Origin of the sequence: Kordia sp., from assembly GCF_965283645.1 — a bacterium.
GTDB lineage: Bacteria > Bacteroidota > Bacteroidia > Flavobacteriales > Flavobacteriaceae > Kordia.
Window position 1 is genome coordinate 3,445,826 of record NZ_CBDIPG010000001.1, and the last position, 115,343, is coordinate 3,561,168.

Genomic DNA, 115,343 nt, shown 5'->3' on the forward strand with positions numbered 1-115,343 from the left:
ATTAAATATCATTAGTATCCGAAAGTCTGACCAAAGATCGTTATACTTTTAGATTTAAAAATATAGACTATGTGGTTATTTGTAGATTATAGATTTTGTATAAAAAACTCCATTTTTATGAAAGAGGTAATTTCTAAAATGGGACTATACTATGTCAAAAATGAGCATGTTAAAATGTTGATTTTCAAGTTATTTATTGCTTTTGTTCTAGCTTTGAAACGATCTTATATCAACGTTTCGGATGCTAGTGTTAAATATAAAACCTCCGAAACAATAGTTCCGAAGGTTTTATAAACAATTAATATATGTATAAAATTATGTTTTAGGTATATTATCCTCTGTCTCGTTTTCCTGGATACGCAATTTCTCCGTGTTCAGAAAGGTCTAAACCAACGGTTTCTTCTTCTTCGGTAACACGTAATCCCATGGTAGATTTCAGAATTTTTAAAATGATGTATGATAATACAATTGACCAAACAACATACGCTAAAACACCAATTGCTTGCGAACCTAATTGACCAAATCCTCCACCATTAAAAACCCCTATTCCTTCTTCTCCATTAATTCCCCATAAACCAATTACGAGTGTTCCCCAAGCACCAGCAACACCATGTACTGAAGCAGCACCAATAGCGTCATCAATTTTAAGTTTCTTTTCAATAAATTCTATAGAAAATACCACGATAATACCACCTATAAGTCCAGCAACGGCGGCACCAATTGCTGACATATTACCACATCCGGCAGTAATACTTACCAATCCGGCTAATGCACCATTTAATGTTTGTGGTAAATTTGGTTTTCCGTACCAAATCCAAGTAGTTATTAATGCACCCAAACCACCTGCCGCCGCGGCTAAGTTTGTAATTAAAACGACATTAGAAGCTCCAACAGCATCAGCTCCGCCCCAGGCAAGTTGCGATCCGCCATTAAAACCAAACCATCCTAACCAAAGTATAAATACACCTAAAGTTGCTAAAATTTGATTGTGACCAGGAATCGGAATTACTTTTCCATCTACAAATTTTCCAATTCTTGGACCTACCATAAATGCGGCTACAAGCGCAGCCCATCCACCAACAGAGTGCACAATTGATGATCCTGCAAAGTCAATAAATCCTAGTTCTGTAAGCCAACCCGAACCTTGCCATTGCCATCCACCAGCAATTGGATAAATTAAAGCGGTCATTACAATAGAAAATATAGCGTATGTTGAATATTTAGTTCGTCCAGCAATAGCTCCAGAAACAATAGTAGCGGCAGTAGCGGCAAACATAGTTTGAAAGAATAAATCGGCACCTTCACCTTGCATTAAACCGCTCCAGAAAAACCATCCGTTAGTAGTGTCTCCATACATTAAAGAATATCCAACGAGCCAGTATGTTAATGAACCTACACAAATATCAAGCAAGTTTTTCATTGCTATATTCGCGGCGTTTTTAGAACGTGTCATTCCTGTCTCAACAAGTGTAAAACCTGCTTGCATAAAGAATACTAAGATACCCGAAAGTAGCATCCATAACATTCCCATGTCTGTATTAATTGCAGTTATTGCTTCTTCAATATCTTTAGTTGTAGTTGGTACAACATCTTGTATGGTAATTAGATTTGGTAAAATTGTTAAAAAATTATCCATCATCAGTATATATTAATAGTTAATTAAAATTTATAAATAGCGGCTAAAACGAAAGAGCCTAAGCTTTTAGTTGGCATTAAATCAGTGTCAATAAATATGTCTTCTGAACCACTATCAAGTCTAAATTCAGGTTTGATGATTAAGTCTTCATCAACAACATAACTTCCTGTAAGTGTTACCGAAAAAACACTTGGATCGTCACTTATAGCATCACTTTGTGTTTGAAAATATTCACCTCTTAAGCCGATAGTTAACGCTTCAGTTGTTTTATATTGAGGGTAAATATCTATTCCGTAAAATCCTTCACCTTCATTATCTGCGTACGCGGCATTAATTCCAATAAAGAAATCTTCTGTAGCATCAAAACCTCCAGTATAATCTATTTCAAAACCTAATCCAGCTTTGTCATACAACAAGTTTAAAAATTGACCTTTGTAGCCTAATTGCGATCCGATTGCATAACTTCCATCAGGATTAAATTCAGTAACGTCCGTTTGATTAAACACACCGAGCATTAAACTGAAATCTTCCGAAAGCGTAAAATCTGCTTTCAATCCAGTATGTGAAAATGGACCATTAGAGAATAAATAAGATGTACTGTAGTTAAAATTTCCAGTTGGAGAAATCACTTCGTAGCCTAAAAAGGTGTTAAACTTTCCAATGGTAAGTTTTGTGCTTTCGCTTATATTATAATACGCATACAATTGATTTAATACGGTAGCGCTAGCTGCTTCACCTCTAGGTCCAAAAACCAAATCGGCAACAGCTCCTACTTTTCCTTTTTCATAAGCAGCAATAATATTTCCCATACCTAGTGAAAAACCAGCGGTATCTGCAAACGAAGTTGAAGGCGCAATCTGATTGTCATCATTTGGTGCCGTAAAGTTTGTTCTGTAATAAGCATCTAAGCTTCCTCCGAAGGTGAATTTTTTTTCAGGAGCATCTGTTTTTTCTTGAGCATTTAAAACAAAAGCTGTTAAAAGTAATGTTAGTGTAAATAAATGTTTCATAAAGTTCAAAATTGTTGATTAGTCGTTTTCAAAACTATATAAACTTTATATATACCCTTAAAAAAATAGGGGTAAAAATGTAATTTTTGTTATAATGTTAATTTATACCCTATTTTTTTTAGGGTTAAACTTTTTTAAGTTGATTTTTTACTAAATTGATAATTGCAATTTTGAAAAATAACCATCATTTTAGTTAAATAAATATGAATTGTTTAAAAAAATCAATTTTTCGCAAACGTTTTCGTAATAATTAGCATTTAATTGTAGTATTATTTTAATTGCGATTTCTGTAAAATATGCGTTGAAAATTGCTGATAATTCATTTAAAATGTCTTTAATTATCGATTTAGGAAAAGTGTTTCTACTTTTTTTATTATAAAATTCTTGCTTCTATATTAGTCAATAAATAAGGTGTAAAAAACCTTCAAATTATTCGATGATGTTAAAGAAACAAGGACTCTATTTGCCAGAATTTGAACACGATAATTGCGGAGCAGGATTTATATGCAGTTTAACAGGAAAACGTTCGAACGATATTATTCATAAAGCACTTGAAATTTTAGTAAAATTAGAACATCGTGGAGCCGTAAGTTCGGATGGTGTTACAGGTGATGGTGCAGGAATTCTAATTGATATTCCTCATAAATTTTTTGAGAAATTCTGTAACTTTAAATTACCCAATGCTGGAGAATATGCTGTGAGTAATGTATTTCTTCCTAAAAAAGACAATCAACGTGAATTTTGTATTGATGTTTTTGAAAAAGAAATCGCAAATCAAGGACTAATACTTATAGGTTGGCGAGATGTTCCCGTAAATAGTAAAGTATTAGGGGAAATTGCAAAAGAAACCGAACCTTTCGTAAAACAACTATTCATAGGAAAGTCAGATAAAAAACAATCAGATAAAGATTTCAATCTAAAATTATTTGCCGCTCGTAAAATAACAGAACATATTATATATGATTCTAAATTGTCAGAATCAAAATTTTTCTATGTACCAAGCTTGTCAACGAAAATCATCATTTTCAAAGGGTTGCTAAAGCCAGAACATATTAATGAATACTATCTTGATTTATTCGATTCAGTTTTAGACACACGTTTGGCATTAGTGCATCAACGATTTTCAACCAATACATTTCCAACATGGGATTTGGCACAACCATTCAGATACATCTGTCATAACGGAGAAATAAATACATTAAGAGGAAATGTTTCTCGTATGTTTTCGCGAGAAGAAATTATGAAAAGCCCATTATTTGGAGAAGACATCAAAAAAATAATTCCAACCATCTTAAAAGGAAAATCAGATTCTGCAACTTTAGATATGGTGGTCGAATTATTACTCATGACAGGTCGTTCATTACCAGAAGCAATGATGATGTTGGTGCCAGAAGCTTGGGAGAAAAATCCAAACATGTCGGATGCCAAAAAAGCGTTCTACGAATACAATGCTTGCCTCATGGAACCTTGGGACGGACCAGCGTCAATTCCATTTACTGATGGTAACTTTATTGGAGCAGTTTTAGACAGAAACGGATTGCGTCCTTCGCGATATACAGTTACCAAAAACGGAAACGTAATCATGTCGTCCGAAACAGGAGTTGTAGATATAAAACCTGAAAATGTTGAATTTCACGGTCGTTTAGAACCTGGAAAAATGTTTTTAGTAAACATGAATGAAGGTCGAATTGTAAACGATGAAGAACTCAAAGAAGAAATAGCGTCCAAATATCCGTACAGAAAATGGCTCACTGAAAATTTAGTGCATCTGCGAGATATCTCAGCAAAAAAAGGACCTATTATATATGATGAAATTGAATTAAAAAAGCGAGAAGTTGTTTTTGGATACACACAAGAAGACTTAAACACAATCATTCGTCCAATGGCACAATTGGCTAAAGAACCTATTGGATCGATGGGAAGCGATACGCCAATTGCAATTCTTTCTGAAAGACCGCAACTAATTTACAACTACTTCAAACAACTATTTGCACAAGTAACAAATCCACCATTAGATGGTGTTCGCGAGGAATTAATCACAGACATCAGTCTAACATTAGGAAGCGATGTAAATTTATTTGACATCAACGCAGCACACTGTAAAAAGCTTAAAATTCAAAATCCTGTCATCTCAAAACATGATTTAGATAAAATTAGAAACTATGATACAAATCCCAACTTCAAAGTAGCTTCTATTTCAATGTTGTATGAAGTAAACAGAGGATTAAATGAACTTGAAGTTGCGTTAGAAAACCTAATGCACAAAGCTTCCAAAGCAATAAATAATGGCGCCAATATTATAATTCTATCAGATAGATATGTAGATGAAAACCATGCGCCAATTCCAGCATTATTAGCATGTTCCTATGTAAATCATGCGTTGCACAAACTAAAAAAGCGATCAAGAATTAGCTTAATAATTGAATCAGCAGAACCAAGAGAAGTACATCATTTTGCATTACTATTTGGTTTTGGAGCAAGTGCGGTAAATCCGTATATCGTAAATGAAATCGTAGAAAAGCAAGTGCTCAATGGTGATATTACGGAGTTAGAATACTTAGCGGCAATCAAAAACTACAACAAAGCTGTTGGAAAAGGTATTCTAAAAGTAATGAACAAAATAGGAATCTCTACGCTAAACTCTTATCGTGGTTCGCAACTATTTGAATGTATCGGAATCAACTCAACGACAGTCAAAAAATACTTTCCAAACACGCCAACTCGTATTCAAGGTATTGGCTTACGCGAAATAGAACACGAAATAGTAAAACGTCACAAAAAAGCATTTCAAGTAAATGAAGTCAATGCAGCTATTGAAGTTGGTGGCGAATACAGATGGAGACGCGGACAAGAAAAACACATGTTCAATCCGTTAACGGTAGCAAAACTGCAAGAATCGGTTCGAACCAATAAAGCATCAACCTTCAAAGAATATTCAGAACTAGTCAACAATCAATCAAAAAATTTGATGACAATACGAGGTTTATTCGAATTTGATCAATACGATCCAATTCCAATTGAAGAAGTTGAACCGTGGACGGAAATCGTAAAACGCTTCAAAACGGGCGCTATGTCGTACGGTTCTATCAGTAAAGAAGCACACGAAAATTTAGCAATTGCAATGAACAGAATTGGTGGAAAATCAAACTCTGGTGAAGGTGGAGAAGATCAAGAACGATTTTACAAAAGTTCGCAAGGCGATTGGAAAAATTCAGCCATCAAACAAGTGGCTTCAGGTCGTTTTGGCGTGACTTCAAACTATCTAACAAGCGCGAATGAAATTCAAATAAAAATAGCACAAGGAGCAAAACCAGGTGAAGGCGGACAATTGCCAGGCGCAAAAGTCAATCCGCAAATAGCAAAAACAAGAAACTCAACTCCATATGTTGGATTAATATCGCCGCCGCCGCATCACGATATCTATTCCATAGAAGATTTATCGCAACTTATATATGATGTAAAATCTGCAAATCGTGAAGCACGAATCAATGTGAAACTAGTATCAGAAATTGGCGTAGGAACTATTGCGGCTGGAGTTGCCAAAGCAAAAGCAGATGTAATTTTAATCGCTGGTTTCGATGGCGGAACAGGAGCAACTCCGTTAACTTCGCAAAAACATGCAGGTTTGCCTTGGGAATTAGGAATTGCCGAAGCGCAACAAACCTTAGTCATGAATGATTTAAGAAATAGAATTGTCTTAGAATGTGACGGACAATTAAAAACGGGTCGTGATGTTGCCATTGCATGTTTGTTGGGCGCAGAAGAATTTGGCTTTGCAACAGCGCCATTAGTAGCTTCAGGCTGTATCATGATGCGAGTTTGTCACTTAAATACGTGTCCGGTTGGTATTGCAACGCAGAATCCAGAATTGCGTAAAAAATTCAAAGGAAAGCCTGAACATGTTGTCAATTACATGTATTTCGTAGCGCAAGAATTACGAGAAATCATGGCAAAACTCGGATTCAAAACGGTGAATGAAATGGTAGGTCAAGTGCAAAAATTAAACAGAAACAAAGCCATTGAACATTACAAAACTTCAGGAATAGACTTAACGCCTATTCTACACAAAGTTAAAGTTGCCGACGATGTAAAATTCTACAATACGGAACAACAAGATCACAACTTAGAAACACACTTAGATTTCAAAATTATAAAGCAAGCGCACCAAGCATTATTTAGAAGACAAAAAACAGATTTAAAACTTAATATTACCAATATTGACAGAGCTGTTGGCGCGATTGTAAGTAACGAAATTTCAAAAATATACGGTGCAGAAGGCTTGCCAGAAGATACAATTAACATAGATTTCAATGGTTCGGCAGGACAAAGTTTTGGTGCGTTTGCCACGAAAGGAATCAGCATGACGGTTCACGGAAACACCAACGATTATCTAGGAAAAGGACTCTCTGGCGCAAAGCTCATTATCAAAGTGCCAGCAGTATCTACGTTTATTCCTGAAGACAATATCATCACAGGAAATGTAACCTTATATGGCGCAACTTCTGGAGAAGTCTATATCAATGGAAAAGCTGGAGAGCGTTTTTGTGTGCGAAACTCAGGTGCAAAAGCGGTTGTAGAAGGAATTGGAGATCACGGATGTGAATACATGACTGGTGGAATTGCCGTAATTCTTGGTGAAGTTGGACGAAACTTTGGAGCAGGAATGAGTGGCGGAATTGCCTACGTGTTAGACAAAAACAATACGTTTCTGCAAAACTGTAATTCAGAAAACTTAAACATTGGCGCAATTGAACTAGAAGAAGACATAGCGGAATTAAAACAATTGATAGAAAATCATTACAAAGCAACATCAAGTCCGTTAGGAAAACGAATCTTAGAAAGCTGGGATATCTATCTTCCGAAATTCATAAAAATACTTCCAGAAGAATACAGACAAGCACTAGTACGATTAGAAAAAGAACAACTTCAAACAGCGTAAACATGGGAAAGATAACAGGATTTTTAGAACACAAACGTGAAGATGAAGGATATCAAGTTCCAGCGGAGCGTATAAAAAATTACAAAGAATTTACAATTGCGCTTGAAACCGAGAAACTTCAAAATCAAGGTGCGCGTTGTATGGATTGCGGAATTCCATTCTGTCACAGTGGTTGTCCGCTTGGAAATCTAATTCCAGATTTCAACGACAAAGTGTACAGAGGAAAATGGAAAGAAGCTGCGGAAATATTACATGCAACTAATAACTTTCCAGAATTTACAGGTCGTTTATGTCCTGCGCCGTGTGAAGAAGCCTGTGTATTAGGAATCAATTCAGCTCCGGTAAGTATTGAAAATATAGAAAAAAATATAATAGAAACAGCTTTCGCAGAAGGTTGGATTATAGCAAAACCACCAAAAGTAAGAACGGGAAGAACAGTTGCAGTAATCGGTTCTGGTCCAGCAGGTTTAGCAACTGCGCAACAACTAAATCGCGCAGGTCATATAGTAACTGTGTATGAACGTGATGAAAAAGTTGGTGGTTTGTTACGCTATGGAATTCCTGATTTTAAGATGGAAAAAAATGTGATTGACAGACGTGTAAAGGTGTTAGAAGAAGAAGGAATCACGTTTAAAACGAACGCGCATGTTGGTGTAAATGTAGATGCGAATCAACTAAAACAAGATTTTGACGCTATCGTTCTATGCGGAGGTGCAACCATACGACGCACAATTCCAATTGCTGGAATAGAAGCAAAAGGTGTGCACCAAGCAATGGATTTCCTAAAACAAAACAATCAATATGTAGATGGTTTGGTTGATTTTGATCAAATAATTTCAGCAAAAAATAAAAACGTAATTGTTATTGGCGGTGGTGATACAGGCTCAGATTGTATTGGAACAAGCAATCGTCACGGCGCAAAATCGGTCACAAACTTTGAAATCTTAAACAAACCAACAACTGGTCGTCCTGCACATCAACCGTGGCCATATTGGCCAATGAAACTCAAAGAAACATCATCACATCAAGAAGGTGTGGAACGTTTCTTTAGCATCTCAACAAAAGAATTCATCAAAGATAAAAAAGGGAGTCTAACAGGTTTAAAAACGGTAGAAGTTGAGTGGATTTTCAAACAGGGCGAACGTCCACAACTCAAAGAAATTCCAAACACAGAAAAACATTGGGAATGTGATTTAGTATTACTAGCATTAGGATTCACAGGAGCAGAAAAAACACTCGCAGACGAATTTGGACTAGAAATGGATTTCAGAAGTAACATCAAAGCCACCACAAAAAACTATGCGACAAATGTATCAGGTATTTTCACGGCTGGTGACATGCGAAGAGGACAATCGCTCATCGTTTGGGCAATATCGGAAGGTCGCCAAGCGGCGCATCATGTGGATACGTTCTTAATGGGAAGTTCTAATTTGCCCTTGAAGGATGATAGTGATTTGCCACGTGTTTAGTCTAGTTAGTTTCAGATAGAGGTTATTGATTATTTCCAATGGTACTAAAAGGACGATCTTCAGAAATAGTGAGCGAAAAACGTAATTGCAAAGCGTAGCTTTAAGCATGAAGTGCATGAGCGAATGTTGCACAGCAATTTCCTATAGATCGTCTTGACTTTTTTGGCTCGTTTTTGTGTCAAGACAAAAATGAGCGTTACCAAATACTTCTGTAAAACATCTAATTGTTCTATGTAAAAAAGAAAAGTCATTATATAATTAATCAATCTCACTTCCCTATAAAGACAGAAACAAAAACAACAATTTTTCAGACAATAATTAGGAATCCAAAAAAACTTTTACAATATTTGATATAACAAATGAACAAACAAATTATAAATATCATTGCTATCAACGTCATTGTGATTCGCTCACAACGATAAGGAATGCTATACATAATTTCACTATAAAATTTACAAAGCCTTCCTTATCGGGAAGGCTTTTTTAGTGAAACTCAGTTTTGTGAAGCCCGAAGGGCGCAAACACAACTGTAAGTTAAACTAATCCCGCTACAAAGCGGGATCTCAAACAAACAAAACAATGAATAAAATAATCAGCATTATCGTCATCGTCATTATCATTATAAACTCATCCTGAGTTGATACGATTTGCTATATAAAAACAAAAAGCCTGTATCAACCGTGATACAGGCTTTTTTTAGTGAAACTCACTATTGAAAAGTCCGCAGGACGCATTCAATGGTGTAAGTTGAACTAATCCCGCTGCAGAGCGGGATCTCATCATGTGAAGATCAGGATCTCATTCTGAGAGCTCTGAATGAGACATAAAACTGTAAGTTGAACTAATCTCGTTGCAGAGCGGGATCTCACAATAAGAAGATTAAGAGGTGAAATCGAAAAATAGGTTTCTAGTCACAATAAAATATCAACCGTTGAGCATTGTATTTGGAAAAGTTTAAAGTGCTGAAAAACAATAATTTAAATCAATAAATTAACAATTGGTTCTAGGGAAAAAATCAAAACTGAACACACAAAAAAGCACAATAAAATTAATTTCGAACCATAATAAGAATGAAAATGTATTACACAGACAAAAGTATCATCTATCACAACGGTACGTACATGCATCCTGAAAAGGCATCAGGAAACATGTACAGTCAAGCATTGCACTATGGAAATGGTGTTTTTGAAGGAATCAGAGCTTATAAAACTAAATTTGGTGCAAAAATCTTCAAAGCTGAAGCACACTACAAACGCCTAAAATATGGCGCTGAGGTCATGGGAATTCCGTTTAACTATTCCATTCAAGAACTCGTTGATATTACATACAAACTACTAGAAAAAAATAAGGTACAAGACGCATACATTAGACCAATATTAACAACAGGTTCAAATATGAGCTTGCAAACCGCTGAAGACTCGTTTTTGACGATTCAATGTTGGGAATGGGGAAAATATATGGGCGACAAACTTCTAAAAGTAAAAACGTCTCGTTTTGAACGTCCAAATCCAAAATCATGTTTTGTAGAAGCAAAAGTAACAGGTCACTACACAAACTCAATCCTATCAACAAATGAAGCTAAAAATGCAGGTTATGATGAAGCGTTACTATTAGACATGAACGGAAATGTAGCAGAATGTTCTGGCGCGAATGTATTCATGGAAAAAGATGGAAAACTCTACACACCAAAACGTGGACACATCATGGCTGGAATTACACGTTCCACCATTATAGAAATCTGTAAAGAAGTTGGTTTCTCTGTGGAAGAAAAACAATTTACACTAGACGAATTAAAACAAGCAGATAGCGCATTCTTTACAGGAACAGCGGCAGAAGTAGTTGGTTTACAATCGTTAGATACATACGAATTTCCACTTTCGTGGGAAGCGTCTTTGGGTTACAAACTCATGAAACTATACAAACAAGAAGTATTGTGTGAACGCGCTCAAAAACTATCAAAAGCAATATGAACAACCTAAATAAATATAGTAAAACAGTCACACAAGATCCTACGCAACCTGCGGCGCAAGCCATGTTGCACGCGATTGGATTAACAAAAGAAGACTTTTTTAAACCCATCATCGGAATTGCAAGTACGGGTTACGAAGGAAATCCGTGTAACATGCATTTAAACGACTTGGCAAAACTGGCAAAACAAGGAACAAAAAACGAAGATATTATTGGTTTAATCTTCAATACCATTGGCGTAAGCGACGGAATCTCAATGGGAACACCAGGCATGCGGTATTCGTTGCCTTCACGCGATATCATTGCTGATTCTATGGAAACGGTTGTGCAAGCTATGAGTTATGATGGACTCATTACGGTTGTTGGTTGTGACAAAAATATGCCTGGCGCACTAATGGCAATGATTCGCCTAAATCGTCCAAGTATCTTAGTTTATGGCGGCACAATAGATTCTGGTTGTCACAATGGAAAAAAACTCGATGTCGTTTCAGCTTTTGAAGCATGGGGAAGCAAAGTTGCTGGTACAATGGGCGAAACGGAATATCAAAACATAGTTGAAAAAGCGTGTCCAGGAGCTGGTGCTTGTGGCGGAATGTACACGGCAAACACTATGGCTTCTGCTATAGAAGCGTTGGGAATGACGTTACCATTCAATTCGTCAAATCCTGCACTAAGTGATGCTAAAAAGCAAGAATCGGTAGCGGCTGGTGAAGCAATGCGAATTCTATTAGAAAAAGACATTAAACCATCAGACATTATCACACGAAAATCACTAGAAAATGCAGTTCGTTTGGTAACAATTCTTGGTGGATCAACAAATGCAGTATTACACTTCTTGGCAATTGCCAGAGCCGCACAAATAGATTTCACACTCAAAGACTTTCAAAAAATAAGCGATACAACACCATTTTTAGCAGACTTAAAACCTAGCGGAAAATATCTTATGGAAGATGTGCACGCTGTTGGCGGAATTCCTGCTGTATTAAAATATCTATTAAAAAAAGGATTAATTCACGGCGATTGTATGACGGTTACAGGAAAAACAATTGCAGAAAACTTATTAGATGTTGATGATTTAAAAGCTGGGCAAGATGTAATCAAACCCATTGAAAATCCAATCAAAATATCAGGACACTTACGCATGCTATACGGAAACCTAGCAAGTGATGGAAGTGTTGCAAAAATAACAGGAAAAGAAGGACTAACCTTCTCTGGAAAAGCAAAAGTATTTGAAGGCGAATACGAAGCAAATGACGGAATCCGTGATGGAAAAGTAGAAAAAGGAGATGTTGTCGTCATTCGATATGAAGGTCCAAAAGGTGGTCCAGGAATGCCAGAAATGCTAAAACCAACTGCGGCAATCATGGGTGCAGGTTTAGGAAAAGATGTGGCATTAATAACTGACGGACGCTTTTCAGGCGGAACACATGGTTTCGTTGTCGGACACATTACACCAGAAGCGCAAGAAGGCGGAACATTAGCTTTAGTAAAAGATGGTGATATTATTACAATTGATGCCGAAACGAACTCAATTCAACTAGAAGTATTTGAAGAAGAACTTCAAGAACGTAGAAAAAAATGGAAAGCACCCGAACTCAAATTTGAACGCGGTGTATTATACAAATATGCAAAAACAGTTTCATCAGCATCCAAAGGTTGCGTTACGGATGAATTTTAATTCCCACGAAAGTGGGAATCTCATCACAGATAAACAAAAAGCAAAGACAAAAGAATAATGAGCAAAGACAAAAAGATTAAATGGACAAATGTTACTAAAAAGAACGTCTATTTTCTATTCTCTCTGTTCTATAATCTATAAAAAATCATGGAAACAAAAACCATACAAAAAACACAAGAAACACTTCAAAAAACGGAACGCATCTCAGGAAGCGAAGCAATCGTAAGATGTCTGTTAGCAGAAGGTGTAGATATACTTTACGGATATCCTGGCGGCGCCATCATGCCAGTATATGACGAACTATACAAATATCAAGACAAAATTCATCATGTACTAACACGTCATGAACAAGGCGCAACACATGCGGCACAAGGATATGCACGAATCTCTGGAAAAGTTGGTGTGGCAATGGCAACTTCTGGTCCAGGAGCTACCAACTTAATCACAGGAATCGCGGATGCGCAAATTGATTCTACGCCAATGGTTTGTATCACGGGACAAGTGGCTTCACACTTACTAGGAAGTGATGCGTTTCAGGAAACGGATATTGTCGGAATCTCTACACCAGTAACGAAATGGAATCATCAAATTACGAAAGCTTCTGAAATTCCAGAAGTCATAGCAAAAGCATTTTACATAGCTAAAAGTGGTCGCCCAGGCCCAGTTTTAATTGACATCACAAAAGATGCACAATTTGAAGAGTTTGACTTTTCGTATGAAAAATGTACAAATGTTCGCAGTTATAAAGCAATTCCAAAAACGGATAAAAACGATTTAATCGCCGCCGCCGCCTTGATAAATGCCGCAAAAAAGCCATTGGTCGTTTGGGGACAAGGCGTGATTTTAAGTGAAGCCGAAAAAGAATTTAAAGCATTCATTGAAAAAGCTGGAATTCCGTCTGCATGGACAATTTTAGGTGTTTCTGCAATTCCAACAGAACATCCATTAAATGTTGGAATGGTTGGTATGCATGGAAATTATGCACCAAATGTATTAACAAACGAATGTGATGTATTAATTGCGATTGGAATGCGATTTGACGATCGTGTGACTGGAAACTTAGCAACTTATGCCAAACAAGCAACAGTGATTCATTTTGAAATTGATTCTGCGGAAGTTGACAAAAATGTAAAAACTGATGTAGCGGTTTTAGGTGATGCGAAAGCAAATTTGGAAGCAATTTTACCATTAATTCAAGAGAATTCACATTCAAATTGGCATCAAAAATTTAAAGATTTATATGCAATTGAATATGAAAAAGTTATCAAACATGATTTACATCCAACGAAAGAAGGATTGACCATGGGCGAAGTATTACATCAAATAAATGTAGAAAGTAAAGGTGAAGCCGCAATAGTTTCAGATGTTGGACAACATCAAATGATTGCGTGTCGCTATGCAAAATTTAATCAGACAAAAAGTAATATTACTTCTGGAGGATTAGGCACTATGGGATTTGGATTGCCAGCTGCAATTGGAGCAAAAATGGCGGCTCCAGAGCGTGAAGTTGTTTCTATTTCGGGTGATGGTGGTTACCAAATGACGATTCAGGAATTAGGAACTATTTTTCAGCAAAAAACAGCTGTAAAAATTGTAGTACTAAACAATGATTTCTTGGGAATGGTGCGACAGTGGCAACAATTGTTTTTTGACAAACGCTACGCGTCAACTGAAATGACAAATCCTGATTTTGTAGCCATTGCTAAAGGATATTATATAAATGCACGACGTGTAACCAAACGAGAAGAATTAGCGGAAGCTGTTGCTGAAATGATGGCGAGCAAAGAAGCATATTTCTTAGAAGTTTGTGTAGAAAAAGAAGATAACGTATTTCCAATGATTCCATCAGGAGCATCGGTTTCAGACGTACGATTGAGTTAATAAAGCCAAAAAGAGTCAAGAAAAAAGACAGCGTAAAGACGATTCTCGATACAATTTTTCAGTTAAAAAAGTATGAAAAAATCACTCGAATTGACGTTTTAGAAAAAAGATAATCCTTTAAACATATGGAAAAAGAAGGCAAACAATTTACGGTTTCGGTATATACTGAAAATAACATCGGATTGTTGAACAGAATTTCAGCAATCTTCCAACGAAGACATATCAATATTGAAAGTATCAACTCGTCAGTTTCAGAAATTGAAAACGTTTCAAAATGGACGTTGGTAGTCAATCTGACGGAAGAACAGATGAAAAAAATAATCGGTCAAATTGAAAAACAAGTTGAAGTCATTAAAGCGTATTATCATACAGAAGAAGAAATCATTTATCAAGAATCAAGCATCTTTAAAATGAAGTCTGATTTACTATTTGATGAACGCCAAATACAAAATATCATTAAAGACAGCAATGCTCGAATCGTCACAGTAAACAAGGAATTTTTTGTCATAGAAAAATCAGGACGCAAAGAAGAAATTGAATTATTACACAGAGAATTAAGTGTTTTTGGAATCATGCAATTTACACGTTCGGGACGCATTGCAGTCAGTAAAGAAGAAATGAAAATATCAAAAATGTTAGAAGAAACATTTAATCATTAAATAAAAAGAGAATAGAAAACAGAAAACAGCGTGCCTATTTAATTGAATATAGCCTCTTTTTTCTAAGTTCTTTTTCCCAAAATTAAAAATTAAAAATCATGTCAAATTACTTTAATACACTATCATTAAGAGATCAATTAGCGCAATTAGGAAAATGTAGATTTATGAACGCTTCAGAGTTTGAAGATGGCGTTAAAGCACTTACAGACAAAAAAATTGTAATTGTCGGTTGTGGCGCACAAGGACTGAATCAAGGATTAAATATGCGCGATTCTGGACTCGATATTTCGTACGCATTACGGCAAGCGGCAATTGATGAAGAACGTACTTCATACCAAAATGCAATATCACACGGATTTAAAGTTGGAACCTACAAACAACTCATTCCAACTGCAGATTTAGTACTAAATCTTACGCCAGACAAACAACATACAAATGTTGTAAAATCGGTAATGCCTTTGATGAAAGAAGGTGCAACGTTGAGCTATTCGCATGGTTTCAATATTGTGGAAGAAGGAACTCAAATTCGTGAAGATATTACTGTAATTATGGTCGCGCCAAAATGCCCAGGAACGGAAGTTCGTGAAGAATACAAACGTGGTTTTGGAGTGCCAACACTAATTGCAGTGCATCCAGAAAATGATCCAGAAAATAAAGGTTGGGCACAAGCAAAAGCATATGCAGTTGCTACAGGCGGACACAAAGCTGGTGTATTAGAATCATCGTTTATTGCAGAAGTAAAAAGTGATTTAATGGGCGAACAAACCATTCTTTGCGGAGTTTTACAAACAGGTTCAATTTTAGCTTTTGACAAAATGGTCGCTGACGGAATTGACGCAAACTATGCCGCAAAATTAATTCAATTAGGCTGGGAAACCATCACGGAAGCACTGAAACATGGTGGAATTACCAACATGATGGATCGTTTGTCAAATCCTGCAAAATTAAAAGCTTTTGAACTTTCGGAAGAATTAAAAACCATCATGAAGCCACTATTTGAAAAACATATGGATGATATTATTTCAGGTCATTTCTCAGAAACAATGATGGAAGATTGGGCAAATGATGATAAAAACTTACTACAGTGGCGTGCGGCAACTGGCGAAACTGCTTTTGAAAAAACGGCGTTAACAACGGATCATATTTCAGAACAAGAATATTTTGACCATGGTGTATTATTGGTTGCTTTTGTAAAATCGGGTGTAGAATTGGCATTTGAAACAATGGTAAGTGCCGGAATCATTGAAGATTCTGCATACTACGAATCGTTACACGAATTGCCATTAATTGCAAATACGATTGCACGTAAAAAGTTATTTGAAATGAACAGAGTCATCTCTGATACAGCAGAATATGGTTGCTATTTATTTGATCACGCATGCAAACCTTTATTAACAGATTTCATGCAAACGGTTGATACAACTGTAGTAGGAAAACCATTTTCGAACTCAAACGCAGTTGATAATTTAGACTTAATTGCGGTAAATGATGCTATTAGAAATCATCCAATAGAAGCCGTTGGGAAACGACTTAGAGCTGCAATGACAGCTATGAAAACGATCAAAACAGAAATACAAGTAGTTCAGCATGTCTAACACACCTGACTTTTGGACTTCTTTAATCAGTACATTAAAAACGTCTGAAGTTGTAAAATTACAAACAGTAGCAAATCAAATTCAAGACTTTACGGTTTCTGATGATACGCTAGCATTGCGTGCAAAATGGTTAAATACTGCTGATGTTACGTGTATTATGAATGTTTTCAAAAACTATAAAGGACACATTCCTGTAAAAACACTAAGCTTGAGTTACAACGTTGAAATTGGTGATAAAGGTGCAATATTAGTAGCGGAGTCACTTCCAAAATCAATTGAATCAATAGGTTTGGTTGGTTGTGGAATTAAAGATGCTGGCGGAGAAGCGATATTGAGCTGGATAAAAGGCGCAACACAATTAAAAATGATCTGTATAGAAAACAATAATTTTTCAACACAGCTACAGCAAAAATATAGTGATTTTGCAAAAAGGAATCCAACAATTTTGGTGGTCACGTAAACTTTTTTAATGAACGTATACTTTAGAAATGAAATTAGCAACAACATACGCTCCAACGTTAGCGGCAATTAAAAACGCTGCAACAACACTCAAAGGTATTGCTTCGGTAACACCTTTGAGTTACAATGAGTACTATTCAAAAGAATACAAGTGTAATATTTATCTAAAACGAGAAGATTTACAACAAGTGCGTTCATATAAAATTCGTGGCGCGTACAACAAAATTGCTTCATTAACAACAACACAAATAGAAAACGAAATTGTTTGTGCAAGTGCTGGAAATCATGCGCAAGGAGTTGCGTTGTCGTGTAAATTATTACAAATAAAAGGTACGATATTTATGCCAACACCAACGCCAAATCAAAAAATTGAACAAGTAAAAATGTTTGGTGAAGAGTATGTTGAGGTTGTAATGATTGGTGATGCATTTGACGATGCGTATCATGCGGCAATGGAACAATCGGAACGGTTAAACAAAACATTTATTCATCCGTTTAATGATGAAAAAGTGATTGAAGGACAAGCGACTATTGGCTTAGAAATTTTAAAGCAAACAGAAAATCTAATTGATTATATTTTTGTGCCAGTTGGCGGAGGCGGATTATCTGCCGGATTATCTTCTGTGTTCAAAATGTTGTCTCCAAACACAAAAATTATTGGTGTGGAGCCAAAAGGCGCACCTTCGATGTCAACATCTATTCAAAAAGAAAGAAATACAACGTTAAAAAACATTGAAAATTTTGTTGATGGCGCGGCTGTAAAGCGTGTTGGAGAACTAAATTACACCATCTGTAAAGAAAATTTGCACAACATGATTACGGTTGATGAAGGCAAAGTTTGTCAGACAATTTTAGATTTATACAACAAGCAAGCAATTGTAGTTGAGCCAGCTGGAGCATTAAGTATAAGTGCATTATCGCAATATAAAGATCAAATCGAAGGAAAAAATGTAGTGTGTGTTGTAAGCGGAAGTAATAATGATATTACACGAACTGCCGAAATTAAAGAACGCGCCTTATTATATGCAAACTTAAAACATTACTTCATCATCAAATTTCCACAACGTGCTGGTGCTTTACGCGAATTTGTAGTAGAAATTTTAGGACCAACAGATGATATTACACATTTTGAATATACTAAAAAAACCAATCGTGAAAATGGTGCGGCAGTCGTAGGATTGCAATTAAAAAATGCTGAAGATTTAGAAGCATTAATTACAAAAATGAAATTAAGAAACTTTTATGGCGACTACTTAAATGATAAGCCTGATTTATTTCAATTCTTAGTTTAAAAAAACACTTTATGAACATTCCCGAACAGTATCAAATCAAAGAGACAATAACTCAAAACACATATTTAGTAGCTGGAGAATTAAAACATTGGACAGGTGAAACATCCAATGTATATTCGACCATTTCTTCCACAGAAAACTATCAAAAAACACTCCTAGGAACCATTCCAACGCTAAGCGAAACAGAAGCATTAGAAGCCTTAAATTCTGCGGTGAACGCGTACAATAAAGGACAAGGTTTGTGGCCAACAATGAAAGTAGTTGATCGAATTGCGTGCATGGAAAAATTTGTCACACAAATGAAAACCAAACGCGACGAAATTGTAAAACTTTTAATGTGGGAAATTGGTAAAAACTTAGCAGATTCTGAAAAAGAATTTGACAGAACCGTTGAATATATTTACGATACCATTGAAGATTATACACAAATGGATCGTGATAGTGCCAAGTTTGAAAAACATGGTGGTGTAAATGCGCATATTCGTCGTGGACCACTTGGTGTTGTTTTATGTCTTGGACCGTATAACTATCCACTTAATGAAACATTTGCATTGTTGATTCCTGCTATTATTATGGGAAATACAACGATTTTTAAACCTGCAAAATTTGGAGTTTTATTATTATCACCATTGTTGGAAGCATTTCAAAATAGTTTTCCAAAAGGCGTTGTAAACATTATCTATGGACGTGGAAGAACAGTAGCTTCTCCAATTATGAAAGATGGTAGAGTAGATGTATTGGCGTTGATAGGAAATAGTAAATCTGCGAATGCGCTACAAAGTGTACATCCAAAAAGTAACCGTTTGCGAATGGTACTAGGTTTGGAAGCTAAAAATCCTGCAATTGTATTGAAAGATGCTGATTTAGATTTAGCGATTAGCGAATGTATTGCGGGAACGACTTCGTTTAACGGACAACGTTGTACAGCATTAAAAGTATTATATGTTCATGAAGATATTGTGGATGAATTTAACAAGCGTTTTTCTGAAAAAGTAGATGGATTACAATTTGGAAATCCTTGGGAAGCTGGCGCAAAATTAACGCCGTTGCCTGAACCAGATAAACCTGCATACATTCAAGAATTGATTGATGATGCTACTGAAAAAGGCGCAAAAATCATCAATAAAAAAGGTGGTGAAACGACTGAGAATTATATATTTCCAGCGGTTTTATATCCTGTAACAAAAAATATGCGCGTGTATGAAGAAGAGCAATTTGGACCAGTAATTCCTGTGATTTCTTTTTCAGATATTGAAGAACCGTTGGACGATATGGCAGCTTCAAATTACGGTCAGCAAGTGAGTTTGTTTGGAAAAGATATTCACACATTAGCACCTTTAATTGATACGTTGGTGAACTTGGTTTGTCGTGTAAACTTAAACAGTTCGTGTCAACGTGGACCAGATGTGTATCCGTTTACGGGACGAAAAGATTCTGCCGTAGCAACATTAAGCGTCCATGATGCGTTGCGTTCGTTTTCAATTAGAACTTTTGTCGCTTCAAAAGACAACGACTATAACAATGCAATTTTAACCGAATTGTTACAAGCCAGAGCTTCTAATTTTGTGAGTACGGATTATATTCTTTAAGTGAAGCGTCATGCTGAACTTGATTGAGCATCTCACACGAATTATTTCCGCACGAGTTACAAACTTGCGCTAGCTATAAGAACCAAAAAGCACTAAATTTTACATGTAAAATTTAGTGCTTTTTGGTTCCTGTTGTTTTCCTTCGAGTGATTTTTCGTAATGTGTTACATTGAACGAAGTTGAAATGAAATAAAGAAAAATTGTATCGAGAAGAATGATTGTAAGGAAGCTATTTACCTGTTAATCAAAATATTATTCCGTCATACTTTCTCGTAATGACGTTTTAAAATTAACAAAGTCTACTGCTTAAACGGCGTATGTTCTTTAAACGATTTTATCTTAATATTTTTGATGAAAGGTCGCATTGCCGCATTTAGCAGTGGTTTTTTGTGACGAATGTAGCATGTCAAATCTTGTGGTTTCGCGCCAAGTGTACTTTTAATTTCAGAAGCTGTTCTTCCTAAATTGATACGTGTTGCACCATGCTCAATTCCGATTCGGACATAATCATTTAAAATACGCGGATAAATGGCATATTCTTTATTGAGTGAATAATCCAATCCGATAAAATGTGCATCAAAGTTTTCCTGATTGATCATCGCAGATAAAAACCCAACTAATTTACCTTCTAAGAAATATCCTTTTACAATAAATTGATCGCCGTAACTTTCTTTTAAATGTGTATAGGTGTTTAAATTTAACACTTGCGCGTTGAAATTTGCGTTGGCAATTGTATTTTCATACAACGCTTGCAATTCACTTTTATAATGTTCTACTTCTTGCGCGGTAAATCGTTTTACTTCTAGCTTTTCACTTTTGCTATCGGCTTTGTTCGCTTTAACTCTGTATTTCGATTTTAAAGCATTTTTATAATCATCAAACGATTTCCATTCGGGTTGCAACGTAATAATCATATTCGGCTCCACTTTCATGGGCGAATATTTATATTCTTTCAGTTGATCGGTAAGTTTTAAAGATGATTGTTTAAAGTCTTTTATAAAAACAGCTTGCAACTTTTTGGTTTCTTTCATCAACTTTTTCAGCGCATTTGCCAACGCATGAAACATTATATTGATGTCTTCACCTTCTTTAATAAAAGTTCCGTATTCGCCACTTAAAAAGATGTTTCCACAAAACATAATTCGCAATGTGCTATTGCAAAACAAGCTATTGATTCGTTTTTTGAAGTTATCGGAAATTTTAATGTTTTGGGTAATAGTTTCTACGGGAATCGTGACTAATTGTGTAATGGCAAACGCTGTTGCTTCTTGGTTTTCATTGACAATTATAATATATCTGCACACAATATCATCGTTTGCAGTTTCGTATGCATGCAAAAATTCAGGTGTGTAATATGCGTTATTTGTACACTGTAATTGTTGCCAATATTCTTGTGGAATATCTTTTATGGCATTGAAAAAAAGTGCGTTTGTTATACTCATTTGATAGTCTTGACTTTGTTCATTGAAACAAGATAGACTCCTGCAAAAATCAACGAAGCCGCTACAATTTTAATGAAATTTAGAGAATCACTACCCATAATTATTGCAAAAATTCCTGCAATTACAGGCTGAATGTATAAAAATGTACTTACGGTAGATGCTTTTAGCTGTTTCAATGCTAACGGATTTAGTAAGTATGTCGCAAATGTAGCACCGATAATTACAAATAAAGTTTCAAATATAATATATGGTGAAAAAGCTGTCCAATCGACAGATTCTAATTCTGAAAATCCGAACGGTAATACTAACAAACTTCCAAATAAGAATAACCATTTTATAAATGTAAACGGATGGTATTTTACACTTAATTTTTTGATAATAATAATGTAAATACTATACGAAACCGCGTTTATAAATACAAGAAAATTTCCAAGTGGAATATTGTTTGAACCAGCTACCGATTTTCCATAAACACTTAACACGACTGCGCCCGAAAGTCCTAATATAATTCCAATGACTTTTTTTGGGATGATTTTTTCTTTTAGAAAAATTGCAGAAAGTATCAGTACAATAATGGGTACAACGACCATAATTACGGAAGCATGAATTGGCGTTGTATATTCGAGTCCTTTAAAAAAGGTAAGCATATTGAGCGCAATTCCGAAAATTGAAGCTAAAAAGAAAGTGATAAAATCTTTTCGATCAATTTTTTCTTTGGGCGCAAACATGCTGAAAATCCAGAATAAAATTGCGGCGCCAACAACGCGTAATAAGATAAATCCGAATGGTTTTATGTAACCGCCTTTAATGACATCCGCGGCAAACGTAAACGTAACGCCGTAAAATACCTGAACCATAAAAGCTGCAACAAAGGCAAGGTTTTTTTTTGACATCATTGCGAAATAGCTTCTTTGGCAGCGGCGACTGTTTTAGCGGCGTTTCCAATAAAAATTTGATCATTTACGATAATGACAGGACGTTTTAAAAAGGTATAATGTTCTAAAATATACTGTTTGTAATCTTCTTCACTTAAATTTTGATTCTTTAAGTCCATTTTTTTGTACAACTGAGCGCGTTTGCTAAACAATGCTTCGTAACTACCCGAAAGCGCATGCATTTCTTCCAATTGCTTTACTGTAATTTCTTCTTCCTTAATTCCTTGAAGTACAAAATCGGGAGTTGGTTGAATTTCTTTAATGATTCGCTGACACGTATTACACGTCTTTAAATGATATATTTTCTTCACAGGTTTAAAATTTTAAAAAAGATTATACGAATGAGTCGTAAAATTGCTACAAAGAAAATTCATTTCAACTAAAAATTAATACTTTTAAGAAAAATATACCAAATGAATTTTACAAGAACCATTACATATAAAAATAGAATCATCTTAAAACGATTTTTAAAAGAAATACCTTTAGCCGATTTAAATAAAATTCCAGAAGGATTTTCCAACAATATCATTTGGAATATTGCGCATGTTGTAGTGACACAACAATTATTGATATATAAATTATCAGGTTTGCCAATGCATGTTTCGGAAGAAATGGTATCAAAATATAGAAACAAAACAACGCCTGAAGGTGATGTTACACAAGCAGAAGTAGATGAAATTTATGATTTGTTAGAAAGTTTACTCGTTCAAACTGAAAAAGATATAGAAGCTGATATTTTTAAAACGTACAATGAATATACGGTAAGTTTAGGAACGACATTGACCAATGTGCCAGAAGCAATTGAATTCAATAATTTTCACGAAGGTATACATTTAGGATATATATTAGCACTCAGAAAAGCAATTTAAAACTATGGACTATTTTTTAATTATTACAATTCTTGTTTCTTTAGCGGCGGCTTTTGGATATATCAATGTTCGCTTTTTAAAATTGCCCAATACAATAGGATTAATGTTGATAACAATTGTTTTTACGTTAGCCGTATTTGGGTTAAGTTATTTTGATGCAACCTTGTTAAATGCTGAAAAATACATCATTACACAAATAGATTTTAGAAGTGTGTTGCTCGATATTATGCTGAGTTTTTTACTCTTTGCAGGTGCATTGCATACCAACTTTGAACAACTAAAAGTACAACGGTGGCCAGTATTAGTCTTTGCAACTTTAGGCGTATTGGCATCTACATTTTTGGTAGGAATTGTGATGTATTACATACTAATGCTCACAGGATTAGAAGTCAACTTCATCTATTGCTTGCTGTTTGGAGCGTTAATTTCTCCAACAGATCCGATAGCGGTTTTAGGAATCTTAAAAAAAGCAGGTGTTCCTAAAAAATTAGAAGTAAAAATTGTAGGCGAATCATTGTTTAATGATGGTGTTGGTGTGGTTATTTTCTTGACAATATTTCAAATTGCTTCTTCAGGTTCGGGAAATGTAAGTGTAGCAGATGTAGCAAAACTCTTTGGATTGGAAGTTATTGGCGGAATTGCTTTAGGAGGATTATTAGGTTGGATTACCTACAGATTATTAAAATCGATTGACGATTACGATATAGAAGTCATTATTACCTTAGCAACTGTTATGGCAGGAACGGCAATTGCTCATGAAATTCACGTTTCTGCACCGTTAGCTGTCGTTACTGCCGGATTGATTGTTGGAAACGACACCGTACGTGGAAGCGCAATGTCCAAAGTTACAGAAACCTATGTAGACAAATTTTGGGAACTCATAGATATTTTATTAAACACCATTTTGTTTGTATTGATCGGAATGGAAATGCTCGTAATTGCTTTTGAAGTAAAATACATTGTTGCCGGATTATTAGCAATTCCGATTGTGTTAGCATGTAGATATATATCACTTTTATTTCCGATAAAATTCTTTGAAAAACGACTCGATTTTGTTCCGAAAACCAATCTCATCATGACTTGGGGCGGATTGCGTGGCGGAATTTCCATTGCACTTGCGTTAGGATTAACAGCTGAAATGTATCGTGATTTATTCTTAGTGATCACCTATGTTGTTGTCATATTTTCTATTGTAGTTCAAGGATTAACAGTTGGGAAGTTGGTAAAGAAATTGAAGAAGGATTGACGATTGCGAAACAATCTGTAAAATTGAAAATGAATAATTTGAACAAAGAATCTATATTAAAAATCATTAATACGTCTGACAATATTTTGTTGGCGACTCAAACTAAAATTTGTCTTCCAATTATCAATAAAATTTATAAAATAATTAAGTAAATTTACAATATGATACTGTATTTAGACATAGATGGCGTAATGATTCCCGCGAACTCTTGGAGGAGACCTGAAATCTTGGAAGATGGTTTTCCAGCGTTTAGTTCTATGGCGATAACAGCACTAAATAAAATCATATCCAAAACATGTGCCGATATTGTATTGACGACTTCTCACAAGCACACATATTCTCTAGGTGAATGGTATCATATTTTTAATCGTAGAGATATATTAGTTCAGAATATAAAAAGACTTCCTAAGAATATAAATCACCTAAACAGGAGAGAAGAACTCATACAGTGGTTTGATGATTCACGTTCTAAAGATAAATTTATAATTATTGACGATGATAAATCGTTAAACGCATTGCCTAAAAATTTAAAAGATAAATTAATACAAACTAGTGGTTCAGTAGGTTTAACATATTCTTTAGCAGATGAAGCATTAGATAAAATTGAAAAACTAGAATTAGCGACAAACTAATTAAAGTGCTCTTTTTCAAAATACTATCAAAGGCAACGTAGCTATTTAGCTAAAGTTGCCTTTTTTCATGATCTGTAATTTACAAACAAGCAGTGAAAGCACCTGCAATTTTATACGACAAAACGTTTGGCAACACTTTCAAAAAAAATCTAATTAATGTACCTTGCCAACTTATCTAATGGAGGAAATTATGCAAGACACTAACGTGCTAAATTATATCAAAGACGTTTTAAAAAACATGCCAGCAAATTGGTTGAACCTAACTACGCATCGACTAGATATTTATACTGAAAAATTGGCTAAAGTTGAGTTTTTAGAACAATTTGAAAATTTATATAATGACAATACTTCGGAAGTATCTGCACTGAATGAATTGCCAACAGCATACGATTATATTCGATTAGGACATCCATTATCGTGTGTGTTAGAATGGGGAATTGGGAAACTGTATACTGTTGATACGGAAAATGTAATTTCTTTTTCATCACAAATTACAACGATTTTAGCCATATTAAGAAAAAATTCATTGGATGGAAAACAGACGCAAATTTTCTATACAGATTCATTACCAAACATGTTTAATGCAGAAGTCATCAAGCAAGTTTATGGTTATCATTTCGAAGTAAAAAAAGTATCACACAGTTCAGCTATTCCTAAATTTGACGGAAGCACTATTTTCATTTCGCAAGAAAATGTAATTGCTGCTACCGAAATTCCTTCAAACATTGACTTTTTCATCACGCTACACGATAACTTAGGAAGTATTTTAACAGTAAATGGCGAACAAAATAAAATATATATTTCAGCAATTCAGCATGTGCGAAGAAGAGAAACAATTGCTATGACGCCTGCCAATTGCTTACTTGTTTTAAAAGCATTGGTAGATCAAGCGGCAATTCCATATGAAGAAAGCAACAGAGCTGTTGACAAAGCAAACGTAGCCCAAACAATTCAAGAAATTACAAATGTAAATACAAAGGCTTTAGTAGGTTCTAGTGGACTTTCCATTCAATATGCCATTATGATGGGACTCATTCATGATGCCAACGAAAAGCATCCAGGAAAAGCGATCAAATTTATCGTACCGCCAAACTGTTACGGCGGAACAAACGATCAGGCACGACGCGTAGCAGAATGTTTAGCTCATGTGGAAATTGTAGATTTACCCGTTGATGGAGATAATGATATGGTAAAAAGTGTCAATACAGTTTTAGACCAAATTGCACAGCAAGATGCTGTTCCGTTTATCATTGCGGAAATTCCAACGAATCCGAGAGTGGAAGTTCCTGAATTAATCGCATTAAAATCTGCGTTAGAGAAAGAACGAAAAACCAAATCTGACAAAACTGCAATTGCTCCAGTATTTATCTTAGATCAAACCTTTTGTCCCAATATTCACTTTTTAAGTGAACACAAAATTCTCTCTACGGTAAAAGCGATTTCATATGCAAGTGGCTCAAAATTTCCGAGTGGCGGATTGTGTACAGCAGGATATTGTATCGGGAACGAAAAAGCAGTTGATTTGTTGGAAAAAATAGAGCTACACTTGACAGTTTGCGATAACGAAGCTACGGATTTACAATATGAAATTTTAGCGAAACAAATGCCAAGTATGAAACAACGTATTCAAGATGCATATACGAACACGCGTAAATTTGTAAACTTTATTCATGAAACGTTGCCAGAAGCGAAAATTAATTTTGTTTCGGAAGAATTGGCCTCACAAGGATTTACACCTTCTGTTTTTTCATTAGATCTTCCGACAAAAGGAAATACGGATGAAGAACGAGAAGCGTACAAACGCAGCTTGAATCACAAACTCATCAATAAAATGATTACCGAAATTCCAAACGAAAGCAAATACTGTGTGAGTTACGGACAACTCCAAGGTTGTTATTGGACCATTCCAGCAACGTCAACACAAGGAACTACTAAGGAAGGCGATAAAGATTATATTGCACGTGTAGCACTTTCGCCTAACATGGATTTAGAAAAACATAAAGAAGTATTTCAGGATTTTGTAAAAGAGATTTAAAACCGTCACTTCGAGTGATTTTCGATAGAAAATAGTATCGAGAAGTACTTTTGAAAATGTGTCTTTTATTGCGAATTCACAAATAATTTTTAGCTCAATTTTGTCATTCCTGCGAAGGCAGGAATCCATTTTCAATATCGAGTAGATTCCGCAACAAGTGCGGAATGACATTTTAAAAAGTGAAGTATGTCTAGCAATCTAAATTAATTACTTTCAACTTTTACATAAAAATCGCCATCAATCTTAACAGAAGAAATTTCGTTGCTTACAGTTTTTGTCTGCCAAGAAGTTGACGGCGTTAACCAAACTTCTTTTCCGTTGATAGCAACCAGAACTTTCATGTCAAAATGGTCAGCGCAATTTCGCCAACGGTATTTTAAAACATTTCCTTCAATAGCATATGAAAAAATAGGAATATCTGTAGTTCGTAAATACTGATCAAACACAGCAGACAAATTAATACCTGATTTTTCAGAAATATAATTCTCAATCTGTGCTGTAGTCACGGTTTTATGGTAAAAATCTTTGTTCAAACCTCGTAAAATACTTCGCCATTTTTCATCATTATCAATTAGTTGTCGGATGGTATGTAGCATATTGGCACCTTTATAATACATATCGCCCGAACCTTCATGATTTACATTGTAAATTCCAATAATAGGTCTGTCATTTTGAATGCTTCTACGTGTTCCAATAACATATTCAGAACTTGCTTTCTTTCCATAAAAATAATTCAAAAACAAATTCTCAGCATATGCTGTAAAACTCTCATGAATCCACATATCGGCAATATCAATATTGGTAATATTATTCGCAAACCATTCATGTCCAGACTCGTGCACAATGATAAAATCAAACTTCATTCCCCAACCAGTTCTGCTCAAATCAAAACCTCTATAACCGTTTTTATAACCATTTCCGTACGTAACCGAACTTTGGTGTTCCATGCCCAAATAAGGCGCTTCTACCAACTTATAACTATCTTCATAAAACGGATACGGTCCAAACCAATGTTCAAAAGCTTCCATTGTGCGTTTTGCATCTTTAAACTGTTCTTTTGCTTTGTCCAAATTATCACGTAATACATAATAATCCATATCTAAGATGCCGTTTTCACCTTTATACTTTTCACCAAAATAAACATAATCGCCAATATTAATATTCACACCGTAATTATTAATCGGATTCTGCACATTCCAATGATACGTTTTTGTGTTTTCATTACGTTCTTCCACTTTAATCAAGCGTCCGTTAGACACATTCATTAAATTCTTCGGAACAGTTACACTAATCTTCATGCTATCCACTTCATCATACATATGATCTTTGCATGGCCACCAAACACTTGCGCCCAATCCTTGACAGGAAGAAGCTATAAACGGAAGTCCATTCTTGTCTTTTTTCCAGGTAATTCCACCGTCCCATGGTGGACGTTTGGCAACTTTAGGCTTTCCTTCATAAAAAACCTGTACACTATATATTTTTCCTAATTTTTGCGCTTCCGCGAGATGAATAAAATGCGCATTTCCATCATGTGTAACTTCCAACTCAGTACCATTCTGAACTGCTTTGGTCAATTGTAGTGGTGCTTGCAAATCAACTTGAAGCGTCTTGTTGCGAGATGCAATCACTTTGTATTGAATCGTATTACTTCCAGAAATTGTTTTACTTTCGGGGTTTACTTCAATATCCAAATGATAATGTGTCAAATCCCACCAAGCACGTTCGGGTGTAATTGATCCGCGTAACGTATCTTGCTTTGTAAAATTTTGAGCAAAAACATGTGTGCCAATTAATAGAAACGGTATAAGAAGGTATTTGAAGAAAATGTTATTTTTATGCATCATTTCGACTAAAAATTAAGTATTTATAAAGGTACATTTATAATCGATAAACCAACAGGCTCAACGTAAAATTTATATCAGATATAAAGAAAAAAAGACATGAAATTTAATACAAAAGCAATACATGGTGGGCAACAGCCAGACAAAGCGTACGGAGCTGTAATGCCGCCAATTTACCAAACATCTACCTATGCGCAAAGTACGCCTGGTGGACATAAAGGATATGAATATTCCCGAACGCACAATCCTACACGTACGGCGTTGGAAAATGGTTTGGCAAGTATTGAAAACGGAAACTATGGCTTGGCTTTCGGATCAGGTTTGGCGGCAATTGACGCAATTCTTAAACTATTAAAATCTGGAGACGAAGTACTATCTACAAGTGATTTATACGGTGGAACGTATCGATTATTCACCAAAATATTTGAAAATCTTGGGATCAAATTCCACTTTATCGGAATGGAAAATGCTGCAAATATTGAATCGTATATAAACAAAAATACAAAGCTAATTTGGGTAGAAACGCCCACAAATCCGATGATGAATATTATTGATATTGAAGCAATGGCTACGGTTGCTAAAAAACATAATATCTTATTAGCGGTTGACAATACATTTGCAACGCCTTATTTACAAAGACCGTTAGATTTGGGAGCAGCTATTGTAATGCATTCGGTTACAAAATATATTGGTGGACATAGTGATTTGGTGATGGGCGCTTTGGTAGTAAAGGACAAAGAAATTGCAGCTAAATTATATTTCATTCAAAATGCAAGCGGCGCCATTTGCGGACCCATGGATAGTTTTTTAGCATTAAGAGGAATAAAAACGCTACATGTGCGTATGCAGCGTCATTGTGAAAACGGAAAAGCTGTTGCCGAATATTTAGCAACACATCCCAAAGTAGAAAAAGTGTATTGGCCGGGATTCTCAACACATCCAAACCATGACATTGCAAAAAAACAAATGGACGATTTTGGTGGAATGATTTCTTTTGTAGCCAAAGGAAACAGTTACGAGCACGCTATTAAAATTATACAAAACCTAAAAGTATTCACGTTGGCAGAATCTTTAGGTGGCGTAGAATCGTTGGCAGGTCATCCAGCAAGTATGACGCATGCAAGTATTCCGAAAGAAGAACGAGAAAAAACGGGTGTTGTTGATTCTTTAATTAGATTAAGTGTTGGCATTGAGGATGTTGACGATTTAATTTCAGATTTAGAACAAGCACTATCAATGTGAAAACTATACGTGTAAACATAAAAAAAGCCATTCTTAACGGAATGGCTTTCGTAATGTATATAGTTTCGTTTTAGAAATTCAAATAATAAATGTATCCAACATTAATAATGAATCCCCAATCGTTTGCTTTATTTTCAGGGTATAAATTTTCATCAGGATTTAATCCATCAACCCAGTTTGAGAAGTAATATCTCCAACGTACATCAAGTAACAAATCGGATGTTTCTGTAAACTTATAGCGGGTTCCAATACTTGCTACAACTGACCAAGTTGACCCAGATTCATTCTGATAGGCATTTTGATACTTCACAGGCAAAACACCAGGATCAGTAAGTCGTCCTAAATCAGATTCTACACTTGGCGTAAAATAATTATACTGAACACCTAAAGCCACGTATGGCGCTAATAAATAACCGCCACTTTCAAATTCACGAATACTTCTTGGGAAAAATTCAAGCTGTGTTCCTAAGTTTAGGACACGCGTACTTCCGTGCATGGCGCGTAATTGATCTGCAACTAAGGAAATTTTATCATCACCAACATAACGACCAAAATGTTCTAACTCAACAGTTGTGTACGTTAATTCGTTTCTCACTTTAAAGTGATCATTAAAATAGGTATATCTTGTAAAGCAGTTACATTCAGCACGATACGAGAAGTTTAAGTAATGGACAATTCCAAATTCGAGTCCAACATTACCAATATTTGTCTCAAAATCACTACGCTCTCCATAATCAGATTGGAAAGCATTAGGACCAACGACAAACCCGATTTCATGAGAAAATCCGAATTGCGCATTGGCAGTGTTGACAAATGACAACACTAAAAGTAAGAAAACAGGATAGATTTTTTTAAGCATGTCTAACCAAGATTTTTGAGGCTTCTCAGCAAATATATAAAAACCCTTAAAACAAAAAAATAAAAAGTGTATTAACTATTCTTTATCAATATAAGTTATAGGGTGTTTCTTTAAATAACGTTTCATAATGCGAAAACGTATTCGTATTATCAAATTATAAAAAAAAGAGTGTTTTTTTTTATTTAAATGTATATTTGCATGGTCAAATAATGATTTAAATAAAAATTTGTTAATCAAACTTCGTTTATGGAAGCAAAAATAAAAGACTTTTTAGACTTGGTAAAGCAGACAAACGGTCATGAACCTGAATTTTTACAAGCAGTTCATGAAGTTGCTGAAGCTGTAATCCCTTATATTGAAGGAAAAGATAAATATAACGGGACTAAAATACTTGAAAGAATGGTAGAGCCTGAGCGTGTTATTATGTTCAGAGTTTCTTGGGTAGATGATAAAGGAGAAATTCAAGTTAATCGCGGATATAGAATTCAAATGAATTCTGCTATCGGACCTTACAAAGGAGGATTGCGTTTTCACCCAAGTGTAAACTTAAGTATTCTTAAATTCTTAGCCTTTGAGCAAGTCTTTAAAAACAGCCTTACTACATTACCTATGGGTGGTGGAAAAGGTGGATCGGATTTTAATCCAAAAGGAAAATCTGATGTAGAAATTATGCGTTTCTGCCAAGCTTTTATGTCGGAGTTGTTTAGACATATTGGCCCTAACACAGATGTTCCTGCGGGAGATATCGGAGTTGGTGGACGTGAAATTGGATACATGTTTGGAATGTACAAGAAACTGAGAAATGAATTCACAGGAGTATTGACGGGAAAAGGCATTACTTGGGGAGGATCATTAATTCGTCCTGAAGCAACAGGATACGGAAATGTGTACTTTGCACAAAGTATGTTAGGAACGAAAAATACTTCTTTTGAAGGAAAAACGGTTGTCGTTTCTGGTTCTGGAAATGTGGCGCAGTATGCAGTTGAAAAAGCAACTGAATTAGGCGGAAAAGTAGTAACTATGTCCGATTCTTCTGGATATATTCATGATGCTGACGGAATTGACGCTGATAAATTAGCGTTTATCATGGAATTGAAAAATGTAAAAAGAGGAAGAATTCATGAATATGTAGATCAATATTCGTCTGCAACATTTCATGAAGGAGAAAGACCTTGGGGAGTTGCATGTGATATTGCATTGCCATGTGCTACGCAAAACGAACTAAACGGTGATGAAGCAAAAACATTGATCGAAAATGGATGTATGTGTGTAAGTGAAGGAGCAAATATGCCTTCTACACCTGAAGCTATTGAAGCATTCCACGACGCAAAAATATTATTTGCACCAGGAAAAGCATCAAATGCTGGTGGAGTTGCTACTTCAGGTTTGGAAATGACGCAAAACTCATTACGTTACAACTGGAATCGTGAAGAAGTTGACGCAAAGTTGAAGCAAATTATGAAAGATATTCACGAAGCATGTGAAGAATATGGTACAGATGAAAACGGATACATCGACTACGTAAAAGGTGCAAATATTGCAGGTTTTGTAAAAGTAGCTGATGCCATGATTGCGCAAGGAGTTATGTAATTAGTGCCGTTAAAAAACTAAATAAAAATAAAAAGCTTCCTGTTTTCAGGAAGCTTTTTTGTTACAATAATATATGATAAGCAATTCATTTACGTTATTATTAAATATATTTGGTGAAATATTCTAAAAATATGAACCATATTGTTGAAATTACATCACGGTTCATTAATCAGAATCAATAAAATAAACAATAGATGAAAAGAAGTTTGTATGTGTTATTACTGTTCTGTTATATAACAGTTAATGGACAATCTTTTGAAAATTCTTGGCAAGGACATTATTCATATAATAATGTAATTGACCTCTCAATAAGTTCTGAAAAAATATATGCAGCTTCTGAAAATGCATTCTTTACCTACGACTTACAATCAAATGAAATCGGTAAAGTGTCAACCGTTAATGGACTTTCAGGAGAAACTATTAGTACAGCATATTTTAGTGAATCGGCTCAGAAATATATACTTGGATATGAAAATGGACTTATTGAAGTATATTTTGAAGACACAAAGCAAGTGCAAAAAGTAGTGGATATTGTAAACAAACCAACAATTCCACCAAACAGAAAAAAATTAAATCATATTCTTGAGTACAATGGTATTATATACATTTCTACAAACTTCGGAATTTCTTTATATGATATAGATGCACTAGAATTTGGCGACACCTATTTTATTGGACCAAATGGTAGCCAAATAGAAGTTAGGCAAACAACAGTATTGGGCGAATATATTTATGCGGCTACAGATTCAGGCATGTACAGAGCAATGATTAATGACGATAATCTAATTGATTTTGAGCAGTGGGAACTAGTCATAGCTTCCAACTGGGTAGGAATTGTTACTTTTGGCGATGAGTTATATGCGATAAATGCAAATAGAAGAATATACAAATACAACGGAACAACCTTTGTGTTGCAAGTTCAAATACCTCAATATGCTACAGCTTTAGAGGATTTCAAGATTAACGGTTCCTACTTAATAGTTGTAAACGACACAAAAGTTCATGTGTATGACAATCAACTTATAGAAGTATTAGAAGTAGATACACTAGAAGAATATCCAGATATTGAATTCAATTCGGCTTTAATTTTAAACAACAATATATACTTAGGTACGGAAACAGAAGGAATGTTAGAAACGGCTTTTCCAATGCCAATGGCAATAAATCAAATCCTACCTGACGGACCATTACTAAACAATGTATTTGCACTAAAAGCAATACCAAACGAATTGTGGGTTGTATATGGAGATTACAACACTGGGTACAATCCGTATCCGTTGGACAATAGAGGTGTTAGCCATTTGCAAGACATGTCGTGGGTAAACATTCCATACACACCAGAATTTGATGCAAAAAGTTTAGTGCATGTTACAGTAAATCCGTCCAATACAAGTCAAGTATTTGTAAGTTCATTTTTTTCAGGAATACTTCAAATAGAAGACAACGAACCTGTAAACATATTAAATATTACAAATAGTGATTTAGAATCGTTGGATATTGGTGTGCCAACATATATTGATATCAGAATTGGTGAAACTAAATATGACATCAATGGTGATTTGTGGGTATTAACATCCAAAATTGAAAACGGAGTCAAAGTATTAAAAAGTAGCGGACAATGGGAATCATTCTCTGTAGCTGAAATTATTGGAGATTTTTTCGGTGGTGAAAATGGATTGTCAAAATTAGAAATTACAGATGGTGGTATAAAATTTATCGCAACACAGTCACACGGAGTATTAGCTTTTGATGAAACACGTAGTCAAGGTTCACGTTTTATTTCAATGGTTGAAGAAGAACAAGGAAACCTGCCATCGACAGATGTTCGAGCATTAGCATTAGACAAAACAGGGAACTTATGGATTGGAACAACCAAAGGAATTCGTGTATACTTTGGTGCAGACAATATTTTTAATGACAGCAATCCGCAAACCAACGACATCATCATTGTTGAAGAAGATGGTGTGCCAAAAGAATTACTATTTCAACAGCAAATAACAGATATTGAAGTTGATGGATCTAATAACAAATGGATTGGAACATCTTCATCAGGAGTGTTTTATATGTCGCCAGATGCTACAGAAACACTAGCGCATTTTACAAAAGATAACTCACCATTGCCAAGTAATACAATCACTGATATTGAAATCGATTCTGAATCAGGAAGAGTATACATGGGCACTACAAAAGGAATTGTATCTTTTCAAGGAACTGCAACAGGGCCAAAAGAAACGCTAGAAAATGTATACGCGTTTCCAAACCCTGTACGACCAGGATTTAACGGAAACCTATCCATAACAGGTCTTACAAACAATGCAATTGTTAAAATTACCGACATTGAAGGAAACTTAGTGTATGAAGCTACTTCAGAAGGAGGAACATTGCTTTGGGATTTAACAGCTTTCGGACGACACAAAGTTGCTTCAGGAGTCTATCTAATTTTAATAGCAAATGAAGACGGTTCAGAAACGAAAGTAACCAAAGTAATGGTTGTTCGCTAAACAGTATGTTAGTCACTACAAAAGCAATTGTAATCTCAACCATAAAATATGGCGATGCAGGTGTAATTGTAAAATGTTTTACGGCTTCTGATGGCATAAAAAGTTACATGCTTCGTGGAATTCTTAAATCAAGAAAAGGAAAACTTAAAATAGCGTACTTTCAACCTTTAATGCAGTTAGAAATTGTTGCAAATCATAAAAACAAAGGAAGTTTAGAATACATAAAAGATGTAAAATCGGTATATCCGTACACATCTATCCATACCAACATATCCAAAAGTGCAATTGTATTATTCTTGTCAGAAGTACTTAACTATTCCATCCAAGAAGAGGAAAAAAATGATGCATTATTCAAATTTATAGAAAATGCTTTGCAGTGGTTAGATATTCATGATGAAATTGCAAACTTTCACTTAGTATTCTTGGTACAATTAACCAAATACTTTGGCTTTTATCCTGAAACGGAAAACATTCAAAAAAACTACTTTGATTTACAAGAAGGACAATTCTTAGACAATCTTACCTTAAATGAATGCATCACAGGCGAAATTTTAACATCGTTCAAACAGCTATTGGGCATAAAATTTGATGCACAACATACCATAATGTTGTCTTCTCACAGAAGAAATGAAATTCTTGCGATATTCATTCAATATTTTAAATTACATTTGCAAGGATTTAGGCAACCAAAATCAATGGAAGTGTTACATGAAGTATTCAAATAAAATAAAAGGTATTGCGTTTCTAATTTCTTTTATTTTTTCTACAGCTATTTTTGGTCAAGAAATTCAAGTAAAAGATATCACCAACGATAGAAATATATCTAGTGTTGATGTGTATAACGCAGACCAATCTAAAGGTGGAATCACCAATGCTAGAGGGAAAATAGATATATCCTCTTTTGGAGCTAATGAAAAAATTACTTTTCAGCATATCTCCTACCTTCCGGTTACGTTTACCAAAGCGGAAATTATTCAAAATAAAAACAAAGTATATCTTGTAAAAGGAACTGAAGAATTGTCCAAAATTGTCATTTCTGTATCCAAGTGGGAACAAGATAAAGAAGAAGTACCCAAAAAAATTGTAAGTATCAGCAGTAAAGACATTGCCTATGCGGCTCCACAAACGGCGGCAGACTTACTTGAAAAAAGCGGTAAAATATTTGTGCAAAAAAGTCAACTTGGTGGTGGAAGCCCAATGATTAGAGGGTTTTCTACAAACCGATTGCTACTTTCAGTTGATGGTGTACGAATGAATAATGCCATATTTAGAGGTGGAAACATTCAAAATGTAATTGCAATTGATCCGTTCAATGTGAGCAATACAGAAGTAATTCTTGGGCCAGGTTCTGTAATTTACGGAAGTGATGCTATTGGTGGTGTCATGAATTTCTATACAAAATCGCCACAACTATCATGGAATGAAAAAACAATTTTCTCTGGTAATGCAGGTGTGCGTTATGCATCTGCTAATACAGAAAAAACGGGTCATGCAGATTTTAATATCGGAATCAAAAAATGGGGGTTTCATACAAGTGTAAGTTATTCTGATTTTGATGATTTACGCATGGGACGAAACGGAAACGATCGTTATCTCAGACCTGAATTGGTAACTCGAATCAATGGAGAAGATACCGTAATTACAAATGATGATCCATTAGTACAACGATTTACAGGATACAATCAACTAAATCTTTCACAAAAAATAAAGCTTGTGCCAGATGATATTTGGGAATTTGATCTCGGATTGCATTACTCAGAAACATCAAACTATCCAAGATACGACAGACTCATTCAATACCGAAACGGAACATTGCGTTACGGTGATTGGTTTTATGGACCACAAAAATGGTTCATGGGGAATTTGCAAACACAGAAAAAAGGAAACAATACATTCTATGACAATGTAAAATTTACCAATGCGTATCAGCACTTTCAAGAAAGTAGAAACAATCGTTTATTTCAAGATGCAATCCTAAACACAACGGAAGAAAGAGTAGATGCAATATCATCAAACTTAGACTTTGAAAAACGTTTCAACCCAAAAATAAAAGTATTTTACGGATTAGAATATGTATACAACAAAGTACATTCTGATGGACATGATAGAAACATAGAAACGGGCGAAATTACAGATGCGCCTTCTCGTTATCCTGATGGCGCAACATGGCAATCCATGGCGGCATACATGAGTGCGGAATACAAACTGCATCCGAAATTTACCATTCAATCAGGATTGCGTTACAATCACATACTAATTGATACAGATTTTGATACTACATTCTTTCCATTTCCATTTACGGAAGCAACCACAAATACAGGCGCTTTTACAGGAAGTATAGGATTTAGTTGGGTTCCGGAAACGTGGCAAATAACAGCAAACTTAGGAACAGCATTTAGAGCACCAAACATTGATGACATCGGAAAAGTATTTGACTCTGAACCTGGTTCTGTAGTGGTGCCAAACCCAGATTTAATGCCCGAATATGCGTACAATGCAGAAATAGGAATTCAAAAACGGATCACTGATAAATTTGATTTCAGTTTCACGGCTTTCTATACATTATTGGACGATGCATTAATTCGTAAAGATTTCAATTTAAATGGAGAAACAGAAATTGTTTACAATGGTGAATTGAGTAATGTGCAAGCCATTCAAAATGCTTCAAAAGTATTTACGTACGGATTTGAATTTGGAATCAAAGCGAAGATGACAAAAAACATTAAACTTACTGCCGACTTAACAATTCCAAGAGGTGAAGAAGAACAAGCAGATGGTACAAAAGTTCCGTTACGACATGTTTCGCCAATATTTGGAAACTTTCACTTAATATACAAAAGCGACAAACTAAAATTTGACGTATTTACCAATTATAATGGATCCATAACATTTGAAAACTTAGCACCTTCCGAACGCAGCAAAGCCTACTTATATGCAATAAATGAAAACGGAAATCCATATGCGCCTTCATGGCTAACGCTAAACGCAAGATCGAGTATAGAAATCACTAAAAAAATTAATTTCACAGCATCTTTAGAAAATATCACTGATCAGCGTTATAGATCGTATTCTTCGGGTATAACAGCGCCTGGTCGAAACCTAATTTTAGGACTAAACTGTTCCTTTTAAAAAAAAGTTGTACAGAAAAATAGTATTAATTTTAGCACTTTATGAAATTTAATATAACATTTAACGACTATTTAAGTGTTTTTATCTAAATTAATTGAATCTATTCGAGCTAATATTAGTTAAATTACTGTAAAAAAAGTAAATTTATTGCGCCTTAATTCCTTACTAAAATGAAAAAAGCTTATTTATTAGTAGCATTTATGCTATGCTTTGCTTTTGTAAAAGCACAACCTTATTGTACCTCTTCGGGTAATAGTGTTGTTGACGAATACATAAGTGAAGTTCAACTCAACGGAACATCATTAAATTTTGATACTTCTTCACCCGGTGTCGGATACACTAACTTAACAGGATTACCTCCTGCTGATTTAACAGCTGGCGTATCAAGTTCAGTTACAGTAACAAAATTCTGGACAGGAACCATTTACGACGAAGGAATTGGTGTTTGGATCGATTACAATCAAGATAATGATTTTACTGACCCAGGAGAATTTGTATTTGCAGACGGAGCCAGTATTGTGTCTCCCAGAACAGGGAACTTTACAGTTCCATTAACGGCAACCGCAGGAAATACGCGTATGCGTGTTCGATTACAATATTTTAATACGCCAGGAACTGTACCAAATACTCCTTGTGGAACATATAATTTTGGAGAAGTAGAAGATTACACAGTAAATATTGTTATACCAGTGACGCCTCCAGATATTTATGTAAGTGGAAATAGTATCGAAATTGCAGATGGAACACTTACTACAACACCTACAGATAATACTGATTTTGGTAACGGAACAATAAGTACAGACGTAATTACCCGAACATTCACCATAGAAAATATAGGTACATCATCAACTGACTTAGTGCTAACAAATCCACCAGTAAGTTTAGGTGTTGGAAGTAATCCTGCATTTGCTATTTTATCACAACCTTCAGATTTAGTGCTCTCCGCAGGTGAATCAACCACATTTCAAGTAACCTATACGCCCACGCTGGCAGGACCAGCCACTGCACAAATAATTATAGACAATAATGATCCTGATTTATCAGAACAATTATACACTTATGCTATATCTGGAAACGGAATTTTGCCATTTGTAAGTCCTGGAAGTGTATCGAGCAACTTACAGTTGTGGTTAAAAGCTGATACAGGAACCTCACTCACAGGAACGGATGTTGATAGTTGGGCAGATCAATCCGTGAATGGTTTTACTGCTGTTTCTCAAGGATCAGCAGATGCTCAATATGTAGCCAATGGCTTAAATTTTAATCCTGTATTGCAATTTACTGGGACTCAATTTCTTAATGTTGGAGATCAACCAGAGTTAGATTTACAGCCACTAACCGATGAAATGACAATAATTACCATGGTAATTACCAATGGAACATCTACAGGTACAGTATTATGTAAAGGAAATAACAGTATTAGAAATTACCAAGTTTGGTTTGGTGGTACGGATCGAGTATTGCACCATACATTAGGTAGATCTGGAGCTTCAGGAACACAGCAAGCAGTTCGTTGGGGAACTATTTATGCATTAAACGAACCAAAACTGACTTCAGGTGTTATTGCTGATACTGGTGATCCTAATACAAGATTAACACCTTATGTAAATGGAATATTAGATGTGGCAAATCGTAATGACGGAGTACAATCTGGAGACGCTTCAGGTGTTGATGTGTTAATCGGAGCTCGTAGAGGCGGTAATGGAAATACTGGTTCTGGTTACAGATACAATGGAGAAATTGCAGAAGTAATAATATATGACAGAGATTTATCTACTGCTGAACTTGAAAAGGTTGAATCATATTTAGCAATCAAATATGGAATAACACTAGGGTCAAATGATGCTTTTTGGGATACTCCTTCCAATACTTCTTCTCCTTTTGGATATGCAGGTACAAGTAAAGATTATATCGATTCCAGTGGAAATGTAATTTGGGATGGTAGTGTAAACGCAGGATACGGGTACAATGTATTTGGTGTAGCACGTGATGATAACTCAGGACTGTTGCAAACAAGATCAAGTAGTGTAAATGTAAGTCCTGCAGATGTATTAACAATGGAAGTCGAAAGTGGAAGCTTCGTATCTAACCAAAGTTATTTAATTGTTGGAAATAATGGTCTAGCAGAAAGTATTCAAACAACTACTTTGCCAGCACGAACCTTAGGAATGTTAAACAAAATATGGACAGCTCGTGAAAGTATTACAGATGTAGGTACAGTGCAACTAGAGTTTGATATGAGTGCAAGCGGAATACCAAATCTTAACGATTTAGAATTGTACATTGCTGATGATGTAGCTTTTACTAACTATGAAAACTTTACAGGAACAAATACTGGAGGTATTTTAACATTTACAGGTGTAAATTTGGCCGATGGTCAGTACTTTACACTAGCTGAACCACAACAAATTACAGGCTCAAATGCATTGTTCTTTGATGGTGTTGATGATTATGTTGAAGATAAAACACCAGCTACTGAAGGACTATCAGACTATTCTGTAATGGGTTGGGTAAAAAACCCAGGACAAGCAGCAACGGTATCAAGTAGAAGAATTCTTGGAGTTACGGATCAATTTAGATTTTTCTTAAAATCAGGAGAACTTGGAATTCAAGAAGGACAAACAGTTTCTGTCTCTTCCACAACGAGTCCAACGATAAGAGATTGGGTTCATTTTGCCATAATAGTAAATGCGGGAACAGGTTTTGCAAGATTCTACCTCAATGGTGTATCCATTGGAGGAGGAAGCGTGGATCCATTAACACCTAATCCAAATCCTTTCCGAATGGGAACACAAGGAAATATCGATTATTTTAGAGGTTCTATTGATGAAGTAAAAATATTTGATGTTGTACTAACAGAAGACCAAATGCGCCAAATGATTTATCAAGAAGTACAACAAAATGGTCTCAATGTTAGAGGAACAGAAATCCCTAAAGACATTGAAGACTTTGATACAAATGCAAACGTTCCTTGGTCATCGTTAGTTGCTTACTATAACATGTCCGACATTAAAGGAAACCGTATAGAAGATCAATCGCCACTTGGAGATAATGATGCATTCATGAAAAATATCACAGCTTTGGAAGCGCAAACTGCACCATTACCATATGTTACAACTGCTGACGGAAGTTGGGAAGATGATGCTACTTGGGAACACGGAACAGTATGGGATACACCTGCATTGGGAATTAATATAGGTGGTGTTAGACAAAATTGGTCAATTGTTAGAGTAAGCAATGATGTAGACATCAATGCTAGTTACTATACTTTAGGTTTATTTGTTGATTCAGGAAATAGACTAATTGTAAACGGTACAAATCCTGTAATTACAAATCCTTCACCTTTTGCTTTTACTGCAGGATCTGGATTTGGAGTCCACAATAGTTGGTATACTGAAGTAGATGGTGTATTAAAATTAAACGGGGAAAGTCAACTTATACAACAAACACATAGTGATTTGGCAACTTCAAGTGCTGGTTACATTGAAAGAGATCAACAAGGAACAGCTAGTAGATATACTTACAACTATTGGTCATCTCCTGTAAGTGTTATTAATACAACTTCAAATAATCTAGACTTTACACTTGGTGGTGTGTTCTTAGATGGAACAACACCAGCTTCGCCAGCAGCAATTACATGGACAGCTGACGAAAATGGAATTGTCGGACCTCCAATTACATTGAGTACACGATGGATATACAAATTTGTAAATGGAGCTGATGAAGATTACAACGCTTGGCAATTTGTTAGGAATACAGGAGCAATATCGCCAGGAGAAGGATATACTATGAAAGGTACATCTGCTACAGCAGCAGAAAGAGAAGAGCAAAACTATGTATTTAGAGGAAAGCCAAATAATGGAGATATAACAGTAAGTCCATTAGGAGATACAAACTTATATTTAGTAGGAAACCCGTATCCAAGTGCGTTGGATGCTGATCTATTCATAGAAGATAACCCAAATATGGAAGGAACAATTTACTTCTGGGAACATTGGGGTGGAGGAACACACACGTTATTAGATTATCAAGGTGGATATGCAACATATGCATCAATGGGACCAGGAATGGGTGTAGGTACACCAGCAATGTCACATCCAGCATTAGGTGCAGCAGGATCGGGAGAAAAAACTCCAAAAAGATATATACCAGTTGGACAAGGTTTCTTTGTACAAGGTGATAACAACGCTGGAAACGGAGTGACGACTACTGTAGAGTTCAACAATTCACAACGATTATTCATACCTGAATACATCTCTATTTTTGAATTTTCAACATTTGTAAGAGGAACAAACGATGATCCTTCTCTTGATGTAGGAACAAGTGTAATTCCAGAAAATGAAAATAGAACTACTACTCATACTGATGTCAGTGCAGAAGATGATGATACAGTTACGCTGGATGATATTTATGAGGAATACAATATTGTAAAAGATTACAGAGAAAAAATTCGTTTAGGATACACAAATCCGCAAGGATTTCACAGACAAATAGTTGTAGTGTCGCATAGAGAAGCTTCAGATGCCGTGGTAAGAGGTGAAGAAGGTGAATCTATTTATGTTGCCAGTGATGATATGTATTGGTATTTAGAAAATGATGAATATGTGATTCAAACTATAAATAAATTCCATAACAGCAGAGAAATTGCACTTGGTTTCGTTTCAGAAAATGGCGGTACTGGTACCATCAATATTGATCAATTAGAAAACATTGATAGCAGTCTTGAAATTTACATTAAAGACTTACTTAATGGAACAACGCACGATTTAAAAGCAGGCAACTTTAACATAACGCTTCCTGCTGGAGAAACAAATGATCGTTATGCATTGGTTTTCCAACCTGAAAACACACTAAGTGTCAATGATCAAATTCTTCAAAATGGAATCACAATGTATACAGATACAGAAACGGAAGAAATTGTAATTACAAATAATACAGACATTCAACTAGAAGGTATTGATATGCACACCATTCTAGGACAACAAATACTTTCATTAAAAGACGGAATGAATCAAAACACAATTCGAATTCCTATTAATGACAAAGCAAGTGGTATTTACATTATAAGTATCTATTCTGAAAAAGGAAAAATTAGTAAAAAGCTAGTCGTCCAATAACACAGAAACGAACTCATAAAAAAGACCACTTGATTTTCAAGTGGTCTTTTTTTTGTGTAAAACTCAATTTTGAGAAATCAGGAAGATGCACTCAAAATTGTAAGTTGAACTCATCTTGCTGAAAAGCGAGATCTAAGGCTTTTATATCTTACAGAAATTTCTATCGAGTTAAATAGCTTTTATATTTTTAACACATTACAATTCAATGAAATTCATTAATTTCGCAAATCCAATATACAGCAGAAAAAATGGCTCATAAATTTAAAGAATACAAAGGACTAGACTTACCAGTAGTTGCAGACGAAATACTAAACTATTGGGAAGACAACAATATCTTTGAAAAAAGTATAAATTCAAGAGAAGGCGCTGAATCATTCGTATTTTTCGAAGGACCACCGTCAGCAAACGGATTACCCGGAATTCACCACGTATTAGCCAGAGCGATAAAAGATATCTTCTGTCGCTACAAAACACAAAAAGGATATCAAGTAAAACGTAAAGCAGGTTGGGACACACACGGACTTCCTATAGAACTAGGTGTTGAAAAAGAATTGAAAATCACCAAAGAAGACATTGGTACAAAAATCACCATAGAAGAATACAACGAAGCTTGTAAAAAAGCAGTCATGCGTTATACAGACATCTGGAATAACATGACGCGCCGAACAGGATATTGGGTAAACATGGATGATCCGTACATAACGTACAAATCAAAATACATGGAAAGCGTTTGGTGGTTGCTAAAACAAATCTATGACAAAGATTTAATGTATAAAGGATACACAATCCAGCCTTACTCACCAAAAGCAGGAACAGGATTAAGTTCGCACGAACTAAATCAACCCGGAACGTATCAAGATGTAACAGATACAACCATAGTTGCGCAATTTAAAACCATCAAAGAAACATTACCAGAAGCGTTACAAAACATAAAAGGTGATGTGCATTTCTTAGCATGGACAACAACACCGTGGACATTACCATCAAACACAGCATTAACGGTTGGGTCAAAAATTGATTACGTTGTTGTAAAATCATACAATCAATACACATTTGAACCAATCAATATAGTATTGGCAAAAAAACTTGTTGGAAAACAATTTGCAGGTAAAAAATTCGCAAAAGTAGAAACACAAGAAGAATTAACAGCTTACAAAGAAGGTGATAAAAAAATACCATACTTAGTTTCAACCGAACACAAAGGAAAAGACTTAGTAGGTATCAAATATGAGCAATTGCTAGACTATGCGTTGCCATATGAAAATGCAGCAAATGCATTCAGAGTGATTGCTGGAGATTTCGTAACTACAGAAGACGGAACAGGAATTGTACACACAGCGCCAACATTTGGACAAGATGATGCTTTGGTGGCAAAACAAGCAACACCTGAAGTTCCTCCATTATTAGTAAAAGATGAAAACGATAACTTAGTTCCGTTAGTAGACTTACAAGGTAAATTTAGACCCGAAATGGGCGAATTGGCTGGAAAATATGTCAAAAACGAATACTATGCTGACGGAGAAGCTCCTGAAAAATCAGTTGATGTCGAATTGGCCATCAAACTAAAAACTGAAAACAAAGCATTCAAAGTAGAAAAATATGTCCATAGTTACCCAAATTGCTGGCGTACGGACAAACCAATATTATACTATCCGTTAGATTCATGGTTTATCAAAATCACGGATGTAAAAGATAAAATGTACGATTTAAACCAAACCATCAATTGGAAACCAAAATCAACTGGTGAAGGACGTTTTGGAAACTGGATTGCAGGCGCAAACGATTGGAACTTATCACGTTCACGTTTCTGGGGAATTCCACTACCAATATGGCGTACAGAAGACGGCAAAGAAGAACTAATGATTGGTTCGTTAGCCGAATTAAAATCTGAAATCAAAAAAGCAATTGCTGTAGGAGTAACATCTGAAGATGTATACGCCGATTTTGAAGCAGGAAACATGTCTGAAGAAAACTATGACAAAGTAGACTTACACAAACATATAGTTGACGAAATCACGCTAGTTTCGCCTTCTGGACAACCAATGAAGCGCGAAAGTGACTTAATTGATGTTTGGTTCGATTCTGGCTCAATGCCGTATGCACAATGGCATTATCCGTTTGAAAACAAAGAACTCATAGACAACAACGAAAGCTATCCAGCAAACTTCATAGCCGAAGGTGTCGATCAAACTCGTGGTTGGTTCTATACGCTTCACGCAATTGGCGCCATGGTATTTGATTCGGTAGCCTACAAAAATGTAGTGTCAAACGGTTTAGTATTGGACAAAGACGGACAAAAAATGTCCAAACGTCTCGGAAATGCAGTTGATCCATTCACAACATTAGACACGTACGGAGCCGATGCAACGCGTTGGTACATGATTTCAAACGCAAATCCTTGGGATAACTTAAAATTTGATTTAGAAGGAATTGCAGAAGTGCGACGTAAATTCTTCGGAACGTTATACAACACCTATTCGTTCTTCTGTCTATACGCAAACATTGACAATTTCAGCTATAGCGAAAAAGAAATTGCATTAACAGATCGTCCAGAAATAGATCGTTGGATACTTTCAGAACTACATACCTTAATCAAAAATGTAGATCAATTCTACGCAGAATACGAACCAACACGTGCGGCAAGAGCAATCTCTGAATTTGTGCAAGAAAACTTAAGTAACTGGTTTGTACGATTGAGTAGAAGAAGATTTTGGAAAGGCGATTATCAGCACGATAAAATATCTGCTTACCAAACATTATACACATGTATGTTAAATGTTGCCAAGTTAGGCGCGCCAATTGCGCCTTTTTATATGGACAGACTTTACAAAGATTTAACGGAAGCAACAACTACAGAAAACTTTGAAAGTGTACATTTGGCTAAGTTTCCAACGTATGATGAAACATTCATTGACAAGTCGTTAGAACGAAAAATGGAAAATGCGCAAACAATATCTTCCTTAGTATTATCGTTAAGAGCTAAAGAAAAGATCAAAGTGCGTCAACCATTACAACGAATCATGATTCCGGTGTTGGATGCGGAAATAAAAGAGGAAATTTTGGCTGTAGCCGAATTAATAAAATCTGAAGTAAATGTCAAAGAAATTGAATTACTAGACGATGCTTCTGGAATATTAGTAAAGCAAATAAAGCCAAACTTTAAAGTTCTTGGGCCAAAATTTGGAAAAGATATGAAAGCCGCCGCGGCTGTAATTATGCAATTTGGACAAGAAGAAATAGCCGAAATTGAAAAAACAGGGAAAATCCCCGTTGTAATTAACGGAAAAAATAGTACATTAGACATAACTGAAGTTGAAATAACTTCTCAAGATATCGAAGGTTGGTTAGTAGCCAATTCGGGAGGAATAACAGTAGCGTTAGATGTAACAATTACGGATGAATTACGTAAAGAAGGAATTGCAAGAGAACTTGTAAACAGAATTCAAAACTTGCGTAAAGATTCAGGATTTGAAGTCACAGACAAAATACATGTATCACTACAAAAAGATGAACATTTAGTAGATGCTATACAAAGTAATTTAGAATATATAAAAGTGGAAACACTCACAAAAGAATTAGTCTTTGTAGATAAACTAGAAAATGGAATAGAAATTGCTTTCGATGACGTAAACACCATATTGTTTATTAAAAAAATGTAACACATCATGGAAGATACTAAAATAAGATACTCAGACAAGCAACTTGGAGAATTTAAAGGCTTAATTCAAGACAAAATTGATCAAGCACAAAAAGACTTAACATTGTTAAAAAGTGCGTATATGAATGACCATAATAATGGTACAGACGATACGTCACCAACATTCAAAGCATTTGAAGAAGGTTCGGAAACGATGTCAAAGGAAAAAAACATGCAATTGGCTATCCGACAAGAAAAATTTATCCGTGATCTAAAAAATGCTCTAATTCGTATAGAAAACAAAACGTACGGAATTTGCAGAGTTACAGGGAAATTAATCAATCCTGAGCGTCTTAAACTAGTTCCACATGCTACCTTAAGCATTGAAGCAAAAAACATGCAAAAATAACAGCTATATACTTTACGAAAAGCGCTCAATGAGCGCTTTTTTTGTTAGTGAAACTCAATCTTGATACGTCTGCAAGACATAATCAAGATTGTAAGTTGAACTAATCCCACTGAAGAGTGAGATCGTTGTGATTATAGTGAGAATTTTTAATTTTACTATTTAGTCAATATCAAAGTTGATTCAGGATAAAAAAACACAAATCAACGAATCAACGAATAACAGAAGCGAAGCGATAAATATTAAGTCAAAATGTTTAAAATAAAGTACATACTGCCTTTCCTTCTTTTTATAACAACCTGTTGTTTTGCCCAAAAAATAACACAACAAACACTTTCTATATACGAAATAGATGAAATCCGAATCAATACGGATAAAATATTTCAACTCAATATCATCAGTACCAATGCCAACGTAATAAAAATTGAAACAAGAATGGAAGGCGAATACTTTCGCGATCTAAACATTATTACAGCAACAAAAAACAAGCAAATTCAACTCTCATGTGAATTAGCAGAAAATTTCGAAATTCCTAACGACAAACTAAGTGCACATAAAGTCTTTTCGGTAACCATGAATATCTACCTTCCAAAAAAACTAAAAGTGCAACTAGAAGGTGACGGAACGCAAGTGCACATCAAAGGAAACTACAAAAGATTCCAAGCAATTTTAATCTCAGGAAACTTCACACTAACCAATTTTACAAGCGAGGCGGAAATTCAGACCAAAAAAGGAAACATTCTATACATCAACAAAAACATGCCTACGTTGGAAACACATACAAATCAGCATGCAATATTCTATAAAAAAGGAAAGAAAATAGAATTAAAAGCGAACAATGGAAAGATTACATATTCTGCTGATAAAGCATAAAATATTCTTATTTTAGCCAACTATTAGAATTTTCAAACGGAAATTGTACGACATATGTCATTAAAAAAAGCTATTGGAATCATTGTTTTGGTCTTACTTATTGATCAAATCAGTAAAATATACATCAAAACAAACTTTGTATTAGGCGAATCAGTAAATGTTTTTGGCTGGTTCAAAATTCTCTTTGTAGAAAACAGAGGAATGGCTTGGGGCGTTGAATTACCAGGTAATTACGGAAAATTATTCCTTACCTTATTTCGCTTATTTGCAATCTCTGCAATTGGTTATTGGTTGTATGATTCGGTAAAAAAGAAAAGCTCTCGAATTCTAATTGTTGCAATCGCGTTAATCTTTGCGGGCGCTTTTGGAAACATCATTGACTCAGTGTTTTACGGAATATTATTCAGTGAAAGTTCACCTGGTAGCGGATTGGCAACATTTATGCCCGAAGCTGGCGGTTATGCATCTGTATTTCACGGACACGTAGTAGACATGCTCTACTTTCCAATGGTTGATACTACTTGGCCAGAATGGATGCCGTGGCTTGGTGGCGATCGTTTTAGCTTCTTTGATCCTGTATTCAACGTTGCAGATTCAGCAATTACCATTGGCGTATTATTATTGTTAATCTTTAACAAAAGAGCATTTCCTAAGAAAGAAGTAGAACAAAGAAAAAGAGAAGTCTTAAAAGAAGTTGTTAAAGTGACTCCGGAAGAAGCATAGACTTAACTTCCTAATTCTATACAAATCGTCATTTCGAGTGATTTTTATGTTTTATAACCGTCAACACATAAAAATTATAACGAGAAACATTCTAAAACTCAAAAACCTCTTCAGGCGTTACACAAAAATCCAAACCAATATCAGTTGCATCAACAGCAAAAACAGTAGTTTCAGGAGGGAAGAACGACAAGCCAACTTTCATGACATCAGGTTTGCAATCTGCTAAAAAACGATCGTAAAATCCTTTTCCATACCCAATTCTATTTCCTTTGGTGTCGTACGCTAACAAAGGCACAAAAACCACATCAATTTTGTTGGAAGGTACTTCAATTCCGTCTACAGGTTCAGGAATATTATAGGCGTTCTTTTTAATAACGGTGTTATCTGTCAATAAAAAATGTGTCAAAGAATTGTCTTCAAAATCACTCTTAGACAAAATGATATCTTTATCTTTTCCTGCCAAAATATTCAAAATAAACTCGGTATCAACCTCTTTCTGTTCGGCAATCGTCAAAAACAACTGATAATATCGTTTCTCCCAAATTGGAAGTTTCAATAAATTATTAGCGATAGCCAAACTAAAATCGTCTACCTGTTCAGGAGTTAGTACATTTCGTAACGCTTTATATTGCTTTCGTAAGACAGATTTTGACATTCTAAAAAATTTGCAGTAAAAATACAAAGATAGCAATGTAACAGACAAACGTTTACTAGTAAAAGACTCCGTTCTGCTAAGGAGTTAGTTCAAAAAATAACTTTGAATTCGCTTTTATAAGCTTTTCAAAGTTAAATTTCACTAAAATAAAAAATGTAGAAATGGTATTGCTTTGTTTTTGGAATAATTGCTGTTAAATTTGTGGAAAGCCATTTTCCTTTTTAAACTCAATACTAAAATCTCAGTACACAATACTAGATACATGACCGAAGCACTCGCATTACAACTCAAAACACTTCCAACCAATCCTGGTGTTTATCAATACTATGATAAAGATGGAAAAATTCTGTATGTTGGAAAAGCAAAAAACCTCAAAAAACGCGTGTCTTCCTATTTCAATAAAAATCATGACTATGGGAAAACGAAAGTATTGGTTAAAAAAATCGCGTCCATCAAACACATTGTGGTTGCTACGGAAACGGATGCGTTGTTATTGGAAAACAATCTCATCAAAAAATACCAACCACGTTACAATGTATTGTTAAAAGATGACAAATCGTATCCGTGGATTTGCATCAAAAATGAACGTTTCCCAAGAGTATTTCAAACTCGCAGAATGATCAAAGATGGTTCTGAATACTTTGGTCCATACACAAGTGTAAAAACAGTCAGAACCTTATTAGACTTAATAAAAGGATTATATCCGTTGCGAACATGTAATTACGATTTATCTCATGAAAAAATAAACGCAGGCAAATACAAAGTCTGTTTAGAATATCACTTAGGAAACTGCAAAGGTCCATGTGAAGGTTATCAAACAATTCAAAACTACGATGAAGAAATCAAAGCGATTCGTGAAATCTTAAAAGGAAACTTCAAAGATTCTTTAGTACAATTTAAAGAGCAAATGAAGGAACACGCACTAGCAATGGAATTTGAAGATGCGCAAAAAGTAAAAGAAAAAGTAGAAATCTTAGAAAATTATCAAGCAAAATCAACGATTGTAAACCCTAAAATCAACAATGTAGATGTATTTTCTATTGTGTCGGATGAAAGTTTTGGATACATCAACTACCTACAACTTTCGTTAGGTTCTATTGTGCGTTCGCATACGCTAGAAATCAAAAAGAAACTAGACGAAACGGATAAAGAATTATTAGAACTCGCAATCACGGAAATTCACCAACGATTTGAAACAAATTCCAAAGAGTTATACGTTCCTTTCAAAGTAGAATTAGGAGAAAAATTCAAAATCACAATTCCAAAATTAGGCGACAAAAAACGAATCTTAGAGCTATCGTTGCGAAATGCTAAATATTACAGAATGGAGCGTTTCAAACAAATAAAACTAACAGATCCAGACAAACACGTAAATCGAATCATGATGCAAATGCAAAAAGATTTGCGTCTTTCGTCAGAACCAAGACACATTGAATGTTTTGACAACTCCAACATACAAGGAACACATCCTGTAGCGGCTTGTGTCGTATTCAGAAACGGAAAACCAAGCAAAAAAGAATACCGTCATTTCAACATAAAAACAGTGGAAGGACCAGACGATTTTGCTTCTATGGAAGAAGTTGTGTATCGCAGATACAAAAGATTAGTAGAAGAAAAGCAACCTTTACCACAATTAATTGTTATTGATGGTGGAAAAGGACAACTATCTTCGGCGTTAAAAAGTTTAGATGTATTAAATTTACGTGGAAAAATTGCAATCATCGGAATTGCAAAGCGATTGGAAGAAATATATTACCCAGGTGATTCAATTCCACTATATTTAGACAAAAAAAGTGAATCGCTCAAAATAATACAACAGTTACGAAATGAAGCACACCGATTTGGAATAACGTTTCATAGAAACAAAAGAAGTAATACTGCGTTAAATTCAGAACTGGAAACCATTGCTGGAATTGGCGAAAAAACAATAGTAGAATTGCTAAAGAAATTTAAATCTGTCAAACGAATTGCCGCTGCTTCTCGCGAAGAAATTGCCGCTGTAATTGGTGATAGCAGAGCTAAAAAAATATACGATAACTTTCATAAAAAATAAATTGCCTGCCATGAAAAAGTGGATATACATCTGCATAGTATTACTAAACATTGCTTTCATTTCGGCTCAAGAAGCTGTAAAAAAGAAACAAGACTACACCGTAGGTTTAGTCTTAAGCGGTGGTGGCGCAAAAGGATTGGCACATATTGGAACGCTTAAAATTATTGATAGTTTAGGCATTCGAGTAGACTATATTGGCGGAACAAGTATGGGCGCAATCATTGGCTCGTTATACGCTTCAGGATATTCTGGAAAGCAGATAGATTCTATCTTTCGAGAAACGGATTTTGAAGTCTTAATTCAAGATCAATTACCTCGATCTGTAAAAACATTTTACGAAAAGGAAGATGCGGAACGTTATGCAATTACCTTACCGTTTGAAAAATTTAAAGTTGCCTTTCCATCAGCTATTTCAAAAGGACAAAATGTTTACAACAAACTTGCGCAACTACTATTGCATGTAAAAGATATCAACGATTTTAATAACTTACCAATTCCGTTTCTCTGTATTGCTTCAGACATTGAAAAAGGGGAAGCAGTTGTTTTAGACAATGGTTATTTGCCAGATGCAATTACGGCAAGTGGCGCATTTCCATCACTATTTGAACCTATTGAAATGGGCGATCGTTTGCTTATTGATGGTGGTGTTACAAACAACTATCCAATTGACGAAATCAAAGCGAAAAACCCAGACATCATCATTGGAATTGATGTGCAAGATGGTTTGGCTGGACGCGAAAAGTTAAAATCTGCAATGGGCATTCTATCGCAAATTAATAACTTTCGAACGATCTACGATATGAAGAGGAAAAGTAAACAAACCGATGTTTACATTCGTCCAAATATAAAAGGATTCAGTGTCATTTCTTTTGATAGAGGCGCCGATCTTATTGAGCGTGGAGAAGAAGCCGGAAGAGCTAATATAAAAGCATTACAAGAAATTGCAGACAAGCAACTTGAAAAACCTAATAGAAAACCTGTCGTAGTTCAAGATTCAATAAAAATTAATTACATTCACTTACGTGGAAATAACAAATACACACGCTCATATGTGCGTGGAAAACTTCGATTTAAAACACCAGATACAATTCCTTTTAAAAAATTCACGGAAGGAATTAGCAACTTGGCGGCAACTGGAAACTTCTCAGGAATTCGTTACAAAACGTGGAAAAATGAAGATGGCTCAGAAGATATTATTCTCAACTTACGAGAAACACCAAGTACCATGTTTTTACGATTGGCGGCACATTATGATGATGTCTACAAAACGGCAGGATTAATTAATGTGACAAAGAAAAAAATACTATTTAACAATGATGTAGCTTCGTTCGATTTTATCATTGGTGACAACATTCGGTACAACTTTGAATACTATATTGACAAAGGCTATTATTGGAGTATTGGATTAAAATCAAGATTAAATACGTTTGAAAAAGGAATAAATTATGATTTGATAAGTGATGATAATACAAATCCTGATTTAAATAGAATTGATGTTTCAGTATCAGATTTCACCAATCAACTGTATGTGCAAACCGTAATAAGAGAAGAATTTGTATTTGGAATTGGCGCAGAACACAAACGCTTAAAAATTGATTCGGAAACCATTGTGCAAGGAAACAATAATGAAACGACATTTGAAAAAAGTGACTTCTTAAGTACATTTGGGTTCTTAAAATTAGACACGTATAACAAAAAGTACTTTCCATCTGAAGGACTGTTTTTTGCTGGAGATTTTCATTGGTATTTATATTCGTCAGATTACAATAAAAACTTTGACTTATTCTCTATCGCGAAAGCAAAAATTGGTTATGCAACACCATTATTTCATAATATATCGCTAAACATTTCGTCAGAAGGCGGATTCAAGCTCGGTGATACACAAGTAAATTCGTTAGACTTTGCTTTAGGAGGATTTGGAAACAACTTTATCAACAATTACACACCATTTTTAGGGTACGATTTTTTAAGTTTTGCAGGAAATAGCTTTGTAAAAGGAAGTATCACGCTCGATTATAATTTCTCATCCAAACATCACTTGAACCTTACGGCAAACTACGCCAATGTGGGTAACAATATATTTAGGAGTGGCGAATGGTTTAGTATTCCTGATTTTAATGGATATGGAATTGGATATGGTTTAGAAACATTTTTTGGTCCAGTACAAATAAAATATGCATGGACACCAGATGTACAGAAAGATCAATTGTACTTTAGTTTTGGATTTTGGTTTTAAGACTGCAAGTGAATATGTAATACCTGCAATTTCGAATTTGAGTATAATAACATTTGCACATTTCTTTTGTAACAACCGAATCTCCTGTTTCTAACTGTATCTCCTTTCCTTTTTCTTTTTCAAGATTTGCGAATGGAATAACTTTTTTGCTAAATCCTTTGTATACAATTTCCAAATAACTGTTTGGAGTAATCTTGGTTTTATCATAACGAAGTTGCAAAAAACCATCAAAATCTGAATAGGCACTATAACAAGATTCCTCAGCAACAACCAATTGTGATGCAACCAATACTAATGGATTTCCTTGTATGTCAGTAATTTTACAATATAAATAGCTTTTATTTTCAATAGATTTCTCTTCATCTTCAATGTGTTGAATATCTTTATAAACAATTACAGGTGGCGGCTCCAAAAGCTGTTTGGATTTACGCGAAAAAAGAAGAATACTTAGCAAAACAAGTAAATACCTAGTCATAACAATCATTTAAAACAGCACGATTCAACTGAACTCGATGTACATTTCCATCTTCAAAAATTACTTTCCAAAGCACATATTTATTTCTAAACTTTTGCTTTATCCGAACTTGTTTTTTGAGTTCTTCATTCACTAAATCAACATAAAAACCAGTAAATTTCCTCTGTTCACAACTATATTTAGGAACATATAAAAAATGACTACCAAACATTGTGTTTCCTTTAATTTTTATCGTGTGTAACTGTCCATTATCATAATACTTTATATAATTAAACACTGAATTATCTTCAAATCCATTCGTATACTGCGTAACAAAATAAGTTTCTTTTCCTGTACTGATTTTGTAAAATCCGTTTAAAGGATTGTTTTCTCTCAGATGAAAATAGCGTTTTTCAATAGTTGGTTTTGTTCGTATATCAAAAAGTGTATCAATCTTACTAATAATATTTTTCTGATGAATAAAAAGTGTATCCTGCTTTACTTGTGCAAAAGCTGTAAAAGTGAATAAAAATAGTATGAATGCAAGTACATACTTCATTATAATAATTTAGTGAAACGGCCCATTTTTCAATACGAAGTTGATAAAATACTGTATAAAATCCTCAAAATTAAAGCCAAACATGACTTCAATCATTAAAAATCTCCAAATAATTCCGATATTTGTGTACAACTGATAAAAAATCAGCTACTAAAATTACACAAGTGAAACCTTTTTGGAACGACTTACTAGCGCATTTACACTATCTTATCAAGCGAAATCCTGAATAAGACAGCGTTGTTTTTTTGCTAAATGTGACATCATTTCTTCACATTTTTCTATATCTTATCACATCATTTTTTACGATTACAAAAAAATAACACTATGCCTTTTTATCATAAATTAGGAAATATTCCACCTAAAAGACACACGATATTCAGAAAGCCAAACGGCGATTTATATTACGAACAACTCTTTGGAACCATCGGTTTTGACGGAATGTCCACCAATAGTTACCACGAACACCGACCAACGCAAGTAAAAGAAATTCGAAAACAATACAGCGTTGCACCAAAAATTGCGAAAGCAAATAACATACAATCGTATCGCTTGCGCGGATTTCAAGTGGCGCCCGAACAAGATTATTTAGACAGTAGGAAAATAGTCTTAACAAACAGTGATTGCAACATCATTTTAGCGGCTCCGAAAGAATCTACTCGTGAGTATTTCTACAAAAATACAGATGCTGACGAACTCATCTTCATTCACAAAGGAACAGGAAAACTGCGCACAATGCTCGGAAATCTTGATTTCAAATATGGAGATTATCTATTAGTTCCACGCGGAATTATTTATAAACTAGATTTTGATACAGATGATAACAGATTATTCATTGTTGAATCGTATCGACCAATATACACACCAAAACGGTACAGAAACTGGTTTGGTCAACTCTTAGAACATTCACCATTTTGTGAGCGCGATCTTAGAAGACCTGAAGAGTTAGAAACTCACAACGAAAAAGGCGACTTCTTAATCAAAGTAAAAAAGCAAGGAGATATTTTCGAAATGGTGTATGCAACACATCCTTTTGATGTTGTTGGATATGATGGTTACAACTATCCGTACGCGTTTTCAATTCACGACTTTGAACCGATTACAGGACGAATTCACCAACCGCCACCAGTACATCAAACCTTTGAAACGGATGCGTTTGTAGTCTGTTCGTTTGTACCTAGATTATACGATTATCATCCAGAAAGTATTCCTGCACCATACAATCATAGTAATATTGATAGTGATGAGGTGTTATACTATGTTGATGGCGATTTTATGAGCAGAAACGATATTGAAGCAGGACACATTTCGTTGCATCCGGCAGGAATTCCACACGGACCACATCCTGGTGCTGTAGAACGAAGTATTGGAAAAACAGAAACGGAAGAATTGGCAGTAATGGTAGACACATTCAAACCATTGCAAGTAACGGAAGAAGCCATGAAAATTGCTGATGAAGATTATTACAAATCTTGGTTAGAAAACGGAAAACACTGATGACACACACAACTAAAATTGCAACGCATGTACGAGCAATGTGGTAAATATGATATACTCAATGTGAGTTTACAAGGAATCAAGTAGCGTCAATTCGAGTGATTTTTGGAAAAAATTGTATCAAGAATAATTGAATGTTCAGATTAAGAACGACTCACGCGACTAACAAACTACAAGGCTTAAAATACAAATTGCGAATGCACTAAAAAATAAAAAGATGGCAGCAGAAATAAAAAACTTAAAAGATTTACAAAATACAGAATACGGACTCAAAAAATTATTTGAAGATGCGGAAGACTTTCTTCCGTTACTAGGAACTGACTATGTAGAATTATATGTTGGAAACGCAAAACAATCAGCGCACTTCTACAAAACGGCATTTGGTTTTCAATCAGAAGCCTATGCAGGTTTAGAAACAGGATTAACGGACAGAGTTTCGTATGTATTAAAGCAAGATAAAATTCGATTGGTTTTAACAACACCACTTGGAAAAGGTGGAGAAATCAACGAACACATTGATTTACATGGTGATGGTGTAAAAGTAGTAGCACTTTGGGTAGATGATGCCACAAAAGCATTTGAAGAAACTACGAAAAGAGGAGCGAAACCATACCTAGAACCTACCAAAGAAGAAGATGAAAACGGATATGTAATGCGTTCAGGAATTTACACCTACGGAGAAACGGTTCACATATTTGTAGAACGTAAAAACTACAATGGTTTGTTCTTGCCAGGCTATAAAAAGTGGGAATCTCACTATAATCCTGCGCCAGTTGGACTAAAATTTATTGACCACATGGTAGGAAATGTAGGTTGGGGAGAAATGAAAGATTGGTGCGAATTCTATGCAAAAGTAATGGGCTTTGCGCAAATTATCTCGTTTACGGATGATGACATTTCTACAGATTTTACGGCGTTGATGAGTAAAGTAATGAGTAATGGAAACGGTAGAATCAAATTTCCAATCAACGAACCAGCAGAAGGAAAAAAGAAATCGCAAATAGAAGAATACTTAGACTTTTACAATGGTCCAGGTGTACAACACATTGCAGTTGCTACCGATAATATTATAGAAACAGTTTCGCAAATGCGCGAAAGAGGCGTTGAATTCTTATATGTTCCGGAAACGTATTATGACGATTTACTAGAAAGAGTTGGTGATATTGACGAAGATGTAGAAGAACTCAGAAAACACGGAATTCTAATTGATAGAGACGAAGAAGGGTATTTATTGCAAATATTTACAAAAACCATTGTAGACAGACCAACAATGTTCTTTGAAGTCATTCAACGTAAAGGCGCGCAATCATTTGGAGTCGGAAACTTCAAAGCATTATTTGAAGCAATTGAAAGAGAACAAGCAGCTCGCGGAACTTTATAATTATACAGTGAATATGATTCGTCATTGCGATCTCGTACTCGATGCGAGAGAAGCAATCTGTCAATCATAAAATAATAATGTCACATTGAGCATTACCTTCAATCAAAATATATTTTGATTGAAGGTAGCAAGTGAAACTTTAGAAATGCTTATAAAACGGATAGTTTTTTGAGTTCTCGACTGCGCTCCAAATGACAATCTGAATTGAAACAAGAATCATTCTCTCCAAAAAAATACAACATGACTAGAGAAGAATTACTAGCCGCCATAGACAAAAAATACTTGGATATGGGACAAGATCCTGATGTGCATCTTTCAGGATTATTACATGCGGAACCTATGAAATACTGGGATTACGTTCAATTAGATGCACTTTTAGGATTACAAACGCAACGTACACAATTGCCCGATGAAATGGTTTTTATCATGTATCATCAAATCAATGAATTGGTGTTTAAAATGATTCTGTGGGAAATGCAACAAATAGCACACACAGAAAATATTGAACCTGAAAAATTTGTCATGCATCTCATGCGTATTAGTCGTTATTTTGATATGCTTTCCAACTCGTTTGATATTATGGGCGAAGGAATGGAAGTAGAACAATACATGAAATTCCGTGATACGTTAACGCCTGCAAGCGGTTTTCAATCGGCACAATATCGTAAAATTGAAATTGCTTCTACAGAATTGATCAATTTAATAGATTACAGATTTAGAACTACAATTGATCGTGAAACACCATACTTACACGCATACAACAATATGTATTGGCAAGTTGCTGGAAATGATCATAAAACTGGAAAACGCAGTAAATTGATGGTTAACTTTGATGAGAAATACAAAAAAGAACTCATTGGTTGGATGAAAGAATACAACACAATCAATTTATGGACAAAATTTAAGCAATTGCCAAGAAACTATCAAAATGACAAAGCATTAATAAACGCAATGCGTCATTATGATCATACGGTAAATATTAGTTGGGTAATGCACCATTACGATGCGGCTGGAAAATATATAAACTCTGATAAAGGAAACGCAGCAGCTACTGGTGGAAGCGATTGGCAAAAGTATATGCATCCAAAATATCAAAAAAGAATCTTTTTTCCAGAATTATGGAGTGAAGAAGAGCTAAAAAATTGGGGAATCACCAATTTAGAAGGTTACAAAACGATACAATAGCCAAAATCACGAATGTGAAAAACGTCAAAATGTTGAATATTCTTTAATAAAACGAAAAATTCATTGAATATTCATCAATAAGCATCGACGAAATACTGTTATGAATGTAAAAATTCTGTTAAAGTCAAATACTATGCTTGCATAATATAAATGTCGTTTTATATTTGCAGTGCAAAAGCGAGTGGTTTCCTTTTGCGACTTTAAGAAAAGAAATTTTTCATAATTTAAAGTTTTGGTTGGTTAATAAATAAAGAAAAGCTCGATCCTATGATCGGGCTTTTTTTATTGGTTGTTTTGCCGAAAATTGATATGATATTGAATACTTTGTAATAAAATTCACGTTTTGTTGAGAATTTGCTACAAAATAGAGATGAACTACAGTTGTGAGTGTAAAAATACTGTTAAAGTAAATTACTATGCTTGCATAACATAAATGTCGTTCTATATTTGCAGTGCAAAAGCGAGTGGTTTCCTTTTGCGACTTTAAAAAGAGAGATTTTCATAATTTAAAGTTTTGGTTGGTTAATAAAAAAAGAACTCGATCTTCGGATCGAGTTTTTTTTTGCTCTGTATTTACGACCACCAAAAAAAAGACTGTCAAAAATATATTGACAGCCTTTTACAATCATTCAATCGTTAATACTATTAAACTGGCAATTGTATTGTTGGACAAAATCTAGTTGGGCCAGATCCACAGCCATTATTTGTTGGGCCACAACCAGCACATGTATTTGCACACGTATTTGCACATGTAGCCGCTTCTGTTGGGCAACACGAGTTTCCGTGACATGTAATTGTTCCTCCTCCATTAAGTTGATCTTGTGTTAGTTGAGAAATAGTAGATTTTCTAATTTCTAACTTTTGAAATTTTTGTTTTTTCATGATTCATAAAATTTTGAAATAATTCCTACTCTATAAGCTTTTCGGATTCCGCTATGTAAAAAAGCAACTGTTCGTAATTTGATGTGTTTGATTGAAATAAAAAATTGACATAGTTAAAACTACAGGGTAGTCTTAATTGCTTTTTTATATTTAATAAAATTACCTAACATTACGCTGGACAATATCTTGTTTCTGGACAGATATCTGTCGGAGATATTGTTCCACATGTAAACTGGCATGTATTACCACACGTATTGGCACACGTATTTGCACAAGTAGCCGCTTCTGTTGGACAACACGAGTTTCCGTGACATGTAATTGTTCCTCCTCCATTGAGTTGATCTTGTGTTAATTGAGAAATAGTAGACTTTTTAATTCCCAACTTTTGAAATTTTTGTTTTTTCATGATTAATAAATTTTTGAATTGATTCCTACTCTATAAGCTTTTCAGATTCCGCTATGTAAAAAGGCAACTGTTCGTAATTTTGATTGATGAGAAAAAAATTATAAATGGTATCTAATTGTGATAGTTACTTTTTTTAATATTTGATGATTCAATTGTTGGCTATTTTTTAAAAAGTACATTGATTTGCGGCGTTGTTACATTCGGTAGCAATACGTGACAATCGTCTATTAAATTCTGGAGAATTCCCAATACCTTTGGCAACATCAACAATACCTCTTGCATTTAAAATAGTGGTCCAGTAAATTCCTCCAGCTACGTCAGGTTCTCGTAATAACAAACCTCTGTAAGCGATATATACTTTCTTCTTTATTTGGTTGCTTGTAATATTATTTCTGCTTAAAAAAGATAGATACCGAGAGTTCCATCGTTGATTTGCTTCTGCAGAAGTGATGAATCCTGCCGCCAGTCCTTCAAAACCTTGTGTTCTTCTGATATTAATCCAATAACTCACAACACTTGCATTTTCTGGACAACGTTCTAAGTATGATAAATACGCAAGTCGTACCACACAATGATCGTCTATGTTTCTATTTGGAATGTTTGGCGGACTAAAATCTGGAGTGTATGGAATTCTTCCTTCAATACTTTTACTAGCAGTAACCGTTTCTTCTGGTTCGGATGTTAATTCCTCTGTTTGACAACCAATAAGATATAATGATCCTACAATCATGGAAAGGACGAGCACAAAATAGCGAGCTTTAAAAATTAGTTTTTTCATAGATATTTATTTTTTTTGAATTGATTCCTACTTTGTTAAGGCTTTTCGGATGCTACCTATCTCGATCAAGACAACTCAAAGTTATGTAGCACTATTTCTGAAAACAAACGAAGTATTTTCAGATTTATAAATTTGTGTAAATGCAATCTTCACACACAAAAAAACCATCTGCGTTTAGCACACAGATGGTTTCGTTTTTTGAAGTGTATTGTTTTATTCTTTAATAATAGTTTTGACTTGCGTAAATGTTCCTTGTTGTATTGTACAGAAGTACATTCCTTTCGGCAAATTAGAAGTATCTAAGTTGTAACGTGTTTTATTTGCATTCTTTGTAAAATTAGTCAAGCTATGTTCGCTAACTTTCAATCCTTTGTCATTAAAAATAGCTACTTGTAATGGCATAGTTGGTGCAGATGGATTTTCTGTTCCATTTTCGGTAAATTCAATTGTCAAATAATTAACGCTTGGATTTGGATACGTTGTCACAGCAGCATTTCTGCCACTTGGCGCAGGATGAGCAGCGTTTACAAATATTATTTTCTTAAAATGAACTGAGTTATCCTCATTTCCTTCAAGATAATCTTGTCGAGTTTTATACCTTAATAATTCAATGGTAACCTGATAAACAGTTGGACGCATATAGTAGACTACTTTCGCTACGTGAGGATAGTCATTTGACGAAAAAAGTTTGGAAACTTCCCCCTTTTTCTTTCTCACTGGCGGAATAATGACTGGAGCAGTTGCACCCAGCAGTGGGTCTGGAAGTGTAATAGGTGCATTAGAACCTATTGGTAAAAAATAACAGCTCAACCAGAAAAATCCATCACTATGGAGATCTGATTTATACTCCAGACTAATATTGTAATTAATAAAGTCATGCCTGTAATCTATATTGTGATTATCTTCAGTAAGTAATTCAAATGTTTGCCCTGACGGACCATCTTCAATCGTAAGTGTCAAATCAATTTGATTTTCAACTTCCGCAAATGAGTACATGTCTTGTGCGTTTATTTTTATCATAAAAAATAAACAGAATGTGGTAAGTGTGTAAATTTTTAATTTCATAACAATCGAGTTTTTTGATTATACTCTAGTAAAGTATGAATATTTAAATGTTCGCTACAAAGGGTAACTGTTCATATTTATAAATTTAAACAAAATAAGTACGTTAATTCTTAATTTTTTTAACATAATACGAAGGATTTAGCCCAGTTTTGTTTTTAAACTCCTTAATAAAGGTGGTGGCACTTTTATATCCTATTTCTGTAGAAATTGCATGAATTGTATACGATCGAAAGACAGCATCTTCTTTAAGCTTTACCAAAACATAGTCAATTCTGAGTTTATTTAAGTATTGACTAAATGATTGTTTTTCAACCGCATTTAACGCTTGTGACAAATAGGTTGTATTTGTGTTTAATAATTTTGCTGTATTGTGTAATGTAGCATCTTGCGAAAGGAAAAATTGTGTTTCTTCTAAATCGTGTAATTTTTCGAGAATGAGTTTGGCTTTTTCATCTTTAATTTTTGAAACTTGCGATACTTCTTTAGACTTTTTCGACGCTTTATCCTTTGAAATGTCTTCAATAATGGCTAAAAACTTTTGTTCGTTTAACTTGGTTTTTTTGTGATATGATAAAAAAACGAAAAGCACAATCAATAACAAGATGGCCGAAATGAACAAAATAATTCGTTTGTCCACTAAGCTTTGCGTTTTTTCATTTTCTAACTTCTCATTTTTCATTTTCTGTTCATTCATATCATCTTCAAACAAAATTTCTTTGGCTAATGATTTTCGCTTATTCTTTGCGTCACTAACTTCTTTTTGTTTATGTAAATAAAATATTTGCTTTTCTTTATCTCCTAAAATTTTGGAAATATCAATAGCCAATTCATACATTTCTACGGTCTTGTCAGTATTTGTTTGATTGCCAATACGTTCAAAATTACTATCTAACAGCGCCAGCGCTTCATCGTATCTTTCTAGTTTATCATAATTTTTGGCGATAAAATAATTCGCAATAAATTTATTATTCTCCAAATCACTAAAATCACGCAACATATACTTTCCATCTTTCAAAAAACCGAGTGATTTATCGTAGCGTCCTTTTTTATAATAAATATGACCCAAGTTAATATTGAAATAAGCTTCGTGCTTTTCATCTTTTTTCTCTTTACTAAACCGAATTCCTTCGTTATTAATTTGTTCGGCTTCTTCAAGTCTGTTCAATTCAGAAAGTGCTAATCCTTTCCCTAAAGTGGCACTCAAATACGTTTCATCATATTGTGAAAAAGTAGTGCTATCTTCCTCTTTCATAATTGTTAACACGTTATTAAAATCTTTTAAGGCATCTTCAAACCGACGTAATTTTAAACGTGTATTTGCAATATTTGTCAGGCATAATATCTCATAAGGAGAATCTTCTATAAGGTTTGATAATCTTTTTGCAGACAAATACGATTCAAGAGCTTCATCGTAATTTCCTATGACATACAAAGAGCTTCCTAATAGTGAATAACTAGAAATTCCTTGAAGCGTATCTTGTAATTTAGTTGCCAGTTTTACAGACAAACTTCCATAGCGTATAGCTTCATTATAATCAGATTTTAAATAATACATATACGTCATTTGAAAACTAGAAAAATATTGAATTTCATAATCGTTTTCTTTTTTCCCTCTTTGTAAATAAGAATTGCAGTAAGCCAAGCCCAAAATAGTATCTTTTTTCTCTTGGAAAGTATCTACAATCAACTCTTCAATCGCATCTATAGAGTCAGATTCCGAAATAAACAATTGCATCGCTTGAGAAATTGAGACATTTGGTTTTTGGTTAGACTCTTGTGCTGTTGCGCTGTAAGAAAAAAATGTAAAAGCACTCAGTATACTAATGTATAATGCCTGAACTCGAATCGTTGGTAGTGTGCAATAAATGCTTGTAATCATAACATAGGTTTGTAAGAAGTCGGCTCATAAAGTAATCAGAAATATACAATATATTCTTGAATCATATATTTGTTAACTGTTATTTTTTTTATAGTTTACAGCTTGTCGTATGAAAATCAAGGATTTTAAAATTCTGATGATGTACAAAGGTGAAAACAGTAAAAAAGACAGGTCATTTTATAGTAAATATTAATTTCTACGCTTTTTTTTGGAATAGTAATTGCGTTACAACAATAAATTAACAAAAAGTAACAAGTATTTTATTATTTTTACAAACCTTTACATCAAACATGAAACGTACATTTACTATACTATGCTTGCTGGTATGCATTGCATCACAAGCGCAACAAAAAAATAATGCATTCAAATCTGGCGAATGGTTCAAATTTAGAATCCACTACGGAATCATAAACGCGAGTTATGCCACACTAGAAGTTAAAGACGAATATCTTAATGGGAAAAGTGTATTTCATGTCGTTGGAAAAGGAAAAACGACAGGATTTGCAAGTTGGTTTTTCAAAGTAGACGACAATTACGAAAGCTACTTTGACAAAGAAACTGGCACGCCATACAAATTCATCAGAAAAATTGATGAAGGCGGACACACAAAAGATATTGAAATTGACTTCAATTACAACAAGCAAAAAGCTGTAGTTAACAACAAAAAACACAACACAAAAAAGGAGTACAACATAGAAAAAGATGTGCAAGACATGGTTTCGGCGTTTTATTACTTGCGAAACAATTATGATGTTTCAGACATTAAAGTAGGAGAAGAAATTGTGTTGAATATGTTTTTTGACAAAGAAAACTTCAAATTCAAGCTAAAATACTTAGGAGAAGAAGTAATGCGTACCAAATTTGGAAAAGTTGCTTGTCTAAAATTTAGACCGTACGTACAAGCTGGACGTGTTTTTAAGGAAAATGAAAGTTTAACATTATGGGTTTCTAATGATGAAAACAAAATTCCAATTCGTATCAAAGCGAAACTTGCTGTAGGTTCATTAAAAGCAGATTTAGATGCATTCAAAGGATTAAAGCATCCTTTCAAAATAATAGTAGATTAAAGAAATATGGAAATTCCACCAGAAATTGCGGAACGAATTGAAAAATTAGACAAGAAATACACAAATTCTGGGCAAGACTTAGGCTCATATCTTGACGGCTTATTGCATCAACGATATTTAACCTATTGGGAATACATTCACTTAGATACCTTACTCAGTTTACAAATACCACGCACGTTTTTTCCTGATGAAGAAATCTTCATTATGTATCATCAAATCACTGAATTATACTTCAAACTCATCATTCATGAGCAAAAGCAACTCATTGATGACAAACACCAAACGGCAGCATTTTTTACACAACGCATTCATCGAATCAACAATTATTTCAAAGCATTAATATCTTCTTTCGAAATCATGATTAATGGTATGGAAAAAGAACAATTCTTAAACTATCGAATGTCGTTGTTGCCAGCTAGCGGGTTTCAATCCGCACAATACAGAATGATTGAATTGTATGCAACACCACTAGAAAACTTAGTGCATTATTCAGTACGAGATCAATTTTCAGTAGAAAACACCTTAGACGATTTATACGAAAACATCTATTGGAAAAAAGGTGCAACAGATAGTGAAACAGGAGAAAAAACACTTACGTTAAAACAATTTGAATACAGATATACGCCACGTTTCATGCGAATTGCCAATGAAGTTAAAATGAGCACAATATATCACCGTTATTTAGCGTTGCCTTCAGAAGTAAAACAAAACAAAAATTTAATTTCAGCATTAAAAAGTCTAGATTTAAACGCAAATGTCAATTGGCCATTAATGCATATGGGATCAGCATATCGCTACTTAAGACGTGAAAAAAAGACTATTGAAGCAACTGGTGGAACAAATTGGAGAGAATATTTACCGCCAAGTTTTCAGAAAGTCATCTTTTTTCCAGAAATTTGGAGCGAAAATGAAAAAAATGACTGGGGAAAAGAATGGGTAGACCATATCTTCAATACAGAAAGGAAACAATGAGAATAGGGAAAATTTTACTGCTTACACTACTGTTAATAGGTTTCAACGCATGTAAAGAAACCAAAGAGGAACCAAAAGAAACGGTACAGATAGAAGCGCCAGCTCCTGACCCGATGGAATTCGGATTTCACTTAAATGACTACGTTGTTGTAAAAGATACGGTGCGAAATGGAGATAGCTTTGGGAAAATTCTTGAAAAAAACAACATTGGCTACGGAACTGTTTTCAATATTGTAGAACAAACAAAAGACACATTTGATATCAGTAGAATTACTGCTGGAAAACCATATACACTATTATGTACAAAAGATGATTCGCTTCAACGACCAGAATGTTTCATATACCAACCAAATAGTATTGATTATGTGGTGATAAAATTTAAAGACTCAATCAATGCGTATACGGAAAGTAAACCTGTCAAAATAGTAGAAAAAGAAACATCAGGTGTTATTACAAGTTCGTTATCGGGTGCAATTGACGAAGCTGGCTTAAGTCAAAAATTAGTAGGTGAAATGTCTGATATTTATGCATGGACAATTGATTTCTTTCGTTTGCAAAAAGGAGATCAATACAAGCTTATTTATACCGAAAAATATATAAATGATACCACTTTCGTGGGAATTGAAAAAATAAAAGCGGCATACTTCAAACACAACGACGAACCATTTTATGCCTTTGAATTTGAAACCGATAGCGTAAAACAAATTGTAGATTACTATGATGAAAATGCTAAAAACTTACGTCGTGCATTCCTAAAAGCACCTTTAATTTTTAAAAATATCCGTATCACATCACGATACAACTTACGAAGACGCATCAAACTATACGGAAACAGAATTAGAGCGCACAAAGGAACAGACTTTGCCGCACCACGCGGAACACCAATTATTTCCACAGCCAATGGCGTTGTGGTTGAATCTGCGCGTAGAGGCGGAAACGGAAACTACGTAAAAGTAAAACACAACAGTACCTACACAACACAATACTTACACATGAAAAAGCGTAAAGTAAAAGTAGGCGACTTTGTAAAACAAGGAGACGTAATTGGTTGGGTTGGAATGACAGGAAACACTTCTGGTCCGCATGTATGTTATCGTTTCTGGAAAAATGGAAAACAAGTAGATCCATTCAAACAAAAACTACCCGACGCCGATCCTATTGATGCAACACTAAAAGCATCCTATTTAGAACACATTAAACCGTTAAAAACTCAAATTGACGGCATTGAAGAAGTACCGCTTCCACCACAAGATATTATAGAACAAGCACCAATAACTGCTATAAACTAAAACTCATGTTAACAAACATAAATCCCACAGAAACTGAAGTTTGGAATAAACTTCAGGAGCATTTCTATGCAACGAAATCGTTTGCGTTAAAAGAATATTTTAAAACTGATACCGAAAGAGCCAATCGTTTTTCAATTCAATGGAAAGATTTCTACGTAGATTATTCTAAAAATCGAATCTCACAAGAAACGATGGATTTATTGTTAGAATTAGCTGATGAAGTAAATTTAAAAGAAAACATTCAAAAATACTTCGATGGCGATAGTATTAATGAAACAGAAGGAAGAGCTGTGTTACATACCGCTTTGCGCGAAAAAGAAAATGCTAAAGTTGATGTAGACGGAAAAAATATCATTCCTGAAATATATGAAGTAAAAGAAAAAATAAAACAATTCTCAGAAGCAGTCATTTCTGGAAGCAAAAAAGGACACACAGGAAAAGCTTTTACAGATGTTGTAAACATTGGTATTGGTGGTTCAGATTTAGGTCCGGCAATGGTAACAGAAGCATTACTGCACTACAAAAATCATTTAAATGTACATTTTGTATCCAATGTAGATGGCGATCATGTACAAGAAGTAATTAAAAATTTAAACCCAGAAACTACTTTATTTGTCATTGTTTCTAAAACATTTACTACACAAGAAACGTTGACAAATGCAATGACGATCAGAAAATGGTTTCTATCGCATGCGTCTGAAGAAGCAGTAGCAAAACACTTTGTGGCAGTATCTACAAATTTGGAAAAAATAAACGAATTCGGAATTGCTTCTGAAAACGTATTTCCTATGTGGAATTGGGTTGGCGGACGTTTTTCATTATGGAGCGCCGTTGGTTTATCTATTAGTTTGGCAACAGGTTATGACAACTTTGACAAACTATTAGCAGGCGCGCATGATATGGACGAACATTTTAAAACAGCTTCGTTTGATGAAAATATTCCTGTAGTTTTAGCATTGCTAAGTATATGGTATAACAATTTTTATGGAGCCGAAAGTGAAGCCATCATTCCATATACACAATACTTACATCGTTTTGCGGCATACTTGCAACAAGGAATCATGGAAAGTAATGGTAAAAGTGTAGACAGAAAAGGAAATCGTGTCAATTACGAAACAGGAACACTTATTTGGGGTGAACCTGGGACAAATTCGCAACATGCATTTTTTCAACTCATTCATCAAGGTACAAAATTGATTCCTGCGGATTTCATTGGCTATGTACATTCATTAAAAACGAATGTAGACCATCATGAAAAATTAATGGCTAACTTCTTTGCACAAACAGAAGCATTACTAAACGGAAAAACTAAAGAAGAAGTTAATGCTGAGCTTACCGCAAAAGGTATGCAAGCTTCTGAGATAGAAAAATTACTTCCATATAAAATATTTGAAGGAAACAAACCTACAAACACCATCTTAATAGACAAACTAACACCTGAAAGTTTAGGTGCATTAATTGCACTATATGAACACAAAATATTTGTACAAGGTGTTATTTGGAATATATTTAGTTACGATCAATGGGGAGTTGAGCTTGGAAAACAACTCGCAACTAAAATTTTAACTGACATTAAGAGTCCTGAAATTACGGAACACGACAGTTCAACTTCAAATCTTTTGAGATTCTTTAAAGAAAAGAGAAAATAAGTGTTAATAATTTAGTTTATATCTTAATTTACCACAAAACAATCAAATAAGTTAAAAGTGTATTTTTGAAGAAATGTTAAAATATTTAACATTCGCTTAATGTATGCATGCACAATAAATACGATTTTTGCGGCATTAAATAAACTAATAAAACTTATGAAAACAATTTACAATTTGTTTCTAGTAGTGGCGATGTTCTTTGCAACATCAACTGCTTTTTCTCAAGGAACAATTACAGGTACAGTAGTAGATGGAGACCTTGGTCCATTACCAGGTGCAAGTGTAGTTGTGAAAGGAACAAAAAATGGAGCATCAACCGACTTTGATGGGAAATTTAAATTAAACGTAACAACAGCTACGGGTACAATTGAAGTATCATACGTAGGGTTTGGAACTAAAACTGTTACATTCAACGTAACTGGTGGAACAAAAGATCTAGGAACTATTACGTTAGTTTCAGACAATTCATTAGATGAGGTAGTAATTGTTGGTGTAGTTGATATCGCGAAAGAGCGTGAAACTCCTGTTGCAGTTTCTACGATTAAAGCTGAAGAAATTGTTGAAAGATTAGGTAACCAAGAACTTCCTGAATTATTAAACGCTACACCTTCTGTATATGCTACAAAATCTGGTGGTGGATTTGGAGATTCAAGAATCAACATTCGTGGATTTGACCAAAGAAATACTGCGGTATTGATTAATGGTGTTCCTGTAAACGACATGGAAAACGGAGCTGTTTTCTGGAGTAACTGGACTGGTTTGGCTGATGTTGCTTCTGCAATTCAAGTACAAAGAGGTTTAGGTTCTTCTAAATTAGCGATCTCATCTGTTGGTGGTACATTAAACATTGTAACAAAAACCACAGAAAGAAACGAAGGTGGATTTGTTGGAACTACATTAGGTAACGATAACTACTTAAAAACCATTGCTTCTTACTCGACAGGAAGAATGGACAACGGATTTGCATTCACTGGATTATTTAGTAGAACTGCTGGAGACGGATACATTAACGGAACATCTTTTACAGGATACAACTATTTCTTAGGATTTGGATGGACTGATGAAAATAGAAAACACGATATTCAGTTTAGTGTAACTGGAGCACCACAAGAGCATGACCAAAGAACAACAAGTTTCTTTAACATGGCAACACTTGGCGACTACTTACAATATGGTAAAAAATATAACTACAACCACGGTACATTAAATGGTGAAGACTTTGGATGGAGAAAGAACTTCTATCACAAACCAGTAGTATCTTTAAACTGGGATTGGAATATTTCTGAAAAAACTAAATTATCTACATCATTATATGCTTCATGGGGACGTGGAGGAGGAACAGGAGATTTAGGTAGACTAAATGGAAGTTTCGCTAGTTCTAGTAAATTCAGAGATCCAAATACAGGAGTTGTGTTATGGGATAAAATCATAGCTTCAAACTCAGGAACGCCAACAACATTTGGTACGGACGCTCCTTTTGCAGCACAACCAGATTTCCAAACAGGAACTCAAATCGTTAACAATCCAAACATCAGTACAAGTGATTTACCTGGTGTTCAAAGAAGAAACGGATTTGTAAGAAGAGCTTCTATAAACTCTCATAACTGGTATGGAGTATTGGCAAACCTTAACACTGAATTAAACGAAACCTTAACGTTAGATGTTGGTCTTGATTTAAGAAGTTACAAAGGATTCCACTACAGAAGATTAGACAATTTATTAGGTGCTGACGGATATAGAGATAATGCAGATGTAAACAATCCGTTCATTATTCAATCAACTACATACAGTTCTAGTTTTTCTTCAATCGTAAATGTATTTAAAGACATTGATGATGAAAATAAAATTGACTACTACAACACAGGTTTAGTACGTTGGGCAGGAGTATTTGGACAATTAGAATATAAAAAAGAAGCAATCTCTGCTTTTGTTCAGTTTGGAGCATCTAACCAAGGGTTCAAAAGAGAAGATTTCTTTAACTACTTAAATTCAGATCCAAATCAAGTTACAGATTGGGAAAACATCTTAGGTGGAAACATTAAAGGTGGATTAAACTATAACATTGACGAAAATCATAACGTTTATGGTAACGTTGGATACTACTCTAAGCAGCCATTATTTGATGCAGTTTATGTTAATTTCCGAAATGAATTAAACACTGATTACAGAAACGAAAAAGTATTCGGAGCTGAATTAGGATACGGTTTCAAAAACGAAAACTTAAACGTAAGTGTAAACATATACAGAACTTCTTGGAATGATAGATTCATTACTGTAGCAAAAACATTTGATACACAAGGTGATGGTTTAGGTGGAGACAATACTGATAATAACGAAGATGATGATGTACAAGGAACAGCAAACATTAGTGGTGTTGAGCAAGTACACATGGGAGTTGAATTTGAAGCTACTTACAAGCCTACATCATACTTAACATTCAGAGGAATGACTTCTTTTGGAAACTGGGAATACAAAGGAAATCCTTCTGGAAACGCATTTGATGACAACCAAAACTTACTTGGACAAACAGAATTAGTTTTAGATGGAGTTAAAGTTGGTGATGCTGCACAAATGACCTCTAGATTAGCAGTAATTGTTGAGCCAGTTGAGCGTTTAAAATTTGATGTTGCTTGGTTTAGAGCTGACAACTTATACGCAAACTTTAACGCGGATGAATTTGCTGATACAGAAGATGATAACATTACAGTTGCTGATAATGGAGGAACACAATTAGAATTGCCAGCTTATAACTTATTTGATGCTGGAGTATCTTTCAAAATGTTAGTTGGAAAAGAAAAAAGTAACTCAATCAACTTCCGATTGAACATCAATAACTTATTTGATACAGAATACATTGCTGAATCAGCGACAAATGATCCTGCTGACTCAGATCCTGCAAATAATTATGATGGCGTTAACGTAAGTAACAAAGTATTCTTCGGATTTGGAAGAACGTGGAACTTTAGTGTACGTTACAACTTCTAAGCAATTAGAAAATATATAAATACAAAAGCCCTGCTGAACTAACTCAGCAGGGCTTTTTGTTTCATAAAAATAAGTACCTTTGTATATCAACTAAAAATAAACTTATGTACAGTACTATAAAAATGTTGCATTCTTATTGGGCATACTTTGTCCTTCTAATACTAATTGTAGCGGTAGCTAACGCAATTATAGGGTTTGCTTCAGGTAAAAAATTCGTCTCCAAAGATTTACGCATTTCGTTATTTGCGCTCATCTTTACACATTTACAATTACTAATAGGGTTAATTCTCTATTTCACATCACCATTTGGTATGAGTATGATTTCCAATCGTGGAATGGGTGGTATGAGTGCTGCAGAACGTTTACTGGCGTTAGAACATCCTTTTGTCGGAATTCTTGCTATCATCTTTATCACAATAGGTTGGTCTAAACATAAAAAACAACAAACAGATAAAAGAGCTTTTGGTAAAATCGCTTTCTTTTACGGTTTAGGATTGCTATTAATACTATCCAGATTGCCTTGGAATCAGTGGTTAGGATTATAAAATACAAAACCATATAACACACAAAAATCCTCATCAATCACGATGAGGATTTTTTTGGTTTACAAATTACTCCGAATAAACATTAACGAAGTCGAAACATAAAACGAAACAAGTCTTACATCTATATTCTAACAGCGAAGCGGTCTTATATCTTTTGAAGTTATTCCCTGCTTTTCGTTATATCTTTTTTTGCCATATAGCAAAGCAAAAAAAGGATGCCACTGCAATCAGGACTAAAAAGCCACACAAATAAAATTTCAGTACAACAACATTCAATCTAAGCACAAAAAAAACCCTTATTAAGTACGATAAGGATTTTTTTTGTCATTTCTGCAAAAGCAGAAATCTATTTAATTTTACAATAGACTTTGTATTAGAAAGAATTAGTACTGCTTCTAACTGCGAAGCAATCTAACATCTAATAGCGAAGCGGTCTCATGTTTAAAAATTACTTTACTTCTTTAATCAAATGTACATACACAGGAAAATGGTCACTATACCCACCTGTATAACTTCCGCTAGAAAAACTTCTAAAAGGATAGCCTTTATAGCGTCCACGCTTGTTAGATAAATATGTTTTATTGTAAATTCCAGCTTTATAATATCTGTACTCTGAATAATCTTTTTCTAACAATGGCGCTGTAAATATAATCTGATCAAACAAATTCCAACCATCTCTATATGCCAAGGTTCCATTTCCGCTCTTTGCCATTCCTCCCATTGGGTTAAACAAATCTTTTCCGTTTGCTTCTTCACGATCATCTTTAGTTTTCAGTACATCTTTCATACTTGCGTTAAAAGGATCATCGTTCATATCGCCCAAAGTAAAAATCTTTGCATGCTTATCAACATCTTGCAACGAATCAATAATGCGTTTATTCAATTCGGCGGCTTTCACACGTTTTGGTCTACTTCTAGCTTCTCCACCACTACGTGATGGCCAGTGATTAACAATAATATGTATTTCTTCACCGTCTAGTACTCCTGAAACCAATAATTGATCACGGGTATAAACTCTTTTATCACCATTATATATAAACAATGGATGTTTTGAAAAGCTATGTGGTTGAAAAACGTCTTGCTTATACAACAAGCCTACGTCAATTCCACGTTTGTCTGGCGAATCGAAATGAATAATTCCATAATCGGAATCTTTCAACTGAGGATCATTTACCAAGTCTTCCAAAACTTTCTTATTCTCAACTTCGGCTACGCCTAAAATAGCAGGTGATGTTTTAGCAACATCATAGCCAATATCAGAAATAACACGTGCAAGTTTTGAAATCTTATCTTGATAAATCTTTGAACGATCTCTTTGAATTTCCATCATTGGACTCTTCTCGTCGTCTTTCAATGGGTCATTAATAGTATCAAACAAATTTTCTACATTATAAAATGCAATCGTTTGTACTTTAAATTGCTTTTTTTTCTGTGCCCAACCGTGGGTAAACGCTAATAAAAAAGCAAGAATTACTATGGACTTAAGGTTTTTCATTTAATAAATGTTATGTTATCTTAAACAATCTTTGCAAAAGCTAGACCAAAAGTAGTTATTAATTATAAAAAATGTACATTTGCGCGTCGTTATTAAAGATTTTTAAACTTAAATAATAATTAATTGCAAATTACAGTATGAAAAAACTTATTTTTTTATTTGGATTGCTATCAGTTTGGTTTGTCAGTGGACAAAACATAATTACAGGTAAAGTAATTGACGCCAACACAGATGACGCTGTCCAAAATGTTTTGGTTTCAGTTGCACGTAACAACAACAAAGAAGTTACTACGGATGCATCTGGAGTCTTTAAGTTAACAGATATTGCAGCGGGCGAAGTGGATGTAGTATTCACCAAAGATGGCTATTCAATTTTAAGAATGCCAGTAACCGTTATCGATGGTCAGGCAATTGACTTAGGTACAATTTTGTTAAAAAGATTCGTTCAAGAAGATGTTACACTAATATCTTTAACTGATGATGAATTAAATGATGATTCTACAGCAGCAGACAACATCTCAGGATTACTACAATCGTCAAGAGATATTTACTTAAGAACTGCAGCTTTTGAATTTGGCGCTACTTTCTTTAGAGTAAGAGGACTAGATTCTGAGAATGGAACAGTACTTATCAATGGTATTGAAATGAACAAACAGTTCAATGGAAGACCACAATGGAGTAACTGGGGAGGATTAAATGATGTCGTAAGAAATCAAGAACTTACAAATGGACTAAGTGCTAACGATTATACTTTCGGAGGAATTTTAGGAACAACAAACATTAACACAAGAGCTTCTCAATACAGAGAAGGTGGTAGAGTAACATACTCATCATCTGATAGAAGTTACACCAATAGAATTATGGCATCATATTCTTCTGGTTTACTTGAAAGTGGATGGGCGTATACGATTTCAGCAGGAAGAAGATGGGGAGATGAAGGTTTTAACGACGGTACTTTCTACGACGCAAATTCTTTATTAATTTCGGTTGAAAAGAAAATAAACGACAAACACAGCATTAACTTCACAGGAATCTATGCACCTAACAGAAGAGGACAATCCTCTGCAAATACGCAAGAAGTATTCGATCTTAAAGGAATTCGATATAACGATTTTTGGGGATATCAAGATGGAGAAAAGCGTAACTCAAGAGTGCGTAGAGTTGATGAGCCAATCTTAATGTTAAATCATACTTGGGACATTTCAGAAAAAACACGATTAAACACAAATATTGCCTACCAATTTGGAGAGCAAGGAAGAAGTCGTTTAGACTTTGGAGGAACTGATTTAGATGTGAGTGGATTTCCAATTGGAAGCGGTTTAAACCCAAGTCCAACGTATTACCAAAAATTACCAAGTTATTTTGCTAGAAACTTCCCAGGAGATCCTGCATTAGAATTTGGAGCGCAACAAGCATTTATAGAAGGTGGACAAATTGACTGGGTAGCTTTATACAGAGCAAATCAAAACAATCTTAGTGGAAATGCAGTAAACATTCTATTTGAAGATAGAAGTGATGATAAACAACTAACTGCAAATACAATTTTTAATACAGCTATTAATGATAATATTACATTAAATGCTGGTGCAACATTTACTTCATTAACATCAGAAAACTTTGCAGAAGTTACAGATTTATTAGGTGGAAGAGGATTTTTAGATGTTGATGGTTTTGCAAGCCAATTTGTTGATGATCTTTCTACACCAAACATATTTGAACCAAATGCGGTACAAAATGATTTAAGAAACCCAAACAGAGTGGTAACTGAAGGAGATCGTTTTCGTTACAATTTCGAAATTCAATCAAATACAATTGGAGGATTTGCACAAGCACAATTCAAATACAAAAAAGTAGATTTCTTTGTAGCTGCTAGTGTAAAAAACACAACATACCAACGTACAGGTTTATATCAAAATGGTAGTTTTGTCAACAACTCTTTTGGAGAAGGTGAAAAAATATCATTTACAGGTATAGGAGCAAAAGCAGGATTTACCTATAAACTAACAGGTCGTCACGTATTTGACTTCAATGGTGGATACATTACAAAAGCACCATCAATTCGTAACACGTACTCTAACTCAAGAGAAAACCATAACATTGTACCAAACATTACGGAAGAAAAAATTACGTCATTTGATGCAAGTTATATTTACAGATCTCCAATTGTAAAAGCACGTTTAACAGGATATTATACTAAAATACAAGATGCAAACGAAATTTCTTTCTTCTATGCAGATGGAATTTTTGCAAGTGTTGACGGTGAGACAGTAAACACAAATACTAATGGACAGGCTTTTATTCAAGAAATTTTACAAGGTGTTGACAAAAGACACATTGGTGGAGAACTTGGAATTGAAGTACAAGCTACTTCAACCATTAAATTAAAAGGTGTAGCGTCTTTAGGTCAATATACATATGACAACAATCCTGATTTATATATATCTTCTGAAAACTTCGGAGGAGTTAATCTTGGAGCAGGTGAAGGAGTTCTTCCTTTAGGAGAAACCAATTTAGAAAACTATAGAGTTGCTGGTGGACCGCAAAGAGCGTTCTCAGCAGGATTTGAATACAGAGATCCTGATTATTGGTGGTTTGGAGCTACAACAAATTTCTTTTCTAATGCTTACATCGACATAAGCCCATTACAAAGAAGTAGTAACTTCTATACTGATTTTTCTGATGGTCAAGTATTCAATGATTATGATCCAGAAGTAGCACGTGAGTTATTAAGACAAGAACAATTTGATGATTACATGCTTGTAAACCTAGTAGGAGGAAAATCTTGGAAACTAGGAGATTACTTTGTAGGTTTCTTTGCAAGTATCAACAATGTATTTGACAAAGAATACAAAACTGGAGGATTTGAACAAGGAAGAAATGCTAACTTCAGAGAATTAAGAGACGATTCGGCACTAGAAACAAGAGTATTTGGTAACAGATACTGGTATGGTAGAGGAAGAACATATTTCTTAAACCTATATTTTAGATTTTAATAAAACATAAATTAAAGATTGCGTAACTTTAAGTTGTGCACAAAACAATATAAATTCAAACAAATGAAAGCAAATAAAATTTTTAGTTTAATAGCTACCTTAGGAATTATGGGATTAGTTATTACTTCTTGTGTTCAAGACGATGAATTTGCAATTCCAACAGGAACAACTACAGTTGATCCAGGATTAACGGCAAACGCTACTTTTAACAATATGGTAGCAAGATACCAACAAGCAGTAGCAAGTGGTGATGATATCGCTACAATTGCGCTTGATGAAAATGAAATTATTATTGAAGGATATGTAGTATCTAATGATAAAGCTGGAAACTTCTTTGAAGAATTAGTAATCCAAAACAAAAAAGATGGATCTTCATCTGACGCAGATCCAAGATTAGGATTCCGTGTAGATATCAATCAATCTGCTTTATTTAATACCTACGAATTTGGTAGAAAAGTTTATATCAAAATGAACGGTTTAGCTATCGGATTAGAGAATGGAGTATACGCTATTGGAAAACCTAACGGGAATGATATCGATCAAATTCAACCATTTGAATTAAATGATTTCGTAGTTCGTGGAACTGAAGTAGCTCAAATTACACCAAAGCTTACAACAGTTGGTGAATTAACGGAAGCGGATGAAAATACATTCATTCAATTACAAGATGCACAATTCCAATTAAACCAATTAGGATTATCATACGCAGGAGAAGCTTCTGATAGTTTTGACGGATTCAGAACTATTCAAGAATGTGCTGCTGGTGGATCAATTGCATTACAAACAAGTACATTTGCTGATTTCAAATCATTAACAATTGATGAGAAAAAAGGAAGCATTCAAGGAGTTTTTACAAGAGACTTTGGAGATGACACAAATGTATTAGTTATAAATACACTAGCAGACATCGACTTTACGGAAACAACACGTTGTGATCCAGATGTATTAAACTGTCAAGGACCAACTTCTTCAGCTACAACAGTTTTTGAGCAAGATTTTGAAACTATTACTAACGAAGCACAATTAGATGCTTTAGGGTGGACAAACGTAAACGTTTCAGGAGGTTCTGAGCGTTTTGAAGACGGTTCATTTAGTGGAGATAGATACATGGTAATATCTGCTTTTGGTACAGGAGAAGATCCTTTAGAAGCTTGGTTAGTAACGCCAGCAATCAACTTAGACGGAACAACTCAAGAAGAATTAACTTTTAATGTTTCTGCTAACTTTGAAACAGGAACAGTTTTAGAAGTATATGTTTCAACAGACTTTACTGGAGATCCAACAACAGCAGAATGGTCATTACTAGATGCTAACATTCCAGTTGGAGGAAGCGGATTTGGTAGCTTTGTACCATCTGATGTAAATATTTCTTGTTTAGATGGAGATGTATATATTGGATTTAAGTACTTAGGTGCTGCAGGTGGAGCTGAAACAAGATACCACATTGACGATGTAAAAGTAACAGGAATGTAAGATTCCGAAACTTATAAATGATAAAAAAGAGTGCTAGCAATAGCGCTCTTTTTTTGTTTAATTTTTTTAGATTCCAAGTTTCTTTATATTATTTTGACTGTTTAGTACAATTTTGGAGTGAATCATATTCGTTGAGTAACATTCTATTTTTACCATCTTTTCCCATTCTTTTTTGTAAATGATAGATAAAGGAACTTTTGTACCGTTATGAAAAGGAATTTCAATCACTTCTATATCACTATTTTCAATTTCCTTATAAGTTTTAGCTGGAGAAAGATTCCCTTTCTTAAAAGCGCTTATTTCATGATGATAACGATAGTTGCTTCTATGTGTAAATCTAGCTTTCAGTTTCAATCCACAAATCAGTATTGTTTGGACCAACCGGTGAAATTTCTTTATTGTTTTGGTAAAACTGATCGCTATTTTTGTCCATTCCAGCTCGACTGAAAATAATTGAACATTTCTACTTCTTTTCCTATTATTCCAGCTCTAAAGCATAAAATATTTGCGACATGATCAGTTGATGTTTTTAAATCATAAATCGTTTCTGAGCGCGAATATTGGTTTTTGTAAGTTGAAATTTATACAGCTTGTACATACGATACTCATTATAATTAGGAGAAAAAAGAAACTTGAGTTTCATTGAGCTTTTTAGGGTTGGTTGTTAAAAACATAAAATGCTAAATCGAAGTTTTACACAGTTTTCGAGATAGCATTTTATAATGAAAAAAAAGAATTGTATTTATTTATTGTGTGTCTACAGTATCGTTTCCACACAAAACTGTAAATGTATTTGTTGGTCTACTATTGGCATTTGCACAGGTACCAGATTGAGGAATAATTCCTCCTTTTATAGTACGCATGTGTGAAAGGTTTGCAATTTTAGAACTATTAAGGTTTAATTTTTGAGTAAAGTTTTTTAAAGTTTTCATGGTGTTTTTGTTTTGCGATTATGAAGTAAATGTATAGCAAAAAAGCACCCTATTTTAACACCTTTTCGTGGTATTTATAAATATCATTCTAAAAATTAGATTGTAACTAATTGTATATCAACTTGTTGTTTTGAATTATTGATTTTAACGTTGCTTTAACAAATTTGAGCTAAAAAGGCTTATTTTTTTGTGTTAAATGATAAAAAAAGGACTTTTTGGGTTGAAATGTACAGTTAATTTTAGATGCTTTTTTAATCTAAAAGAAACGTGAATTATCTTTTTTTAATACAGGGTTTGAAGAATTTTATATAGAGATTAAAATAACTCTGTTAGGTCTACTTATTTTCAATTATACTAAGTTTCCCATGTTTTACTTCTTTGTATGAAGCATAGATATCATCAAAATTTCTATTTATTTTCCATTCTGTATTAAATAGTAATGAAATGAAATCGCCAATATACGGTCTTGATTTTCTATACATTTTAGGAAACTTATATTCCATTCGTATAGTTAGTTTATCATTTTCTTTCGGTTGATAAAAATCAAAAACTAAATTTGAGTTGAGATAGTTAATTATAGAGTTTGCAGATAAACCATTGTTTAATGCTTCAGAGGAAGTAAGCGGGAAAAATGCTGTATCGTAAGGATTGTCTTCTACAGGCTGAATATATTCGAATAAACACCACTTTAGTATAGTTTCTTCATAGTCTTCCTTACGCAACTTGATTTTATTTCTCCTAGAGTTCTTATTGTGAATTAATTTTTTCTGAATTGTAGTCGTTTCGTTTTCTTCAATTTCAAAAATGATTTTTAACTCAGAGTTTAACACGTGCTACTTTTTTTAATTTTACGCAAAGCTACTACTTTTTCAACTTGCCTAGTATCTAAACGGTCTTGTATAAAAGTTTTCAGTGCTAGTGGTATGAAGTATTATGCTGTTTCCTTCAACTCCTGATTTTCAAGTTGTTTTAAGAAATACGATGGATGAATTCCTGTTTTTTTATGAAAAGCCACCGAAAATGATTGTGCGTTGTTAAACCCAACATCAATAGCAATTGCTTTTATTGTGTACGATCTAAACACTTTATTTTCTTTTAATTGTACGATGGCATAATCAATTCTAATTTCATTCATATAATTAGCAAAGTTCATTCCTTTAGTCATGTTAATGATTTTTGAAAGGTATGTACTATTTGTGTCTAACTCTTTTGCAAGTTTGGTAAGTGTATAACTCTTTTTGGCAAACCTATGATTCTTTTCAAACTTATCTAGTTTTATTAAAACGGCATCTATAATTTCTTTCGGAATTCCTACAGCATTTTTTGCGGCTACAGGCAATTTCTTAACCACTTCTTCTTTTTCCTCTTTATGCTTATGCTCATATTGTAACATAAGTGCATCAAAACGTTTTTTATACACTGCATTTCTGCGAGAAAAGTAAAAAATAGCTCCCAAAAGTAATACTGATATAATAATAAGAACCAGAATTGTTTTTCGTGATAAGAAGTTAGAATCTTCCAATTTTGTAATCAACTCTTCTTTTTTACTTAACAATGCTTCTTTCTCAGAAATCAATAAGGGCGTTTCATATTTGGTCACAATCTTTTTTCCTAAGTTTTGATAATCTTTCGAAATAATATCATCTACAGCTAATAATTTTTCAATGGCAGTCAATCGTGCCGCATCATCACCAGAAATTTTGTGTGCTGCGTTTAAAAGTTCATAAGCTTCTCTGGCTTGAAAAACAACTTTAGGATGTTGTTGATAAATGGAGTCTATCTTATATAAGTAGGGTAACGATTCGTTGTTTTTATGCTGTTTCTCTAAACATTTATATATGTATAAATAAGTAGACGATAAGGCTTTTTCATTAGTTTCAAAAAACGTAGCTGCTTTTTGTAAGCTATCTTTTCCTTTGGTATAATCTTCTTTTAGGTAGGAAGTAATTCCATGCGATAGCAAAAACCAAGGATATAAGTATTTATCTGGGTCTTCTAAACTGGCAACAATTCCACGTTGATGAACTACTTCGGCAGAATCTAAAAGTCTATTCTTATTATACGAATCTGCTAATGCGAATACCGATTTTAGGTATTGTTGTTTATCTCTTTTATGATAATCGTTTTTTGTAATAAAATCTAAATTCTCTTGAAAAATGGTTAAGGCTTCTTCTTTTTCATCACTTACATTCTTTAATAATCCTATATAATGTTTAATGGAAACCTGTTGTGCAATATTTTTAGATGTAATTGCTAAATCGTTTGCTATAGCAAAATTGTCCAGCGCTTCATTATATTTTGAATTGTAGTATAATTGAATTCCTTTTAATAAGTATCCTTTGCCTGGATAACCGTCAAGTTTTGCATTTTTAGACAATAAAATAATACTATCCGAATACGAAATTGCTGTTTTTGTATGACTATAATGTGTAATTAACAACTCATAACCTTCTACTATTTTGAGTAAATCGTTGTCTTTTTTTGCTTTTTTGAGGTATGATTTGACTGTAAGTAGGTTTTTTTCTGAATTCTCAGGCTTAGAAATGAAATCTGAATTAACTTTTTCGAAGTTATTTTCTTGAGAAAACGAGCTCGATATACCAAAAACGAAGAAAATAATGCTAAAAAATAGCATTACCATTGGAGTTTTTGTACGAGTAGGTCTTATAAATCTTAAAAAAATTGGTTTGTATATGCAAAAAATCATCACTTTTTCTCAATTTTTTTTTTAGAAATGAAAAAACATTCCCTTAAATGTCTTTTATGTAAAAAAATACAATCTAAAAAAGTAGGTTAATAAATACAGTTTTGATTCAATAAGTATAAAAATTCACTTTTAGTGCTTATTTATACTATAAAGATATCAAATTTTGAAAGAATAATGACACTTCTTTGTCATTCAAGTCTTTATGTGGGTTTAGGAGAAATTTAGAAAGGTGGTATTTATAAATCTCATGCTTGGATTTATAAATACCAAAACTAACCATTTGAAAATGTGAAAATTACATCATTATTTAGCCAGTGAGAATTTGTTGCAACAACCACTCTCAATCAGGTGAAATCCGAAAAACCTTAAATAGAGTAGGAAATCAAAACTTTATAAACTTTAACATTATGAAAAAATTAGTAAAATTAACAGGAGCATTAGCATTAGTAGCGTTTTTTGCAGGATCTGCAATTTCAACTTCAAACGCACAAGAAGTAACTATGGACGATTTACAAGTAATCGAAGTTGCTGATGTTGACGCATTATTAGTAGACAAAGATTGGGAATTAGTATCTAGCGAGTGGGTATGGAGAAGAACTGTTTCTGAAGCACCAGCTGAGCCAGCTTCACCTAGTACTGCTAACTAGTATTTATAAAAAAAGGGGACAAGGTTAGCCTTTGTCTCCTTTTTTTGACTTTTAATACAAACACCTTATCGTTTGTATATGTGTCCTTGGTTGCGAAATAGATGATTTACCAATCAAAAATTTCTTTACCAAGCTTTCTAACTACTAAAACAAAATATTATGAAAGCTTTAAAAATAGGGTTATTAGCATACTTAGTATTTCATTTATACACTTCATTAACAATCAATTTTTCAGGATATACTCAGTTTGATAATGAAGAATATGCGCACCGACTCAATCCATTTGGAAGATTTGTAGCTCAAAATATAGATGCATCAGCGCATCAACCAGATTTTGTAAAAGACATTATACATTTTCAATCTACATTTACAGGAACAAATAGAGGATATTCATTTTTCTCACCAAATGTATCTCGTTTCAATATGAAATTAGTTTTTATTGTTGATGGACAAGAAATGAGTATGCCGCTTAATACACAAGAATCCGTTTTAAAATTTGAAACAGCAAGTTATTTCTTCGAATCAAATTTTAGATATAAAAAAGTGAGAACAGATATTTTAAAATCATTTTCAAAATGGTATTTCGCAAGTAATCCAGCTATAGAAAAAATAGATGTGTATTTAGATATGTATCAATTTGACAATCTAACAAAAGTAAGAACAACTGGGTACAAAGTAAAGCATCAAAAGCTTTTAGGTTTTACAATTTCTAAAAAAGAACTTAAACAAAAAGAATCATGAAAACAATTATAGACAATTTCTTCTTTAAGAGTAATGAGAAGTTTCTGAATAGAAATAATATAATTATAGTAATTGGCGTTTTTTGTATCATTAATTTATTGATCATTTCCCCAGATATTTATGAAATATTTGCTTCTGATGGTTTGGTAGATGCTTCTATTAACAACAGCTTCCTTACGTTTTATCAGCCGCGTTTAGCATGGTTTACAAATCCATTGATGCATATTGGAATTCCAGAAAAAGCAGTCATTTTGGCAATATTGGCATTCTATCTAGTATCGTTAATGTCCGTATTATCTAAATACAAACCAGTGCTATTTTCAATAATTGCTTGGTTTATTCACATAACGCTTGTAAACTCTAGTTATTTATTTTCATATGGAGCTGATTATTTTATCTCATTCTTATTGTTCTTTAACATCTTTTTAAATATTAGTACGGTTATACAAGAAGATAAAGGAAATGCATTGTATTCGTTTATTGTTCGATTTATGCAACTTCATTTATGCATCGTTTATTTCTTTGCTGGTTTTGGAAAAATTTTAGGAACCGATTGGCTCGATGGAAACGCTATGTGGTATGTATTAAATTCATTTATGCCAGAATCTGTAGATACAATGTTGAACTTTATAGAGTATCCAATTGTATTTCAAGTTTTGTCTTGGGCAGTATTGTTAGAATTGGTATATCCACTGCTTATTTTTATGCCTAAAGTAAGAAAATGGTTTTTGATAAAAATATTCTTCTTGCATATTGGTATTGCAATTATAATGCAGTTTTACACCTTTGGCATGATAATGATTTTATTAAATATTGTAGCATTTGGTCACTATATTAATTGGAAGTCGATTGCTAAAATGTTTAGGATCAATGGTTTATTGCTAAAAGAAAAGAAGTTGGCTTAATTTTATACAAAGTACATTGTATTACTATGTATTTTATGTATATTTGACATATGAATTCTGAATTTGTTCAAAAATGGCAGTCACAGGTTAAAAAAGGAACCTTAGCATTTATTCTTTTAAATGTATTAAAAGACAACGAGTTTTATGGATACGAATTAATGGAGCAAGTCCGAAAATTTACCACCATAGAAATTGCAGAAGGTACTTTATATCCTTTAATGAATCGATTAAAGAAAGAAGGTTTAGTAACTTCAAAATGGGTAGAGCAAGAATCAGGAATTCCAAGAAAGTATTATCAACTTACAGAAACGGGAACTGAGACTTTAACAGAAATGAGAGTGTATTGGAGTCGTTTGGAAACATCAATTCAAAAGCTAACGAAATGAAAAATATTGAATTCACAGATAAGTCGGCACAAAAAATATACGATAGTTATATCAGAAGAATTCGTAGAACCATTTCTGTACTCGGAAAAAGTGATAGAGAAGATGTATTGATGGAGTTTAACAGTCACATATACGAAGGCATTCAAAATATACATGAAGGAGAAGAAGTAGAAAAATTACTAAAAATAACACAAAGTTTAGGAGATCCGGAAGAGGTTTTAAAATCTTTGGTAGCGGAAAAAAAATTAAATCAAGCTACACGCACGTTCAATCCAATGCATATATTTCAAGCCATATTCTTGAATATAAAAAGTGGAATCATTTATACAGTATTTGCAATTTTGTACATATTTCTATTTGGTTTTGGAATCTTAATGATTTTTAAAATTATAAATCCAGCAGAAACTGGTTTGTTTTTCGAAAATGGAAAATTTTTAGCCTTAGGAAGAGTACGCACTACTGATGAAAATGTAACAGAAGTACTAGGAAACTGGTTTATTCCAGTAATGTTTTTTAGCGCATTAGTACTGTATATTATAATTACATTAATATTAAAAATCACTCGAAAGAAAAAAGAAGATTAACTTTTTTTACCCTATTACATAGTAATGCAAGGTAAGTAGTATAAAACATCACATTGTTAATCAAAATAAAAAGCAAAGCAAAAATGTTACCAATAAAAATCAAACATATTACCCTCTTATTTCTCATGATGCTCTCAGGATTGTGCTTAGCACAATCCAAGAGTATCCAGGGTAAGGTGATGGATACGCAAAAGATAGCTATTGACGGAGCTGCGGTTGTATTATATGACACTAAAAAGAGTATCATAACATATACGGTAACAAATGAATTTGGAGCATATACTTTGGAAGGTGACGTACAAGAAAACTATATTTTAGAAATCACACATATTTCATACCTAAAACAATCAAAAACAATTACAGCAAACGACATCTTACAATCACCAATAGTAATAGATGTTATTTTAGAAGAAAACAAAGCTTCTTTAGATGAAGTAATTATTATTTCAAGTAATGAAGTAAAAGATACCGTTCGGTTAGATTTAGACAAATTAAAATTATACGAAGATGCAAAACTGCAAGAAATTTTAGAAAAAATACCAAACTTCAGATTAAGTGATGACGGAACTATTATTTATAAAGGAAAGAATATTGATAAAATCTTAGTGAATAAAAAACCTTCATTTGAAAATCAAAATAGTATTGCGTTAGAAAGTATTGAAAAAAACATTATTGACGGTATTAGTGTAATCAATAATTACAATGATGAATTTACATTAGATTTTGATGAAAATGAAGAAACCGTATTAAATATTGATACAAAAGAAGATTTTAAAAATATCTTAAATGGCTCACTTGAAGGAAAAGCAGGATATCAAGATAAATATGAGTTCAAAGCAAAAGGGTTTTTATTCTCTAAAAACTTAAACGCATTCTTAACAAATAATACAAACAATATTGGTAAAACCACCATTACGTCTAACGAAATTAAAAGTATTTTTAAAGATGGATTGCCAATATCAGAATATCAAGAAGGCGTATTGGTAGGAAAGCTTTTTTCAACAAATGAAAACTTACAAAAAGACTTCTTCACAAGTACAAATCTTACACTAAGAAATCAGACACAACGTTTAAAAACTGCGGGTATATTTTACTACATTGCTCCCAACAGAGTTAATAGTATTGTTCAGAGTGCTAGCACATTAGATAATATTTCTTTGTTAAACACAATTGACGAAAACAAAGCAAAAACACAATCATTTCTTAGTGCAATTTCTATTGCGTATAAACTATCAAACAAATCAATACTTAGCTATAACTTAAATATTGATTATGTAAATAATAAAAACAAAAGTACCATTCAAAATGAATTGTTCGACAACGGAAATCCGAATGGCGTTAACACTACATTTTCAAACAACAATAACAATATATTTTCAGCATACCATCAATTGGGATATACCAGAAAGTTGCAAAAAAATATAATCTTAGAAGCAAAAGGAGCTTATTTTAGTGAAGGCACAAAGTTATTAAACAACTATTCTATTCAACAGAATATGTCAATTACAGACGCTGTTCAAAACTATAAATTTGATAAAAATCAGGCACAAGCAACAATAGGATTAAAGTACAAATATTCAGATGCTTTTATACCAACAATAACTGCAAACTATTACAGAACACAAGAAGAATTAAAAGATAGAAACTTAAATAATTCGTTGTTAATTAGAAGAGAACGAGATAGTTATCACGTAAATTTAGAAGTTACTGGTGATGGAATTGTAAAAGGACTAGATTATGATTTTACCATTGGGTTCAATTCATTCACAAACACACTTGTAACTAATACTATAGATAAAAGTGACACTTTTGTTCATGTTGATGCATCTATGAGTTATGAAAATAAGTTAAACAGATATCATGTTGGTTATGAGCGATTCAGAGATTTTAACAACATCTTTTCCGGAATTACTACCATTCAACCATTTAATAGTATTTGGAATGGAAACAATATGCTTCCGCTAGAATTTAACTCTTCGAGCTTGGTAGATGCAAGTTATAACTACAACAATATTTTTGATGGAGAAGCTTTTTCAGTAACAGCTTCATACGGAACAGAAAAAAATACATTACAAAGAAACTTTATAGCACAAGAAAATGGAATCTCAGAATTCAATTTATTCTTAGCGGATAAAACAAACACATTTAAAGTATCATCATACTATTCTAAAACACTAGCACCGCTAAGTTATCCAACAAAAATTGTAGTATCAGCAAGTTACAATCAAATAGAATATCCATCAATTATTGCGCAACAAGAAGTAGATGTTTTGACAAAAGTTTTTTCTCCAAGTTTACGATTACAAACAATTACGGATAATTTTTTCAATTTTGAATTCTCTTCAAGAATTTCTTTCAGTAGCGACGAAGTTGCCAACACAACCTACGATGCTACTTACACTAGAAACAGCTTTGCAGTACTAGTAAAAAACAAAAAATGGAACGGGAACATTACATTCTTATATGACAACAACCACATTAACAATGTAACCTATTCAAGAAAGAACTTAAATCTAGGTGTATCATACACAAAAAACAACATGGTTTTCAGTATGGAAGCTAGACATATTGGCGAATTGTTATCATTTTTTGAAAATGATGCATACAATTCTCAATTCATCATAAGCAATGGTATTACTAATACTATCGTAAACAACCAATCATTAAACTATATCATATTAGGAATCAAATTCAAACTTTAATATAACCATTTAAAAACTCAATATCATGAAAACAATTCAAATTTTAATCGCAATCTTCTTCGTAAGTATCACAGTAAATGTTAACGCACAAACGAAAGACAAAAACATCTTGAAAGTAAACTACACAACAGGATGTGTATCTGATTTCCTAGTAGGAATGTTAAAAAAACAAGTACAAGATCCAAGCGAACTTTCTAAAATGCTAACAAAAATGGAAGCATATAAAATTCACAGTAGCTTCTATCAAAATATCAAAACAAAAGAATCTTTCTTCATCATTGATTCTATCAGCGAAGTAGAAAACTTAGGAACTACGGGATATACGTACTACACCTACAGAAATGCAGACGGAAAACTACAAGGAAAAGAAATCTTTATGGGTAAAAAAATCAATTTCGAAGGAAAAGTAAGTGAATTAAATTGGAAAATTACAGATGAGCAAAAAGAAATCAACGGATATCAGTGTAAAAAAGCACACCTAGAAAAAAACCCAGCAATCTATGTTTGGTTCTCTCCAGAAATTCCAGTAAGTGGCGGACCATATGTATTTTACGGATTACCAGGATTGGTATTAGAATCTGACAACTACTTTGAATCTGTAAATGCAACTACAATTGGATATGAAAGCAAAGAAGTTTTCGAAAAGAAACTAGCAGAAGTAAAAGAAAAAATCACTTCAAAAAAAGCAATCACCTTAGCAGAAGTATTTGCTAAAAAAGAGAACTTCCAACGCATGATTTTAAAAGGAAAATAAAATAAAAAAATAGAACAACACTGAATATTCACTTTAATACACAACAACATGGAATTAGCTATCAATAATTTAACAAAAAAGTACGGCTCAAAAAAGTTAGGATTGAGTGACTATTCAATCAATATATCTTCCGGAATCTTAGGTTTATTAGGTCCAAATGGCGCAGGGAAATCAACGCTTATCAAAATGATTTCTTCTATCAGTAAACCAACTCAAGGAAGTATTTCTCTTAATGGAAATGATATTCTAAAATCGCCAAACTACATTCGTAAAATGTTAGGATATCTTCCACAAGATTTTGGTATATATCCAAACCTAAATGCTTTTGAATTTCTGTCGTACATGGCAGCAATGAAAGGTGTTGGTGGACGAGGATTGCGCGAACGAATAGAAAAACTATTAATGGAAGTAAATCTTATAGAATCGGCAAACAATCAACTAGGAACCTATTCTGGCGGAATGATTCAACGCATCGGAATTGCACAAGCATTGCTAAACGATCCGAAAGTGATCATTTTTGATGAACCAACTGTTGGTTTAGATCCAGAAGAACGGTTACGATTCAGAGATTTAATTTCAGATTTGGCAAATGACAGAATCATCATCTTATCATCACATATCGTATCAGACATTGAAACCATTGCCGATGAGGTTGCCATTATGAAACAAGGTTCACTCATTGTAAAAGATTCGCAAGAAGACATCATTCAACTAGCCGAAGGAAAAGTTTATGAAACGACGGTGAGCAAATCAAACATCAACAACTTTAAAAGCTATCATACAGTGGTAAGTTCATACAGAATGCAAGATAGTTTTAGAGTACGATACATTTCTGAAAATCCAAATATTGACGCAGAAAATGTAACAGCAACCTTAGAAGATGCATACATCTATTTAACCAAAAACTAATACCAATACTGCCATGTTTCAATTCAAAAATATCATCAAAGGAAATTATTTACAGTATGTACGAAGTTATTCGTTTCTTATTACTGTAGCACTCAGTGTATACATTGCGTTTAGCTTTGTGCCTTCACCAGAAGCAAATTACACAACTATTCGGTTAGGTTCATTTACAGGAGATTACAACACAGCTTGGATTGGTTTTGTGACGGCAATCATGTCTAGTACAATTCTATCATTAGTTGGTTTTTTCTTAATCAATGGAAGCATCCGAAAAGATATTGAAACACGAATTGGACACATTATTGGTACTACACGCATATCGAATACGGCGTACATCATTACAAAATTATTGAGTAACTTTTTAATACTATTTTCAATACTAATTATAGTATGTATAGTAAGCGTTATATTATCATTCCTTTACGGGAATGGACAAAGTTTTCAGCTGTTAGATTTTGTATTGCCGTATACAATTATTACCATACCAACACTATTTGTAGTAGCTAGTTTTTCGTTACTACTAGAAATTATATTTCCTAAAAAAACAATCTTACAATACGGAATATTCTTAGTAGGATTCTTTACAGTACTTTTTGCTTCCTCATCAGAAAATCAAGGCATATATGATGTATTCGGATTGCAATATCCAACAACAATTATAAGTGATCAAATCCAAGCATTGCATACAGGACAAGATACAGCGCTTGCTATCGGATTTATTTCTGGAGGAAGAAACATAGACAAAGTTGTAACTGTAGAAAGTATCTCATTTACACAATCGTACATATTTGGACGATTATTTTGGATAGGATTTGCTTTTATAGTAGCAATAATAAGTTCGTTATTCTTTCACAGATTCAACATCAAAGAACGATTAACAACACAAACAAAACCACAAGAAAAGTCAAACGGAAGAAGTGCCGATTTCCAACTTGGAAACATCACATCAGTTCCTGAATTTTCTTCACATCTATCACCATTAATTGGTGCAGAAATGCTCATGCTCATTCGTAAAAGTCCAAAATGGCTTTGGGGAATGTCGTTCTGTTTAATGGTTGCAATGGTATTTGTTCCACTCACATTTGCACATCACTACATGTTGCCATTGCTATGGTTTTTACAAGTTGGTGTTTGGTCAGATTTAGTAACAAAAGACATCGCATTCAGAACACACTACTTTACTGCATCATCATACCAACCTGTACAACGTTTATTCATCTCAAGAATCATTGCAGGTGTATGTATTGCACTATTTATTGCAATGCCGTTATTAGTACGATACATGGTAGAATTAGACTTTCATACCTTACTAAATATTACGCTTGGCGCGATATTTATCATCTTACTCTCTGTATTTTTTGGAACACTGACAAAATCAAAAAAACTATTCGAAATCGTGTTTTTCTTCCTCATCTATAGCAACATCAACTTGGTTTCGGTAACAGATTACTTTGGCGCGGTACACACATCAGTGAGTTACACAGGAATCATGGCAATACTAACCGCAGGATTATTTACTGGATCATACTTCTTAAAAAAACTAAGTTATGACTACTAAAAAATTAGATGAATTGATCGAACATCACCACATTGTAATTTACGATGGTGTTTGCGGATTTTGTGATGCTTCGATTCAATTCATTCTAGATCAAAAACCTTCAAACGAACTACGATTTGTATCATTTCAATCTGAAACGGGACAACAAATCATGGCAAAATTTAATCTAGAAATAAACTTAGATACCATCATCTTAATTGAAAAAGGAATCGTTCGCCAAAAGGCAAAAGCATTTTTAGGCATTCTAACACATGTAGAAAGTCCATATCGATTTGTAGGGTATTTTACCATCATTCCATCGTTTATAAGTAATGTATTTTATGATATAATCGCAAAATACAGATACAAAATCATGGGGAAAGTAGCACAATGCAGATTGCTCACGCCAACGGAACGCGCTTTCTTTTTGGAGTAATGGAATTCTAAAATGTTAAATGTTTGTCAGTGCGACGATCTTAAGAAATAATGAGTGAAAAGTGGAATTGCGAAGCGTAGCTTCAAGCATGAAGTGCAAAAATGAACGTTATCAAATTGGTTATTATAATAAGTTTTAATGTCTAAACAAAGAAAACAAAATCTACTTCAACTTCTCCCCAAACAACTGTCGTAACTTCGTTAATTTAGGCGTAATCACATAACTGCAATAACCTTGTTGTGGATTTGATCTATAATAATCTTGATGTTCAGCTTCGGCTTCATAAAAAGGTTCTAAGGCAGTAACTTCCGTTACAATTGGTTCCTCATAATAATCTGCCATTTGTTGCAATACAGCTTCGGCAATCGTACGTTGTTCTTCAGTATGATAAAAAATTACAGAACGATACTGTGTTCCCACATCAGCTCCTTGTCTATTTAATGTTGTAGGATCGTGTGTTGCCATAAACATAATCAGAATTTCTTCAAACGAAACAACATTCGCATCAAACGTTAACTGAATCACTTCCGCATGTCCAGTAAGTCCTGAACAAATCTCTCTATATGTAGGTTTCCCTGGAACTGTTCCGCCACTATAGCCAGAAATGACGGTTTTTACACCTTTTACTTCCTGAAAAACGGCTTCAGTACACCAAAAACATCCGCCACCAATTGTTGCTGTTTGTATATTTTTACCTTCCATAAATGTATAATACTATTCTTTTAGAGCAGTACAAAGATACTCATAAAACACATGAAATAATATCATGCAACTAAACTCATTTATCACAATTAGTCGAAATACGTTACAAAACTTAACTTTACATCTCTATACAAATGATACACAAAAACACTGTCAAAATTGTCACAAAATAATGTTGTTTTTTGTAGTATAAGACTAACAAAACCAAGAGTCTTGTCACAACTTTGTCAATTTTCTCTACATTCATCTATAAAAAGTATTCATTCATCGAAGGTTTGATGGTTATTGTCTAATATATAGGGTTTTATATGTCTGAGAATAGTATATTTGAACTTAACTTTTTTTCATGGTTAAAGTAATTTATTGGTTATAAATTATTTCCCTTATTACCCTAAGACCCCAAATAAGAATAACCAATTTTTGGTAAAAGAAAAGAGCTTCCGTAAGGAGGCTCTTTTTGATTAATGAAACTAGCTTTTGAAAAGCTTGCGAAAGCGCATTCAAAAGTGTAGTTGAATTAATTCCGCTGTAGAGCGGAATCTGCTAAAACATTTTGCTAATTCCCCATAACTTCAAAATTCATTATAACAACGTAATTTCTGAAAAGCTTGCGAAAGCGCATTCAAAAGTGTAGTTGAATTAATTCCGCTGTAGAGCGGAATCTGCTAAAACATTTTGTTAATTCCCCATAACTTCAAAGTTCATTATAACAACGTAATTTCTGAAAAGCTTGCGAAAGCGCATTCAAAAGTGTAGTTGAATTAATTCCGCTGTAGAGCGGAATCTGCTAAAACATTTTGCTAATTTCCTATAACTTCAAAATTCATTATAACAACGTAATTTCTGAAAAGCTTGCGAAAGCGCATTCAAAAGTGTAGTTGAATTAATTCCGCTGTAGAGCGGAATCTGCTAAAACATTTTGCTAATTCCCCATAACTTCAAAATTCATTATAACAACGTAATTTCTGAAAAGCTTGCGAAAGCGCATTCATAAGTGTAGTTGAATTAATTCCCCTGTAAAGGGGAATCTCAATATATTTTCCCGTTAGTTTTTTCGTTTTACTATCTTTTGTCTTGATACAAAAGAAACAAAAAATCAATTCCGCCCGCAGGAAATTGCTGCGCACCATTCAATCGCTAAGCTACATGCGTTGCGCTATCGCGCCGCACTTCCGCTTGCTTCTTCATTATTTCTTCGGACAGACGTAAGATATCATTGTAACTTTTTTCTTTTTGACTTCAGTATCTGAGCCCATAAAAGCTATAACGTTTATGTTTCTCAATGACCACAAATAATCTAACTTCTAACAGCGAAGCGGTCTAAAATCTAATAGTGAAACGGTCTAATTTACTAAAACAAAATACTGCCAAGGTTGTAATGTAATATCTTGTCCTTCTTTAAATATAACAGTATCACCATTTATATAGTTTGAAAAACTTCCTGTAAGTTCAATTTTAGTAATTACAGCTTCATTAGAAAGATTTGCAATATAATAGATAGCTTTTCCATCTTTCTCACGTTTAAAAGCTAATACTTTATCCTCTAGGCTTGTAGAAAGTTTAGTGTATGAGGCTGCATTTTTTCCACCATGCAATGCAACATGTGTGTTTTTCAAACTTCCCAACTTGTCTAACAATGGCCACATAGCTCCTTTTGTTTTTGGAATTTCATCTTTCTCAAAAAACTTCAAACGATGTTTCATATCATATTCCTGTCCAGAATAAATTAACGGCATTCCTGGAGCTACATAAATCAACGCTGTAAACGCTTCTCCAGCTTTACCCATGCGTTCTTCAATAGTTCCATTCCAAGAATTCTCATCGTGATTCGTTACAAAATTCATTAAAATATCATCTTCTTCATACAATGAATCAATCTGTTGCATACGTTTGTCCCAATCTGCAACCGTTTCTTCTCCTTTAGCTATATGATTCATTCGGTGATGTGTGTCCCAGCCATATGCCATATCAAATAAATTACCTTTCAATAATGCTGGTTCCCAAGCTTCTGCTAACATAAAAATATCTTTGGTAGCGCGTAATTGTGGAATGGCTTCTTCCCAAAAATCAGTCGGTACGGAACCTGCAACATCACAACGGAAACCATCAATGCCTTCGTCTGTAAGCCAATATTTCATGTCTTTAATCATGGCTTTGCGCAATGCTGCATTGTCATAATTCAAATCGGCAACATCTGCCCAGCCAACAGGAATTCCATCTTCATTCAACGGATCTGTAATTTCTCCTTTAGCATTTTTTGTATAAAATTCAGGATTTGTCTTTAACCACGTATGATCCCAACCGGTATGATTTGGAACCCAATCCAAAATCACATACATATCATTTTCATGTGCAGTTTTGACTAATTTTCTAAAATCGTCAATCGTTCCAAATTCAGGATTAATCTTAGTAAAATCAGAAACTGCATAGTAACTTCCTAAGTATTTCTTGCGTTCTTCAGGATCTTCAATTTTACTTGCAAAATCGCCGCCTGTAGCTTTACGTTTGGTTTCTGAAATAGGAAAAACAGGCATCAGCCAAATAATTTTTACACCTAATTGTCGTAACTGTGGAATATCTTTTGTGAACGCATCAAACGAACCTTCTTTTGAATATTGCCTAATATTTGCTTCGTAAATAACAGCGTTTTCCATCATGTCACTTGAAACTGTGGCAATTGCTTTTTCTTTCGTTTCAGGTGTTTTTTCAGCTTCTTTTTTTTCCGTTTTACACGAAATAAATAACAGCGTTGTGATTAAAAATAAAGTTAGTTTTTTCATTCTATGTTAGTTTATAAATGATATGTAAAATAAGTTTGGTTTTATAGTTTAATAACAATTTCTCGTTCTTTTTTAGTGTTCCAACGAATGTTGAATGTAACGGTTTGATTGTTTTTATTCCAATCAAATTTGACACGTCTTCCGCGAAATTTTATCTTTCTAGGTTTTTTGTTGATGTTATGAATAACTACTTGAATTTCTTTCGTACTAGTTGCATAATTTTTACCAGTTTCTGCTTCCAATTCAATTTCTAATTGATCTTTCTCAAACTCACTTTCAAACTCCAACAATTCATACATTCCTTTTTCGAAAGCATTTTTAGTTTCACCATCATCAATATACATTTCACGTTCACTTTTGGCACTACTTTTATCGTGATAATAATGAAGACTAAACACATTTGGATTATAATCTGCTGTGCTTTGCATCCGTGTTGCTATTGGAATAAAAGCACCAGCCCGAACATACACAGGAATTAAATTTTCTTGCGTAGTCACCATTTTCGTTTGTCCACCAAGTACCTTTTCATCTGTCTCAAAGTCAAACCAAACGGCATCTTTCGGAAAATAAACTTCTTTCGTTTGCACACTATCTTTTACAATTGGTGTGACTAAAAAATCGTTGCCCCATAAATATGTAGAAACATTAGTGTACAATGCTTTATTATCATCATCTTCAAAAAATAATGGACGCATTAACGGCGTTCCTTTTTGATTATTTTCAAAAGCAATCGTATAATTATACGGCAATAATTGATAACGCAATTCAATGGCTTGTTTGGCTAATTCTTTCGCTCTTGCGGAACGAAATACAGGTTCACTCGGAACTTCTTCTTGTGCATGTGGTCTGTAAATTGGTTGAAAAACGCCGTATTGCAACCAACGCGTGTATAAATTATCGTTCAAATTAGCGCCAGCAAAACCACCCAAATCAGAATGCATATAGCCTAAACCTTGCATGCCCATTTGAAGCGCAATTTCTGGTTGCGATTGCAATCCGCCCCAAGTTCTATTTACGTCGCCCGACCAAGGAATGAGTCCGTATCGTTGCGAACCCGAATAGCCTGCACGCATCAAAATAAACGGGCGCACATTCGGAAAATCCTTTGCATAGCCTTCATAAATTAATCGTGCCCAATCGTGTCCGTAACTATTGTGTTTTTCGTTGGCTGTTCCGGTATGGTGTAATAACTTTTCAGGATGCACTTCTGGTTCTCCTAAATCGCCCCAAATACCTGCAACACCTAGTTCTGCGAGTTCTTTATAAATTCCCCAAAACCATTTTTCTCCTTTCGGATTGTAAATATCAATCAAGCCCGTATTTCCAAAATAGAAATCGAATTTATAGGGTTTTCCCACAGAATCTTTGGCTAAAACGCCCAAGTTTGACGCTTCATACCAACGTTTTGAAGTTGTTAGCACAAACGGTTCTGTAATAAAAATTGTTTTCACACCTTGATCATTAAAATCTTTAATCATTTGCTTCGCATCAGGAAACGAATCTTTGTACACTTGTAAATTTCCCATCGTTCCTTTGATGTCTTTTCCAAACCAATACAAATCTAAAATCACAGCATCTACAGGAATTTTTTCATCTTTAAATGCTTTAATCGTAGCTTCAGTTTCTGCTTGCGAATGATAGCCAAATCGACTCGAAAAGTTTCCAAATGCCCAACGTGGAGGCAACGGTTGTTTTCCTGTCAAATCTGTATAATTATCAATCACATCAATCCAAGAATTGCCCGTAATTACTTGATACGTTTTACGTCCCGAAATGGTTTCGTACGTAAGTGTATTATCTTTTTTACTGTCTAAATCTAAATAACCAATTGGTGCATTGTCAAAATGAATGATATACACATTAGAAGACATCACAATTGGCAAGGTAAAATTCATCAATTCGGAACGTGTTTCATATCCATAATGCGCTCTGTTGTAGAGTTTCAGGCGATTTCCACGACGGTTCATGCCTAATGCTCGTGCGCCGCCGCCCATGAGAATTTCATCTTTTGTTACATTGAAATCAATAGCTTCGCCACCATCCACTTTTTGATAGCCGTTTTTCTCAGAAATGATGAGTTTTCCTTGATATTCGTAATTAATTTGAAATGGTAACACGGTAATTACAGCCGAAATTCCTTCTGTTTTAAATACAATTTGCTGTTTATCTTCCCAAAATTCAGTCTTTGGTATGGTAGGTTTCATTACAACCGCATGCGAATCATTTTGTGTAGTTTCTCCTTTCGGGATAAACGTCGTTTCAATAATTTCATCCGAATAGGCTTTTATATGATACGTTCCGTCCGTAACAGTTACAGTTAATGAAGCATTCGTTTCATCGTATGCAGTAACAGAAACTTGACGTTTGTAGTTTTGTGCAACTGAAAATTGCCAACACACACATGATATGAATAGTATTTTTAATAGTTTCATCGGTTAGTTCTTTTACAAATAATTTTTTTAATCAGTGTCAACTGCCCATTTAGGGTCTTTTAGCAAAAATGTAAACGGAATGTGCAATCGTTTTTGCCAAGAAATTTCCGAATGATCGGTGCCTTCAAAGAATACATTTTTATAATTGCTATCTGTATATCCTTTTTTCTTAAAAATTGCATCCACCGTTTCTGCATATTGCGGATAGTATTGATCTAAGGTTTTGTTTCCGTAATCAAAATAAAAACGATGTGTTTTTGGTGAAGGTACATGGTCACTCATATACGCAAAAAATGTATCTGGAATTGGATTATCTTCCATGGGCATTATACCAACCCAATGTGTCGAAATACACGCTGCGGCACTAAAAATTTCAGGATATTCGCACATGGCATACATCGAAATTAATCCGCCCATACTTGAACCCGCAACAAATGTATGTTCACGATCGGTTTTGGTTGCATACGTGTTGTCAATGTACGGTTTCAGTTCTTTGGTCAAGAATTTTAAATAATTATCTGCGTTGAATACTAAGCTAAAATTATTTGCTTCCGCTTTGGCGCGAATGTTCTTTTGTGTTTCCACATTTAAATAATCGAATGCTTTTTGCGGGAAATAATCTTGCCAACGAATTGCAGGAATATTGTATGGAGCAACCACAATAAAATCGATTACTGTTGCTTCATTCATTAATTTTGAAGCTACTTCGTCTACTTGCCATTCTTGCTTGTTCCAAGTGGTGTTTCCGTCGAACAAATTTTGTCCATCGTGCATGTATAAAACAGCATATTTTTTGTCTGTTGAATAATTTTCGGGCAACCAAACATCTACATTTCTTGGACGTATATATTCCGAAGGAAAGTCTGCTACACGCATGAGTTTTCCACCAGCTAATGTTGCTGTTTTTACTTCAGTAGCAATTGGTTTTTTAGTAGTTGGCTGAATTTTTACATGATCGGCAAATAGCCAAAGTATTGCTTTTTTAAATTCGCTTCGCCAAAAAGCTTCACTATGTGTTCCACTTGGCGTGATTTGTACATAGAAATTAGCTTTTGGAAAACCGTTTGTTTGCATGGCGTCTACAACATTTCCTAAATCTTTGACCATGTTTCCACCTTCTTTTTCGCCCATTACGTAGTAAAGTTTGGAATTTTTGGCTTCTGCCAGATGTTCTTTTGTAAACGGAATTATTTCATCAGAAAACCAAAACGAAGGCGAAAAAATACCAGCTTTTCCAAACACATTAGGATATTTAAAAGCGGCATAATGCGATATTAATCCGCCCATGGAACTTCCCATGATTCCTGTGTTTTTGGCTTCTGGTTTTGTTCTGTACTTTGCGTCAATAGCAGGTTTTAAGGTGTATGCAATAAAATCAATATATTGTTTTCCTTTAGGTTTACCGTGTTTTTCATGTTTCCAAGGTGTGTATTCTTGCATGCGTTTTTCGCTATTGTCAATAGCAACCACAATGATATCCAAACCATTAATTTGATGCAACCTGTTCAATGTTTCATCAACTTCCCATTCGCCCGAATACGAAGTCGCCTTGTCAAATACATTTTGTCCATCATGTATGTATACTACTGGATATGATGTTGTTGATTGCGCATAGTTTGGTGGCAGATATACTTGAATTTTTCGTGTTGTGTTTAGTTGTGGAATTTCAACTGCTTCTGCAAACGTTTCTACATTGGGTTGTTTGGTAGAAAGTGTTTCGTTAGCATTTCCGTTTGCCCAAGCGCCAATAGAAATGTTAATTGTTTCAGGATTTTCCTTGAAAGAATATGTTCTATTTTCTAAATTTTTACCTTTTGCATCCAATTCAACACTTTCCCAAGTTCCGAGCGTAAATTTATAAAGAATGGTTTCTTTATGATTTGGAAGCGTAATGCTGTATGTTTTGTCTTTTTTATCTAGTTTTAATTCCGATCTTCCGCCAGACCAACCTTCAAAATCACCAGAAATATAGATGTCTTTTGAATAATCATGATTAGTTGGCAAATCGTCCACAATTATTGTGACAGATTTTTTTCCATCAGTTCGATCTTCTTTTTGTTGTCCTTTACATGAAAAGCAACATAAAGAGAGTATGAGTATGACTAGTTTTGTTTTCATGTTTTGTTTTTTGGATTCCTGTCTACGTAGGAATGACAGGCTTTATCTTATTTGTCATATCGAGCGCAGTCGAGATACATTTAAAATTACTTCGTTGTCAAAATAATACTTCCTTTCTTCGTCAACTCAATATCGTCATTCCATATAAATGTTTCTCCTGTAATTACATTTTTTAACGTTTTCCCTGTCAAATTCATTTCTGCATACCGTTTGAGATCAATAGTAATAGGTTTTTTATTTTTGTTGATGATATGTACAACCGTTTCGTCACCTAAGGTTCTGAATAAGAAATAGGTTCCCATAAAAGGTGCAAAATGTGTTGTTTTTCCATCGTGAATGGCTTTACTAGTTTTACGGAAATTTAATAGTTTTTTGAGATAGCTTTGCATGTCTTTTTGCTGAACAGATAATCCTTCACCCGTAAATGCATTTGCAGTATCGCCTTTCCAACCGCCAGGAAAATCAGTTCGTATTAAACCGTGATCGCCAGGTTTTTCAAAGTCGTTCATTAATATTTCGGTTCCGTAATAAATTTGTGGAATTCGTGGCAACACCAATTGATAACTCAACGCCATTTTTGTGTTTGGAATATCTCCATTGAGTTGTGTAAAGATGCGACTCATATCGTGATTGTCTGGAAATATCATGATGTCTTTTGGATTGGTATAGTGAAAATCATTTGCCAAACCTTCATATATTTTTACCAAGCCTTTGTCCCAAGATTCTTCTTCGTTGAAAGCTTCAACCGTTTTCCCTTGCATGGCAAAATCCATTGTCGATTTTAAATTACTTTCATATCCATCTTTATTGTTTGCGCCAGTTTGCCAGTAACCAATGAGTAATGGATTGGAACTCCATTCTTCACCAACAATAGAAAAGTTTGGATATTCTGTCATAATCGCACCTGCCCATTTGCTCATAAATTCTTTGTCAGGATATGGATACGTATCTTGACGAATTCCGCCAAGTCCTAGAGCTTCAATCCACCAAATACTGTTTTGAATGATGTATGTTGCCATGTATGGATTTCGCTGATTTAGATCGGGCATTGCGCTTACAAACCAGCCATTTGCCATACCTTCTTTATCACCTTTAGAAGCATACAAATCTTGATTGGAAGTTCTTCTATGATTTGAATGTATTGTTTTTTCACCGTTTTCAAATGCTGTTTGATAGTTTACCCAATCGTTAAACGGTAAGTCTTTCATCCACCAATGTTCTAATCCGCAATGATTTGCCACTTGATCCATAACGAGTTTCATGCCTTTCTTTCTAGCTTCATCTGCCAATTCTCGGTATTCGGCAAAGGTTCCAAAACGTGGATCAACTTCGTAATAATCTGTAATTGCGTATCCGTGATATGAAGATTTAGGCATGTCGTTTGTGAGTAACGGACACGACCAAATTGCCGTAAAACCTAAATCGTTAATATAGTTTAAATGTTGTGTAATTCCTCTGATATCGCCACCATGCCGTGCATAATCGTCTTTTCGGTTGATGGTTGCTTCTTTGAGAAGCGTAACTTTTTCACCTGTTTCTGTCATTCCTGATTTTTTTAGTGGAATGTCGTTTGATGTGTCTCCATTGGCAAATCGGTCAGGTGTGATAAGATATAAAACGTCCGAGCTATCAAAACCTATATAGTCTTCCGCTGGTTTTTCACGTTGTTTGAGTTCGTAGGTTTGCGTAAGTTTTGTGCCGTTTTCGGATTTGAATGTAATGTTGAATTTTCCGGGTTTGGTATTTTTTGAGATGTCTAGATTAATGAATAGATAGTTTGGACTTTCGCCTTTTTTTGAATTTTCTATTTTGATTCCTGCATATGAGATTTCGGGTGTTGTTTTGGCAATTTCAGGATGTTTTACGAGTAGTTGTAGTTTGGTGTTTTTGAAACCTGTCCACCAATATGGAGGTTCTATTCGGTTGATTTCGTTTGCGGTTTCTGTTACTTCTGTTGATGAAATGTTAGTCGTATCAATATTCGTTTTTTCTTCTTTTGTATTGCAAGAGAAGAAAAACGTAAGTAGTGTAGCTATGATTATTTTTTTCATCTGATTGTTTTTTTGTTGTCATTCCGCACTTGATGCGGAATCCACTTTGTTTTCTGTAGATTCCTGCCTGCGTAGGAATGACATCACTATTAGTAAACAGTTAGAAAATCAAGAAGTACTTGGCTTTAAAGTACTTCTCGATACAAAATTTTTTCAAAATTTCACTCGAAGTGACGTTTTTGCATCGTCAGATCGAGTGGAAAATGTGACAGCATTTTTTGTATAGAGATTTATTTTATACCTCAATACTCAATACTATTTCCAGAGTCCTAGTCCTGATTACAGCGGCATCCTTTTTTTGCTTTGCTATATGGCAAAAAAAGATACAGCGGAAAGCAGGAAATAGCTCCAAATTCTTTTTATTTATGACACAGTGACCAAATCGTTTGGTGAAACGGCTACTTTTTTTCCATCGACAAGAATGACTAAATCGCCACCTTTTTCGAGTTCGAACGAAGTTCCGTTGTGTGTAACGTTTATTTTGAGTATGTGATTTCTATAGTTTACTTTGAATGAATAGCCTTTCCATTGCCATGGAATTCGCGGTTCAAACGATAGTGTGTCATTTTTCATACGCATGCCGCCAAATCCTTCCACAATACTCATCCACGTTCCTGCCATGGATGTGATGTGTAAACCTTCTTCCACTTCTTTATTGTAATCGTCCAAATCTAAACGAGATGTTCGTAAGTAGAATGTGTATGCCATGTCCATTTTGTCCAGTTTTGCCGCTTGAATACTGTGAACGCATGGTGAAAGTGACGATTCGTGCACTGTATATGGCTCGTAGAAATCGAAATGTTTTTCGAGTGCTTGTTTGGTGAAATGATCTTCAAAGAAGTAGAAACCTTGTAAGGTATCGGCTTGTTTGATGTATGGCGAACGTAAGATGCGGTCCCAACTCCATTTTTGATTGATTGGACGTTGTGTTTGGTCTAAATCGGCAACGCTTACTAAGTCTTTGTCTAGGAAGCCATCTTGTTGTAAGTACACGCCGTATTGTTCACTGTATGGATAGTACATGTTTTCGGCAACTTCCATCCAAGAAGATATTTCTTGCTCCGAAAGACGTACTTTTTGCATGATACGATCGTAATCGTCTGTATATTCTTGTTTTACTTTTTGAATGTGTTCTTGTGCAAATTTTATACACCATTGTGCAATGTAGTTTGTGTACCAATTGTTGTTTACGTTGTTTTCATATTCGTTTGGACCTGTAACTCCAAGAATTACATATTTGTCTTTTGCTGTTGAAAACGTAGCTCTTTGATGCCAAAAACGTGCAATTCCGATCATGACTTCTAAGCCCATTTCTGGAATGTAACTATAATCGCCTGTGTACCGTGTGTAGTTGTAAATGGCAAATGCAATAGCGCCGTTTCGATGAATTTCCTCAAAAGTAATTTCCCACTCATTGTGGCATTCTTCTCCATTCATGGTGACCATTGGATATAATGCTGCGCCATTGTTGAACCCAAGTTTTTGGGCATTTTCAATAGCTTTTTCCAAATGATTGTAACGGTATTGTAATAGGTTACGTGCTACTTGCTGATCTTTCGTCGTCATATAGAAAGGAATGCAATAGGCTTCCGTATCCCAATACGTACTTCCGCCATATTTTTCGCCTGTGAATCCTTTTGGACCAATGTTGAGACGTGAATCTTTTCCTAAATACGTTTGGTTGAGTTGAAAGATGTTGAAACGAATTCCTTGTTGCGCTTTTACATCACCTTCTATGGTAATGTCTGCCATTTTCCAAATTTTTGCCCATGCATCTTTTTGCTTTTCTAATAGAGTATTAAACCCTAGAGAAGCGGCATTTTGCAATGCTTTTTTAGCGGCATCAACAAGGTTGTATTTGTCGTGATTTGTGCAAACCGTATAACCTCCATATTTGTGTATGGTAAAGGTTTGATTTGCTTTTACTTGTTGTGTATAGTGAAACGAAATTTCTGTTGATTTTTCAGACACATTCGTTGGTAAGTCTAGTGTTTTGTCGTCTAGTTTGAGTTCTGTTTGCATGAAGGTACATGCGTAGAAGTCGGTTTTTAGTGTTTTTGCAACAATAAACGCTTGGTTGTTTGCTGCTTTTACTTGAATGGTTTCCCAGAATTTTTCTTCCCAGTTGGCATCTTCATTTTTGATTCCGGCATCTAAGTAAGGCGTATATTTTATGGTTACATCATTTGAAATTGGTTTGATGCTGTATGCAATGGCACCAACTTCGTCAATGTCTAAACTTAAGAATCGTTTTGCGATTACTTCTATTTGAATGTCATTTTGCAACGTTGCTGTAAATGAGCGTTCGTACCAACCTTCTTTCATGTTGAGTTCGCGACGGAAGTTTGCTACTTTTTTACAGTTGAATAAGTCAAGCATTTCATCGTTGATGGACACATTTATTCCAATCCAATTTGGAGCGTTGAGTACTTTTGCAAAGTATTCTGGATAGCCGTTTTTCCACCATCCAACTTTTGTTTTATCAGGATAATATACTCCTGCAATGTAACTTCCCTGAAACGTTGGTCCAGAGTAGTATTCTTCAAAATTAGCTCGTTGTCCCATAGCGCCGTTTCCGATGCTGAAGAGACTTTCGGAAGATTTTACACTTTCGGTGTCAAATCCTTCTTCGATGATGGACCAGTTATCTGGCTGTATATAATTCTGATTCATTTCTTTTTTAAGATGTTAGATAATAGATTCTAGATCGCTACGCTTTTAGATTTTTTTCTAAGCGTAATCAGGTTATTTATTATCTATTTATTAATTCGTCTATAAAACTGGTTTGTATTTCGGTAAAATCTTTGAACACATAGTCTGCGTGACCGAGTGTTTCTTCGGAACCAATTCCGATAGAAATCATTTCGGCAGTATTTGCGGCAGTTACGCCAGCAACAGAGTCTTCAAATACAATACAATCCGTTGGTACTTTGTTGAGTTGTTTTGCAGCAATAAGAAATACTTCGGGATCGGGTTTTGCTTTGCTGACATCATTTCCGTCAACAATAGCTTGAAACGTTTCGAATAAGCCTACTTTTTGTAGAATTTTACGAGCGTTTTTACTAGCAGATCCAAGTGCAATTCCTTGCTGTGTTTCTTGTAAATAGTTTAGTGTTTTTGGAATGTCGGGAAGAATTTCTCCTGCATCCATTTGTGCAATGTGTGCTAAATAGTTATCATTTTTCTCTGCCATGTATTTAATGAACGCTTCTTCAGAGAGTGTTTTGTTTCCCCAACCTAATATAATTTCTAAAGAACGTACTCTACTTACGCCTTTGAGTTGTTCGTTTTGTGCTAGCGTGATGTCAAAACCTAGCTCGTTTGCCAATTGTTTCCACGATAGGTAATGATATTTTGCAGTATCAACGATGACACCATCTAAATCAAATATAAATCCTTTTTTATTCATTAATTATGTTGTTACTGTATCGTTTATAGTTAGTGATATAATTCCTGCTAAGATCATAGAAGCGCCACCAACTAATAATGCGTAGATGGGTTGATTATCAAAGAAATACGAAACCATAAATCCGAGTATGGAAGCTGCGACTAGTTGTGGAATTACGATAAAGAAGTTAAAAACGCCCATGTAATACCCCATTTTGGAAGCTGGCAAAGACCCTGAAAGCATGGCGTATGGAATGGATAAGATACTTGCCCATGCAATACCAACACCAATCATTGGTAACCATTCAATCATAAATGTAGTAGGTTCGGAGATGAAATAAATAGACATTAATCCAAAACCACCTGCTACTAGTGCTAAAAAGTGTGTAAATTTTCTACTGGTTGCTTTTGCTAAAACAGGCAATAAGAAGGCAACTAATGCTGCAATAATGTTGTAGTTGGCAAACATTTCTCCTACTTGGTTTGCACCAGTATTATACGCTTCTGAAGTAGCATCTGTTGTACCATAAATATGTTCTGTGAGCGCTGGCGTCATGTAAATCCACATAGAGAATAAAGCAAACCACGAGAAAAATTGTACCCAAGCGAGTTGCTTCATCATTTTTGGCATGGACTGAAAATCGTTAATGATGGTAATAAAACCATTGTCAACGTTGTTGTTTCGTTGCATTAATCCAGAAATTAAAAGTGCAATTCCGGCTAACGTTATTAAACCTAGCGTTAGTACGTATAAATCTTTTTTAAGTTCGAAGTGATAAATTAGAAACGTAGTTAGTAATCCTACAATAATAGCAATAAGTCCTTTTTTTAGGTGCGATTTTCCATTGGCAGTAAACCATTCAGGAGAATGTTTTTCTTTGCTAAAGTCATTGTTTTCGGCTTCTTCAAAAACCTTCATTTCTTCGGGCGTATATTCTTTTGAGAAGATAACTGTCCATAAAACGGCAATAAAAAAAGCGGCTCCACCGATGTAAAAAGAATACTTTACAGAATCGGGAATGATACCTTCGGGCGCTGTGTTAGCGACACCGAGATACGTAAGCATGTTTGGAAGTTTTGAAGCTACATATGCACCAATTCCAATAAAGAAACTTTGCATTGCAAATCCTTTTGTTGTTTGCTCATCAGAAAGATTGTCACCCACAAAAGCTCTAAATGGTTCCATAGATACATTGATAGATGCATCCATAATCCACAGCATTCCTGCGGCGAACCATAGCATTGGGGAGTTTGGCATTATGATTAACGCTAAAGACGCTAAAATAGCACCAACTAAGAAATACGGTCTTCGTCTTCCAAGTTTTGGATGCCAAGTACGATCGCTAAAATATCCAATAATTGGTTGTACTATTAAACCAGTTAGTGGTGCAGCAACCCAAAGAATCGGAATATCATCTATTTCGGCTCCTAATGTTTGAAAAATTCGGCTGACGTTGGCATTTTGGAGTGCAAAACCCATTTGTATTCCTAAAAACCCGAAACTCATGTTCCAAATTTCCCAGAAACTTAACTTACGCTTTTCCATTATCGTATAGTAATTAGTTAATACTACGATAAGCGCTAAGACTTATCAAAACTTACTTTTAATTTGAGAGATAAAAATATAAGTCTTGATTTTAATGCTGTAAATATAGGAGTTTTTTTGAAACAGTCATTGTTAAATTTAGAATCTGACGAATAATCCTTTCAAAATTTAATAATTTTATGACTGCAAATCACCTAATTATCGTGTGGTGTCACGTTCTATTAATGTAGTGTTGATGACTTCTGTGTTGTATTTTTCTTCTTCTACAATTTCTTCTAATTTGTCAATTAACATGGTTGCTGATCTTTCGCCCATTTCAACCGCATGCTGACTGATGGTGCTTAAAGAAGGAATGGAATGTTTAGACAATACACCGTCAGTAAATCCGATAACAGAAATGTCTTCCGGAATTTTGTAGCCTTTGTTAATGGCAACTTTCATGGCTGTAATTGCATACAATTCATTTACAGCAAAAATACCATCAATTTCTTTTTCTTTGTCAAGCAATGCAGAAATTTCTTTTTCTAAGGTTTCAATCTCAATTTCTTTGTCTTTATTTTCTTCAACCTTAATAATAAGTGAAGATTTTGGCTCAACTTTGTGTTCTTCCAGCGCTTGCAAATAGCCTTGTGTTCTGAGTTTGCCCACATTTACATAATCTTTTGTAGTGATTAATGCAATGTTTTTACAACCTGTTTCTATCAACTTAGAAACTGCTTTTTTAGAACCCGATTTGTCATCAACAACAACTTTATCACAAGCAATTTCATTCACAACTCTATCAAACATTACAATTGGCATTCCTTGGTTGATAGTTTCATAAAAGTGATGATAATCTTGTAAAAGCAACGTTTCTTTAGCTACCGAAAGTATAAAACCGTCAATACTTCCGTTGGCAAGCATTTCAATGTTAATCACTTCTTTATCAAACGACTCGTTAGACAATCCGATAATAACATTATAGCCTCTACTATTTGCTTCTTTTTCAATTCCGCTAATGACTTTCGAGAAAAAATGATGTACAATTTCAGGAATAATAACTCCAATTGTTTTTGTCCGTTTATTTTTTAAGCTTAACGCGATATTATTTGGACGGTAATTATACAGTTTTGCAAATGCCTGAACTTTACTTCTGGTGTCCAAACTTATCTCTTTACTATTTCTTAATGCTTTGGAAACAGTTGATACAGAAACGTCTAATTCTTTGGCTATTTGTTTGAGAGTTACTTTTCGTTTCATAAGGGTTTATTATAAGATCAATAATTATAGCTACGAATTTTTATTTTTTTGTTAAAAATACGCTGTTTTAATTGGATAAAACCCAATGTTTATAAAAGTTTTCAACACGAAAACGTTTGCGTAGCTTCAAAAGTTATGCCTATATTTTGATTTACTTAAATTTTACATAGTTTTAACATCGAGAGGTAAAAATATATAGTATTTAAACTAAAAAAATTACGTATATTAAGGACAGTTTGTTCAGAAATGTTTATTAAAAACACGTGATTATTTTACGACAATTTGAAAACAAAAAACTAAACAAATGAAGAAAATGCAAAAATTTATTTTGTTTTTGGCTTTTTTAATTCCACTAGGAATGCTTGCCCAAACAAAAGTGACGGGTGTTGTTACTGAAAAAGGGACAGGAACTCCATTACTAGGAGTGAATGTGATCGTTAAAGGAACAACAAACGGAACCACAACTGACTTTGATGGAAATTATCAAGTTACAGTTCGTGACGGACAAACCATCGTATTTTCCTATGTAGGCTTTAAGACTCAAGAAGTCTTATTTACAGGACAGACTAGCGTAAATGTTGCACTAGAAGAAGATGCGTCCAAACTTGATGAAGTTGTCGTAGTAGGATATGGATCTGCTGTTAAAAAGGATGTTACAGGATCGGTTGAATCTGTAAATGCTGATGATTTCAATGGCGGAGCAATCGTTTCTCCAGAACAATTAATTGCTGGTAAAACTGCCGGAGTTCAGGTAACGCCACCAAGTGGAGCGCCAGGATCTAGTTCGTCAATTAAAATTAGAGGTGGAGTTTCTTCATTGGCGGCAAACTCAAACCCTTTAATTGTTGTAGATGGAGTTCCATTAGATCCTGCAAGTGCAGGATTGAACTATATTAATGCAAATGATATTGAATCGTTTACGGTATTAAAAGATGCTTCTGCAGCTTCTATCTACGGATCGAGAGCAACAGGTGGAGTTATCTTAATTACAACTAAAACAGGAAAATCAGGACAACCATTTAATATTAGTGTAAATCATTATACAGCGGTTGGAGATAACTTTAATGAAGTAAATGTTTTATCGTCAACTCAATTTAGAAACTTAGTTACAGCAAACGGAAATCCAAATCAAATTGCACAATTAGGAAGCACAAGTACAGACTGGCAAGATGAAATTTATAGAGGATCACTTACTTCTGATACAAACGTAACAGTTTCTGGAGGTTTTGGAAATTCTAACTACAGAGCGTCTGTTGGTTATGTAAAACAAGAAGGAACATTACAAGGTTCTGAAGTAGACCGTTGGACAGGTTCTGTAAAGTTTATCCAACGTTTATTAGATGACGATTTAAAAATTGAAGCAAATTTATTAGGATCTTTATTAGAAGATACCTTCGCAAACACAGGAGCAATTGGAGCGGCAGTTTCTTTTGATCCTACACAATCTGTATTCGATCCAACAAGTCAATTTGGCGGGTATACTGAAAATGTAAATGCAGACGGAACTATCAATACAATTGCGGTACGTAACCCAGTTGGTTTATTAGAGCAGAATAGCAATATTGCTAATACAAGAAGAAGTACAGGAAGTTTAAAAATTGACTATACATTACCATTTTTTAGAGATATTAAGTTAACGGCACTTGGAGGTTATGACTATAATGAAGTAGAAGGAAACACATTTATTCCAGCGGAAGCGGCTTCAAACTTTAACCAACAGGGAGTTACAGGATTTTATGAAACACTAAACAGAAACAGGTTGTTAGATGTGTATGCAAACTACAGAAAAACATTTGAAGACATTAAAACGACTGTAGATGCTACTGTAGGACATTCGTTCCAACGTTTTTACAGATCAAACATATCTGAGTCAACTACGGGATTAGGTGTTACGAATCAATTTAAAAGTATTGGAGAAAACGCTTTAGAATCGTATTTTGGTAGAGTGAATGTTGATTATGATAGTAAATACTTATTAACGTTAAATATTAGAAATGATATTTCATCTCGTTTAAATCCAGATGATCGTTCTGATATCTTCGGTGGAGTTTCTGTAGGTTGGAATATTATTGATGAAAACTTTATGAAAGATTCAAAAGTATTCTCTCAATTAAAACTAAGAGTAGCATACGGAGAAACTGGTCAGCAAGAAGTTGGACAAGATTACGGATATCTTCCTCGTTATACAACAGGAGATGCTAGAGTACAGTATCAATTTGGGTATAACACTGACGGTTCACCACGTTTTGTTACAACACTTCGTCCAGAAGAATATGATGAAAACTTACGTTGGGAACGTTCAAAATCGATCAACCTTGGTTTAGATTTCGGATTCTTTAACGATCGTCTTACAGGTTCTGTAGAAGTATATGAGCGTAAAGTGGAAGACTTATTAAACTTTATTCCAGTTCCAGCAGGAACAAACCTTTCTAACGCATTACTAACAAATGTTGGTAACTTAGAAAATAGAGGTTTGGAAGTAAGTTTAAATGCTGCAATTGTTCAAAATGACAATTTCTCTTGGAATACAAACGTAAATGTTTCTTTCTTTGATAATGAAATTACAAAGTTATTTTTAACAGACAACACAGATTCGCCAGGTGTATTAACTGGAGGAATTGCAGGTGGAGTTGGAAACACAATCCAAATTAACTCTGTAGGTCATGAAGTAAACTCTTTCTACGTATTTAAACAAATATATGATGCACAAGGTGCGCCAATAGAAGGAGCATATGTTGATATTAATGGTGATGGTACTGTTGATACTGATGATAGATACAGATACAAGAGTCCAAATGCAGATGCAGTAATAGGGTTTTCATCTAACATGCAATACGGAAACTTCGACTTTGCTTTTACAATGAGAGCGAGTCTTGGAAACTATGCATACAACAACGTAGCTTCAAACACAGGAAACGTACAATCATTATTTGGAGCAAACTCTATTAATAATGTAAATGCATCAATTTTAGATACTGGTTTTCAAAATCAGCAACTATTCTCTGATTACTATGTGCAAGATGCATCATTTTTGAAATTAGATAACATTACATTTGGGTATACAATCGATAATCTATTTAAAGATGCCAGAATGCGAGTATATGTAGCAGGACAAAATCTATTCACAATTACAGATTATGATGGATTAGATCCTGAAATTGACGGCGGAATTGACAACAATTTCTATCCAAGATCCCGAAATATATTAATGGGACTTAACTTGAATTTATAATAAAGTAATACCAAATACACACAATGATGAAAACACTTAGAAAACAATCAAACCGTATAGGTATTGTACTATTACTACTCATAGCAAGCTTCGGATTCACTTCATGTGAAAACGAATTAGACCTTGAGCCAGTAATAGAGCAGACGGCAGCGAACGTATTTGACGATCTTGAAGCGTATGAACAATTTCTTGCAAGAATATACGCAGGATTTGTAGTAAGCGGACAACAAGGTCCAGCGGGAAATCCTGATATTACGGGAATTGATGAAGGATTCTCAAACTATTTGAGACAATATTGGAAACACCAAGAATTAACTACTGATGAAGCATTAATTGCTTGGAATGATGGAACAATCCACGATTTAAACTGGCAAGTATGGACGCCTGCAAATGAATTCATTACAGCAATGTATAATAGAATTTATTTTCAAATTGCCATCTCTAACGAGTTTTTAAGAGCAACAGCAGATGTGCCAGAATCAGAATTCTTACCAGCGGAATACAAAGCTGAGGTACGTTTCTTAAGAGCATTAAGTTACTGGCATGCAATTGACATGTTTGGAAACGTTCCTTTTGTAACAGATGCAGACCCAATTGGAGCATTTTTACCAACACAAGGAAGCAGACAAGAAGTATTTGACTTTATTGTTGCTGAATTAACAGCAATTGAATCAACAATGATTGATGCACGTCAAAATGTATACGGAAGAGCAGACAAAGCAGCTGTTTGGATGTTATTGGCAAAATTACACTTAAATGCGGAAGTATACACAGGAACAGATCAAAGTGCACAAGCAATTCCGTATTTAGAAAACATTATTGGAGCAGGATATATGCTTCATGATAATTATGACGAATTATTCTTAGCTGACAATGATACCAATGGAGCACAAAATGAATTTATCTTTACATTCAATTCTGATGGTTTAAATACACAAGGATTTGGAGCAATGACTTTCTTAGTGCATGCACCAGTTGGAGGAAACATGAGTGCGGCTGACTTCGGTATCAACGGAGGTTGGGGCGGAATTAGAACAACGAGCGCGTTTGTGAACAAATTCTCAGCATCAGAATTAATTACAGATCAAAGAGCAAACTTCTTTACAGATGGTCAAGAATTAGAAATTGCAGATGTATTCAACTTTAATGATGGATATGCAGTAGAAAAATTCAAAAATGTTACAAGCAATGGAGTTGCTGGATCAGATACTTCAGGAGACTTTATTGATACAGATTTCCCAGTATTCAGATTAGCAGATGCATACTTAATGTATGCTGAAGCTGTAAAAAGAAGTGGAACAGGAGATCAAGGATTGGCGGTACAATATGTAAACTTAGTAAGACAACGTTCTAACGCTACGCCAATTGGTGGTTTCGGAGATATTACAGATGAATTCTTATTGTCAGAACGCTCAAAAGAATTACATTGGGAAGCACACAGAAGAACTGACCTTATCCGTTTCGGACAATTCTCAGATCAAGGTATTTGGCCTTGGAAAGGAAATGTAGCAAACGGAACTACAACGGAATCATTTAGAGATTTATTCCCAATTCCGTCTACAGATATCACAGCAAACCCTAATTTAACTCAAAACTCAGGTTACTAAAAAAAATCAAAATGAAAAAATTAAATAAAATAGCAGTAGGCTTTTTAGCAGTAGTTGCATTCGTTGGATTCAACGCATGTAGTGAAGATGATAACTTAATCATTGCGTCTCCAGAAGGAGGTCCAGAATTAGTGACACCAGCATCAGGAACATCAATTGCTTTAAGTGCTGCAAACGAAGAAAACGTAGCAACAACACTTGTGTGGAATGATGCAGATTACAATGCGCAAACAGCAATTAGCTATAATGTACAAATTGCATTAGCAGGAACAGATTTCGCAGCACCAATTGAAGGTGGTTCTACAAATGAAAGATTCATCTCTTGGACAAACCAACAATTAAACGATGTATCAATTGCAGCAGGATTAAGTCCGTTTGTAGCTGGAGATTTAGATATTCGTGTAATATCTTCCATAGGAACACAAGATGCGCAACAACAAATTTCTAACATTGTAACGTTAAACATTACACCATATACAACTTCATTACCTAAAATAGCAGTGCCAGGTGATCACCAAGGATGGGATCCTGCAACAGCACCAAGATTAGCATCTTCTGAATTTGGAGCTTCTGATTATGAAGGATATATTTGGTTAGAAACTGAATACAAATTTGTTGCTCCAGATGAAACAGGAAACTTCGCATGGGGAAATACAGATTGGGGAGATGATGGAAGTTTCTCTGGAATATTAACAGAAGATGGAGAATCTAATGTACAAACAACTCCAGGATACTACTACGTACAAGTAGATACTGAAAACTTAACATACAGTGCTTCTCAGTATTCAAACTGGGGACTTATCGGATCAGGAACACCAACAGGTTGGGACAGTGATAACGATATGACGTATGACGCTGCAACACAAACATTTTCAATTACCATCGACTTAACGGCTGATGAAATCAAATTTAGAGCAAATGACGGTTGGGATTGGAACTACGGAGATACAGGAGCTGACGGAGGATTAGACAATGGAGGAGACAACATTGCAGTACCAGCAGCAGGAAACTATACAGTAGTGTTAGACTTTAGTAATCCTAGAGCTTACACATACACACTGACACTTAATTAATTTAGTGAAAGTCGATTTTGAGGTGCTTTTATTAAACTTGATTTAGTATCTAAGACAAACTCAAAATTATAAGTTGAACTAATCCCGTTGAAAAACGGGATCTCAGGTTTAATACCTTGATAGCAAAGTTAATCTCTAGCATATATTATATCAATTATCATAGAATTTGCCTTTTGCTAAAGATCACTCAAAAAGGCTGTAATACAAATAATTACAGCCTTTTTTATCTTCAAGTATTAAAGAATATACAAAAGTAATCGCTATGAAATGAGTTGTACTAATAAAGTATAACGAGTTCCATCTGACTAAAACAAAAAAAACAGATGAAAAAAAAATTACACATACTATTTCTACTACTTACGGGTATTGCATTTGGTCAAGTAACCATAACGCCTACACCTTTTGAAGTAAGTCAAATGATTACCATTACAGTTGATGTCAATAGTACAGCAACTGATTGTGATGGAATTACCAATCCTAACAAAGTGTATATGCACTCAGGAGTTGGAACTGATAGCAATCCTTGGACATATGTTACAGGAAATTGGGGACAAGATGATGGCGTTGGAGAAATGACAGATCTTGGTGGTGGACTATGGCAAATTCAAATTGTGCCTGAAACACATTACGGATTAACTACTGCACAAGCAGCAACCATCACAAAAATGGGAATGGTTTTCAGAAACGAAACTGGAACTCAAGAATTTAAAGATAGTGGTTGCAATGACTTCTTTTTTGATGTAGGAGCATTTCAATCAACATTAGTAACGCCAACAGATGGAAGTACTACCATTTTAGCTTCAGGATCAAACCTAGCTATTACAGCAAACAATACTGGTGGCTCAGCATCGTACGTGCTAAAAGCAAATGGAGCAACTATAAACTCCAACAGTGGTTCATCATATTCATATACGGATATGAACATCACTACAAACAAAAATTACGAATTAGACGTTACACTAAGTGGCACAACAATTACGAAAAACTTTAGCGTCATCATCAATCCAGGAGCTGCAACGCAAGCAATGCCAGCGGGTATGGAAGATGGAATAAACTATGATGCAGACACATCAAAAGCAACGTTGGTTTTAGATGCGCCAAACAAAGACTTTGTATATGTTGCAGGAAGTTTCAATAACTGGCAACCAGACGGAACGTATGCAATGAAAAAAGATGGTACTACAGGTAA

The 115,343-nt window shown here is 34.4% G+C and carries 80 protein-coding genes (1 of these 80 cut by a window edge); 51 read left to right on the forward strand and 29 right to left on the reverse strand.

Annotation, left to right across the window (positions count from 1 at the left end):
• Positions 1 to 331: 331 nt before the first annotated feature.
• Entirely contained in the window at positions 332 to 1,636 is a 1,305-nt protein-coding gene (locus ACQ654_RS15240) for an ammonium transporter (RefSeq protein ID WP_430411202.1), read from the reverse strand.
• A gap of 23 nt (positions 1,637 to 1,659) precedes the next feature.
• Positions 1,660 to 2,646: an outer membrane beta-barrel protein gene (locus ACQ654_RS15245; protein WP_430411203.1), complete on the reverse strand. Its 987-nt coding sequence runs from the start codon at positions 2,644 to 2,646 to the stop codon at positions 1,660 to 1,662.
• 436 nt (positions 2,647 to 3,082) lie between these two features.
• Here ACQ654_RS15245 and gltB point away from each other — a divergent pair, with 436 nt between their 5' ends.
• From gltB to ACQ654_RS15295, 10 genes are all read left to right on the forward strand, one after another.
• Positions 3,083 to 7,585: a glutamate synthase large subunit gene (gene gltB, locus ACQ654_RS15250; protein ID WP_430411204.1), complete on the forward strand. Its 4,503-nt coding sequence runs from the start codon at positions 3,083 to 3,085 to the stop codon at positions 7,583 to 7,585.
• Between the two features lie 2 nt (positions 7,586 to 7,587).
• Entirely contained in the window at positions 7,588 to 9,054 is a 1,467-nt protein-coding gene (locus ACQ654_RS15255; protein ID WP_430411205.1) for a glutamate synthase subunit beta, read from the forward strand.
• 1,076 nt (positions 9,055 to 10,130) lie between these two features.
• Complete coding sequence (locus tag ACQ654_RS15260) at positions 10,131 to 11,024, forward strand: branched-chain amino acid transaminase (protein ID WP_430411206.1); 894 nt, start codon at positions 10,131 to 10,133, stop codon at positions 11,022 to 11,024.
• Positions 11,021 to 12,700, forward strand: coding sequence for a dihydroxy-acid dehydratase (gene ilvD, locus ACQ654_RS15265; RefSeq protein ID WP_430411207.1), 1,680 nt, complete (start codon positions 11,021 to 11,023; stop codon positions 12,698 to 12,700). Before ACQ654_RS15260 ends, ilvD begins: the two co-directional genes overlap by 4 nt.
• A gap of 147 nt (positions 12,701 to 12,847) precedes the next feature.
• Entirely contained in the window at positions 12,848 to 14,581 is a 1,734-nt protein-coding gene (ilvB, locus tag ACQ654_RS15270; RefSeq protein WP_430411208.1) for a biosynthetic-type acetolactate synthase large subunit, read from the forward strand.
• A gap of 125 nt (positions 14,582 to 14,706) precedes the next feature.
• The gene (ilvN, locus tag ACQ654_RS15275) at positions 14,707 to 15,240 is read left to right on the forward strand and encodes an acetolactate synthase small subunit (protein WP_430411209.1); all 534 of its coding nucleotides are present in this window, start codon (positions 14,707 to 14,709) and stop codon (positions 15,238 to 15,240) included.
• 98 nt (positions 15,241 to 15,338) lie between these two features.
• On the forward strand, positions 15,339 to 16,835 hold the full coding sequence (gene ilvC / locus ACQ654_RS15280) for a ketol-acid reductoisomerase (protein WP_430411210.1): 1,497 nt from the start codon (positions 15,339 to 15,341) through the stop codon (positions 16,833 to 16,835).
• On the forward strand, positions 16,828 to 17,295 hold the full coding sequence (locus ACQ654_RS15285; RefSeq protein WP_430411211.1) for a hypothetical protein: 468 nt from the start codon (positions 16,828 to 16,830) through the stop codon (positions 17,293 to 17,295). The genes ilvC and ACQ654_RS15285 overlap by 8 nt, the downstream gene beginning before the upstream one ends.
• A gap of 28 nt (positions 17,296 to 17,323) precedes the next feature.
• On the forward strand, positions 17,324 to 18,586 hold the full coding sequence (gene ilvA, locus ACQ654_RS15290; RefSeq protein ID WP_430411212.1) for a threonine ammonia-lyase IlvA: 1,263 nt from the start codon (positions 17,324 to 17,326) through the stop codon (positions 18,584 to 18,586).
• A gap of 11 nt (positions 18,587 to 18,597) precedes the next feature.
• Positions 18,598 to 20,175, forward strand: coding sequence for an NADP-dependent glyceraldehyde-3-phosphate dehydrogenase (locus ACQ654_RS15295; protein ID WP_430411213.1), 1,578 nt, complete (start codon positions 18,598 to 18,600; stop codon positions 20,173 to 20,175).
• Positions 20,176 to 20,474: 299 nt separating this feature from the next.
• Here ACQ654_RS15295 and ACQ654_RS15300 read toward each other — a convergent pair whose 3' ends face one another.
• Genes ACQ654_RS15300 through ACQ654_RS15310 form a run of 3 tightly spaced genes read right to left on the reverse strand, consistent with a single transcriptional unit; the run spans position 20,475 to position 22,863 of the window.
• Positions 20,475 to 21,617 carry a hypothetical protein gene (locus ACQ654_RS15300; RefSeq protein ID WP_430411214.1) on the reverse strand — a complete coding sequence of 381 codons (1,143 nt, stop codon included), beginning with the start codon at positions 21,615 to 21,617 and terminating at the stop codon, positions 20,475 to 20,477.
• On the reverse strand, positions 21,614 to 22,510 hold the full coding sequence (locus tag ACQ654_RS15305) for a DMT family transporter (RefSeq protein WP_430413031.1): 897 nt from the start codon (positions 22,508 to 22,510) through the stop codon (positions 21,614 to 21,616). Before ACQ654_RS15305 ends, ACQ654_RS15300 begins: the two co-directional genes overlap by 4 nt.
• Positions 22,510 to 22,863, reverse strand: a complete 354-nt coding sequence (locus ACQ654_RS15310; RefSeq protein ID WP_430411215.1) for an arsenate reductase family protein — start codon at positions 22,861 to 22,863, stop codon at positions 22,510 to 22,512. The genes ACQ654_RS15305 and ACQ654_RS15310 overlap by 1 nt, the downstream gene beginning before the upstream one ends.
• Positions 22,864 to 22,965: 102 nt before the next feature.
• Between ACQ654_RS15310 and ACQ654_RS15315 the strand changes: the two genes are divergently transcribed.
• From ACQ654_RS15315 to ACQ654_RS15330, 4 genes are all read left to right on the forward strand, one after another.
• A complete protein-coding gene (locus ACQ654_RS15315) occupies positions 22,966 to 23,421 on the forward strand; it encodes a DinB family protein (RefSeq protein ID WP_430411216.1) in 456 nt (151 codons plus the stop codon).
• 4 nt (positions 23,422 to 23,425) lie between these two features.
• Positions 23,426 to 24,667 carry a cation:proton antiporter gene (locus tag ACQ654_RS15320; RefSeq protein ID WP_430411217.1) on the forward strand — a complete coding sequence of 414 codons (1,242 nt, stop codon included), beginning with the start codon at positions 23,426 to 23,428 and terminating at the stop codon, positions 24,665 to 24,667.
• A 161-nt stretch (positions 24,668 to 24,828) separates the two neighbouring features.
• A complete protein-coding gene (locus ACQ654_RS15325) occupies positions 24,829 to 25,299 on the forward strand; it encodes an HAD domain-containing protein (RefSeq protein WP_430411218.1) in 471 nt (156 codons plus the stop codon).
• 190 nt (positions 25,300 to 25,489) lie between these two features.
• The gene (locus ACQ654_RS15330; RefSeq protein ID WP_430411219.1) at positions 25,490 to 27,334 is read left to right on the forward strand and encodes a cystathionine beta-synthase; all 1,845 of its coding nucleotides are present in this window, start codon (positions 25,490 to 25,492) and stop codon (positions 27,332 to 27,334) included.
• Between the two features lie 203 nt (positions 27,335 to 27,537).
• Here ACQ654_RS15330 and ACQ654_RS15335 read toward each other — a convergent pair whose 3' ends face one another.
• Positions 27,538 to 29,181 (reverse strand): M1 family metallopeptidase, encoded by a 1,644-nt coding sequence (locus ACQ654_RS15335; RefSeq protein WP_430411220.1) that lies wholly within the window; start codon positions 29,179 to 29,181, stop codon positions 27,538 to 27,540.
• A 96-nt stretch (positions 29,182 to 29,277) separates the two neighbouring features.
• Here ACQ654_RS15335 and ACQ654_RS15340 point away from each other — a divergent pair, with 96 nt between their 5' ends.
• On the forward strand, positions 29,278 to 30,420 hold the full coding sequence (locus ACQ654_RS15340; protein ID WP_430411221.1) for a cystathionine gamma-synthase: 1,143 nt from the start codon (positions 29,278 to 29,280) through the stop codon (positions 30,418 to 30,420).
• 70 nt (positions 30,421 to 30,490) lie between these two features.
• Here ACQ654_RS15340 and ACQ654_RS15345 read toward each other — a convergent pair whose 3' ends face one another.
• Positions 30,491 to 31,279 (reverse strand): THC0290_0291 family protein, encoded by a 789-nt coding sequence (locus ACQ654_RS15345; RefSeq protein ID WP_430411222.1) that lies wholly within the window; start codon positions 31,277 to 31,279, stop codon positions 30,491 to 30,493.
• A 246-nt stretch (positions 31,280 to 31,525) separates the two neighbouring features.
• Between ACQ654_RS15345 and gdhA the strand changes: the two genes are divergently transcribed.
• From gdhA to ACQ654_RS15390, 9 genes are all read left to right on the forward strand, one after another.
• Positions 31,526 to 32,869, forward strand: coding sequence for an NADP-specific glutamate dehydrogenase (gene gdhA / locus ACQ654_RS15350; protein ID WP_430411223.1), 1,344 nt, complete (start codon positions 31,526 to 31,528; stop codon positions 32,867 to 32,869).
• A 194-nt stretch (positions 32,870 to 33,063) separates the two neighbouring features.
• The gene (locus ACQ654_RS15355; RefSeq protein ID WP_430411224.1) at positions 33,064 to 35,370 is read left to right on the forward strand and encodes a two-component regulator propeller domain-containing protein; all 2,307 of its coding nucleotides are present in this window, start codon (positions 33,064 to 33,066) and stop codon (positions 35,368 to 35,370) included.
• Positions 35,371 to 35,375: 5 nt separating this feature from the next.
• Positions 35,376 to 36,095 carry a DNA repair protein RecO gene (gene recO / locus ACQ654_RS15360; protein ID WP_430411225.1) on the forward strand — a complete coding sequence of 240 codons (720 nt, stop codon included), beginning with the start codon at positions 35,376 to 35,378 and terminating at the stop codon, positions 36,093 to 36,095.
• Positions 36,079 to 38,499, forward strand: coding sequence for a TonB-dependent receptor plug domain-containing protein (locus ACQ654_RS15365; RefSeq protein ID WP_430411226.1), 2,421 nt, complete (start codon positions 36,079 to 36,081; stop codon positions 38,497 to 38,499). The genes recO and ACQ654_RS15365 overlap by 17 nt, the downstream gene beginning before the upstream one ends.
• Before the next feature lie 170 nt (positions 38,500 to 38,669).
• Entirely contained in the window at positions 38,670 to 43,616 is a 4,947-nt protein-coding gene (locus ACQ654_RS15370) for a GEVED domain-containing protein (RefSeq protein ID WP_430411227.1), read from the forward strand.
• 248 nt (positions 43,617 to 43,864) lie between these two features.
• On the forward strand, positions 43,865 to 47,275 hold the full coding sequence (ileS, locus tag ACQ654_RS15375; protein ID WP_430411228.1) for an isoleucine--tRNA ligase: 3,411 nt from the start codon (positions 43,865 to 43,867) through the stop codon (positions 47,273 to 47,275).
• Positions 47,276 to 47,281: 6 nt separating this feature from the next.
• On the forward strand, positions 47,282 to 47,662 hold the full coding sequence (locus ACQ654_RS15380; protein ID WP_430411229.1) for a TraR/DksA family transcriptional regulator: 381 nt from the start codon (positions 47,282 to 47,284) through the stop codon (positions 47,660 to 47,662).
• Between the two features lie 249 nt (positions 47,663 to 47,911).
• On the forward strand, positions 47,912 to 48,532 hold the full coding sequence (locus ACQ654_RS15385) for a hypothetical protein (RefSeq protein WP_430411230.1): 621 nt from the start codon (positions 47,912 to 47,914) through the stop codon (positions 48,530 to 48,532).
• A gap of 54 nt (positions 48,533 to 48,586) precedes the next feature.
• Positions 48,587 to 49,255, forward strand: coding sequence for a lipoprotein signal peptidase (locus ACQ654_RS15390; protein ID WP_430411231.1), 669 nt, complete (start codon positions 48,587 to 48,589; stop codon positions 49,253 to 49,255).
• Positions 49,256 to 49,346: 91 nt separating this feature from the next.
• Here ACQ654_RS15390 and ACQ654_RS15395 read toward each other — a convergent pair whose 3' ends face one another.
• Complete coding sequence (locus tag ACQ654_RS15395) at positions 49,347 to 49,910, reverse strand: 5-formyltetrahydrofolate cyclo-ligase (RefSeq protein ID WP_430411232.1); 564 nt, start codon at positions 49,908 to 49,910, stop codon at positions 49,347 to 49,349.
• Between the two features lie 262 nt (positions 49,911 to 50,172).
• Between ACQ654_RS15395 and uvrC the strand changes: the two genes are divergently transcribed.
• Entirely contained in the window at positions 50,173 to 51,963 is a 1,791-nt protein-coding gene (gene uvrC, locus ACQ654_RS15400; RefSeq protein WP_430411233.1) for an excinuclease ABC subunit UvrC, read from the forward strand.
• A 10-nt stretch (positions 51,964 to 51,973) separates the two neighbouring features.
• Positions 51,974 to 54,199 carry a patatin-like phospholipase family protein gene (locus tag ACQ654_RS15405; RefSeq protein ID WP_430411234.1) on the forward strand — a complete coding sequence of 742 codons (2,226 nt, stop codon included), beginning with the start codon at positions 51,974 to 51,976 and terminating at the stop codon, positions 54,197 to 54,199.
• Here ACQ654_RS15405 and ACQ654_RS15410 read toward each other — a convergent pair.
• Positions 54,177 to 54,674 carry a hypothetical protein gene (locus tag ACQ654_RS15410; protein ID WP_430411235.1) on the reverse strand — a complete coding sequence of 166 codons (498 nt, stop codon included), beginning with the start codon at positions 54,672 to 54,674 and terminating at the stop codon, positions 54,177 to 54,179. The two genes, ACQ654_RS15405 and ACQ654_RS15410, sit on opposite strands and share 23 nt — an antisense overlap.
• On the reverse strand, positions 54,667 to 55,212 hold the full coding sequence (locus tag ACQ654_RS15415) for a hypothetical protein (protein WP_430411236.1): 546 nt from the start codon (positions 55,210 to 55,212) through the stop codon (positions 54,667 to 54,669). The genes ACQ654_RS15410 and ACQ654_RS15415 overlap by 8 nt, the downstream gene beginning before the upstream one ends.
• 324 nt (positions 55,213 to 55,536) lie before the next feature.
• Here ACQ654_RS15415 and ACQ654_RS15420 point away from each other — a divergent pair, with 324 nt between their 5' ends.
• The 3 genes from ACQ654_RS15420 (at position 55,537) to ACQ654_RS15430 (ending at position 59,272) form a co-directional block, all read left to right on the forward strand.
• Complete coding sequence (locus tag ACQ654_RS15420; RefSeq protein WP_430411237.1) at positions 55,537 to 56,706, forward strand: homogentisate 1,2-dioxygenase; 1,170 nt, start codon at positions 55,537 to 55,539, stop codon at positions 56,704 to 56,706.
• 217 nt (positions 56,707 to 56,923) lie between these two features.
• A complete protein-coding gene (hppD, locus tag ACQ654_RS15425) occupies positions 56,924 to 58,087 on the forward strand; it encodes a 4-hydroxyphenylpyruvate dioxygenase (RefSeq protein ID WP_430411238.1) in 1,164 nt (387 codons plus the stop codon).
• 240 nt (positions 58,088 to 58,327) lie between these two features.
• Complete coding sequence (locus tag ACQ654_RS15430) at positions 58,328 to 59,272, forward strand: tryptophan 2,3-dioxygenase family protein (protein WP_430411239.1); 945 nt, start codon at positions 58,328 to 58,330, stop codon at positions 59,270 to 59,272.
• Between the two features lie 645 nt (positions 59,273 to 59,917).
• Here the strand turns inward: ACQ654_RS15430 and ACQ654_RS15435 are convergent.
• The 5 genes from ACQ654_RS15435 to ACQ654_RS15455 form a co-directional block, all read right to left on the reverse strand.
• Positions 59,918 to 60,154, reverse strand: coding sequence for a hypothetical protein (locus ACQ654_RS15435; protein WP_430411240.1), 237 nt, complete (start codon positions 60,152 to 60,154; stop codon positions 59,918 to 59,920).
• A gap of 169 nt (positions 60,155 to 60,323) precedes the next feature.
• Complete coding sequence (locus ACQ654_RS15440; protein ID WP_430411241.1) at positions 60,324 to 60,560, reverse strand: hypothetical protein; 237 nt, start codon at positions 60,558 to 60,560, stop codon at positions 60,324 to 60,326.
• 166 nt (positions 60,561 to 60,726) lie between these two features.
• Positions 60,727 to 61,338, reverse strand: a complete 612-nt coding sequence (locus ACQ654_RS15445) for a hypothetical protein (RefSeq protein WP_430411242.1) — start codon at positions 61,336 to 61,338, stop codon at positions 60,727 to 60,729.
• Between the two features lie 213 nt (positions 61,339 to 61,551).
• Positions 61,552 to 62,403 carry a T9SS type A sorting domain-containing protein gene (locus tag ACQ654_RS15450; protein WP_430411243.1) on the reverse strand — a complete coding sequence of 284 codons (852 nt, stop codon included), beginning with the start codon at positions 62,401 to 62,403 and terminating at the stop codon, positions 61,552 to 61,554.
• Between the two features lie 103 nt (positions 62,404 to 62,506).
• Positions 62,507 to 64,282, reverse strand: a complete 1,776-nt coding sequence (locus tag ACQ654_RS15455; RefSeq protein WP_430411244.1) for a tetratricopeptide repeat protein — start codon at positions 64,280 to 64,282, stop codon at positions 62,507 to 62,509.
• Between the two features lie 290 nt (positions 64,283 to 64,572).
• Between ACQ654_RS15455 and ACQ654_RS15460 the strand changes: the two genes are divergently transcribed.
• The 6 genes from ACQ654_RS15460 to ACQ654_RS15485 all read left to right on the forward strand — a co-directional run bounded on the left by ACQ654_RS15460 (position 64,573) and on the right by ACQ654_RS15485 (position 72,789).
• Positions 64,573 to 65,349 carry a DUF3108 domain-containing protein gene (locus tag ACQ654_RS15460; RefSeq protein ID WP_430411245.1) on the forward strand — a complete coding sequence of 259 codons (777 nt, stop codon included), beginning with the start codon at positions 64,573 to 64,575 and terminating at the stop codon, positions 65,347 to 65,349.
• A 6-nt stretch (positions 65,350 to 65,355) separates the two neighbouring features.
• On the forward strand, positions 65,356 to 66,321 hold the full coding sequence (locus tag ACQ654_RS15465; protein ID WP_430411246.1) for a tryptophan 2,3-dioxygenase family protein: 966 nt from the start codon (positions 65,356 to 65,358) through the stop codon (positions 66,319 to 66,321).
• The gene (locus ACQ654_RS15470) at positions 66,318 to 67,610 is read left to right on the forward strand and encodes a peptidoglycan DD-metalloendopeptidase family protein (RefSeq protein WP_430411247.1); all 1,293 of its coding nucleotides are present in this window, start codon (positions 66,318 to 66,320) and stop codon (positions 67,608 to 67,610) included. Before ACQ654_RS15465 ends, ACQ654_RS15470 begins: the two co-directional genes overlap by 4 nt.
• A 5-nt stretch (positions 67,611 to 67,615) precedes the next feature.
• Positions 67,616 to 69,259: a glucose-6-phosphate isomerase gene (pgi, locus tag ACQ654_RS15475; RefSeq protein WP_430411248.1), complete on the forward strand. Its 1,644-nt coding sequence runs from the start codon at positions 67,616 to 67,618 to the stop codon at positions 69,257 to 69,259.
• 156 nt (positions 69,260 to 69,415) lie between these two features.
• Positions 69,416 to 72,244: a TonB-dependent receptor gene (locus ACQ654_RS15480; protein ID WP_430411249.1), complete on the forward strand. Its 2,829-nt coding sequence runs from the start codon at positions 69,416 to 69,418 to the stop codon at positions 72,242 to 72,244.
• A 104-nt stretch (positions 72,245 to 72,348) separates the two neighbouring features.
• Positions 72,349 to 72,789: a hypothetical protein gene (locus tag ACQ654_RS15485; RefSeq protein WP_430411250.1), complete on the forward strand. Its 441-nt coding sequence runs from the start codon at positions 72,349 to 72,351 to the stop codon at positions 72,787 to 72,789.
• Between the two features lie 448 nt (positions 72,790 to 73,237).
• Here ACQ654_RS15485 and ACQ654_RS15490 read toward each other — a convergent pair whose 3' ends face one another.
• Positions 73,238 to 74,284, reverse strand: coding sequence for an endonuclease/exonuclease/phosphatase family protein (locus tag ACQ654_RS15490; protein ID WP_430411251.1), 1,047 nt, complete (start codon positions 74,282 to 74,284; stop codon positions 73,238 to 73,240).
• A gap of 137 nt (positions 74,285 to 74,421) precedes the next feature.
• Here ACQ654_RS15490 and ACQ654_RS15495 point away from each other — a divergent pair, with 137 nt between their 5' ends.
• Positions 74,422 to 77,277 (forward strand): carboxypeptidase regulatory-like domain-containing protein, encoded by a 2,856-nt coding sequence (locus ACQ654_RS15495; RefSeq protein ID WP_430411252.1) that lies wholly within the window; start codon positions 74,422 to 74,424, stop codon positions 77,275 to 77,277.
• Positions 77,278 to 77,340: 63 nt separating this feature from the next.
• The gene (locus ACQ654_RS15500) at positions 77,341 to 78,750 is read left to right on the forward strand and encodes a DUF5689 domain-containing protein (RefSeq protein ID WP_430411253.1); all 1,410 of its coding nucleotides are present in this window, start codon (positions 77,341 to 77,343) and stop codon (positions 78,748 to 78,750) included.
• Between the two features lie 66 nt (positions 78,751 to 78,816).
• On the opposite strand, the gene ACQ654_RS15505 is transcribed toward ACQ654_RS15500, so the two are convergent.
• The 4 genes from ACQ654_RS15505 to ACQ654_RS15520 form a co-directional block, all read right to left on the reverse strand.
• Positions 78,817 to 79,104 carry a hypothetical protein gene (locus ACQ654_RS15505; protein WP_430411254.1) on the reverse strand — a complete coding sequence of 96 codons (288 nt, stop codon included), beginning with the start codon at positions 79,102 to 79,104 and terminating at the stop codon, positions 78,817 to 78,819.
• A gap of 392 nt (positions 79,105 to 79,496) precedes the next feature.
• The gene (locus ACQ654_RS15510; RefSeq protein WP_430411255.1) at positions 79,497 to 79,682 is read right to left on the reverse strand and encodes a hypothetical protein; all 186 of its coding nucleotides are present in this window, start codon (positions 79,680 to 79,682) and stop codon (positions 79,497 to 79,499) included.
• A gap of 335 nt (positions 79,683 to 80,017) precedes the next feature.
• Positions 80,018 to 80,512, reverse strand: a complete 495-nt coding sequence (locus tag ACQ654_RS15515) for a hypothetical protein (protein WP_430411256.1) — start codon at positions 80,510 to 80,512, stop codon at positions 80,018 to 80,020.
• A gap of 101 nt (positions 80,513 to 80,613) precedes the next feature.
• Positions 80,614 to 82,317 carry a helix-turn-helix domain-containing protein gene (locus tag ACQ654_RS15520; protein ID WP_430411257.1) on the reverse strand — a complete coding sequence of 568 codons (1,704 nt, stop codon included), beginning with the start codon at positions 82,315 to 82,317 and terminating at the stop codon, positions 80,614 to 80,616.
• 479 nt (positions 82,318 to 82,796) lie between these two features.
• Here ACQ654_RS15520 and ACQ654_RS15525 point away from each other — a divergent pair, with 479 nt between their 5' ends.
• From ACQ654_RS15525 to ACQ654_RS15570, 10 genes are all read left to right on the forward strand, one after another.
• Positions 82,797 to 83,036, forward strand: coding sequence for a hypothetical protein (locus ACQ654_RS15525; protein ID WP_430411258.1), 240 nt, complete (start codon positions 82,797 to 82,799; stop codon positions 83,034 to 83,036).
• Between the two features lie 159 nt (positions 83,037 to 83,195).
• A complete protein-coding gene (locus ACQ654_RS15530) occupies positions 83,196 to 83,777 on the forward strand; it encodes a hypothetical protein (protein WP_430411259.1) in 582 nt (193 codons plus the stop codon).
• A complete protein-coding gene (locus ACQ654_RS15535) occupies positions 83,774 to 84,682 on the forward strand; it encodes a hypothetical protein (RefSeq protein WP_430411260.1) in 909 nt (302 codons plus the stop codon). The genes ACQ654_RS15530 and ACQ654_RS15535 overlap by 4 nt, the downstream gene beginning before the upstream one ends.
• Before the next feature lie 50 nt (positions 84,683 to 84,732).
• Positions 84,733 to 85,068, forward strand: coding sequence for a PadR family transcriptional regulator (locus ACQ654_RS15540; RefSeq protein ID WP_430411261.1), 336 nt, complete (start codon positions 84,733 to 84,735; stop codon positions 85,066 to 85,068).
• The gene (locus tag ACQ654_RS15545) at positions 85,065 to 85,652 is read left to right on the forward strand and encodes an HAAS signaling domain-containing protein (protein ID WP_430411262.1); all 588 of its coding nucleotides are present in this window, start codon (positions 85,065 to 85,067) and stop codon (positions 85,650 to 85,652) included. The genes ACQ654_RS15540 and ACQ654_RS15545 overlap by 4 nt, the downstream gene beginning before the upstream one ends.
• Positions 85,653 to 85,735: 83 nt before the next feature.
• Positions 85,736 to 88,354 (forward strand): carboxypeptidase regulatory-like domain-containing protein, encoded by a 2,619-nt coding sequence (locus ACQ654_RS15550; protein WP_430411263.1) that lies wholly within the window; start codon positions 85,736 to 85,738, stop codon positions 88,352 to 88,354.
• A 25-nt stretch (positions 88,355 to 88,379) separates the two neighbouring features.
• Complete coding sequence (locus ACQ654_RS15555; protein ID WP_430411264.1) at positions 88,380 to 89,108, forward strand: GLPGLI family protein; 729 nt, start codon at positions 88,380 to 88,382, stop codon at positions 89,106 to 89,108.
• A gap of 48 nt (positions 89,109 to 89,156) precedes the next feature.
• Positions 89,157 to 90,017, forward strand: a complete 861-nt coding sequence (locus tag ACQ654_RS15560) for an ABC transporter ATP-binding protein (RefSeq protein WP_430411265.1) — start codon at positions 89,157 to 89,159, stop codon at positions 90,015 to 90,017.
• Between the two features lie 13 nt (positions 90,018 to 90,030).
• Positions 90,031 to 91,572, forward strand: a complete 1,542-nt coding sequence (locus ACQ654_RS15565; protein WP_430411266.1) for a hypothetical protein — start codon at positions 90,031 to 90,033, stop codon at positions 91,570 to 91,572.
• Positions 91,562 to 91,987 (forward strand): thiol-disulfide oxidoreductase DCC family protein, encoded by a 426-nt coding sequence (locus tag ACQ654_RS15570; protein WP_430411267.1) that lies wholly within the window; start codon positions 91,562 to 91,564, stop codon positions 91,985 to 91,987. The genes ACQ654_RS15565 and ACQ654_RS15570 overlap by 11 nt, the downstream gene beginning before the upstream one ends.
• Before the next feature lie 162 nt (positions 91,988 to 92,149).
• Here ACQ654_RS15570 and msrA read toward each other — a convergent pair whose 3' ends face one another.
• The 9 genes from msrA to ACQ654_RS15615 all read right to left on the reverse strand — a co-directional run bounded on the left by msrA (position 92,150) and on the right by ACQ654_RS15615 (position 108,242).
• Complete coding sequence (msrA, locus tag ACQ654_RS15575; protein WP_430411268.1) at positions 92,150 to 92,689, reverse strand: peptide-methionine (S)-S-oxide reductase MsrA; 540 nt, start codon at positions 92,687 to 92,689, stop codon at positions 92,150 to 92,152.
• A gap of 1,343 nt (positions 92,690 to 94,032) precedes the next feature.
• Complete coding sequence (locus ACQ654_RS15580) at positions 94,033 to 95,469, reverse strand: alpha-amylase family glycosyl hydrolase (protein WP_430411269.1); 1,437 nt, start codon at positions 95,467 to 95,469, stop codon at positions 94,033 to 94,035.
• Positions 95,470 to 95,510: 41 nt separating this feature from the next.
• Positions 95,511 to 97,901, reverse strand: a complete 2,391-nt coding sequence (locus tag ACQ654_RS15585; protein ID WP_430411270.1) for a TIM-barrel domain-containing protein — start codon at positions 97,899 to 97,901, stop codon at positions 95,511 to 95,513.
• 27 nt (positions 97,902 to 97,928) lie between these two features.
• The gene (locus tag ACQ654_RS15590) at positions 97,929 to 100,019 is read right to left on the reverse strand and encodes an alpha/beta hydrolase (RefSeq protein ID WP_430411271.1); all 2,091 of its coding nucleotides are present in this window, start codon (positions 100,017 to 100,019) and stop codon (positions 97,929 to 97,931) included.
• 86 nt (positions 100,020 to 100,105) lie between these two features.
• Entirely contained in the window at positions 100,106 to 102,070 is a 1,965-nt protein-coding gene (locus ACQ654_RS15595; protein ID WP_430411272.1) for a glycoside hydrolase family 13 protein, read from the reverse strand.
• 363 nt (positions 102,071 to 102,433) lie between these two features.
• Complete coding sequence (locus tag ACQ654_RS15600) at positions 102,434 to 104,743, reverse strand: glycoside hydrolase family 65 protein (RefSeq protein ID WP_430411273.1); 2,310 nt, start codon at positions 104,741 to 104,743, stop codon at positions 102,434 to 102,436.
• Positions 104,744 to 104,822: 79 nt separating this feature from the next.
• Positions 104,823 to 105,479: a beta-phosphoglucomutase gene (pgmB, locus tag ACQ654_RS15605; protein WP_430411274.1), complete on the reverse strand. Its 657-nt coding sequence runs from the start codon at positions 105,477 to 105,479 to the stop codon at positions 104,823 to 104,825.
• Positions 105,480 to 105,482: 3 nt separating this feature from the next.
• Positions 105,483 to 107,003, reverse strand: coding sequence for an MFS transporter (locus ACQ654_RS15610; protein WP_430411275.1), 1,521 nt, complete (start codon positions 107,001 to 107,003; stop codon positions 105,483 to 105,485).
• A 198-nt stretch (positions 107,004 to 107,201) separates the two neighbouring features.
• Positions 107,202 to 108,242, reverse strand: coding sequence for a LacI family DNA-binding transcriptional regulator (locus ACQ654_RS15615; RefSeq protein WP_430411276.1), 1,041 nt, complete (start codon positions 108,240 to 108,242; stop codon positions 107,202 to 107,204).
• A 313-nt stretch (positions 108,243 to 108,555) separates the two neighbouring features.
• Here ACQ654_RS15615 and ACQ654_RS15620 point away from each other — a divergent pair, with 313 nt between their 5' ends.
• The 4 genes from ACQ654_RS15620 to ACQ654_RS15635 all read left to right on the forward strand — a co-directional run.
• Entirely contained in the window at positions 108,556 to 111,474 is a 2,919-nt protein-coding gene (locus ACQ654_RS15620) for a SusC/RagA family TonB-linked outer membrane protein (RefSeq protein WP_430411277.1), read from the forward strand.
• Positions 111,475 to 111,500: 26 nt separating this feature from the next.
• The gene (locus ACQ654_RS15625) at positions 111,501 to 113,081 is read left to right on the forward strand and encodes a RagB/SusD family nutrient uptake outer membrane protein (protein WP_430411278.1); all 1,581 of its coding nucleotides are present in this window, start codon (positions 111,501 to 111,503) and stop codon (positions 113,079 to 113,081) included.
• Between the two features lie 11 nt (positions 113,082 to 113,092).
• Positions 113,093 to 114,154 carry a SusE domain-containing protein gene (locus ACQ654_RS15630; RefSeq protein WP_430411279.1) on the forward strand — a complete coding sequence of 354 codons (1,062 nt, stop codon included), beginning with the start codon at positions 113,093 to 113,095 and terminating at the stop codon, positions 114,152 to 114,154.
• Between the two features lie 323 nt (positions 114,155 to 114,477).
• Positions 114,478 to 115,343, forward strand: partial view of an alpha-amylase family glycosyl hydrolase gene (locus ACQ654_RS15635; protein WP_430411280.1) — the start only. It continues 2,011 nt past the right edge of the window; only the first 866 of its 2,877 coding nucleotides appear in the window; it begins with the start codon at positions 114,478 to 114,480; its stop codon lies beyond the right edge, outside the window.

What these genes read in the sequence shown, in the direction of transcription:
- ACQ654_RS15240 (WP_430411202.1), bottom strand. Translation starts at nt 1,636, where the DNA reads ATGGATAATTTTTTAACAATTTTACCAAATCTAATTACCATACAAGAT.
- ACQ654_RS15245 (WP_430411203.1), bottom strand. Translation starts at nt 2,646, where the DNA reads ATGAAACATTTATTTACACTAACATTACTTTTAACAGCTTTTGTTTTA.
- gltB (WP_430411204.1), top strand. Translation starts at nt 3,083, where the DNA reads ATGATGTTAAAGAAACAAGGACTCTATTTGCCAGAATTTGAACACGAT.
- ACQ654_RS15255 (WP_430411205.1), top strand. Translation starts at nt 7,588, where the DNA reads ATGGGAAAGATAACAGGATTTTTAGAACACAAACGTGAAGATGAAGGA.
- ACQ654_RS15260 (WP_430411206.1), top strand. Translation starts at nt 10,131, where the DNA reads ATGTATTACACAGACAAAAGTATCATCTATCACAACGGTACGTACATG.
- ilvD (WP_430411207.1), top strand. Translation starts at nt 11,021, where the DNA reads ATGAACAACCTAAATAAATATAGTAAAACAGTCACACAAGATCCTACG.
- ilvB (WP_430411208.1), top strand. Translation starts at nt 12,848, where the DNA reads ATGGAAACAAAAACCATACAAAAAACACAAGAAACACTTCAAAAAACG.
- ilvN (WP_430411209.1), top strand. Translation starts at nt 14,707, where the DNA reads ATGGAAAAAGAAGGCAAACAATTTACGGTTTCGGTATATACTGAAAAT.
- ilvC (WP_430411210.1), top strand. Translation starts at nt 15,339, where the DNA reads ATGTCAAATTACTTTAATACACTATCATTAAGAGATCAATTAGCGCAA.
- ACQ654_RS15285 (WP_430411211.1), top strand. Translation starts at nt 16,828, where the DNA reads ATGTCTAACACACCTGACTTTTGGACTTCTTTAATCAGTACATTAAAA.
- ilvA (WP_430411212.1), top strand. Translation starts at nt 17,324, where the DNA reads ATGAAATTAGCAACAACATACGCTCCAACGTTAGCGGCAATTAAAAAC.
- ACQ654_RS15295 (WP_430411213.1), top strand. Translation starts at nt 18,598, where the DNA reads ATGAACATTCCCGAACAGTATCAAATCAAAGAGACAATAACTCAAAAC.
- ACQ654_RS15300 (WP_430411214.1), bottom strand. Translation starts at nt 21,617, where the DNA reads ATGAGTATAACAAACGCACTTTTTTTCAATGCCATAAAAGATATTCCA.
- ACQ654_RS15305 (WP_430413031.1), bottom strand. Translation starts at nt 22,510, where the DNA reads ATGTCAAAAAAAAACCTTGCCTTTGTTGCAGCTTTTATGGTTCAGGTA.
- ACQ654_RS15315 (WP_430411216.1), top strand. Translation starts at nt 22,966, where the DNA reads ATGAATTTTACAAGAACCATTACATATAAAAATAGAATCATCTTAAAA.
- ACQ654_RS15320 (WP_430411217.1), top strand. Translation starts at nt 23,426, where the DNA reads ATGGACTATTTTTTAATTATTACAATTCTTGTTTCTTTAGCGGCGGCT.
- ACQ654_RS15325 (WP_430411218.1), top strand. Translation starts at nt 24,829, where the DNA reads ATGATACTGTATTTAGACATAGATGGCGTAATGATTCCCGCGAACTCT.
- ACQ654_RS15330 (WP_430411219.1), top strand. Translation starts at nt 25,490, where the DNA reads ATGCAAGACACTAACGTGCTAAATTATATCAAAGACGTTTTAAAAAAC.
- ACQ654_RS15335 (WP_430411220.1), bottom strand. Translation starts at nt 29,181, where the DNA reads ATGATGCATAAAAATAACATTTTCTTCAAATACCTTCTTATACCGTTT.
- ACQ654_RS15340 (WP_430411221.1), top strand. Translation starts at nt 29,278, where the DNA reads ATGAAATTTAATACAAAAGCAATACATGGTGGGCAACAGCCAGACAAA.
- ACQ654_RS15345 (WP_430411222.1), bottom strand. Translation starts at nt 31,279, where the DNA reads ATGCTTAAAAAAATCTATCCTGTTTTCTTACTTTTAGTGTTGTCATTT.
- gdhA (WP_430411223.1), top strand. Translation starts at nt 31,526, where the DNA reads ATGGAAGCAAAAATAAAAGACTTTTTAGACTTGGTAAAGCAGACAAAC.
- ACQ654_RS15355 (WP_430411224.1), top strand. Translation starts at nt 33,064, where the DNA reads ATGAAAAGAAGTTTGTATGTGTTATTACTGTTCTGTTATATAACAGTT.
- recO (WP_430411225.1), top strand. Translation starts at nt 35,376, where the DNA reads ATGTTAGTCACTACAAAAGCAATTGTAATCTCAACCATAAAATATGGC.
- ACQ654_RS15365 (WP_430411226.1), top strand. Translation starts at nt 36,079, where the DNA reads ATGAAGTATTCAAATAAAATAAAAGGTATTGCGTTTCTAATTTCTTTT.
- ACQ654_RS15370 (WP_430411227.1), top strand. Translation starts at nt 38,670, where the DNA reads ATGAAAAAAGCTTATTTATTAGTAGCATTTATGCTATGCTTTGCTTTT.
- ileS (WP_430411228.1), top strand. Translation starts at nt 43,865, where the DNA reads ATGGCTCATAAATTTAAAGAATACAAAGGACTAGACTTACCAGTAGTT.
- ACQ654_RS15380 (WP_430411229.1), top strand. Translation starts at nt 47,282, where the DNA reads ATGGAAGATACTAAAATAAGATACTCAGACAAGCAACTTGGAGAATTT.
- ACQ654_RS15385 (WP_430411230.1), top strand. Translation starts at nt 47,912, where the DNA reads ATGTTTAAAATAAAGTACATACTGCCTTTCCTTCTTTTTATAACAACC.
- ACQ654_RS15390 (WP_430411231.1), top strand. Translation starts at nt 48,587, where the DNA reads ATGTCATTAAAAAAAGCTATTGGAATCATTGTTTTGGTCTTACTTATT.
- ACQ654_RS15395 (WP_430411232.1), bottom strand. Translation starts at nt 49,910, where the DNA reads ATGTCAAAATCTGTCTTACGAAAGCAATATAAAGCGTTACGAAATGTA.
- uvrC (WP_430411233.1), top strand. Translation starts at nt 50,173, where the DNA reads ATGACCGAAGCACTCGCATTACAACTCAAAACACTTCCAACCAATCCT.
- ACQ654_RS15405 (WP_430411234.1), top strand. Translation starts at nt 51,974, where the DNA reads ATGAAAAAGTGGATATACATCTGCATAGTATTACTAAACATTGCTTTC.
- ACQ654_RS15410 (WP_430411235.1), bottom strand. Translation starts at nt 54,674, where the DNA reads ATGACTAGGTATTTACTTGTTTTGCTAAGTATTCTTCTTTTTTCGCGT.
- ACQ654_RS15415 (WP_430411236.1), bottom strand. Translation starts at nt 55,212, where the DNA reads ATGAAGTATGTACTTGCATTCATACTATTTTTATTCACTTTTACAGCT.
- ACQ654_RS15420 (WP_430411237.1), top strand. Translation starts at nt 55,537, where the DNA reads ATGCCTTTTTATCATAAATTAGGAAATATTCCACCTAAAAGACACACG.
- hppD (WP_430411238.1), top strand. Translation starts at nt 56,924, where the DNA reads ATGGCAGCAGAAATAAAAAACTTAAAAGATTTACAAAATACAGAATAC.
- ACQ654_RS15430 (WP_430411239.1), top strand. Translation starts at nt 58,328, where the DNA reads ATGACTAGAGAAGAATTACTAGCCGCCATAGACAAAAAATACTTGGAT.
- ACQ654_RS15435 (WP_430411240.1), bottom strand. Translation starts at nt 60,154, where the DNA reads ATGAAAAAACAAAAATTTCAAAAGTTAGAAATTAGAAAATCTACTATT.
- ACQ654_RS15440 (WP_430411241.1), bottom strand. Translation starts at nt 60,560, where the DNA reads ATGAAAAAACAAAAATTTCAAAAGTTGGGAATTAAAAAGTCTACTATT.
- ACQ654_RS15445 (WP_430411242.1), bottom strand. Translation starts at nt 61,338, where the DNA reads ATGAAAAAACTAATTTTTAAAGCTCGCTATTTTGTGCTCGTCCTTTCC.
- ACQ654_RS15450 (WP_430411243.1), bottom strand. Translation starts at nt 62,403, where the DNA reads ATGAAATTAAAAATTTACACACTTACCACATTCTGTTTATTTTTTATG.
- ACQ654_RS15455 (WP_430411244.1), bottom strand. Translation starts at nt 64,282, where the DNA reads ATGATTACAAGCATTTATTGCACACTACCAACGATTCGAGTTCAGGCA.
- ACQ654_RS15460 (WP_430411245.1), top strand. Translation starts at nt 64,573, where the DNA reads ATGAAACGTACATTTACTATACTATGCTTGCTGGTATGCATTGCATCA.
- ACQ654_RS15465 (WP_430411246.1), top strand. Translation starts at nt 65,356, where the DNA reads ATGGAAATTCCACCAGAAATTGCGGAACGAATTGAAAAATTAGACAAG.
- ACQ654_RS15470 (WP_430411247.1), top strand. Translation starts at nt 66,318, where the DNA reads ATGAGAATAGGGAAAATTTTACTGCTTACACTACTGTTAATAGGTTTC.
- pgi (WP_430411248.1), top strand. Translation starts at nt 67,616, where the DNA reads ATGTTAACAAACATAAATCCCACAGAAACTGAAGTTTGGAATAAACTT.
- ACQ654_RS15480 (WP_430411249.1), top strand. Translation starts at nt 69,416, where the DNA reads ATGAAAACAATTTACAATTTGTTTCTAGTAGTGGCGATGTTCTTTGCA.
- ACQ654_RS15485 (WP_430411250.1), top strand. Translation starts at nt 72,349, where the DNA reads ATGTACAGTACTATAAAAATGTTGCATTCTTATTGGGCATACTTTGTC.
- ACQ654_RS15490 (WP_430411251.1), bottom strand. Translation starts at nt 74,284, where the DNA reads ATGAAAAACCTTAAGTCCATAGTAATTCTTGCTTTTTTATTAGCGTTT.
- ACQ654_RS15495 (WP_430411252.1), top strand. Translation starts at nt 74,422, where the DNA reads ATGAAAAAACTTATTTTTTTATTTGGATTGCTATCAGTTTGGTTTGTC.
- ACQ654_RS15500 (WP_430411253.1), top strand. Translation starts at nt 77,341, where the DNA reads ATGAAAGCAAATAAAATTTTTAGTTTAATAGCTACCTTAGGAATTATG.
- ACQ654_RS15510 (WP_430411255.1), bottom strand. Translation starts at nt 79,682, where the DNA reads ATGAAAACTTTAAAAAACTTTACTCAAAAATTAAACCTTAATAGTTCT.
- ACQ654_RS15520 (WP_430411257.1), bottom strand. Translation starts at nt 82,317, where the DNA reads ATGCTATTTTTTAGCATTATTTTCTTCGTTTTTGGTATATCGAGCTCG.
- ACQ654_RS15525 (WP_430411258.1), top strand. Translation starts at nt 82,797, where the DNA reads ATGAAAAAATTAGTAAAATTAACAGGAGCATTAGCATTAGTAGCGTTT.
- ACQ654_RS15530 (WP_430411259.1), top strand. Translation starts at nt 83,196, where the DNA reads ATGAAAGCTTTAAAAATAGGGTTATTAGCATACTTAGTATTTCATTTA.
- ACQ654_RS15535 (WP_430411260.1), top strand. Translation starts at nt 83,774, where the DNA reads ATGAAAACAATTATAGACAATTTCTTCTTTAAGAGTAATGAGAAGTTT.
- ACQ654_RS15540 (WP_430411261.1), top strand. Translation starts at nt 84,733, where the DNA reads ATGAATTCTGAATTTGTTCAAAAATGGCAGTCACAGGTTAAAAAAGGA.
- ACQ654_RS15545 (WP_430411262.1), top strand. Translation starts at nt 85,065, where the DNA reads ATGAAAAATATTGAATTCACAGATAAGTCGGCACAAAAAATATACGAT.
- ACQ654_RS15550 (WP_430411263.1), top strand. Translation starts at nt 85,736, where the DNA reads ATGTTACCAATAAAAATCAAACATATTACCCTCTTATTTCTCATGATG.
- ACQ654_RS15555 (WP_430411264.1), top strand. Translation starts at nt 88,380, where the DNA reads ATGAAAACAATTCAAATTTTAATCGCAATCTTCTTCGTAAGTATCACA.
- ACQ654_RS15560 (WP_430411265.1), top strand. Translation starts at nt 89,157, where the DNA reads ATGGAATTAGCTATCAATAATTTAACAAAAAAGTACGGCTCAAAAAAG.
- ACQ654_RS15565 (WP_430411266.1), top strand. Translation starts at nt 90,031, where the DNA reads ATGTTTCAATTCAAAAATATCATCAAAGGAAATTATTTACAGTATGTA.
- ACQ654_RS15570 (WP_430411267.1), top strand. Translation starts at nt 91,562, where the DNA reads ATGACTACTAAAAAATTAGATGAATTGATCGAACATCACCACATTGTA.
- msrA (WP_430411268.1), bottom strand. Translation starts at nt 92,689, where the DNA reads ATGGAAGGTAAAAATATACAAACAGCAACAATTGGTGGCGGATGTTTT.
- ACQ654_RS15580 (WP_430411269.1), bottom strand. Translation starts at nt 95,469, where the DNA reads ATGAAAAAACTAACTTTATTTTTAATCACAACGCTGTTATTTATTTCG.
- ACQ654_RS15585 (WP_430411270.1), bottom strand. Translation starts at nt 97,901, where the DNA reads ATGAAACTATTAAAAATACTATTCATATCATGTGTGTGTTGGCAATTT.
- ACQ654_RS15590 (WP_430411271.1), bottom strand. Translation starts at nt 100,019, where the DNA reads ATGAAAACAAAACTAGTCATACTCATACTCTCTTTATGTTGCTTTTCA.
- ACQ654_RS15595 (WP_430411272.1), bottom strand. Translation starts at nt 102,070, where the DNA reads ATGAAAAAAATAATCATAGCTACACTACTTACGTTTTTCTTCTCTTGC.
- ACQ654_RS15600 (WP_430411273.1), bottom strand. Translation starts at nt 104,743, where the DNA reads ATGAATCAGAATTATATACAGCCAGATAACTGGTCCATCATCGAAGAA.
- pgmB (WP_430411274.1), bottom strand. Translation starts at nt 105,479, where the DNA reads ATGAATAAAAAAGGATTTATATTTGATTTAGATGGTGTCATCGTTGAT.
- ACQ654_RS15610 (WP_430411275.1), bottom strand. Translation starts at nt 107,003, where the DNA reads ATGGAAAAGCGTAAGTTAAGTTTCTGGGAAATTTGGAACATGAGTTTC.
- ACQ654_RS15615 (WP_430411276.1), bottom strand. Translation starts at nt 108,242, where the DNA reads ATGAAACGAAAAGTAACTCTCAAACAAATAGCCAAAGAATTAGACGTT.
- ACQ654_RS15620 (WP_430411277.1), top strand. Translation starts at nt 108,556, where the DNA reads ATGCAAAAATTTATTTTGTTTTTGGCTTTTTTAATTCCACTAGGAATG.
- ACQ654_RS15625 (WP_430411278.1), top strand. Translation starts at nt 111,501, where the DNA reads ATGAAAACACTTAGAAAACAATCAAACCGTATAGGTATTGTACTATTA.
- ACQ654_RS15630 (WP_430411279.1), top strand. Translation starts at nt 113,093, where the DNA reads ATGAAAAAATTAAATAAAATAGCAGTAGGCTTTTTAGCAGTAGTTGCA.